Raw genomic sequence first — 115343 nt, 5'->3', positions numbered from 1 at the left:
GCAAAAAAGCGACAACGGAAACATCAAATCCCCGCTGCCGCCTGTATATAAAAAATATCTTTTTTTAGACTTTTTTACTTAGGCTGCTTGCCGATGTATGCAAGGATACCGCCATCAACATAAAGGATGTGACCGTTCACTGCATTTGAAGCCTCAGAAGCCAAGAATACAGCAGGACCTGTAAGTTCCTGTGGATCCAACCAACGGCCAGCTGGAGTCTTTGCGCAGATGAATGAGTCGAATGGGTGACGGCTGCCGTCAGCCTGCTTCTCGCGAAGAGGTGCAGTCTGTGGAGTAGCGATGTAGCCCGGGCCGATACCGTTACACTGGATGTTGTACTCGCCGTACTCTGAACAGATGTTACGAGTAAGCATCTTCAAACCACCCTTTGCTGCTGCATAAGCAGAAACTGTCTCGCGACCAAGCTCAGACATCATAGAGCAGATGTTGATGATCTTACCAGCACGCTTCTTCATCATTGAAGGAAGAACTGCCTTTGCAACGATAAATGGAGCGTTAAGGTCGATATCGATAACACGACGGAAATCAGCAGCCTCCATCTCGTGCATTGGGATGCGGCGGATGATACCAGCGTTGTTTACAAGAATATCGATAGTGCCAATCTCCTTCTCGATTGTAGCAACCATCTTCTGTACAGCTTCCTCGTTTGTTACGTCGCAAACAAAGCCGTGAGCGTTGATGCCCTTCTCCTTGTAAGAAGCAAGACCTTTGTCAACCAACTCCTGATTGATATCGTTGAAACAGATTGTTGCACCCTGCTCTGCAAATGCAGATGCAATGGCAAAACCAATACCGTAAGAAGCACCAGTAACCAAAGCTACCTTACCTTCGAGTGAAAAATTCAAAAACTTATTCATTTCTATTTATTTTATATAAACATTGTTTGTTGCAAATATATTAAAACAATTTTGAAACGCAATAAATTTTTCTCAAAAATTGGCAAGTATAGATTACATTTTTAGTTTCGTGTGGGCACAAAAAAAGTCAATTTGTAAAAACAAACTGACTTTTTCTGAGGTTGTGCTACCAAGATTCGAACTTGGACTGAGAGAACCAAAAACTCTAGTGCTGCCATTACACCATAGCACAATCACTATGAACTTCCCTTTTTTGGAAGAATCGGGTGCAAAAATAATACTATTTCTTTATATAGCAAAATATTCTTGCCTATTTTCTTTTATTTCGCAATGAGCAGGAAGTAATTCTTCTTACCCTTCTGAACAAGCAGATACTTGCCGTTTAGAAGGTCGTCCGAAGTAATTGTCTGGTCGAACGCTGTGAGTTTTTCCTTGTTCAAAGAAACACCGCCGCCCTGAACCATCTTTCTCATCTCGCCCTTTGATGGAAAGCACTGTGTGTGCTCAGCCAAAAGGTCAACAGCCTTAACGCCTGCCGAAATCAAATCCTTAGAAACCTCGAACTGCGGAACGCCGTCGAACACAGAAAGAAGAGTCTGCTCGTCGAGTTTCAGAAGACTGTCTTTTGTTGCCTTGCCAAACAAGATGTTGCTTGCCTCCAAAGCAGCCTCGTAATCTTCCTGAGAGTGAACCATAACGGTGATTTCCTTGCCAAGTCGCTTCTGAAGCTTACGCTGACCCGGATCCTCGTCGTGCTCTGCAATAAGGGCATCAATCTCTTCCTTGCCGAGGTTTGTGAATATCTTGATGTATCGCTTTGCGTCCTCGTCGCTCACGTTGAGCCAGAACTGAAGGAATGTGTAAGGCGATGTATATTCGCGGTTAAGCCAGATGTTTCCGCCCTCGGTCTTACCAAACTTTGTTCCATCAGCCTTTGTTATAAGCGGACAAGTAAGAGCGAAAGCCTCAGCCTCTGCGCCAAGTGTACGGCGGATAAGTTCTGTTCCGGTAGTGATGTTACCCCACTGGTCCGAACCGCCCATCTGAAGCTTACAGTTCTTCTCTTTGTAAAGGTGAAGGAAATCGTAGCCCTGAAGAAGCTGGTATGTGAATTCTGTAAAAGACAAGCCGTCGCGAGCCTCGCCGTTAAGACGCTTCTGCACGCTGTCCTTTGCCATCATATAGTTTACGGTGATGTGCTTGCCAATCTCGCGAGCAAAATCGAGGAACGAATAGCCCTTCATCCAGTCGTAGTTGTTTACAAGTTCGGCCTTGTTTGGAGCATCGCTGTCGAAATCCAAGAACTTTGAAAGCTGCTTCTTTATACACTCAACATTGTGGCGGAGTGTCTCCTCGGTAAGCAGGTTACGCTCTGTGCTCTTGCCCGAAGGGTCGCCAATCATACCAGTTGCACCGCCAACGAGGGCGATAGGCTTGTGACCAGCCTTCTGGAAATGACGGAGAATCATAATACTGCAAAGGTGACCAATATGAAGAGAATCGGCAGTAGGGTCAAAACCCACGTAGCCGGCTATGTTTTCTTTTTCAAGAAGTGCGTCTGTACCCGGCATCATTGTATGGAGCATACCTCTCCACTTTAATTCTTCAACAAAATTCATCGAATGAGTTATTTTATTTTTATTGTTTTTTACATTATCACGTGCAAAAATACGACTTTATTTCTTCACTTCCAAATAATTATGTGCAATAAATTGAACGAGAGTTTCTAAGGGAATATGCGTTACTTCCGAAGCCTTGCAATACACATCCAGAACGCTTCCGTCGTATTCGTCGGTCTCCAGCAGAATTTTGTCTGTTGGGCACAAGGCAAGGCTCTCGGCATTGAAATTTATTCCGAAACTGATATACATTCCCTTGGATATAAGCTGATTCATCTGCTGCGGCTTTCCTCTGAACCCGTGGATAATCCACGGAACAGACGGATTTATCTGCTTATGAACCTCGAGAAGTTCGGAGAAAGCCTTTACACAATGTATTATCATCGGCTTACCTATACGTTCGGCAATCTGCGCCATCTCTGAAAACAGAAGAATCTGCTCGTCTATGTCAAGATGCGAGCGTAGTTTATCCAGTCCGCACTCACCAATGAAAGCGGACTTCTCAATCATGCCAGTGTTTTCTTCCAGAAGTTTCTTCCAGTCGCGACCAACATACCACGGGTGAACCGATGCGCTGTAAAGCGTCGGCAACTCGGTTGGAATGCTGTTCGAAACAAATACATTGCGTACGGATATAACATTCTCATAATCGCAGTCGTTATGGGTATGTATATCGTATAAAACATTCATAGTCTTTAACTTATGGCACAGGGTCGTATCCGCTGCCTCCCCAAGGATGGCATCTAAGTATGCGCCTGATGGCAAGATACAATCCGTAGAACGGACCATGCTTGCGTATAGCCTCGACGGCATATTGCGAACACGTTGGCGTGAATCTGCACGAAGGTGGCAGAAGCGGCGATATTGCCCTTTGGTAGAAATATATAGGATAAAGAAGGCACTGCGACAGCACCTTCTTTACTATTCTAATTACCTTGTTCATCCTTATTTTTCTCGTCAAGGCTGTATTTCTTTGCAACCTTTTCTGCCAATATCTGAAGCACCACCTTCATCTTGTTCATAACCGCCTCGGTGTCGTATTTCTTATCATCCTGCCAGATGAAGGAAATTATCATGCGGTCTTCGGGATGCGTTTTGAATGCCTTCAGTAAAACAGACTTTTGCAGTCGGTACGACTCGCGCAGTTGTCTCTTAACCCTGTTGCGGTCTACGGCATTGTGAAAATGCCTTTTCGATACCGACATCATTACAGAGACCGTTGCATCAGACGAATATCTGCCTATCCGATACACAGCCCGTATCGGGTGAACTGATACAGACTTGCTGCCACTCGAGAACAGTTCTTCTATCAGTTTCTTGCTGCAGAGGCGTTCCTCTTTACAAAATCCGTTAAGTTTGTTCATCAAACTACTTCAGTTCTGACAAGAATTTGTCGAGCGCTGCAGTCATTGACGGACATTCCTTTGTTGGAGCCTCAACATCAACGCGAAGGTCAGAATCCTTTGCGTGCTTTGCCGTTGTAGGTCCGAATGTTGCAATGGCTATATCGTTCTGCTTGAAGTCTGGGAAGTTCTTCTTCAGAGAGTCGATTCCGGCAGGGCTGAAGAACAGCAGCATGTCGTAGTCGAAAGCCTCATCCTCGGTAAAGTCGTTGCTCACGGTGCGGTACATAACGGCTTCGGCATGGCTAAGACCATTGCTTTCCATCATGTTGGCAATATCGTCGGTGTGAACAGTTGACATAGGTATAAGGAATTTCTCTGTCTTGTGCTTTATCATAGATGGAAGAAGGTCGTCAATCTTTCCGGTTTTTCCGAAGAATACCTTGCGCTTGCGGTACTGTACATACTTCTGGATATACAATGCTATGGTTTCTGTAATGCAGAAATACTTCAGCGTTTCGGGTACTTCAATACGCATTTCCTGACATAGTCCGAAGAAATGGTCGATTGCATGACGTGAAGTAAAAACTATAGCAGTGTAGTCGGGTATGGAAATTTTCTGCTGGCGGAACTCCTTCGGAGTAACGGCCTCTACCTTAATGAAGGGGCGGAATACAATCTCGACCCCGTGTTTTGCAGCAATATCGAAGTAGGGTGACTTCTCCGAAGTTGGTTTAGGCTGCGAAACAAGTATCTTACTTACTTTCATTTAATTTTTTATAATCAAACTATTATTTGCTAACACCAAAGCCTGCCACAAAAAGGCAGCCGGCATCAGTTCGAGTGCGCAAAAGTACATAATTAAATACAAAATACCGCCTTTTTTGCTAAAAAAGATGCTATAAGCCTTGTAAAACAGCATCATTTTGGATAAAATCCAACTTATCGACAGGTATATAAATGCATTTTTAATCGAGAGGTCGAAATACACAATAAGAAGCAGGAGCGGGAACATTACGAGTCCAGTCAACGACACTACGAGCCAGTACGACTCAAGCCATATTCTTCGTCTCTGACGCTCGAAGAAAACCCAGTTAACGAACGAGTAAATTGAGAACTTGAAGAAGAAATACGCAATGCATACTCCCGTGTTTATTCCAAGAAGAACGTATGGCGATGTATTCTGAAACACCTCGGGAAAACTGTCCATCGTATAGTCAAAGAACAGAACAGCAAGGATGAATATCGTCTGGCAGGTAAGGAACATCTGGAATCGTAGTTCCGAACCGCTGTGTATTGAGAAGATGCTCGATCTCTCTCTGACAACATTAAATTCCTTTATCTGCTGAAGCAGAAAACGCTTTCCGTTGGCAAAAACGAGCGACAGAAGGAAGAAGCACATCAGAACAATAGTCGTTATGGCATCATCGGCCATAAGATGATAGTGCACAGGGTCGCCCGACATTCCGTCGATGTTCGAAGCCTTTGCCTCGGTATAGAACTCGCTGTTTGAAAAGTAGTTATCTTTGTAATAAGTCTTCAGTTTTCCTACCTGAACGTGCAGATTCTGAATAGAATCGTGCTTCTCGACAATGTTAATCAGCGGACCTGACGACGGCAGATTTGCCATACTGTCGCGATAAGCCCTGTCTTGCATAGCCTTTATGTATGCAAGCTCAGCCGAATCGAGGCGCTCTAAATGGTGTGCGCCAGTCAGACTGTCGGTTTCTATGTTAGGATTTAGACTGTTCATACAAAAAAATCTCGGCAAAGATAGTGCAATTTTCAATTTTATTTTATAATTTCACTCGCAAAATTTGAAAACTAAAGAATAAAACCATTTTATTGATGAACCGTAATATTAAAATCCACTGCGTTAATAACGGCAAAACTTTCGAAGTTCCGATTTGCAGCAATCTGATGGACATATACAAGGCAACTGGTCTGAATATGGAATACGGACCAATAAGTGCCATAGTTAACAACAAGGAAAAATCGCTTGTTTACGAGTGTTACAAAGATAAACTCGTAAAGTTTCTCGACCTTACCAACCCTTCGGCTCTGCGAACATATACTCGTACCGTGCTGATGATTCTGTGCAAGGTTGTTTCTGATATTTTTCCAGACGGACGTATAATTATTGAAAATCCTGTTTCGAAAGGAATTTACTGCCGACTGGTAATCGGTCGTGCCATTACCGAAGACGACATCGCCACAATCCGCACCGAGATGCAGAAGGTTATCGATGCCAACATTCCTATCGAGCGCATAGAATGTACAACCGAAGAGGCTATAAAGTTGTTCGAGGAGCGCGGACTGATGAGCAAGGTAAAACTTCTGAAATCAATAAAGAGCGTTATGTCAGCCTATCACAAGTTAGGCGACTATGTAGATTTCTACTACGGCTCGCTTCTGCCTTCAACCGGAATGGTGAATCTTTATGCAATAGATTCGTACTACGACGGATTACTTGTGCGCACTCCCGACCCAAAGAATCCGAGCAAGCTGCCAAACATCATCAGACAGGACAAGATGTTCAAACTGTTCAAGGAGCATCACGAGAGGCAGGAAATCTTTAACATCAGCACAATTGGCGATTTTAACATAGCCTGTGAACAGGGCTTTACAAGTCAGTTAATAACCGTGAGCGAGGCTATTCAGGAAAAGAAAATCTCGCTGATTGCCGACCAGATTGTTGCTCGCGGAAACGTTAAGGTTATCCTCATCGCCGGTCCGTCATCAAGCGGAAAGACAACATTCAGCAAGCGTCTTAGCGTGCAACTGGCAGTAAACGGAATAATCCCGATAGCAATATCGCTCGACGACTACTTCGTGAACCGCGAGCAGACTCCGAAGGATGAGAAAGGCGACTACGACTTTGAATCGCTCTACGCACTCGACCTTCCATTCTTCAACAAACAGTTGCAAGAACTTATTGACGGTAAGGAGATTGAGATTCCAACATACAATTTCGAAAGAGGTGAGCGTGAGTTCAAGGGCAAGAAAATAAAGATGAACGAGAACAACATCCTCGTGCTTGAAGGAATACACGGACTTAATCCCGAACTGACATCGCAGATTCCAGAAGAGAACAAGTTCCGCGTATATGTGTCTGCCCTTACATCTATCCTGCTCGACGAGCACAACTATATTCCAACTACCGACAACCGTCTGCTACGCCGCATCATCCGCGACACAAAATACCGCGGCTGTCCGGCTCAGGAGACAATACGCCGCTGGCCGAGCGTAAGAGCAGGCGAGGACAAGTGGATTTTCCCTTATCAAGAGAATGCCGACGCCATGTTCAACAGCGCACTTCTGTTCGAACTTGCCGTAATCCGCAATCAGGCTATTCCTGCGCTCATCAACGTGCCAGAGAACTCTCCTGAGTATGCCGATGCGTTCCGCCTGTTCAGATTCTTGCTTAACATCCGAAGCATCGAAGGCAAAAATCTTCCTCCTACATCACTTCTAAGAGAATTCTTAGGCGGCAGTAGTTTCAATTACTAAAAATTGCACTATCTTTGCACATTGTATGAAACAAGGAGCAGAAATAAGGCAAGGGCTGGTACAGAAACAGACCACGATTCTAAGCCCACAGCAGATTCAATTCGCCCACCTTCTTGAAATACCGTCGGCAGGTATGGAAGAGTGGGTGAAGAACGCTGTTGATGAAAACGAAGCTCTTTGTAATCAGAACGATAACGACAATGTGCCCGACAACTACGGCGACACGGTTAGCGAGGATATAAAGGAGAAGGACGACATCGTTGACGAATACATGAAGGACGATGACGGCGAACCGCTGTCGAAGGGTACGACGGGCGACTCGGAAAAGAGTTCATATCGCTCTGAGCCAGACAACGAGAACTCGAAAATAGACCTCCTAGTTGAGCAGATGGGCGAATACAATCTGACAGAAAAAGAAAGCACTATTCTGCGATACATCATCGGCTCGCTCGAGAATAACGGACTTCTGCTTACGCCGCTCAACAAACTATCGTACGAACTGAATGTTGAGCAGAACATAAACGCTTCGGAAGACGATATTCTCGACATGATTGAGACTCTTCAGGAGTTCGACCCAGCCGGAGTTGGCGCGCGGAGTTATCAGGAAAGTCTGCTTATTCAGGCGCAACGAATGCATGCCGACACCGCCGAGAAAGAATCTCTGCGAAAATACATCATCGCAATATTCGAAAAGATGTACGACGATTTTCTGCACCAGCGATGGGACATCATTCAGCAACGCCTCAAGATTGACGACGAAACGCGTAACAAAATCAGACAGCACATCACGCGCTTCATTCCAGCTCCGCTAAGTTCTGAAGAAGGACTTGCCGACCACGGAAGCGCACTTGCCGAGCCCGATTTCATCATAAAAGAAAACTCGGAAGGTGAAGTTTACGTCGTGCTTAACGACAGTCACATTCCGCAGGTTCAACTTAATCCCGAGGTTCAGAGAGAAATTAAGTACATCGAGGAAAAGAAGGACAAGAGCAAGCAGGACAAGCAGTGGCTCAACAACAAAAAGCAAAAGATTGAGAACGCGCGAAACCTCATAGAGATGCTCAGACAGAGAGAACTAACTCTCTACAAGACGATGAAGGCAATCTTCGACCTTCAGAAAGATTTCTTCGTTGAATGTGACGAAACAAAACTGAAGCCGATGATTCTGGAAGATGTGGCAAAACTTGCAAATCTCGACATATCAACCGTTTCGCGAGTAAGCAACATTCGTTTCGTTGAGACGCTCGACGGTCAGATTCTTCCGCTAAAATACTTTTATTCACGCACTTATACATCAAACGACAACGAGAGCAAGACTATTCAAGATGTATTCAGCGCGATAAAAGAAATTATTGATAACGAGAACACCGAAAATCCTTACAAGGACGAAGAGATTGTTGAAAAATTAAAGGAAAAGGGCATTGTACTTGCTCGGCGCACTGTGGCAAAACACCGTACACAACTGGGTTATCCTATTGCCAGCGTACGAAAAAACATAAAAAGATGATGAGCGATAAACACTTAATCACAACAGCAAAGTTCGTATCAACGATGTTCACACCACTGTGTGTGCCGTTGCTGGCTTTTGCAATTTTATTCACATTCAGTTATCTGAGCCTGCTTACGCTTGGCTTCCGCCTTGTTGTACTCGGCATGGTTGCAAGCTTTACAATAATTCTGCCAAAATTCGCCATTCTTCTGTACCGAAAGATGAACGGCTGGACTCTCCGTCAGGCAAGCAAGCGCGAAAACCGCGTTGTACCTTATCTGCTTACCATAACATGCTATATTGCATGTCTTTACCTGATGTACAGTTTGGCAATGCCACGCTTTCTGAGCGCAATAATAATGGCAGGACTGATTGTTCTTGTAATCTGCATAACCATCAACCTTTGGTGGAAAATCAGCACACACATGGCTGGCATCGGCGGACTGATAGGCGGACTTATTCCACTCAGCATGTCGTTCGAATACAACATGACGTGGTGGATGTGCTGTGCAATAATATTTGCAGGTATGTTGGGCACAAGCCGAATGATTCTGCGCCAGCACTCGCTTGGACAGATAATCGTAGGCTTCTTCGTGGGATTTTTTAGTGCGTTTTGTATAATCTATAAATATACGTTAATTTAATAAATATGAATGCAATTGTAAGTATTATAATGGGCAGCACTTCCGACCTTCCGGTTATGGAGAAGGCTGCAAAATTCTTGGAAGAGATGCAGATTCCTTTCGAGATGAACGCTCTTTCGGCTCACCGCACTCCAAACGAGGTTGAAGAGTTTGCACGAAATGCAAAGAGCCGCGGCGTAAAGATTATCATTGCCGGCGCAGGAATGGCTGCTGCTCTTCCTGGAGTTATCGCAGCAAGCACTACCCTTCCGGTTATCGGCGTTCCTATCAAAGGTATGCTCGACGGACTCGACGCTATGCTCAGCATCATTCAGATGCCTCCGGGCATTCCGGTGGCTACCGTTGGTGTGAACGGAGCACAGAACGCTGCAATTCTGGCTGCCGAGATGCTTGCACTTTCCGACGAAAATCTAGCAAAGAATCTTGCCGAATACAAAGAAGGACTGAAGCAGAAGATTGTAAATGCCAACAAGGAGTTGAGCGAAATAAAATATAAGTTCAAGTGTAACTAAATGGAAACAGATTTTTTTAACTACTCGCGAAGAGAATCTGTAGAGGTTCATGTAGGAAACACGTGTCTTGGTGCCGGAAATCCCGTAAGGATTCAGAGCATGACAAACACGTCTACTATGGATACCGATGCTTGCGTTGAGCAGAGCAAGCGCATTATCGATGCCGGCGGCGAACTTGTCCGTCTTACAACTCAAGGCGTAAGAGAGGCTGAAAACCTAAAGAACATCAACGCAAAACTGCGTGCACAAGGTTATAATCAGCCTTTGGTTGCCGATGTTCACTTCAACCCTCACGTTGCCGACGTGGCTGCTCTCTATGCCGAGAAAGTGAGAATAAATCCGGGCAACTACGTAGATGCCGCCCGCACATTCAAGCATCTTGAATATACCGAAGAGGAATATGCTCAGGAACTAAAGAAGATTGAAGAAAAGTTCGTACCTTTTCTTAATATATGTAAGGAGAATCACACAGCCATCAGAATTGGTGTAAACCATGGCTCGCTTTCCGACAGAATAATGAGCCACTACGGCGATACTCCCGAAGGCATTGTTGAAAGTTGCATGGAATTCCTTCGCATCTGCGTAAAAGAAAACTTCAACGATGTGGTAATCTCGATAAAGGCGAGCAACACCGTAGTTATGGTGCAGAGTATGCGTCTTTTGGTCGAAGTTATGCAGAAGGAAAATATGAAATTTCCACTCCATCTTGGAGTTACCGAGGCTGGCGACGGCGAAGACGGACGTATTAAGAGTGCAGTTGGAATAGGCGCGTTGCTATCCGATGGCATAGGCGACACCATTAGAGTTTCGCTGAGTGAGGCTCCCGAGGCTGAAATTCCTGTGGCAAAGCATCTTGTTGAATACATAGGCAAGAGAGCCGGACATCAGTACATTCCGGGAATTGCCGACAAGAACTTCAACTTTACAAAGCCATCGCGCCGCGCTACTAAGGCTGTCCGCAACATTGGCGGAGACAACCAGCCGGTGGTTATTGCTGCCGACATTGAAGGCAAGCGTACTTCTGTTGCCAATGCCGATTTCACTCCCGACTATGTTTACTGCGGACAGAATCTGCCTGCACCAGAAAAGCGCATAGCCAAGGATTATATCGTAGATGCCGACAGATGGGACGGCGAGGCTAACACATGGCCAGTGTTCCGTTACGATCAGTTGCTTTACATAAGCGCATGTCAGGCACCGCTTAAATTCTTATTTTTGCCTTACATGGCTTGCACCGACGAGGCTATCGCTTGTCTTAAATATCACCCGGAAGTAGTGGTAATCTCGCAGAGCAATCACCAAAATCGTATTGGCGAGCATCGAGCCCTCGCCCACCAACTTATGAGCGAAGGTTTGCAAAACCCAATAGTTTTCTTCCAGCATTACAACAAAAGCCAGGAAGAGAAGGGCGATTTCCAACTTGAGAGTGCCGCAGACATGAGCGCGCTTCTGTTCGATGGTTTTACCGATGGAATAATGCTTCTTAATCTTGGCAATCTCTCGGCAGATGATGTTGATGCCACGGCATTCGGCATTCTCCAGGCAGCACGCCTCAGAACCAGCAAGACCGAATATATTTCGTGTCCGGGCTGCGGAAGAACGCTCTACAATCTCGAAGAAACAATAGCCAAGATAAAGGCGGCAACATCGCACCTAAAAGGCCTGAAGATTGGAATTATGGGCTGCATCGTTAACGGTCCGGGCGAGATGGCTGATGCCGACTACGGATATGTTGGCGCAGGCAGAGGAAAAATTTCGCTCTACAAAAAGAAAGAATGTATTGAGAAAAACATTCCGGAAGAAGAAGCCGTTGAGCGTCTGCTCAAATTCATTGCAGAGAACGAAAACAAATAATAAAAAAACGGGGAATGAGTTTATTTTCATTCCTCGTTTTTTTTACTTAAAATATAAGTTGTGCAAAATTATAAAGTCCGTATTTCCAAACCACAAAATCGTGCTTTCCTCCGGGATATTCGATAAGCGTACATGGAACTTCGTTCTTGTCGCAGAAATTCTTAAGGCGCGAACTGTTGAACATCAAGCCGTCTTCATTTCCGCATACCATCCACAAAAGTTTGTTCTCCTTCTTTGTCTTTGCAACATCAGGAATAAGTTGTTCGGGCATCTTTGTGTTTGGTGCTGAAGAAAAACCTCCTACATAGGCAAATGTATCCATGTGGCCGAGTCCGAAGTTAAGCGACTGTCCGCCGCCCATCGACAATCCGGCAACGGCTCTGTGCTCTCTGTCGGTATAAACATTAAATTTACTTTCTATATAAGGTATAAGGTCGGTCAAAAGGTCTCTCTCAAAAATTTCGAAGCCTTTAACCTTGTCCGGACTGAAAATATCGCCCTCAGCCTTGTCGTTAGGAATGGCACGTCCGTTAGGCATCACAATTATCATCTCCTTAGCCTTTTTGTTGGCATATAGATTATCCATTATTATATTAGGTACGCCGAGCATCCACTCCTTGTGGTCGCCACCAATTCCGTGCAGTAGATACAGAACAGGATACTTCTTTTTCTTTGAATAATTTGGTGGAAGATAGATTGTAGCCTTTCGCGTTGTTCCAACGGTGAAAGACTTGTATTCAATCTCCTTGATTGTACCTCGAGCAATGTTCGCCATCTCCTTGTCGAAGTAGTATGGCGCAGCCAGATACTTGTCAAAATGACATTCAATTTTAGGAGTATCAGGCATTACACCAATCTCAGGCTCCTGTGCTTTTGCATACAACGATACAAACAACAGTGCTAACAGAAATAATTTTTTCATTTTAATGCTGTTTAGTTTTTATGATAATAAATTAAAGACGAAGCAAAGATAGTAATTATAGTTTAAAAGAGGTTAAAAAGTAATTTAAAACTTATTAAAAGAAAAAAACAACTATTCTTGCCGATTTCGAAAAATATTATATACAGCCATTGGCACAACATATCCAAATAAGTTAGAAGAAAAATATAAATGAAATTTAAACCCAAAAATATTGGATTTTTATTAGCCTCTTTCTGCAAAAGATTTTAACTTTGCAACGTATTAACACTATGTTAAAAATAGGGAAAACATCAGCCTTATGCCCCATCACACGGCACTTTAGGCATGTTGAGAATTATTTTATAACTCTCGCTCCCGAAACAATAACCTAAAAAGCAACTTTAACGCTGCTTTTTTTTAAACCATATAAACAGACAATCATTATCATCATAAAATTTTCTTCAAAATAAAATAAATAAAATTATATAATAATATGATTAAGGAAGAATGGTTGAAAAGTGGTTTTGTAAACGAACCCGTCAACGAGGGAACAGATATAAAGGCTGAAATAAGAAAGATGTGTAAGGAGAAGAATGCCGTCATCTTGGCACACTTCTACACCGAAGGCGAGATTCAGGACATTGCCGATTTCGTGGGCGATTCTCTGGCATTGGCTCAGTGGGCTGCCAAGACCGATGCCGACATCATCGTGATGTGCGGTGTTCATTTCATGGGCGAGACAAACAAGATTCTCTGTCCAAACAAGAAGGTGCTTGTGCTCGACCTTAACGCTGGCTGCTCTCTTGCCGACAGTTGCAAGGCTGAGGATTTGAAAAAGTATAAAGAAGAGCATCCGGGATACAAGATTGTTTCTTATGTAAACACAACGGCGGCCGTAAAGGCTCTCACCGATGTTGTGGTTACATCTTCGAACGCAAAGCAGATTGTTGACAGTTTTCCTGCCGACGAGAAACTCATCTTCGGCCCCGATTACAACCTCGGAAACTACATCAACTCCGTTACTGGCAGAAAAATGCTTTTGTGGAACGGCGGATGCCATGTTCACGAGAAATTCAGCGTAGAGAAAATTCTTAAACTTAAGGCTGATAATCCAGATGCCGTTATTCTTGCCCATCCTGAATGTAAGGGCGCGGTTCAGAAGTGTGCCGATGTTATTGGCTCAACTGCCGCACTTCTTAAATATGCTGTTAAGAGCGACAAGAAGACTTTCATCGTAGCTACAGAAAGCGGAATTCTTCACGAGATGCAGAAGCAATGCCCCGAGAAGACATTCATTCCTGCACCTCCCGATGATGCTGGCTGTGCTTGCAACGAGTGCAACTACATGCGCCTTAACACTCTCGAGAAACTCTACAACACCCTCAGGTATGAGTGGCCTGTAATAGAGGTATCTGAAAGCGTGGCAAAAGAGGCAGTAAAGCCAATCCAGAAGATGCTTGACATTTCTGCAAAGTTAGGAATCTAAAAAATATATATTATTATGGAGAAGAAGAAGAAACTAATGAGGTCTAACGACAGAGTAATCGCAGGCGTTTGCGGCGGTTTGGGCGAATATCTTGACGTAGATGTTTCTATTGTGCGTATAGGTTATGTTATTATAACTTTTGCATCGTGTTTTACGGCATTGCTGCTGTATATTGCAATGGCTATTATAATTCCTGATAAAAATATGTAAAAAAAGAGCGCAGAAAATAAAAATCTGCGCTCTTCTTTTATTCTGTTAGAATCTGGCACACACTATCCTGAAATCTGTGCCCTATGAAAGTCTTCATTATTCCTTGGTTTATTATGCAGAAGGCAAGCAGATGACCGTTTTTTGCGGTGCAGAAACCAGCCAGACTGCTGATGCCTGTTACCGTTCCGGTCTTTGCTCTTACGTTCTTGAAAGCCGTGCCTGATTGCATTCTTTTTGCAAGAGTACCGTCAACTCCGGCAATCGGGAGCGATGGGTAAAGATGTTGATAAATATCGGTGTGCTGATATGCGTATCGCAGAATTCCAACCTCAAGTTCGGGAGATACATAATTGTATAACGATACGCCGCTTCCGTCTGCAATTCGGTAATTCTTAGGATTATAGCCTGCCAGAGTTATTGTGTGCTCTATGGCTTTCTGCGAGTCTTTGTAAGAAATCTGCTTTTTGCCGCTTGTCTTGCCCAGATGGTAGAACATAGCTTCGGCATAGAGGTTGTCGCTTTTTTTCATCATTTGCGTAAGGATGTCATCGATAGAGTGGCTGCATCTCTTAACAAGAATCATGCTACTGTCTTTTGGACAAGTTCCGTATTTAAAAGAGCCTGAGAATTCTATTCGTTTCTCCCTCATCTTGCTTTTGAACGAAGGCAGGAAATTGTCCTTTCGGTTGTAAAGAAGCGGAACAAGGCGAGGCATATTGTCGTCCCAGCACCAGCCTTCGCCCCAGTACAGAGTATCTTTCATCGTGATGTCGCCTATTATTCTGCCCTTCACCTTTGTTCCGAGTGTTTTCTGAACGGCAAGAACCATCGAGTTTAACTCCACGTCGCCAAAGGCAGGGTCGAATCCGCCTACAATATAAATGTCGCCGTTGAATGAGTTTCCCGAATGAATACCTTTTCCGTAGAGTGTGGTGTCGAAATGATAAGAGCTTCCGAGTTGCGATAGAGCAGCCACGGCTGTTATAACCTTCTCGGTAGATGCCGGGCGGAAAAGTTGTCGGCTGTTAACGCTGAAAAGCAGCGAGTCAGAATCGAGGTCGTACACGCATATTCCTATCTGCGATGTTTGCAGATAGTCGCTCTTTATAAGTTTTGCAAGTTTGTATTGCAAGTTCTGAGGCCACTTCAGGTTGCCGTCGCTGTCAATGCGGTCGATAAGCGTCTCGATGGTATCGGCTGTGGTCTCGTAATCGTTATATGGATTATTATGTTTAAGTTGTGCAAATGTATTACCTGCAAATGCTAAAAAGGCAATAAAAATGCTAAAGAATCTCTTTATCATTATCTTTGTTGAATTTCTCTATCATTCTTATAAATTCGTCTTCCTTCAGCGGCGTAAGTCCTATATGCTTGCAATAGTCGTAGTGCAGAACCACTACGCTGATGCCATATTTTCGTATCCGCTCTATTTTTGTTACAGACTGCAAAGGTAATATAATTTTGCTTCTAAACGTGCCTTGATATACTATTAAATTGCCGTCGGTGGTTATAGTGTATGTGCCTTTTATGGTTTTGTCGATAATAATAATAAGCATAACGGCTAGGGGTAATGCTATTAAAGGTTTCTTGTGCCATAACATTGCGAAAACTAATATTGCAAGTACTATAATGTATATGTAGACGTAAAAATTAGTTTTAATATGAAATATTCTGTTCATATAAGTTCTTTATAAGTGAATTTTGGCGGGCAATTTACAAATTTTCCAACTATTTTTAATAGTTTTGCACCAACTTTATATTATCATCATGATAAAAAAATACGATTTTCTAATTATCGGTTCAGGTGTAGCCGGTATGAGCTACGCTTTAAAAGTAGCACGTTCTAATAAAGGAAAAGTAGCCATCGTATGTAAGACTACACTTGAGGAGGCAAACACCGCTAAGGCACAGGGAGGCATTGCCTCGGTAACAAATCTTCTGGTAGATGATTTTGAAAAGCATATTGAAGACACAATGGTGGCTGGCGACTACATAAGCGACAGGGCTGCCGTCGAGAAGGTTGTGAAGAATGCACCTTCGCAGATTGCTGAGTTGGTTAAGTGGGGAGTACATTTCGACAAGAAGGAAAACGGAGAGTTCGACCTTCATCGCGAGGGAGGACACTCAGAATTTCGTATTCTTCATCATGCCGATGATACCGGTGCCGAAATTCAGCGCGGACTGATGAACGCCGTTCGTGCCAACGAAAATATAGAGATTCTCGAAAATCACTTTGCCGTTGAAATAATAACCCAGCATCATCTGGGCGTTGAGGTAACTCGCCGCACTCCTGATATTGAGTGCTTTGGTGCTTATATCCTCAATCCTGATACTGGCAAGATTGATACATATCTCAGCAAGGTAACTCTTATCGCTACTGGCGGAACAGGAAGCGTTTACTCAACCACAACAAATCCTAACATTGCAACAGGCGATGGTATTGCTATGGTTTATCGTGCCAAGGGAACTGTTCAGGATATGGAATTTGTTCAGTTCCACCCTACTTCGCTGTTCAATCCGGCTGAGACTCATCCTGCATATCTTATAACCGAGGCTATGCGCGGATACGGCGGCATTCTCCGTCTGCCTAATGGTGAGGAATTCATGCACAAGTACGATGAGCGTCTGAGTCTTGCTCCGCGCGACATTGTTGCCCGTGCCATCGATAACGAGATGAAGATTCACGCACTCGACCACGTTTGTTTGGATGTAACCCATAAGAATCCCGAAGAAACAAAGAAGCACTTCCCTAACATATATGCAAAGTGTCTGAGCATCGGCATTGATATTACAAAGGAATATATTCCGGTTGCTCCGGCTGCTCATTATATGTGTGGTGGTATAAAGGTAGATTTGAACGCTTGTTCAAGCATCAAGCGCTTGTATGCCGTTGGCGAATGTTCGTGCACAGGCTTGCACGGCGGAAACCGTCTGGCTTCAAACTCACTTATCGAGGCTGTTGTTTATGCCGATGCAGCAGCAAAGCACAGCATCGAGCACATAGATGAATATGAATATAACAACCAAGTTCCTGAATGGAACGATGAAGGTACTCTTACCAACGAGGAGAAAGTGCTTATTGCTCAAGATGTTAAAGAGGTTGGCCAGATAATGAGCGCATACGTTGGCATTGTCCGCAGCGACCTTCGTCTTAAGCGAGCATGGACTCGTCTCGACATTCTTTATGAAGAGACTGAGAATCTTTTCAAGCGTGTAAAAGCAACAAAGGATATTTGCGAGTTGCGTAACATGATAAATGTTGGATATCTCATTACTCGTCAGGCTATTGAGAGAAAGGAAAGCCGAGGTTTGCACTACACTCTCGACTATCCAAAGCATGCTTATGATGCAAAGAAATAAGTAAGATAACGGCAAGCATATTTACTTAATATTAATTTGTAATTTACTTATATTAATTTGTAATTTACTTATATTAATTTGTAATTTACTTAATATTAATTTGTAAATGTGCTTGCTTTGATTTTAACTTTAAGTTTATATATGAAGCGTATTGAATACATTGATGCCTTGCGTGGTTTTGCAATATTCTTGATGGTTGTAGGTCACGTAATTCCTAATTTGTATCTGAATAAGCAGATTGTCCTACCTAATTTACAAACTTGGATATATGCTTTTCATATGCCATTGTTCTTTACAATCTCTGGATACTTTATTTATAGAGACAGTAAAATAACAGCCAAAGAAGCTATGAATCAGATATATAAGAAATTTTTGCAATTGCTTCTTCCTGCATTTGTAATGTCATTGTTGTATTCATTTATATGGAAAACTGATTTTTCGAATAATTATTGGTTTTTGTATGCTTTATTCAAATTCTATTTGTTTTGCGTAATTATTCAATATATAAACAGCAGACTTTCTATAAAGAATGACTATATCCTCTTTGCCGAATTTGTATTATTGTATGTTTTATTAAACATGTTAACTTACGTTAAACTGTTATATGTATTTGGCGATTACTGGATATTAACTGATAATATTGGTTATTTACCTTTCTTGGTGTTAGGAGTTTTCTTAAGGAAGTTCAATAAAGTAAATAATTGGTTTAAAGAAAATTATGTATTCTATACTCTACTTTTGTTGGTAGTATTATTTTCGTTGAATATTATTTTTGATGTGTCATGTATAATAAAAGATGAGTATTTTGATTATCTTGTAAAATTTAGGACTTTTGTTCTTATTTTATTCTTCTGGAGTTTGTTTATGAAGTATTTGCATAAAATTCCAAAGAAGATAAATTCTTATTTAATAAATATAGGCTCGCAAACAAAGGAAATATACATTTTGCATGCTTTTCTTCTTTATAATGTGCCGTTTGTAGGATATAAAATTGTAGGGATTGAGTCAATTATACCATATTCATCCATTTTTATGCAGTTGTTGATAGCATTACCATTAAGCGTTCTTGTTGTATACGTTTCGCTTTGTATAAAGAAAATTTTAAATTTAAATAAAATAGTGGCTCTGCTAACTTTAGGTGAATACAAAATAAAATGAGTTTCAGAATTCTGATACTCATTTTATTTTTTTATAACTGTCCGTTTTCAACCAGAAGAACAACTCGTTCTGTGAGTCTGTCATCTGTTTCGGATTTGTATTCTTTCTTCAGACTTGCGCCGAAAACCGAGGCAAATGCCTGATAGCATCCCGATTTGAATGATCCCATAAACGCCTTTATAAGTTCGTATGCTGGCTGGTTACACTCTCGGTCAACCAGTTTTATAAGCAGTTTGCCTTGCGCGTATGTAAGTTTTTTCATTTGCGGAGTGTACTGCTCTTTAATTCCTTTCTCAACGCGTTTTATATGAGCGTCCTTTGCTTTTTTGTTTGGCAGAGTCTCCAAAATTTCGTATGTCTCTTTTACAGTCTGATTTACTTGCTTTGCAATCGGAAGAGTTTTCTTTACATTTCGTACAAGCTTGTAATATCGAGCCATCTCTCTATCATTTTTAAACACAAGTTTAGGATAGATGTAAATGTTTTGTAACTCTACGTATGCAATAGTATCGCCCCTATACAAGCACTTGCCAATCTTTATTCTTGGTGCGGCAATAGGTTCGCCGGGGTCGTATTTATCCTTATCGCTCTGTGCCGTAGCCGGCAGGCAGAGTGATAAAAATACTATAAGCACTATATTTTTAATAAACTCACGCATTTCGTTGCAAATGTATAATTTTTTAGCGAGAATAAAACAATAAATAGTTATTTTTCTAAAACTTATACATTACTTGTACCTGAAGGTCTTGCTTGTGATTGGAATTTATTTCTTCCTGACTGCTGCCTATTTTATCTTTGTTGGTATACCTAGTCATTCCAGCCTTAAGAAGAATGCTGATATTTTTGTGCGGAGTGTATTTGCTTGTAAGTGCATAGCGCATGCCGTGCGAGTAGAACGAAGGATAAGAGAAGGTATAAAGCAAATTATGCTCGTATGCATAGATTCGGCTGTCATAGTCGTCGGTGTTGAAAAAAGTAGCATCGAGATTTGTCTTGAACTTGTTGTTCTTCGTTGCATAGCCTACACTCTGCTGAACAAGAAAGCCTCTGCTCGATGTGTATTTAGACCTGTAAAGGCTGTATGAGCCTGTTGTCTTGAACTTAAACTGACTAACGCTCAACGTTCCCTGAAGTCTGGCTGTGTGAAGCCAATATGTTGCCAGAACTTTTTCGTTTTTGTCAATCTTGTAGTCCTTCTGACTGCGTTTTCCTCTGTATCTTGCCGACAGACTGAAACTTCGTGTTGGCTCCCACGTTGTAAGCGAATATACATCTGTTCCGTGCGATGAAGCAGTTACCAGATATTTGGGCTTCGGAAAATAATACCAGTCGCCGTAGAGTTCTTGCTTGAAATATCTGTTTATGTCGAAAGTCGTGCCCAGATACAATCCTCTCTCGTTCTTTGCCTTGCTTCCTGCCGAGAATGAGTTAGAATAGATGGCATTGTATCTGTACGAGTAAAACCGAGGGATGCACACAATGTTCCATCCCAGAACTGGAGAGATGTTGATATAGTTTATTGCGGCTATTCCTCCGCTGTTTGAAGTTGCTATCTCTGCCGAATAATTAACAAATCTGTTAACATACTCAATATTAACACTACCGTTATAAAAAGTGCTTCCAACCGGGTCGAATTCCTTATAATATAAGGTCGGTTCTTTAAACGCCGTGTTGAAATGGTTGTAAACAAACGTTGCTCCAACCTTAAAATTGTTGAAAGTAAATGTTATGTTGCTGCCTGCAAGTGTATTATATATGTTATGCTTTTTGTCAATTTCTGATTTGGTTCTGTGAAGTCCGTCATCTTTTATCGTACTTATCAACGAGTCGTTTGTCAGCGTAGCGTCCATAGGTTGATAACTGTAATAAACAGTCTGTTCATAGTGTTTATTGTTAATAGTAACTGCCGCGCCTGTGAAAAATCCGTATTCGCTTGTCGATGAGTGTTTCTTTATTCCGCCGTTGTTGTTAAGCGAGTGTAACGCCGAACTTTTTCCGTACTGAAAGCCCGAATTCAGAACCAATCCTTGTCCGAACGAGAGTTTGTATCTGCCAACTATTGCTCGCTTAACAATTCCGATGTTCTGAAGCATCAAGTAGAACGAATAGAAGTCGAACGTCTTGTTGCTGCCTTTGAAGAAAGGCTCTCCGGCATCCTTCTCTGCCGTGAAACCAAGGTAAAGATTGTCTTTGTAATGGAAGTTGTACCTTATGCTGTGATAAAGAGCATTTCCGTTGTACTTTCTGTTCGGATATTTCTTCAGAATACTATCCGAATAATGCTTGTATCCAGCTTTCTTGTACCCTAACGGGATGTCGGTGCGAGCCACCAGTTCGCTTCTTCCGTATTTCAAAATCTGCCTGAGTGATGGGTAGGTCACCTCGGTAGTGGTGTTGTTAGAGGCAGTCAGAAATAGTTCGAGAAAGGTTCGTTTCTTGTAGTCGAGTTTGTTAACAAGTTGAAGTTCTGACAGCGATTTCACAGGACCGTACACATAAACGTACTGCAAAATGTTCTCAATGTCCTTCTCGTCGATGAATGGAAGTTGTCTCAGGTCGTTCTGGGTAGCCTTGTTTATGTCAATCTTGTTGTTGTAGATTTCATAAAGTTGTTCTACCAATGTTTCAACTCCTTGTGTTTCCGATTCATCGTCGTCAATCAGTTGTTGTACAAATTCGTCCCATGTTATTGTATTTGTCTGTGCTTTAATATTCACACCTTTTAAAGCGCCAAATAGCACATTAAATAAAATAAAATAACGAATAACTTTTACAATTCTATCCATTGTTTGTTCAATTATAGTTTATTTAAATATAAAAACTGCTACAAAAATAAGTAATAATAACATAAATAATAGGATTTTTAACGCATAAAATTGGTAAAATCTGTTCAAATATTATACATGAATCGATTTTACTAATTTAATGATTCGATAATATTGTACCAAAAATTTCAAATAGTGTAAATTTGCTCCGACAAAGAAAAAGGTTCTAAACCCAATCTTGCTTTACCTTATAATACCAATTAAATTTAAGAATTTAGAGATTTTATGAAGAGAAACATCATGTATGTTGCAGCATTTGTTGCTGCGCTTACAATCACTTCTTGTGCCAATGATGAGTACACAGAAGTAAGTTATGAAAATGAAAAACAGACGGCAGAAGCAGACGTGATGTCTGGACTTGATGACGTATTTTTCGAGGTTGCTGATTCTGCGTCTTACACTCCTGAGGAATTTGCCGAACATCTGTACGGTAATAGTAATAAGGTTACTCGCCTTACTCAGGAGGAGCAAGATGTAGAGCAACTGAAGAAAGAATTTCTTCAGAAGAGTGCCAAATTGGGCGAGGAGATATACTCTGAGCTTGATGACGCAAACGTGAAGACAACAAGGGGCGTTACTTGGAGGTACGAAACTTATACACTATATTATAATAGTGTCGATGCTAATGGAAACACAATCAAACTTTCTTCCAAGATTGCTTATCCAAAAGGTGTCTTCTACGGTTATCATGACCCAGACTATATCTGCTTGGATTGTCACTACACTATGTGCGACAATTCGGAGTGTCCATCACAGAAAGACCCTTATTCATTAGGTCTGTGCAGTGGTGACGCACTTGTGGTATGTCCTGATTATATTGGTTACGGTTACACATCTAACCTTACTCATCCTTACCTTTGTGAAGAACTTACGGCGCGTAACAACGTAGATTGCGTTAAGGCTGCCCTTGCCTTCATAAAGACTAAGAAGATGAAGATGGAAAAGGACTATTATACTTATACAATCGGTTACTCTCAGGGTGGCGCGGTAGCCCTCGCCACTCAGAAGTACATCGAGAACAATTGCGACTACTCTACAAAGCAGCTTCTTAAGTTAAAGAAAACTTATTGTGGCGGCGGTCCTTACGATCCAACAGCAACGATGAACACTTACGTTCAGCAGGATGAGATTGCTTATCCATGTGTGTTGCCGCTCATCGTAATGGGTATGAAGGCTGGCTATCCAACTTTGATGAAGAATGTTAAGGTTGAGGATTATTTTACTTCTGCTTTCCTCAATGCTGGCATACTTCAGGCTGTGGCAAGCAAAAACTATACGGTTGACGAACTTAACGAGATGATTGAGAAGAAGGTCGGCTCACGTCGCTTGTCTAAGATTATGAGCAGCAAGTTCTTCGACCATAGCAGTAACGAGTACAAACTAATCTCCGAATGTCTTGAGAAAAACAACCTTACAAAAGGTTGGAGTCCTACAACTGTGGTGAAGTTCTACCATTCAAAGGGTGACGATGTTGTTCCTTATGTTAATGCAACGAATGCTTACAACAGATTGAAGAATTCGAAGGTTGATGGCTTGACAAATGCTCTTGGAAGTCCTAAGCACACAACAACAGGTACAATGTACTACTTGGGCATACTGAAGGGCGAAGTTATATTTACTTTGATAAATTAAAAAATCTATAGAACCCATTAGAAACTACAATTATATTACTCGTGAATAGAAACGTTCAAGAGACTTTATTCTTGGACGTTTCTGTTTTTTTATGCAGCTCTTCTAATATGTATTGATTTTAAACAAAATATGTTGTTAGGATCTTCTTTGTAAATATCTGAAAATGAGTTTTTTTTGAAAATGGTATTTTCTAATGACCACCATTTATACATATCTCATTTTTCATATCTTTATCAGGTGTACTATTTTTATGGCTTCTAATGACCTATTATGTTTGGCTAAATTTTACGTTATCTTGTAAAGGAATTAATGGCTTTTTATTAGCTATGGATCGTATACCTTTGCTAAATAATAGTAAGCAGGTATGGCTTATATGTGGCTTGCTTCCTCGTACCTTGAACGTATCTTGGACGTACCTTGCCCGAACCTACCCCGTAGCTACTCCGTTCCTACCCCGTATCTTCTCCTTACTTTCCGGCTTACTATCCCCTTGTTACCTCCTTGCTATCGGCTTATTTGAAACTTACTACCACCGTAGTTTGAAGTTTTTTTAGGCTTTTTCTGCATAATGATTCTTTGTTTTACATGTTATAGATTAATTACTTATGCCGAACTTGTGTATTATAAATAAATGTGTATGGTGCAAATATTCTTCTGATTAGTATTCCTAAAGAAAAAAATTTTAGGTCTTAGGTTGTTTATAAATAAAAATCCCTCCGTTTGAGAAAACAAACAGAGGGATTATCATCTTATCTTGTAAAATAATTTATTGCAAAAGTTTGCTAAGATCGTTCTTCTGAGTGTAGTTTACACCGTAACAATCTTCGTATGCTTTTACGCTCGACATTATATATTTGTGAGTCTTTGCAAACTCGTATGATGGGAATGTAGCGTATGAGTTCAACCAATCATAGTCTTCCATCGATCTTAGGTAACTTGCTGCATTTTCTGGTGCAATGTTTGCAAGACCGTAAACTAGGAATGGAGGATAGTCGAGCTGTGTAAGACCATCGTTTGCTGCACGGCGGTGAATAAGACCGCTTGCGCGACCAATAAGAGCAGTTATCTCGCCCTCATCAGACTTCCTGGTCAATGCAATCTCGCCGCCAGTCTTTGTTGTATATTTCACGCTCAACTCAAAGCCTTCTCTGCCATAAGGTACTTTTATGAACTTGCTGTATGCAAAGTAATGATCCATATACTCCTTTGTATATGTTGAGTTGTTAGTGTTAAGATAAACTGTCTCTATCGTATTCTGAGACAATTCGTTAGTTATTGTATCTTGTCGTCCGCTGCCGATAATAAGATAGAACACATTGCTGTTTTCGCTGCGTTTGCTTATTCGCTCAGTCTTGGTAACAGTCTTTAGCGATACAGAGTCGAAATCAACGTATGTAAATTCCAAATCCATAAAGTTAAGGGCATCATCAGGACATGCAACATCATAGACAAGGATACCTTCGTCTCCCGACAATTCTCTTCCCGAAGGGAAGTTATCTTCATTCATGCTTACGCAGGCAGTGAATGTGGTTGCCACTATGCCCGTAAGCAAGTAAAGCAGTTTTTTCATATCTTCTAAAACGTTATTATATAATATATTATATCGGTTGCAAAGATAGATAAAAAAAATGGAAGATATGTATAAAGTTTGATAAAAATGATGTATATTTGCAGCCGCTTTAGAAATGTGGACAGATTTGGGCTGCTTGCAACCACGAAAAAAAATGCTAAAATCGTAGCGGGATTTATCTGCTATGTTGCATTTCTCCCCAATTTCTCTCCCCATGTAATAATTATTTAACGATTTTAAATTTTATTGTAATGGGATATTTATTTACTTCCGAGTCGGTTTCTGAAGGTCACCCAGACAAGGTGGCTGACCAGATTTCAGATGCAGTTCTTGATGAGCTATTGGCATTCGACCCAACATCAAAAGTTGCATGCGAGACACTTGTCACTACCGGTCAGGTGGTTCTTGCTGGCGAGGTAAAAAGTGATGCGTATGTCGATTTGCAGGATGTGGTTCGCCGCACCATTACCAACATCGGCTACACAAAGGGTGAGTATATGTTCGAGGCCGATTCTTGTGGCGTACTTTCTGCTATTCATGAGCAGAGTGCCGATATTAACCGTGGCGTAGAGCGCGAAGAGCCAATGGAGCAGGGCGCTGGCGACCAGGGTATGATGTTTGGATATGCCACTAACGAGACCGAGAACTATATGCCTCTGGCTCTCGACCTTGCGCATCTTATTCTTCGTGTTCTTGCTGACATCCGCAAGGAAGGCAAGATTATGACTTATCTCCGCCCGGATGCGAAGAGTCAGGTTACTATCGAGTATGATGATAACGGCGAGCCAAAGCGCATCGACACGGTTGTTGTATCAACTCAGCACGATGAGTTCGACAACGACGAGGCTATGCTTGCAAAGATTAAGGAAGATGTTATCGGCGTTCTGATGCCTCGCGTAATTCAGAAGATTAAGAACAAGAAGGTACAGTCGTTGTTCTATGGCGACATCAAGTATCATGTAAATCCAACCGGAAAGTTCGTTATCGGCGGTCCTCACGGCGATACTGGTCTTACTGGCCGTAAGATTATTGTCGATACCTACGGAGGCAAGGGTGCTCACGGTGGTGGAGCATTCTCAGGAAAAGACCCTTCGAAGGTTGACCGTAGCGCTGCTTATGCTGCACGCCATATTGCAAAGAACATGGTTGCTGCCGGAGTTGCCGACGAGATGCTTGTTCAGGTTAGTTATGCCATCGGTGTTGCAAAGCCAATTAACATTTATGTGAACACTTATGGTCGCAGCAATGTTAACATGACCGACGGCGAGATTGCAAAGAAGATTGATGAACTGTTCGATATGCGTCCAAAGGCTATCGAGGAGCGTCTGAAGTTGAGAAATCCTATCTACACAGAGACTGCTGCATACGGTCACATGGGACGTCAGCCAGAGGTTGTGAAGAAGGTGTTCACCTCAAGATATCTTCCAACAAAGGAGATTGAGGTTGAACTCTTTACTTGGGAAAAACTTGATTATGTTGACAAAATAAAACAGGCTTTTGGTCTGTAAGCTATAGCTAATAATCAGTAATACAGTCGTTCGCTCTTAGTTGGGCGAGCGACTTATTTTTTATCAGAAATTAGGGCATAAAAAAAGGGTGCACGCCTGCACCCAACCTTGTTAACCTTAAATCTAATACTATGAAAAACACGATGCAAATTTACGTATTTTTTTGAGATTTGCAATATTTTTACGAAAAAATCTTCAAAAAAGTTGGAAATTTTTTCTTTGCCAAGTTCCTTTTTTTGAAGATTTTTTTCTTTTTGTTTTTATTGATAGTTATAAGCTTTAAATCTGATATTTGGCTATCTTTAATTATCGCCGAGTTGCTTTTCTATCACATCGAAAATGTCAAACAATTCCTTTACGGTTGCGGCGCGAAGCATGGCAATGCGTGTCTGGCGAAAATCGGGAATGCCTTTGAACAACGGAGAGGCCGCAAGATGACGACGGATGTGAAGTATTCCACGAATCTCGTCGAGACGGTTTACGCTGTCGAGAACCTCTTCGCGCAGAACATTCAATTTCCAACTGAATGAAAGCGGCTCGAGATGTTCGCCTGTGTCGAGAAAATGGCGGATTTCTTTGAAAATCCAAGGATTGCCGAAGGTGGCGCGACCAATCATCACGGCATCGACGCCATATTTGTCGAAACATTCCTTTGCTCTCTCGGGAGTGGTTACATCGCCGTTTCCGATAATAGGGATATGCATTCGCGGATTATTCTTAACCTCGCCAATCAGAGTCCAGTCGGCCTCGCCGGTGTACATCTGGGCGCGCGTGCGTCCGTGTATTGTGAGTGCCTTAATTCCGCAGTCCTGAAGCTGCTCGGCAAGATTTACAATAATTTTGTGTTCGCTGTCCCAACCAAGTCGGGTTTTTACGGTCACGGGCAGATTCACGGCATCTACAACCGCCTTGGTTATCTCGATCATCTTGTCGGGGTGTTGTAGCATACCGGCTCCTGCGCCCTTTCCTGCAACTTTTTTTACTGGGCATCCAAAGTTGATGTCGATGACATCTGGCTTTGCCTGCTCAACTATTTTTGCAGCCTCTACGATGGCATCTTTCTCCCTTCCGTAAATCTGAATTGCGACTGGGCGTTCCTCGTCGCTTATGGTGAGTTTGCGCATGGTTGAGTTTACCGAGCGGATTAGTGCCTCGCTCGATACAAACTCGGTATATACCATCGATGCTCCGAACTTCTTGCATTTCAGGCGGAAAGCGATGTCGGTTACATCTTCCATCGGTGCAAGAACAACGGGCTGTTCTCCCAAATCAATATTGCCTATTTTCATTTTTTATTCTGTTATCCAATTTTTGTTGTGAGCCTTTGTCTTCTGCGGGTTGTAGTAGATTGACTCTCTTGTTGGTATCAGCACCTTGTATTTTTTTGCCGATGGATTGCTTGTTGTGTCAACCTCGGCTGTTATTGTTGAGACCGACTCGTTAGTTGATGATGAAACATTGCTCACATCGTCGAGTTTCTTGCTGTGGCGGCTCTTTCGGTTGCGGCTGCGACTTTTCTTGCTGCGCGACTGTTTGTGATGTCGGTTTTTCTTTGCTGATGACGATGACTTTTTCTCCTGCTTCAGATAAATATTTCTTATCCAAGGGTTTGCCTGACGAAGGTCGGAATAGTTGATTCCCTGTCCCAAGGCAAAATCAGCCCAGTTGTCCATCTCCGAAACATACTCCTCTGTATATTCCATTGGCGGATAAAGGTCTATATTTCTGATTTTGAAGCCGAATTCTTTTGGATTCTCGAAGAATTTCTTCATTACGAGAATGCGGAACATGTATCTCGAAGTCTCTTCGTTTATGTGAAGGTCGAGTGCCGTCTTACATTGCTGGCGTTCAAGTTGTTGCGTGATGCGAGCCATTCCGGCGTTGTAACTTGCCGCCACCGTCAGCCAGTCGTGATATTTGTCGTAGGCCTTGTGAAAATAATCGCATGCCGCCTTGGTCGATTTTTCAATGTCGTATCTTTCGTCAACCATCTCATTTACTGTAAGTCCGTGCTCCTTGGCTGTGGCTTCCATAATCTGCCACAAGCCGCATGCACCTACGGTTGAGCGTGCAAAGATGTTGCAACTGCTTTCTATGCACATCAGATACTTGAAATCGTCGGGAATGTTGTTTTCGGCAAGGATAGGCTCGATTATCGGAAACAGGCGGTTGGCGCGTTTTATGGTGAGCATCGTGTTTGTGTGTCCGTACTGGAATGCAAGCAACTCACGGTCAAGACGTTCGCGCAGGTCGTATCTGCTCATGCTTATCTTCTCGCCGCAAAACTCAAGAGTGTCTAATGGGGGTATTCTGAAATCATTCTGCCAAGGGCTTACTTTCATGGCAATGGCATTGTCAACAATGCCAATTACGGCAGCCGAGTCGAGAAACTCGTTGTTGCATTTCTGCGATGTAATGATTTCGGATTTTATAGAGTCTTTCTTTGCCTTTTTCTTGAACGGATTCCACGGAATTCCGGCGTGGCATACCATCGTGCTCAGTAAAAGCAAAGTTGCAAATGTATGTCTTGATTGTCTTATAGTCATGAACAAATAGGTTTTAGTGGCGCAAAAATACGCCTTTTATTCAAATTATGCAAGCGTAGAAAGTTGATTTGTACATTATAATATGTCGATTATCAAAGAATTTGATTAAATTTGCAACGTTATTTGTACATGTATGATTCGTAAGGACTTTGAAATTATGGCGCCGGTTGGCTCAAGGGAGTCATTAGCAGCGGCAATAAAAGCAGGAGCAGATTCTATTTATTTTGGTATAGAAAACCTGAACATGAGATCGCATTCTGCCAGCACTTTCACGATTAACGACTTGAAAGAGATGGCTCAGATTTGTGAGGATAATGGATTGAAGAGTTATTTGACTGTTAATACTATTATCTACGGTGAGGATCTTGTGCTCATGCGTCAGATTATTGATGCTGCAAAGGAGGCCAAAATTTCGGCTGTAATCGCATCGGATGTGGCAGTGATGGCTTATTGCAACAAAGTTGGTCAGGAGGTTCATCTTTCTACCCAGCTGAACATCTCGAACATCGAGGCACTTAAGTTCTATGCTCAGTTTGCCGATGTAGTTGTTCTTGCGCGCGAACTCAACCTAAAGCAGGTTCGCGAAATTTACGATCAGATTATCGAACAGAATATCTGCGGACCGAAGGGCGAGCTTATTCGCATCGAGATGTTCTGCCACGGAGCATTGTGCATGGCAATCTCGGGCAAGTGTTATCTCAGTCTGCACAACATGAACCGCAGCGCAAACCGAGGCGCGTGCATGCAGGTTTGCCGTCGAGGATATATCGTAAAAGACAGAGAGAGCGATATTGAACTCGAGGTTGACAACAAGTACATAATGAGCCCTAAAGACCTGAAGACAATCCGCTTTATGGATGAACTGATGGAGGCTGGCGTCAGAGTTTTGAAGATTGAAGGCCGCGCCAGAGGTCCGGAATATGTCCACACCGTTGTCAGTTGCTACAACGAGGCTATCAACAGCGTTATCGACGGAACTTTTACCGAAGAGAAGAAAGACGCGTGGGACGCCCGTCTCGTAACCGTCTTCAACCGCGGATTCTGGAACGGATACTATCTTGGCCAGAAACTCGGCGAATGGAGCAGACACTACGGCTCTGAGGCTACCGAGAGAAAAGTATATATTGCCAAGGGAATCAGATATTTCAGCAAGATTGGAGTGGCTGAATTTAAGGTCGAGGCAGGCGAACTAAACAAGGGCGACAAACTCCTGATAACTGGTCCAACAACCGGAGCCGTGTATCTGAATGCCGACGAGTTGCGAGTAGACCTGAAGCCTGTTGACAAGGCAACGAAGGGACAGCACGTTTCGTTCGTAGTTCCCGACAAAATTCGCCCAAGCGACAAACTATACAAGATTGTAAGTGCCGAAAGTCTTAACATAAACAAAAACTAAGATGGACGACAGTAAATATATTGAGATACTCGTAAAAAGCGTGGAACAACTGAGCGACATGAACTCGCTCAAAGACTTGTTCCATCAGCACGAGGACGGCACTCCCCTGCCGTCGGGAAAAATTCTGAACGAGATTATTGAGCTTGCAAGAGCCATCATCTTTCCCGGATATTATGGCGAGAACTCGGTTAACAGCCGCACGGTTCAGTACTCGCTCGGCGTAAAGGTTGAGCGAATGTTCGACCTTCTGGTTGAGCAGGTCGAGGCTGGACTGAGCTTCAACTGCAAGACGTGCGTTCAGTACAACCGCGTGAAGGCAAAGGAGATTGCTTCTGAACTGATTGCGCGACTTCCGGAGATAAGACGAGTGCTTGCAACCGATGTGATTGCGGCATACAACGGCGACCCCGCAGCCGAGGACTACGGCGAGATTATCAGTTGCTATCCGGTAATAAAGGCGTTGGTAAACTATCGTCTGGCGCACGAACTGTTTTTGTTGGGAGTGCCGCTCATTCCGCGAATAATCAGCGAAATGGCTCATTCTGAAACCGGAATAGACATTCATCCGGGAGCAACGATTGGCGAGTACTTCACCATCGACCACGGAACGGGCGTGGTAATCGGCGCAACCTGCATCATCGGAAACAACGTAAAACTTTATCAGGGCGTAACGCTTGGTGCAAAGAGTTTCCCGCTCGACAAGGACGGAAATCCTATAAAGGGCATTCCGCGCCACCCAATTCTCGAAGACGATGTGGTTGTGTATTCAAACGCATCAATCCTTGGACGAATAACCATAGGACGAGGCGCGGTGATTGGGGCAAACGTTTGGGTTACGCAGGATGTTGAGCCCGAAGCAAAGAGAGCAAATAAAATCAAATAACGAAAATACGTAAAAGCAAAATAGAAAATGGAAGAATTTGAAATGATTGCCAAGACATTTGAAGGTCTGGAAGAAGTATTGGCTAAGGAGTTGACTCAACTTGGTGCCAACGAAATTGAGATAGGCCGCAGAATGGTGGCTTTCAAAGGTAACAAGGAACTTATGTACCGTGCCAACTTTGCTTTGCGTACGGCAATCAGAATACTCAAGCCTATAAAGCATTTCAAGGCAAAGAGTGCCGAGGATGTTTACGATGCTGTTAAATCAATAGAGTGGAGCGACTTTCTGAACAACAAGACAACATTCGCCATCGATGCCGTTGTCTTTTCTGAGGAATTCCGCCACTCAAAGTTTGTTGCATACAAGGTTAAGGATGCCATTGCCGATTATTTCCGCGAGAAGACGGGCGACAGACCAAACGTCCGCCTGAGCAATCCGGATATTCAACTTAATATACATATTGCCGAGGACAAGTGTACTCTCTCGCTCGACTCATCGGGCGAAAGTCTGCACCGCCGCGGCTACCGTCAGGAGGCTGTAGAGGCTCCTCTTAACGAGGTTCTTGCTGCCGGAATGTTGATGATGGCAGGCTGGGACGGATCAACCGATTTTATCGACCCTATGTGTGGTAGCGGAACTCTACCTATCGAGGCTGCGCTCATCGCTCTGAATATTGCTCCGGGCGTGTTCCGCAAGGGATTTGCGTTCGAGAAGTGGCCTGATTTCGACAAGGAACTCTTCGAGAGCATTTATAACGACGATTCTCAGGAAAGAGAATTCAACCACCATGTTTATGGCTATGATATTAAGAATCAGGCTGTTGAAATTGCAACACGAAACGTTAAGGCTGCCGGCCTTAGCAAGTACGTTACAATTATGCAGCAGGATATAGCCGACTTTGAGGAACCAAGAGAAAAGGCTCTGATGGTTACTAATCCTCCTTATGGAGAGCGAATTTCTTCGCCAGACTTGCTTGGTTTGTACAAGACTATCGGTGAGCGTCTGAAACACGAGTTCAAGGGCAACGATGCTTGGATTTTGAGTTATCGCAAGGAGTGCTTTGACGAAATAGGACTGAAAGCCTCAACACGTATTCCGCTCTTTAACGGCGCGTTGGAGTGCGAGTTCAGAAAATATCAGATGTTCGACGGCAAGATGAGCGACTTCCGTGGCGAAGGCGGCGACATCAAGACTGACGAGGAGCGTCGTCGCAACCGCGAGCGCAAGTTCCGCGCAAAGCGCGATTTCAACCGTCGAGACGATGATAATCAGGAAGAGACTGAAGGAGTTCACGGACATCATCTGCGCGGCAGGGACAAGGACAACTTCCGTCCGCGCAAACTAAGATACAACAGCGAGGAAGGCGGCGACCGCAAGTTCTCGAGAAACAAAGACAGAAAGGGCGGATTCGACCGCAAGGGAAAGTCTGACTTTAAGCGCGGCGGCGGTTTCAAGAAGGATTTTAAGAAAGATTTCAAGAGAGGCGACAGAAAGTCATTCGGTCGTGGCAGAGAGGATGAGGATTAAATTTGTGTTGTGATGATGAAAAAGGTAGCGATAATTCTATTCTGTCTCATGGCTTCGATGAATGGCATGGCTCAAACAAAAAAGACGATAACTCTTAACGATGTTATTCCCGGCGGAACAAATTTCAGAAATCTCCGGCCTGAATACGTCTACACCGCTTGGTGGGGCGACGAATGTGTTGAACTGACGGTTGATGCGTGCAGCAAGGTTGACAAGAAGACCGGTGCGCACTCTACCCTCTTCGGAATAGACAAGATAAACAGCATTCTTGAGAAGAACAAGACCGGAAAAATCCGTAACTTGCTCTACGCTGCTTTCCCTTACGGAAAGAAGACTCAGGTGCTGGTTACTAACGGAAAGTTCTACGCTTTGGTCGATTGGGTAAAGGAAACAGTTGTTAAGGAGCTGATTATGCCGGCTGGCGCATCGGATTTTGAATTCTGCAAGGAATCGGGCTGTTTCTCGTACGTTAGCAGCGACAATCTTTTTGTTGTTGACAATGCCGGAAATTCTCATCAGGTGACAACCGACGGCTCTCACGACTTGGTTTACGGCCAGAGTGTTCATCGTAACGAGTTCGGCATCGAAAAAGGCACGTTCTGGAGTCCGAAGGGCAACTTGATGGCATTCTATCGCATGGACCAGAGCATGGTTCCAGATTATCCGCAGGTTGATATAAGCACACGCATCGCAACTCTCGTTCCCGACAAGTATCCGATGGCGGGCTGCAAGAGCCATGTTGTAAGCGTTGGAGTTTTCAATCCGGCAACCGACAAGACCGTTTATCTGAAGACGGGCGACGGCATAGACCGATATTTTACAAACATCAGTTGGAGTCCCGACGAGAAGAGCGTCTTTGTTATCGAACTTAACCGCGACCAGAATCACGCTCAGTTGGTTCGATACAACGCATCTACGGGCGACAAGGAGGCTGTTCTCTTCGACGAGAAGCACGAAAAGTACGTAGAGCCGTGTAATCCAATCGTGTTCCTGCCATGGAACAGCGGTCAGTTCATCTATCAGACAAGAAAGGACGGATACAATCATCTTTATTTGTATAATGCTGATGGAAAGTTTGTTAAGCAACTAACATCAGGCAAGTTCGAGGTTAAGGAAATCTGCGGATTCAATAGCGCGACAAAGGAAGTTTTTTATGTAAGCAACGAAATCAGTCCGTTAAAGCAGAATACTTTCGCCCTAAACGTAAACACTTTGAAGAAACGTCCGCTCGGCGATGCCGAAGGAATCCACACCGTGGCTTTGTCGGAAAGCGGAAAGTTCATCACAGACAAGTATAACTCGGCAAAAGTGCCTTTTAAGGCTGATATCATCAATACTACATCTGGCAAGCAACGTAACATCTTTACCGCTGCCGAGCCGATGAAGGATTACGAAATGCCTGAAATTAAGGTTGGTACGATAAAGGCAGCCGATGGCGTTACCGATTTGTACTATCGCATAGTTCTGCCTGTCGGATTCGACGAGAGCAAGAAATATCCGGCAGTCGTCTATGTCTACGGCGGCCCTCACGCTCATCTTGTAGATGATTCGCGCTTCTACGGTGCTCGCGGATGGGATTTGTACATGGCAAGCAAGGGCTACATCGTTTTTTCTGTTGATAACCGAGGCAGCGAGAATCGTGGACTCGAGTTCGAGAACTGCACGTTCCGCAATCTGGGCGTTGAGGAGATGAAAGACCAGTTGAAGGGTGTAGACTATCTGAAGTCTCTTCCGTACGTCGATGCCAACCGCCTTGGCGTTCACGGATGGAGTTTTGGCGGATTCATGACAACGAGCCTCATGACAACATATCCCGATGTTTTCAAGGTTGGTGTTGCCGGCGGTCCGGTTATCGACTGGAAATATTACGAGGTGATGTACGGCGAGCGTTACATGGATACTCCAGAGGCAAACCCTGAAGGCTATAAGAATACAAGTCTGCTTAACAAAGCCGCAAACTTAAAGGGCAGATTATTACTTATTTACGGAGGCAACGACCCAACATGCGTGCCTCAGCATACGCTTTCGTTCATCAGAGCGTGCATCGACAACGGAACACACCCCGACCTGTTCGTTTATCCTGGACAGGAACACAATATGCGAGGTCTCGACAGAGTTCACTTGCACGAACACATTACAAGATATTTTGACGACTTTTTAAAATAAAATACTATTTCAGAAAAATGAGAATATTACTGTTAGGAAGCGGTGGTCGCGAGCATGCAATCGCTTGGAAGATAGCACAGAGCAAGAAGGTAGAGAAACTGTTTATTGCCCCGGGCAATGCCGGAACAGCCAACGTGGGAGAAAACGTGGCTATAAAGGCCGATGACTTTGCGGCAATCAAGACATTCGTTCTGGAAAATGCCGTAAACATGGTTGTCGTTGGTCCTGAAGACCCATTGGTAAAGGGCATCTACGATGTGTTCAAGAACGACCCTCAACTTGCAGGAATCCCAGTTATCGGTCCTTCAAAGCAAGGTGCCGTGCTCGAGGGAAGCAAGGATTTTGCAAAGGGCTTTATGCAGCGCCACAACATTCCGACAGCAGCATACAAGACTTTCAACGGAAATACAATCGAAGAGGGTTTGAAGTTCCTCGAAACGCTGAAAGCACCGTACGTTCTGAAGGCCGACGGACTTTGTGCAGGCAAGGGCGTGCTCATCGTTCCAACTCTCGAGGAGGCAAAGAAGGAATTCAAGGAGATGCTTGGCGGAATGTTCGGAAATGCTTCTGCAACGGTAGTTATCGAGGAATTTTTGAGTGGTATCGAGTGCTCAGTCTTCGTTTTGACAGATGGCAAGAACTACAAGATTCTGCCTGAAGCAAAAGACTACAAGCGCATCGGCGAGCACGACACAGGCTTGAACACCGGCGGAATGGGAAGCGTTTCTCCTGTTCCATTCGCAACAAAAGAGTGGATGCAGAAGGTTGAAGATCGCATCATTCGCCCAACTGTCGAGGGCTTGGCAGAAGAGAACATCGACTACAAAGGCTTCATCTTCTTCGGACTGATAAACGTTGAGGGAGAGCCGATGGTTATCGAGTACAACGTTCGCATGGGCGACCCTGAGACAGAGACTGTTATGCTTAGAATAAAGAGCGACCTCGTTGATTTGCTCGAAGGCGTGGCAGAGGGCAACCTCAACGAGAAGAATCTTGAGATTGACGAGCGTTCGGCTGTATGCGTTATGCTCGTATCTGGCGGTTATCCAGAGGCTTACGAGAAAGGCTTCCCAATCACGGGAATCGAGAATATAAGCAACAGCATTGTCTTCCATGCCGGCACAACGGTTAAGGATGGTGAGGTTGTAACAAATGGCGGTCGCGTAATTGCCGTAAGTTCATACGGAAAGGACAAGGCAGAGGCTCTGGCACAGTCAATGGAAGGTGCCAAGAAGATTAAGTTTAACAAGAGTTATTATCGTACAGACATAGGACAGGATTTGTAATATATGTCGATAAAGAGAATACAGAACGAGGTGGCAGCAAGCAGGTTTACCCTGCCTGTTGTCTGCTTTGTGTCTGCGCTTGTGTGGTTCGCTCTCTCGGCAGAGACTACAACCACAGGGGCAGAATGTAGCAGATATTGGAACTGGCTGTCGAGGCGTTTTGCTTCGAACTGGATGTTGGGCAACGCCTTTATGCTGATGCTCAACTATTTGTGTGTCTATCTGATTATGGAACTCAACAATCGGTATAACATAATCAGAACGCGCACACACATGGCATCTGCTGTATTTGTATTGCTCGCATCTTGCAGCGTTTTTCTGCATTCTGTTCAGCCTTACGCAGTTGTTGCCGTATTGCTTCTGCTGTTTTATCATTGTCTGTTTCCGACATACCAGCAATACAATGCCGTGGGATGGATTTTTAACGCTTTCATGGTTTATGGAGTGGCGTTGCTGTTCTTTCCGCCGTTGTTGTATTTGTTTCCATTCCTTCTTGTTGCAATGTTTTTGTTGCAGAGCCTTACGCTTCGCACATTCTTTGCAATGCTAATCGGAATCATTGCGCCGTTCTGGTTCGTCGGGGCTTATGAGATTGTCTTTGGTGATGCGTATGCCTTGGCTGAGATGTTCACCGGGTTGTTTGTAAAGCCTGATTTCGACTATTCTGTAATCGACAGATACCAATGGATTTGTTTGGGCGTTATTGCGTTCGAACTCATCATTTCGTGGGCGCACTATCTGCACAACATCTTCTTCGACAAGATAAAGACGAGAGTCCTCTTTGCAATATTGATGACGAATGTCTTTGCGATGCTCGTCTTCATAGGGCTCTACCCTATATACTTTAACGTATGGTTTGCTGTTCTTCTGCTAAATGCCAGTCCGATGATTGCACATAACATGGCATTGAACTCCAGCAAGATATGCGTTTATTTGTTTTACATTTCGATAATAATAGTGTTGCTTATGGCAACTTATTCAATATGGAAGCCTTTACTCAATTCTTTTTAGACCACGGATATTGGGGCATGGCTGTGGCAGCCTTCATTGCCGGAAGCGTGTTTCCGTTCAGTTCGGAAGCCGTGATGCTTGGTCTGCTTGCCATCGGTCTCGACCCTCTGAAGATTGGCATCTTCGGAACTGTTGGAAATGTTCTGGGCAGCATGTTCAACTATTGGGTTGGAACATTCGGGCGAGTGGAATGGATTGAGAAATATCTGCACGTCAAGCGCAAAAGCCTCGAAAAGGCGCAGCGTTTTGTTGGAGGACACGGAGCGTGGATTGGCTTCTTCTGCTTCTTGCCTATCTTGGGCAGCGGAATTGCCATCGCCCTCGGAATGTTGCGCTCTAACGTGGTGCTTACAACAACATCGGTTTTCTTGGGCAAGGCTATAAGATATGCCATTGTTATTGGAGTTTATGTAATGTTTAAAGTTGTATTGTAAATGAAGCATTTTGCATTAAACATATTTGTCGTTCTGCTGATGGTTTCGTCGGTTGCGCTTGTTGGCTGTGGCAATGCTAAACTCGACAGGATAAATGTTACCGTAACCATCGAGCCTATGCGCTATTTTGTTGAGCAGATAGCCGACAGCCTCGTTTCGGTAGAGGTTATGGTGCCTCAGGGAAGCAGTCCCGAGACATACGAGCCAACGCCTCAGCAGATGGTTTCGCTGTCAGACAGCAAGGCTTATCTGCAAACAGGTGGGTTGGGCTTTGAACTAAGTTGGATGGATAAACTTGTGCAGAATGTTCCTTCTATAAAGGTGTACGACACGAGCAAGGGCATCGACCTTATCGCCTCTCACTCTTCGGACAAGCATCATGGCAGTACCGATCCGCACATCTGGACATCGCCCCGAAATGTAAAGGTTATTGCCGAAAACATTTGCAATGCTCTTATCGAGATTGACAGCATTCATGCCGATGAATATCGGCGGAATCTGGATAGATTCATCGTCCGGATTGAGAATGTCGACCGTCAGATTCATGCTTCGCTGAAGGACAAGACGAGCCGTTCGTTCCTCATCTATCACCCTACTCTTACTTACTATGCGCACGATTACGGGCTTATGCAGTATGTTGTAGAGATTGACGGAAAAGAGCCGTCACCGCAGCAGTTGCGTTCGCTAATCGATGTGTGCAGAAACGAAAAGATTTCGACAATCTTCTTGCAGGAAGAATTCAATACCCGAAACATCGACCTTATAAGCCGCGAGACAAAGACAAAGCCTCATCGGATAAATCCTCTTGCCTACGATTGGGAGAAGGAAATGCTGAACATTACAAACATTCTTGCCAATGAGTAGCAAACTTCCGTTGATTCAGCTTGAGGGAGTTGATGTTAGGTACGATGCGCGTTCAAGATATGTGCTGAAAAACGTAAACCTGACCATCTACGACAAGGATTTTCTGGGCATCATCGGTCCAAACGGCGGAGGAAAAACGACTCTGTCGAAGACCATCTTGGGTCTTGTAAAGCCAACTGCCGGAAGAATCCGATTCTTCAAGAATGGCAAAGAAGTTAGGAGCATAAATGCCGGATATCTGCCGCAATACACGCAGATTGACAAGCAGTTTCCAATCTCGGTCTACGATGTAATTCTGTCGGGGCTGAGTAAGCAGAAATCGCTCTTCCGCCCTTATACAAAGGAGCATCACGCGCGCGTTAGCGAGATTGTTGCCCAGATGGAGTTGCAGGGCTTGGAACAACGCTCCATCGGAACGCTTAGCGGCGGTCAGATTCAGCGGGTTTTGTTGGGCAGAGCCATCGTAAGCAAGCCCGATGTGGTTTTTCTCGACGAACCGAACACTTATATCGACAAGCATTTCGAGGGCATTCTCTACCGTCTTCTGAAAAAGATAAACGAGGATTGCGCCATCGTGCTTGTGAGCCACGACATCGGAACGGTTCTTCAGAACGTAAAGACGATTGCGTGCGTAAACGGCGAGGTGTGCTATCATCCCGACACGCAGATTTCTGCCAAGGAACTTGAGGCGTACTTCGACTGTCCTCTTGAACTCATCGGACACGGCGGATTGCCTCACAGAATGCTCGGCTATCACGGCTCCACGCATCACTGGAACTTAAAATAAGTCGACAAATTTTCATTGTATGGCATTAAACTGCTATCTTTGTGCGTTTGAATATAAAATTGAAAAAATAAGTTAATAACATTATAACCAAATGAAACAGTACAAATTGATAAACAACCTTCTTGGTTGGCTTACATTTGCCATTGCTGCTTTCGTGTTCTGTTCTACCATAGAGCCGACGGCAAGCTTTTGGGACTGTCCTGAATTTATAACCACAGGTTATAAGTTGGAAATCGGACATCCGCCTGGCGCACCTTTCTTTATGCTTACTGCAAACCTTTTCTCGCAGTTTGCAAGTGACCCAACAACCGTTGCCAAGATGGTAAACACCATGTCGGCATTGTTGAGTGCCGCATGTATCATGTTCCTATTCTGGAGCATCACTTACTTGGCAAAGAAGCTTGTATGTCCTGATGAGGAGCAGATGAACTCTTCGAAGATGTGGACAATCATGGCTTCGGGTCTTGTTGGAGCATTGTGTTACACATTCAGCGATACATTCTGGTACAGCGCAGTAGAGGGCGAGGTTTATGCCTACTCATCTCTGTTCACCGCTGTTGTCTTCTGGCTTATCCTGAAGTGGGACGCTCAGGCCGACAACTCGCACAGCGACCGCTATCTCGTTCTGCTGTCGTACCTTGTCGGATTGAGTATCGGCGTTCACTTGCTGAACCTTCTTTGTATTCCGGCAATCGTTCTTGTTTACTATTACAAGAAGAATCCTAATGCCGAACTGAAAGGTTCGCTTCTTGCGCTTGGTGCTTCTATGATTCTGATTGTGGCAGTGCTTTACGGCGTTGTTCCGGGAATCGTTAAGGTTGGCGGATGGTTCGAGTTGTTGTTTGTAAACACTCTGGGCTTCGGGTTCAACACGGGTCTTATCATCTACCTCGTTCTGCTCTGCTCTTCAGTAGTATGGGGCGTTTACGAGAGTTATGTAGGCGAGAATCGCATAAGACAGAACATTTCGTTTGTACTGTCTGTGGCTCTTCTTGGTATTCCGTTCTACGGACACGGTGCTTTGAGCGTTGTTATCGGAATCGTGGTGCTTGCAGTCTTGTACTTCGGAGTAAACTTCAAGAAGCAGGGCAAGAGCATCGTGAGCAGCCGAATCCTCAACACCTCGTTGTTGAGCATGCTTGTTATGATTATCGGCTATTCGTCATACGCTCTGATAGTTATTCGTTCGTCGGCCAATCCGCCTATGGACCAGAACTCTCCAGAGGATATCTTCACTCTTGGCGAGTATCTTGGACGCGAGCAGTACGGTTCTCGCCCATTGTTCTACGGTCAGGCTTACACTTCGCAGGTTAAACTTAAGGTTGATGAGAATGGCGGATACTGCGTTCCTGTAACAAAAGAGGGCGCGCCGGTATATCAGCGCAAGGAGAAGCATGATGCCAGCGAGCCAGACAGATATTTCGTGGTTCGTAACAAATACGAGTATGAGTATGCTCAGAACATGCTATTCCCTCGAATTTATTCGAGCGACCATGCAAAGGCTTACGAAGACTGGCTCGGCGGTGTTGAGGGAACTCAGGTTCCTTACGACCGTTGTGGCGAGATGATATCTGTAAAGATGCCTTCTCAGCTTGATAACCTGAAGTTCTTCTTCTCTTATCAGGTTAACTTTATGTACTGGCGTTATTTCTTGTGGAATTTCGCTGGCCGTCAGAACGATATTCAGAGTAATGGCGAGATTGAGCACGGTAACTGGATTACCGGAATCAAGCCGTTCGACAAGTATGTTCTTGGTATTGATATGGACAAGATGCCAAGCGAGCTGAAGGAGAACAAGGGCTACAATGTGTTTTTCGCATTGCCTCTCATCCTTGGACTTCTCGGTATCTATTGGCAGGCATTCCAGAAGAAAGAGGCTGGTATTCAGCAGTTCTGGGTTGTGTTCTTCCTGTTCTTCATGACTGGTATCGCCATTGTTCTGTATCTTAACCAGACTCCTCAGCAACCTCGCGAGCGAGACTATGCTTATGCCGGCTCGTTCTACGCGTTTGCAATATGGATTGGTTTGGGCGTTGCCGCACTTGTTGAGAATGTAAACAAGTTTGTATTGAAGAAGGAAAACAGCATCGTTACATCGGCAGTTGTCGGATGTTTGTGTCTGCTTGTTCCTATTCAGATGTGCTCACAGACTTGGGACGACCACGACCGAAGCGGACGATACACTTGTCGCGACTTCGGACAGAATTATCTCAACAGTCTTAACGGACAGAATCCTATCATCTTTACAAACGGCGATAACGATACGTTCCCATTGTGGTATAATCAGGAGACTGAGGGCGTTGGTACAAGCGCACGCGTCTGCAACCTCAGCTATCTGCAAACCGACTGGTACATTGACCAGATGCGCCGTCAGGCTTACGACTCTCCAGCCCTTCCTATCAACTGGAAACGCTATGAATATGAGAGCGGTACAAACGAGTACATCTCAATTCATCCAGAATATAAGGAGGCAATTGCCAAGATGTATGCCGAGAACAGAGCAGAGGCTGAAAAGGCATTCGGAAAGGATCCGTTCGAACTGAAGAATGTGCTGAAGTACTGGGTTCGTTCAACAAACGAGGAAACTCACCTCATTCCTACCGATACGCTCTACATCACAATCGATAAGAATGCCGTTCGCAAGAGCGGAATGATGATGCCTTCTGACTCTATTCCAGACAAGATGTGCATCTCGCTTGCCGGCAAGAGAGCGCTTTACAAGAGCGATTTGATGATGCTCGAACTTCTGGCTCAGACTAACTGGGTTCGTCCTCTGTTTGTTGCGATTACCGTAGGTGCAGACAATTACATGAATCTTGGCGACAACTTCATTCAGGAAGGTCTTGTAAATCGCATCACTCCGTTCAACACAACAAAGTGCATCAGAATGGATACTGAGAAGACTTACAATATGCTGATGAACAAGTTTAAGTTCGGCGGTCTTGAAACTCCGGGACTCTATCTCGACGAAACGGTTATGCGCATGTGCTACACTCACCGTCGTCTGTTTGGCGAACTTGCCAAGAATCTGCTTGCCGAGGGCAAGAGAGAAAAGGCTGTGAAGGTTGTAGACTATGTAGAGAAGCACATTCCTGCTTACAACGTGCCTCACGATTTCCAGAGTGGTTCGCTCGAAATCGCTAAAATCTACGCCCTTACCGGACAGAAGAATCAGGCAAACAAGATTCTTAACCAGTTGGAAAAGAAGAGTTTCGAGTACTGCGATTACTATCTCAGCCTGAATTCCGATCGCTTCAAGATGAATGCTCAGGATTATCAGTATCACATCTATATCCTCAACGAGATTGTAAGTCTGCTTCGCAATCAGCGATTCAGCAACAGCGACAATGTGGCTAAGAAACTCGACAGCTACATCAACTTGTATTACAAGAAGATGGGTTATTCTGGCGCTCCTGCAGAACACAATGTCGAAGGTGATATCAATTCTGATAGCATCATTGAGGAAGGCGAGTAGTACGAAATTCTGAACTTGATATGATAATAGAGCAACCGGCAAAATATCTGCGTTGGCTTTATCCTAAGGCTATTTGGAGAATGGATCCGTCGGAGAAGTCTGTTTATCTGACTTTCGACGACGGTCCAATCCCGGAAGCCACTCCATGGATTATCGAAACGCTCGAACGCTATGGCGTAAAGGCTACTTTCTTCATGGTGGGCGATAATGTGCGCAAGCATCCCAAAGAGTTCGAGTTGGTTAAGAGCCATGGTCACCGCATCGGAAACCATACTTACAACCACATCGGCGGAGTGTTCTTGCTTGCCGTAAATTATCTGAAAAATGTTGATAAGGCAAACAAGGTACTGAAAACCGACCTCTTCCGTCCGCCGCGCGGATGGATGAGACTCATTCACTATGAGGTGCTTAGAAGACATTACAAGGTGATAATGTGGGACTTGGTTACACGCGACTATAGCCGACGCCTTACTGCCGAGGATGTGTTGAATAACGTAAAACGATATGCCCGTAACGGTTCGATTATAACTTTTCACGACTCGCTGAAGAGTATTGACAAACTCAAGACAGCCCTTCCGCAGTCAATCGAATGGTTACAGGAGCAGGGTTACGAGTTCAAAGTTTTTGATTGATGGACTGTAAACAGAAAATATCTGCATTCATAAAAGCCGAAGCCAAGCGCCTCGGCTTTTGTGCTTGTGGACTTGCCAAGGCGCAGCCCGTGAGCATCGAGGCTCAGAGAATGTTGCGAGAAAGCCTCGACAAAGACTATTGCGCCGACATGGATTATCTTCGCAACTATTTCGAAATCAGAACCAATCCGCAGTTGCTTGTTGATGGGGCGCAAACCGTCGTCAGCGTTGCTTTGAATTATTATCCCGAGAAAAAACTCGACGACAGTCAACTTCAGTTTGCATATTATGCCTACGGAAAAGACTATCACGATGTGATGAAGGAAAAACTCCGCCATCTTCTCGAAAGCGTTGCGAAATATCTTGATGAACAGACTGACGATATCCGTGCCGAACTTCTCGGCGATGCTTCTGAATTTAGTGGAAGGGCTTTTTGTGATACCGCTCCTATTCTCGAAAAATATTGGGCGCAGCAATCAGGCATCGGTTGGATTGGAAAGCATACGCAGGTTGTAATTCCGTTCGTTGGGAGTTATGTATTTCTTGGGGAGTTGGTTATAAATCTTAAATGTTCGCCCGACGAACCGTTAAAAGAACGCTGCGGAAAGTGCCAGAAATGCTTAAACGCTTGTCCTACAAAGGCATTGAAGGAAAATAGAATGCTCGATGCGCGAAAATGTTTGTCGTATCTGACTATCGAAAACAGAGAAAATATCCCCGAAGAGGCTTCCGAGGCCATGCAGAGTTGTGTTTACGGATGCGACCGGTGCATCAAGGCATGTCCGTGGAACCGATTCGCTTCGCCAACCCGCGAGGAAGGTCTGATGCCAAACGAAGCATTCATGAATATGACTCCAGCCGATTGGGAAAACCTCGACGTCGAAACCTATCGCAAGATTTTCAAGGGTTCGGCGGTTAAGCGCGCCAAGTTCGAAGGGCTTCAGCGCAATATAAAATGTGTTCTTGATAATCTGAAACGGAAAAAACAGTAAAACGAAAAAGAAGGACAGCTTCGCAGCGATCCTTCTCTCCATTTTTAACCTAAACCTTAACTATGAAAAAATCTAATGTTTTTTTCAGTTTCAAAAATCGTAAATAATCCTTATTTTTGCAAGAAAATCAAGGAGTAATTTACGAATATTAACATTTGTTAACATTTGTTAACATATACAGCGTAAAAAATTCATACTTATTTTGGAAAAATCAGTCCGCGTAGTTTTTTCGTCTTGCAATCCTAAAATACGAAAAATCTCAGCTTTATTTGCGTTTGTCTACTATTTGAATTATCTTTGCACACTATTTTATAATCGATTATAATGAAGAAACTCTTTATAGAGACTTACGGCTGCCAGATGAATGTTGCCGACAGCGAGGTTGTGGCTTCAATCATGAAAATGGCAGATTACGACGTTTGTGAGAAGATAGAAGATGCCGATGCAGTCTTCCTTAACACTTGTTCTGTTCGCGAAAATGCGGAACAGAAAATCTACAACCGTCTTGAGGCGCTTAACGTTATGCGCAACAAGGGAAAATACTTCCACATCGGTGTGCTCGGCTGTATGGCAGAGCATGTAAAAAACGATTTGATGAACAATCATCATACCGATTTGGTTGCCGGTCCCGACTCGTATCTCGAATTGCCTAATCTTATTGCTCAGGTCGAAACAGGTCATAAGGCTATCAATGTAGAACTCTCAACAACAGAGACTTATCGCGATATTATACCTGAACGTATATGCACAAATCATGTGTCAGGATTTGTCAGCATCATGCGCGGATGCAACAATTTCTGTCACTATTGCATCGTGCCTTACACACGCGGACGTGAGCGTAGCCGAGACATCGAAAGCATCATCAACGAGTGCCTCGACTTGCAGAAAAGAAACTACAAGGAAGTAACTCTTCTTGGTCAGAATGTTAATTCCTACAAGTTCGAGAAGGATGGTGAGGTTATCGACTTCCCTACCCTTTTACGAAGGGTTGCCGAAGCCATCCCGAACATGCGCGTGCGTTTCTCTACATCTCATCCTAAGGATATGAGCGACGAGACTCTGCGCGTTATTGCCGAAGTTCCGAACGTTTGCAAGCATATTCATCTGCCTGTTCAGAGCGGAAGTTCGCGCATTCTTAAACTGATGAACCGCAAATATACTCGCGAGTGGTACCTCGACAGAGTCGATGCCATCCGCCGGATTATTCCGGATTGCGGACTGAGCACCGATATTTTCTGTGGATATTGTACCGAAACCGAGGAAGACCATCAGGAAAGTCTGTCGCTGATGAAGATTTGCGGCTACGATTCGGCTTTCATGTTCAAATATTCTGAACGTGAGGGAACATACGCCTCAAAGCATATTCCCGACGACATCCCGGAGGAAACCAAAATACGTCGCTTGAATGAACTTATCGCCTTGCAGAACGAACTTTCTGCCGAGAGTAACAAAAAGGATATCGGCAAGGAATTCGTGGTGCTTGTAGAGGGCTTTAGCAAGCGTTCTAAAGAGCAGTTCTTCGGTCGCACAGAGCAGAACAAGGTGGTCGTGTTCGACCGTGGAAACCACAAGATTGGCGACTTTGTTAAGGTGAAGGTGCTCGAATCAAGTTCGGCAACCTTGAAGGGCGTTGAGGTGACGGACTGAAAAAAAGTAACTCGAAATTAGGGATTTACATCGTTTTTTTTTAACTTTGCCAACATGTCTAAGAAGAAAGGCGCTATATACTATAATGTACAGTTTGTAACTTCGTGCATCAGTACCACTATGGTGTTATTGTTGCTCGGAGTTATTGTGTTTTCTGTAATTTCGGCGTATAGCCTGTCAAACTACGTTAAGGAGAACATCAAGTTCTCGCTTCTGCTGAGCGACGAGACATCTGTTGGCGAGGCAAAGGCTCTGCTGCGCGATTTGGGCAGGTACGACTTTATCCGCAGCAAGGATTACATCTCGCGCGAGGATGCCGCCAAGGAGCAGGCAATAGCCCTCGGAGCCGATCCTGAGGATTTTCTTGGACACAATCCCTATACGGCATCGATTGAAATCAGTTTGAAGTCGAACTACGCAAATTCCGACAGCATTAAGTGGATTGAAAAGCAACTTAAACTCAAGCCGAAGGTGCTCGACGTGGTTTATCAGGAGGAGATTCTTGATGTGGTGAATCAGAATACGAACAAAATCTGTTTGGTATTGTTGGTCATAGCGTTTTTCATGACAATGATTTCCGTTAGTCTTATAACCAACACGGTCAGACTGTCTATTTACTCGCGGCGATTTGTGATAAACACAATGAAGCTTGTTGGTGCAAGTTGGAGTTTCATCCGCCGTCCGTTCCTTATTCAGAGCCTTTGGATTGGTCTGATTGCGGCAGTTGTGGCAAACGTAATGCTTGTGTGCGCGGCCTATGCCCTGTATCAGTTCGACCCTGACTTGAAAGAGTTTATAACTCCGCTTATGCTTGTTATTGTGTGTGCAAGCGTATTTATGTTCGGAATAATAATAACATTGTGTTCTTCTTATTTCTCTGTAAACAGATACCTGAAATTGAAGGACAAGGATTTGTATTATATTTAAAATCAAAAATGGATAGATCAAATTATGCTTTCAGTAAGATGAATTTCATCTTGTTGGCAGTTGGTATGGTGTTTGTCGTTCTCGGCTTCATTCTGATGTCTGGTTCTGGCTCTGCCGAGGGAACATTCGATGCCGACATTTTTAGTGCCCGCCGAATAAAGGTTGCTCCTTTGTGCTGTCTTTTCGGCTTCCTGTTTATTATTTATGCAATAATGTTCAAGAAAAAAGATAGTAAGGAGATTAAGGACTAATGGATTGGATTCAGGCTTTAATTCTTGGTATTATTCAGGGACTTACCGAATATTTACCTGTAAGTTCGAGCGGACATCTCGAACTCGGAAAGGTTATTCTTGGTCCTCAGGCAGAGGCCGGAGGACTTACATTCGATATCGTGGTGCATGTTGCAACGGTTCTCTCTACCCTCGTTATTCTGTGGAAAGAGGTTTCTTGGATATTTAAGGGATTATTCAAGTTCCAGTGGAACGATGAGACAAAGTACGTTGTAAACATCTTGGTTTCGATGATTCCTGTGGGAATCGTAGGATTGTGTTTCAAGGATTCTATCGAGGCTTTGTATGGCCACAACCAGAGTGCGAAACTGGCAATTGTAGGCTCATGTCTGCTTGTTACAGCGTTGCTTCTGTCTCTTACTCATTTCTACAGAGTTAGTGACGAAAAGGTTAAGGCGAAACTGTCTCCGCTTCATGCGTTCATCATCGGAATTGCGCAGGCTGTGGCCGTCCTTCCGGGACTCTCTCGTTCTGGCTCTACCATTGCAACAGGCTTGCTTCTGGGCAACGACAAGAGAAAACTTGCTCAGTTCTCGTTCCTGATGGTTATTCCGCCGATACTTGGCGAGGCTTTGCTCGACTTCAAGCATTTCTTTGCTCCATCAGCCGAGTATCTTGCAGAGCACGGTTCTGAGATGGTTGCCGTTCCTGCCGTTTCGCTCTTTGTGGGCTTCGTTGCCGCCTTTGTAAGCGGATGTTTTGCCTGCAAGTGGATGATTGAGTTTGTTAAACAATGCAAGCTGATATATTTTGCATTATATTGTGCAATCATCGGAGTGGTTGCTCTTGGCTTTGCTTTTGCTTAAACATAAAACAATATTTATAGGTGAATTTTCTTAACGGAGAGATTGTCTATATCGACAAGGGCTATCGCCTGACATCGTTCAAGGCGGTAGCGAAGGTAAGATATCTTATCTCGAAAAAGATTGGCGTAAAGAAGCTAAAAGTTGGTCATGCCGGCACGTTAGACCCTCTTGCAACGGGAGTTCTGATAATCTGCACGGGCAAGGCTACAAAGATGATAGATCAGCTGCAGGCTCATACCAAGGAGTATGTCGCAGGTTTGAAACTCGGAGCCACTACCCCATCGTTCGACATGGAGCATCCTGAAGACCAGACCTATCCTGTTGAGCACATTACCAAGGAGTTGGTAGAAGAAACGCTTCAGAAGTTTGTGGGCGAGATTCAGCAGGTGCCGCCGGCTTATTCGGCTTGCATGATTGACGGACATCGTGCCTACGAACTGGCTCGCAAGGGTAAGGACGTTCCGCTAAAGGCAAAGACTCTCGTCATCGACGAGATTGAGTTGCTGGAGTGCGAACTGCCTTACATCAAGATTCGCGTTGTGTGCAGCAAGGGCACATACATCAGAGCATTGGCAAGAGATATCGGCGAGGCTCTTAACAGCGGAGCGTATCTCACATCGCTCCGACGCACAAGGGTTGGCGACGTAAAGGTTGAGGATTGTCTGCAACTCGAGGATTTTGAGGAGTGGCTCAACAATCAGGAAATAGAAATGCCAGAAGAGGCGTAATTTTTGTAAAACAGAATAAAATTTTCAATATATGAAGTTATCACAGTTCAAGTTTAAACTTCCAGAGGAAAGGATTGCTCTGCGTCCTTCTTATCATCGCGATGAGTGCAAATTGATGGTTGTACACAAAAAGACTGGTGATATTGAGCACAAGGTTTTCAAGGATGTGCTCGACTATTTTGATGAGAAAGATGTATTCGTTTTTAATGATACAAAGGTCTTTCCTGCCCGTCTTTACGGAAACAAGGAGAAGACCGGAGCACGCATCGAGGTGTTCTTGCTGCGCGAACTGAACGAAGAATTCCATTTGTGGGATGTTTTGGTAGATCCAGCCCGCAAAATTCGTATCGGAAACAAGCTTTACTTCGGCGAGGACGACTCAATGGTTGCCGAGGTTATCGACAATACAACATCAAGAGGTCGTACGCTGCGATTCCTTTACGATGGTCCTCACGATGAGTTCAAGGCTGCTCTTTATGCTCTCGGCGAGGCTCCAATTCCTGATTTTCTGAAGGAAAGAAGAGATGCCGACGACGAGGACATGGAGCGTTTCCAGTGCATCTTTGCAAAGAATGAGGGTGCGGTAACAGCTCCAACAGCAGGTTTGCACTTCTCTCGCGAACTTCTTAAACGTATGGAAATCAAGGGCATAGAAAGTGCGTTCCTTACTCTCCACGCAGGTCTTGGAAACTTCAGAGACATTGATGTTGAGGATCTTACAAAGCATAAGACCGATTCTGAGCAGATGTTCGTTGGCGATGATGTCTGCAACATCGTTAATACTGCAAAGCAGGAAGGCAGAAAGGTCTGCGCCGTAGGCACAACCGTTATGCGTGCGTTCGAGACAGCCGTCAGCACCGACGGTCGCCTCAAGCCGTTCGAGGGCTGGACAAACAAGTTCATCTTCCCTCCATACGAGTTCCAGCTTGCCGACGCAATGATTACGAACTTCCATCTTCCAATGTCAACATTGCTGATGATGGTTTGCGCATTCGGAGGCTACGACGTGGTTATGAATGCCTACGACGAGGCTCTGAAGAACGACTATTCGTTTGCCACTTACGGCGACGCCATGCTTATTGTAGATTAAAAAGTCCGTGCGAATATGAGTGTAGTATATTTCAGTCTTGGTACAAATCTTGGCGAAAAATACGCTCTTATGAAGCAGGCAATTCTGCATATCGAAAAGCGGATTGGGCACGTTGATGCCCAGTCCGCTTTTTACGAGACTGAGCCGTGGGGCTTTCAGTCCGAAAACAAGTTTCTGAATTCGGCTGTAAAAGTCACGACGTCGCTCTCTCCATTACAGATTCTCGAAAAGACGCAGCAGATTGAGCGCGAGATGGGGCGCATGCATAAGTCGGTCGGCGGACAGTATTCCGACAGACTCATCGATATCGATATTCTAATGTACGACGACTTGGTGGTGCAGACCGATGTTCTCACGCTTCCTCATCCGCTTATGCACGAGCGTCTGTTTGTTATGGAACCTTTGGCTGAGATTGCGCCTCGGGCTATACATCCCGTATTTGCAGAAACCATTGAAAACTTGCTGTTTAAATTAAAATAATAGAACGAAAAATATGGACAAATATATTTATGAACTTCAGATGAAAGTTCGCGACTACGAGTGCGACATTCAGGGAATTGTGAATAATGCCAACTATCAGCATTATCTTGAGCACACACGCCACCAGTTTTTGCTGAGCCTCGGCGTAAATTTTGTCGAGATGCACACTCGTGGCATCGATGCCGTGGTTGCGCGCATCAACATTCAGTTCAAGACTCCGCTGAAGAGCGACGACGATTTCGTGTCAAAGCTTTATCTGAAGAAGGAGGGACTTCGCTATGTCTTCTTCCAAGACATCTATCGTGCTTCTGACAACAAACTTGTGATAAAGGCTCAGGTTGATACCGTTACGCTTGTAAACGGGCGTTTGTCTGAGTGTGAGGAGTTCTCGAGAGTCTTTGCTCCTTTCGTTTCTGAATAATGGAACATCCGCTGCATAAATTCAAGTTCTGTCCGCAATGTGGAGGACATTTCGTTGACAACGACTTCAAGTCGAAGCGTTGCGAGGCCTGCGGATTTGTGCTTTATCTCAATCCGGCGGCATCAACGGCAGCCTTCATTGTCGATGACGGCAAACTGCTCGTTGTAGAGCGTGCAAAAGAGCCCGCGAAAGGTACGTTCGACCTTCCCGGAGGCTTTGTAGACTGCTACGAAACGGCTGAGCAGGGCATTGAACGCGAGGTGTTGGAGGAACTTGGCCTAACTGTAAAGTCGAAGAAGTACATCTTTTCAAACTCAAACCGGTACGTTTACAGCGGCTTCACCGTTCATACGCTCGATATGTTTTTTGAATGCACGTTAGATAATTATTCCGATATTCGTCCGATGGACGATGTTGCCAACTACAAGTGGATTCCGCTAAGCGAGGTAAATCCTGTGGATTTCGGTCTTGAGTCGATAAGACAAGGCGTTGAGCGTTTCTTGAAAGAAAAATGCATCTGAAAAAATAAAAAGGAGAATACTGATTTAGCGTATTCTCCTTTCTTTGCATCTATAGATTCTTGATATCGTCGATAAACTCCTTAATGCCTTCTGAAGCGCCTTTGGCAATAATTTTCACATCGTGCGAACCGGGCACCGAAACTGCCTTAGGGTCAATAAGATAAACCTTTGCCGAACGTGGAACGTAGTTTATCAGTCCGGCAGCCGGATAAACATTCAGCGATGTTCCGATTATCAAGAAAATATCGGCTTTCTCGGCGTAGTTTATGGCTTCTTCCATCATCGGAACCTGCTCGCCAAACCACACGATGAACGGACGCACCTGAGAGCCGTCTTCGCAAAGGTCGCCAATCTTTACTTCGAGATTGTCTTTGGTTAGTTCTTTGATAAATCGCGGATTGTTTGGCGATTTTGAAGACGTAACCTTCATCAGTTCGCCATGAAGGTGGATTATGTGTTTGCTTCCAGCCCTTTCGTGCAGATTGTCAACGTTTTGTGTTATGATTGTAACATCGTAATCTTTCTCGAGTTCTGCTAATAGTTCATGACCGCGGCACGGTTCAACATCGAAGAGTTGCTTGCGCCGCTCGTTATAAAACTGCGTTACGAGTGCCGGATTGGCAATGTAACCTTCAATAGATGCTACCTGCATAACATCATACTGCTCCCATAGTCCGCCCGAATCGCGAAATGTGCTTATGCCACTTTCTGCCGACATTCCGGCGCCTGTTAGTACAACGATTTTTTTCATGATAAATACGTTAAAATTAGCATAATAATGCAAAAATACTAAAAAAATAAGCAAACAATCTTACTACATTCAAATAAAAACGTAAATTTGCATGCTTTAAAGAATTAAATAATAATAAATAAAAACATTTTTATAATAATGGATCAACAGAGTTACTCTGCAGGCCTTAACATTGGTCAGCAATTAGTAGGAATGGGTATTGCAGACCTTCCAAGTTTGGACGATTTCCTGAAGGGAATAAAGGACGCTGTAGAGGGTGCTGCCGAGAAAGCAAAGAAGGCGGAAGCTGAAGGCAAGGCTTTTCTTGAAGCAAATGCAAAGAAAGAAGGCGTTATCGTATTGCCAAGCGGTTTGCAGTATATGGTTTTGAAAGAGGGAACAGGTAAGAATCCGGGTGCAACAAGTCAGGTTAAGTGCCACTATGCAGGCACTCTTATCGACGGAACTGAATTTGACAGTTCGTACAAGCGTAACGCTCCTGCTACATTCGGTCTGAATCAGGTTATCAAGGGTTGGACTGAGGGCGTGCAACTTATGAAGGAAGGCGCAAAGTATCGCTTTTTCATTCCTTACGAACTTGGTTATGGCGCTCAGGGTGCCGGCGGTTCAATTCCTCCATACAGCGCGCTCATCTTCGATGTAGAGCTTATCGAGGTTCTTTAAAATTATTCAGAATTCAAATAACTTTTTAATAAATCAAAAACATGAAAAAATCAATCGTAATTGGCATGGTGGCATTGGCAGGCTTTGCTGCATCATGTACTAACAGCGCCCCAAAGGCAGATATGTCATCAGATCTTGACACATTGAGCTACGCTATTGGTATGGCACAGACTCAGGGACTTAAGGATTATCTTGTACAGCGTGTAGGCGTTGATACTACTTATATGGACGAGTTTGTTAAGGGTTTGACTGAGGGCGCTACTGCAGGCGATGACAAGAAGAAGGCTGCATACTACGCAGGTGTTACAATCGGTCAGCAGATTGGCGGCCAGATGAAGCAGGGCATCAACCGCGAGCTTTTCGGCGAGGATTCAACTCAGACTATCAGCATGAAGAACTTCATGGCAGGTTTCATTGCCGGTGCTACTGGCAAGGGCGGTCAGATGTCTGTTGAGAAGGCTCAGGAACTTACTCGCGTTAAGATGGAGGCTATCAAGAAGGCTTCTATGGAGAAGCAGTATGGCGACTACAAGAAGAAGAACGAGGACTTCCTTGCAAACAACAAGAAGAATGCAAAGGTAAAGGTGCTTCCAAGCGGTTTGCAGTACGAGGTTATCACAGAGGGTAAGGGCGAGAAGCCATCTGAGAACAGCATGGTAAAGGTTAACTATCGCGGTACTCTTATCGACGGAACTGAGTTCGACAGCTCATTCAAGCGCAACGAGCCTGCAAAGTTCCGTGTAAATCAGGTTATCAAGGGTTGGACTGAGGCTCTTCAGCTTATGCCTGTAGGCTCAAAGTGGAAGCTCTACATACCACAGGAACTTGCTTACGGAGAGCGTGAGGCAGGTCAGATTAAGCCATTCTCAACTCTTGTATTTGAGGTTGAACTTGTTGGTATCGAGAAGGAGGATAACAAATAATGAAATCTGTTCGTTATAGCGTTATCGCGTTGGCTCTTCTGTGCAGCACGTTTGCATTTGCACAGAAAGCCAAGAAAAACAACAAGAAAGAAGCTAAGACCGAAGTCGCTGTAAGAGAGGTTAAACTTCCTAACACCGACTCACTTGGATATGCTCTCGGAGTTGCAAACTCACAGGGCTTGAAGCCTTTCCTTGTTCAGAAACTGAATGTTGATACAGCCTCTTGCATGAACGATTTTATCCGTGGTTTGGAGGATTATTTCAACAGCGTAAACGACAAGGAGAAGGTTGCGTACTATGCAGGCTTGAATGTTGCTCCGCAGTTGATGGACATGATTTTCAGCTTCAACAAGACGCAGCTCGATGGCGATAGTGCCTACACCGTTTCTCCCGAGAATGTGATTGCTGGTTTCAAGGCAGCCGTTCTGGGCAAGACAAACTTCTCAGCAAAAGATGCTCAGATGTATCTGAAAAACGGTGTCGACAGCATAAAGAAGAAGAATGAGATTGAGGCTAAGGCTGTTGGCAATGCGTTCCTTTCTGCAAACAAGAAGAAAAAGGGCGTTGTTACTCTGCCAAGCGGACTTCAGTACAAAATCATCACAAAGGGTAAGGGCGCGATTCCTGTCGATACAAGTTACGTAAAGGTGAACTACGAAGGTAAGTTGCTAGACGGAACAGTATTCGACAGTTCGTACAAGCGTAACGAGCCTGCTGAATTTGGTGTAACTCAGGTTATCAAGGGCTGGACCGAGGCTCTGAAACTTATGCCTGTAGGCTCAAAGTGGGAGTTGTACATCCCAGAGGATTTGGCCTACGGTGCAAGAGCAGCCGGACAGATTCCTGCTTACTCAACGCTGATTTTTACAGTCGAATTGCTCGATATTGTCGAAAAACCAGAACACGGTGGTCACCGTGCAAAAAAATAGTCGGCAAAAGATATCGAAATAACAATAAAGGAAGCGCTACATATGATTGTAGCGCTTTTTTTGTTGCATTTTTCTGCCATAACTTGATGAAGTTAAAAATATTTTTTATATTTGCTTACAAATTGATAATTTTTTTATTATGGAGAAAATAGATAGTTTGGACAGACAGATACTGAAAATCATTTCAGGAAACGCAAGAATACCATTCAAAGATGTTGCTGCTGAGTGTGGCGTTTCACGCGCCGCAATACACCAGCGTGTACAGCGTCTTTTCGATATGGGCGTAATCGTTGGCTCGGGCTACAACGTAAATCCGAAGAAACTGGGCTACTACACTTGTACTTATGTCGGAATCAAACTCGAGAAAGGCTCAATGTACAAGAATGTGGTTGAACGTCTCAATCAGATTCCTGAAATTGTGGAGTGCCATTTCACAACCGGTCCTTACACAATGCTTACTAAGCTTTATGCACGCGACAATGAGCATCTTATGGACTTGCTCAACAATCAACTTCAGGAAATTCCGGGCGTCGTATCAACCGAGACTCTTATCTCGCTTGAGCAGAGCATAAAGAAGGAAATTCCAATTCAGGCTAACAAATCAGAGGAGCAGGAAGAGGCTTGATGGCAATGAATTCGTTCGACTGGAAAGGGGCGTGCGATGAAGTCTTTCATTCTGAATGTCCAAGCCACGGAAAGCAACCGATAATCGGAATAACGGGTAATTACAGCGATGCCAGTTGCACCATTGCCGAGGGTTACTATCAGTCTGTGCTTAAGGCTGGTGGAACGCCGCTCATCATTCCTCCATTTACCGACAAGGAGGCGATGCTCGAGGTGCTCGACCGCGTTGACGGACTTCTGTTCTCTGGTGGCGGCGACCTTAATCCGCTGTTCGTGGGCGAGGAGCCTGTGCGCGAACTTCATTCAATCAACTTCATGCGCGACGAGCAGGAACTTTTTCTTGCCCGGTTGGCTTTCGACCGTCAGATTCCGATGCTTGGCATTTGCCGTGGAATTCAGATGATTGCCGTGGCTCTTGGAGGTGAAGTCTATCAGGACATCTATTCGCAGCAGGAGGGTGTGCATCTGAAGCATTCTCAGGATCTTGACCGAAGCATTGCATCGCACAGCGTTAATGTGGTGAAGGATAGTGTTCTGGCATTAGTTTTCGGTTCAGAAAAATTGTTCGTCAACTCGTTCCATCATCAGGCGGTGAAGAATGCCGGCCCTCATCTTCGGGTATCGGCAACGAGTCCCGATGGTGTTATCGAGGCTGTAGAATCGTCGGAACATAAGTCGATAGTCGGCGTTCAGTGGCATCCCGAATGTTTTGCCTTGAGGGGCGACGACAGCATGATGCCGCTCTTTGAGTGGCTTGTGGGCGAATCCTCATCGTTCATGAAGGCGAAGGCGGTTCACGACAAGGTTTTGTCGCTCGATTCGCATTGCGACACGCCGATGTTCTTCGACCAAGACATTCATTTCGACCGTCGTGACCCGAAAATCCTCGTCGATTTGCACAAGATGCACGAAGGTCGGCTCGATGCTACGATTATGGTTGCTTATCTAAAGCAGCTCGAGCGCGACGACAATTCTCTGCTTGCTGCAACGGCAAAGGCAAACAACATTCTGTCGGAGATTGAGACGATGGTTGCTGCCAACAGTTCGGCGGTGGGCATTGCATATTCTCCTGTCGATTTGTATCGCCTTAAAAGCGAGGGTAAAAAGGCTGTTATGATGGGCATTGAAAACGGATATGCCGTAGGAAAGGACATCGCTAACGTAGAGGCTTTCAGAAAGCGTGGTGTGGTGTATATGACGCTCTGTCACAACGGCGACAATGACATCTGCGACTCGGCAAAGGGCGCAAACGAGCATAACGGCGTTAGCGATTTTGGCGAGAAGGTTATCAAGGAGATGAACCGCGTTGGAATGATGGTCGACCTTTCGCACGGTGGCGAGAAGAGCTTTTACGATGCACTCGATATCAGTTCTACACCGATTGTATGCTCGCATTCAAACAGTCGCGCGTTGTGCAATCATCCTCGAAACATCACTGATGACCAGATGCGGAAACTTGCCCAGAAAGGTGGAGTGATGCAAGTAACGCTGTACAACGGCTTCCTTCGCACCGATGGCAAGGCAACGATTCTCGATGCAATAGAGCATCTTAACAGAGCCGTAGAAATAATGGGCATCGACCATGTGGGCATTGGCACGGATTTCGATGGCGACGGTGGAGTTCCGGGATGCGCATCGGCAAGCGAACTGATAAATTTCACTCGTCTTCTGTTAAAAGAGAGATATAGTGAAGAAGATATTCGAAAAATATGGGGCGGAAACTTCCTTCGTGTCATGACAGAGGTTCAGACAAAGGGCTGCATCCGCTTTTGATATAAATTCTTTGTATGAAGATAAATAAGATTGTTTTTTTACTGCCTTTAGTAACTCTGTTCTTTTCGGCTTGCCACAGTCAGACATCAAAATCTAGCAGCGCAGAGGCCGATTCAGTTGTTCTTGCTCCGTCTTTTAACGAAGATAGCGCATTTGTTTTTGTCCAGAAGCAATGCGAGTTTGGACCAAGAACGATGAATTCTAAGGCTCACGACAAGTGCGGAGATTATCTGGTTGCGACTTTCAAAAAATACGGTGCAACGGTAACTGAGCAGTTTGCCGATGTTAAGGCTTTCGACGGAACGGTTCTGAAAAACCGAAACATCATTGCATCTTACAACGTTGACAACGGTGCACGAATACTGGTTTGCTCGCACTGGGACTCTCGTCCGTGGGCTGATGCCGACCCTGACGAGAAGAATCACAAAACTCCCGTTATGGGAGCAAACGACGGAGCGAGCGGCGTTGCCGTGATGCTCGAACTGGCTCGCCAGATTCAGCAGAAGAACATAAATGTAGGCATCGATTTCATCTGCCTTGATGCCGAGGATTACGGCACAGACAACGACGAGGATTCGTGGGCTTTGGGTGCTCAGTATTGGGCTGCAAATCCGCATGTGGCAGGCTACAAGGCACGCTACGGCATTCTGCTCGACATGGTTGGCGGACAGGGGGCGCGTTTTATGCAAGAGGGTTTCTCGCTCGAGTATGCGCGCTCGGTCGTGAACAAGGTCTGGAACGCTGCCGATGAAGCTGGATATTCTTCAGTATTCCCTCGCAAGCAGGGCGGCTACATCACCGACGACCACGGTCCGATAAATAAAATAGCAAATATTCCGACAATCGATATAATTCCTTATTACGAAGGAACTTCGTGCTCTTTCGGCCCAACGTGGCACACGATAAACGATGACGTAGAGCACATCGACAAATCAACTCTAAAGGCTGTCGGACAGACAATGATGCAGGTTATATACAACGAAAAGTAAAAAGATTTTATAGGATGAAACAAACTATTAACGAGATTCAAGATGAGGTTATCGAAGAGTTCTTGGATGTAGAGGATTGGATGGACAAGTATCAGATGCTTATCGACTTGGGAAATGAGCAGGAGCCGCTCGACGAGAAGTATAAGACAGAGTCGAACCTTATCGACGGTTGCCAGAGTCGTGTGTGGCTTCAAGCTGATTTGGTCGATGGCGTTATTCATTTTCAGGCAGAAAGCGATGCGCTTATCGTAAAGGGCATCGTGGCGTTGCTTATCCGCGTGCTCTCAGACCATACTCCCGACGAAATTCTCGGTGCAGACCTTTATTTTATAGAGAAAATCGGACTGAAAGAGCATCTTTCTCCAACCCGAAGCAATGGCTTGCTTGCAATGATTAAGCAGGTCAGAATGTATGCATTGGCTTTCAAGGCTAAAATGGCTTAAATTTCGTTTATGTACAGACGAATTTTCTTTTCTTTTATAATTCTGTCTGTTTCAATCTTTGCCTCTGCGCAAGAATTGGAATGGAATGTTGATGCCAACGGCTTCTTCGACAATATGGAATTGTCGAGCAAGCATCGCAACGACGGAACTCTGACTGGCTTTTGGATTGAGCCGAAAGTCGGTATCAGAGATAGCGTCCATGCGCTTAGAGTTGGCTATGGGGCGGTGAATTGTTGGGGTGGCGAGAAGATGTTCAACAACGAGACTCTCACCCTTTATTATATGTACGACGGCGCTCCGTTCCGTGTTCTTGTCGGGGCGTTTCCGCGCGAGGAGTTGTATGGTGATTTTCCGACTTGCATCTTCAGTGATTCGTTGAGATATTTTAACAAGAATGTTCAGGGCGCGTTGTTTCAGTATGGAACGGACAAGGGCTATGTAGAAGCTTTGCTCGACTGGACTGGTCAGATTGGACACAACCGTCACGAGCAGTTCTTGGCGGGCTTGTCAGCCCGACTGAATATGGGACATGCTTACATGGGCGTTCAGGGATATTACTATCATTACGCTCTCACGCTCGATGCTCCTGCCGATATGCACATTCAGGATTATTCAATCTCGAATGGTTTCCTTGGCTACGATTTTACTGAGCAGACATCGCTCGATACTCTTTCTGTTCAGTGTGGCGTCCTCTTCGGAATGGAGAGAGACCGCCGCGGAAAGACGCTCGATTGGAATCTTCGCCCCGGAATTCTTTTCGAGGCAACTTTGGGCTTGAAATGTCTGTATCTTAAAGAGACTTTCTACTGCGGAAAAAGGCAGCAGATTCAGGGAGATTTAGGCATTAACAGATGGTATTGGAACGACCCTTATTATCGTTCAAAAATCTACAACCGAGTTGATGCTCTCTATCGCTTTGCCCATGGCAGAGGATTCGAGGGTTACATCGGTGCCGTTGCCCATTTTGATGGAGATGTGATTGACTGGCAGCAGCAAATAAAGGTTTCAGTCTCGCTTGGCAACATGAAGCAGCACAAGCGAAAACTCCTCAGAAATATAAAAAAGAATGCTTTCTCAGACAGGAAGATAAAACTTTAATCGTCAATAAGTTTCAAAGCGTTGCGGTGTAGGGCAATACAGATTGTGTTTGCCTTGAAATAGTCTTCCGACATCATCAGCAAGCCTCTGTATGGGCCTCTAACGCCGTAAGAGTCTTTTATAATAAAGTACGTCTTTCCGTATTGGTCGTAAGCCAGTCCGATGGCGTGCATGGCGTGGTCGTCTGTAGTTTCGAACGTTTCCAGTAATTTCGCCCTTTTCTTCGTTGTCATCGAACTTCTTTTCGGATAGAATGCAAGGCCGAATTCCGGCGCGTAGCCTTCGTTCGACACATCACCATCCCAGACGAATGTGTAACCTTCTCTGATTGCCTTCTTTGCCAGATTCAGCAGAACGTCGAGTTCCAGATTCAGCATGTCGTAATCCTCCCAGTTGTCGGGAGAGTCGAGGTGACATCTTTTGTTGTAAGGCTGAAACGGACTATTGGTAATCTCGATGTAGTTGTCCATGTTCAACTGAAGATGGTTGGCAAACGATTCGGGAGTAAAGTCCTTGTTGTTATATCTGAAAGTTTCGGGTTTCTTACCTAAAGCCTTGTCTACGATTGCCGTGATGCCTTCGGTAACTTTGTCGTAGCCGATGCCTTTCTTTACATAATCCTTCAGCGAGAGTTCGAGCGTGAATCTCAGTTCGCTGTAGTTCACTTTCTTTTGCTGATATGTCGAAAGAGGAACGATTCCGTAGTTCTTAACCACGTTGAAACACGAATGAGGCAGACTTCCCTTGCGAAACTCTTCGTGCCCTGCCATCCGATAGTAGTGCAGCGACTGGTCGATTAGTTTACCTCTGTAAACATAGTCGTAAGAGAGGTTTACAGAGTCCACTCCGAGGCGCAGCATCTCCGACTCGAGCATCGACAGGGTAGAGAAAGCCCAGCAGTTGCTTGAGTATCCCTGATGTTTTACGGGTGTGTATCTGTTAAGTACTTCGATAGAAAAGGAAAGGTTGGGAATCTTGGTTTCGTTTTCTTGAGCCTTGCTGCAATAACTCGAAAGTATAAATAACAGTGTAAGTATAATCGTGTGCCGAATACAATCCTTAGTCATATATAATATAAGGTATATTTTAATAATCGTTTACAAATATACAAATTTTAATGATTGTTGGAACCTTGTTTCCAAATAAAATTGTATATTTGCATTACATACTATTTTATCAAATATTATAACATGGAAAATAACAACAAAAAACAATTGGAAATCGAAGTGTCTCCAGAAGTGGCACAGGGTATATACTCAAACTTAGTTGCAATAACTCATTCTACCTCAGAATTTGTGGTTGATTTTGTCCAGATGATGCCGGGAGTTCCAAAGGCAAGCGTTAAGAGCAGAGTAATTCTTGCTCCTGAACATGCTAAGAGATTGCTTTATGCATTGCAAGACAATATTTCTAAATTTGAGTCGAACGTTGCTCCAATTCAGTTGCCAGAGCAGAAGGCGCAGAAGGGCGACACTTACGTTCCTAATTTATCAGATTTTAAGGGAGAGGCTTAATAAGCCTCTTTTTTTGTATATGATACGCGTTGCATAAGCAGGTTTGCAACAGTTTGTAAAACATCTTTCAGGGTACGGGGCTGCAAGAAGATGTGCATCTTGATGCAAGCAAGAAACTTTGTTCAAGATTCGTTGAAGGTACGGGGTAGGAACGGAGTAGCTACGGGGTAGCAACGGGGAAGGTACGTTGAAGCAAGCAGGAAGGTTCGAGATGGGTTCGAAATGCTTATATTGATGCAAGCCGGAAGGAAGCCAATCCATAGCCAATAAAATGCCGGAGGGTAGCCAGTGAATAGCCATACTGTCAAAGCAATAGAATAATTATCGTAATTAAGCTAAACTGAAATTTTCTGTATTACGCTTAAAGTGAGGGCAGGATTTCTTCAAATGTGTTGCTGTTAGGTTATTGGGCTGATAGGTGTTCTCCAGATAATTGAGGATAATCATTAAAAGAAATGCAGATGGTTCGTAGTATTGTTATCCCTGAGCGTTTCCCAGAATCGCCGGGATATTATTCCGAATAGGTGTATATAATAAGGTTGTAATTCGCATAATGCACCGCTCAATAATCGAGAAAATATGTTGTGAAACATTATTTTGAATTTTGCTGATTGTGTCTGTTTTAGACCTTAAATGAGGTAAAACCACTCCATAATTCTTAATAAATGTTAAAAGATGTTAAATTTTAATACGGCTGGATATGAAACTTATTATAAGGTACGGTTATTTGAAATTTTATTAGTAATTTTGCAGTCCAAAATGGGCACTGCCCAAAAGGTTTAAATCGGATAATTACAAATAATATAATAATTTAATAAAAACAAAATGCCTACTATTCAACAGTTAGTAAGAAAGGGAAGACAGGTATTGGAAGACAAGAGCAAGTCACCTGCTTTGGATTCATGTCCACAGCGTCGCGGTGTTTGTGTTCGCGTTTACACTACAACCCCTAAGAAGCCTAACTCAGCAATGAGAAAGGTTGCTCGTGTTCGTTTGACAAACTCTAAGGAGGTTAACTCTTACATCCCAGGTGAGGGACACAACTTGCAGGAGCACTCAATCGTGCTTGTTCGCGGTGGTCGTGTTAAGGATCTTCCGGGTGTACGTTATCACATTGTTCGTGGAACACTTGATACTGCAGGAGTTGCAAACCGTACACAGCGTCGTTCTAAGTATGGTGCTAAGCGTCCAAAGGCTGGCAAGTAATTCGTACACAAGAACAAAATCCCTTTTAAACTATTAATTATTTAATTTGTTTTGTTTGTTGGAAGCACAAGGTTGAGTAAATGGTTCGGTGGAACCGTTGAAGAGCGAAAGCAGCCCCAAACTAAACATTATTTATCAAAACAATGAGAAAAGCAAAACCAAAGAAAAGAGTGATCCTTCCAGATCCTGTTTTCAATGACACAAAGGTTTCTAAGTTTGTGAACCATCTGATGTATGATGGAAAGAAGAATACATCTTATGAGATTTTCTATGCAGCTCTTGAGACTGTAAAAGCAAAACTTTCAAATGAGGAGAAATCAGCTCTCGAAATCTGGAAGAAGGCTTTGGAAAACGTAACTCCACAGGTTGAGGTTAAATCACGCCGTATCGGTGGTGCTACATTCCAGGTTCCAACAGAGATCCGCCCAGATCGTAAGGAGTCTATTTCAATGAAGAATCTTATCCTTTTTGCTCGTAAGCGTGGTGGTAAGACTATGGCTGACAAGCTTGCATCTGAAATCATGGATGCTTACAACGAGCAGGGTGGTGCTTTCAAGCGTAAGGAAGATATGCACCGTATGGCCGAGGCTAACCGTGCATTTGCTCACTTCAGATTCTAATCATTTAAAAGAAGTTATATTATGGCAAAAACAGATTTGCACTTTACACGAAATATTGGTATCATGGCTCACATCGATGCCGGTAAGACAACAACTTCTGAGCGTATCCTTTTCTACACTGGTAAGACTCACAAGATTGGTGAGGTTCACGAAGGTGGCGCAACAATGGACTGGATGGCGCAGGAGCAGGAGCGTGGTATCACTATTACTTCAGCTGCAACAACTACATTCTGGAACTGGGATAACCACCAGTACAAGATCAACTTGATTGATACTCCGGGACACGTTGACTTTACTGCTGAGGTTGAACGTTCACTTCGTGTGCTCGACGGTGCAGTTGCTACATATTGTGCAGTAGGTGGTGTTGAGCCACAGTCAGAGACTGTATGGCGTCAGGCTGATAAGTACAATGTTCCACGTATCGGTTATGTTAACAAGATGGACCGTTCTGGTGCTAACTTCTTCGATGTTGTTCGTCAGATGAAGGATGTACTTGGTGCTACAGCTGTGCCTATCAATATTCCAATCGGTGCAGAGGAGAACTTCAAGGGTGTTGTTGACCTTATTAAGATGAAGGCTATCCTTTGGCACGATGAGACAATGGGTGCTGACTACGATGTAGAGGATATTCCTGCTGAGTTGGCAGACGAGGCTGAGGAGTGGAGAACAAAACTTCTTGAGTATGCTGCTGAGTGCGACGAGGCTTTGATGGAGAAGTTCTTCGAGGATCCTTCTTCTATCACAAATGAGGAACTTATCGCTGCTATCCGCAAGGGTACGCTTTCTATGCAGATTACTCCAATGTGCTGCGGTTCTTCATTCAAGAACAAGGGTGTTCAGACATTGCTCGACTATGTTTGTATGTTCTTGCCTTCTCCAGTAGATACTCCAGCCGTTATCGGTACAAACCCAGACACTGGTGCCGAGGAGGATCGTCGTCCTGCAGAGGATGAGAAGACTGCTGCTCTTGCATTTAAGATTGCAACTGACCCATATGTTGGTCGTTTGACATTCTTCCGTGTTTATTCTGGTAAGGTAGAGGCTGGTTCTTACGTTTACAACGTTCGTTCAGGTAAGAAGGAGCGCGTAAGCCGTCTGTTCCAGATGCACTCAAACAAGCAGAACCCAGTTGACGTAATCGGTGCTGGTGATATCGGTGCAGGTGTTGGTTTCAAGGATATCCGTACTGGTGATACACTTGCTGACGAGGATGCACCAATCGTACTTGAGTCAATGGAGTTCCCAGAGCCAGTTATCGGTATCGCAATCGAGCCTAAGACTCAGAGCGACGTTGATAAGTTGGGTATCGGTCTTGCTAAGCTTGCTGAGGAGGATCCAACATTTACTGTTAGAACTGACGAGCAGAGCGGTCAGACAGTTATCTCAGGTATGGGTGAGCTTCACTTGGATATCATTATCGACCGTTTGAAGCGTGAGTTCAAGGTTGAGTGTAATCAGGGTAAACCACAGGTTAACTACAAGGAGGCTATCACTCAGACCGTAATGGGTCACCGTGAAATCTACAAGAAGCAGTCTGGTGGTCGTGGTAAGTTCGCTGATATCATCGTTAATGTAGGTCCTGTTGATGAGGACTTCAAGGAAGGTGGTCTTCAGTTCGTTAACGAGGTTACTGGTGGTAACATTCCTAAGGAGTTCATCCCATCTGTACAGAAGGGCTTCGAGAATGCAATGAAGAATGGTGTTCTTGGCGGATTCCCAATGGATTCTTTGAAGGTTGTTCTCGAGGATGGTTCGTTCCATCCTGTGGATTCTGATCAGCTTTCATTCGAGATCTGTGCACTTCAGGCATACAAGAACGTATGTGCTAAGGCTAAGCCAGTCTTGATGGAGCCTATGATGAAGCTTGAGGTTGTAACTCCAGAGGAGAACATGGGTGATGTTATCGGTGACTTGAACAAGCGTCGTGGTCAGGTTGAGGGTATGGAGAGCAGCCGTTCAGGTGCTCGTATCGTCAAGGCTATGGTTCCACTTGCTGAGATGTTCGGTTACGTTACAGCACTTCGTACTATCACTTCAGGTCGTGCAACATCTTCAATGACTTACGATCATCACGCACCAGTATCAAGCTCAATCGCTAAGGCTGTGCTTGAGGAGTGCAAGGGTCGTACAGATCTTGTATAATTAGGATAAATCGAGTTAGAGGTGCCAGTTAGCGAATGACTCTTAACTGGCATACCTCTTACTCCTTATTGTATTAACAATTTAATAAAACAAAATGAGTCAGAAAATTAGAATTAAACTAAAATCTTACGATCACAACTTGGTTGACAAGTCTGCCGAGAAGATTGTAAAGACAGTTAAGGCAACAGGCGCTATCGTTAGCGGTCCTATTCCATTGCCAACACACAAGCGTATCTTCACTGTTAACCGTTCTACATTCGTTAACAAGAAGTCTCGCGAGCAGTTCGAGCTTTCTTCATTCAAGAGACTTATCGACATCTATAGCTCTACAGCTAAGACTGTTGATGCTTTGATGAAGCTTGAGCTTCCAAGTGGTGTAGAAGTTGAGATTAAGGTTTAGTACATTAAAAGATTTTATTAAAAATTACTGAAATGCCAGGATTATTAGGAAAGAAAATCGGAATGACATCCGTATTCAGTGCCGAGGGTAAGAATGTACCATGCACTGTTATCGAAGTAGGTCCTTGTGTTGTTACTCAGATTAAGAGTGTCGAGAAAGATGGTTACGCTGCCGTTCAGGTAGGTTTTCAGGAAGCTAAGGAGAAGAATACTTCTAAGCCAATGATGGGACACTTTAAGAAGGCTGGTGTAACACCAAAGCGCCACTTGGCCGAATTCAAAGATTTTGACACTGAGTACAACCTCGGTGACGTAATTACAGTTGAGCTGTTCAACGATGTTAACTATGTTGACGTTGTTGGTACATCTAAGGGTAAGGGTTTCCAGGGCGTTGTTAAGCGTCATGGTTTCGGCGGTGTAGGCCAGAGCACTCACGGTCAGGACGACCGTCTGCGTAAGCCAGGTTCTATCGGTGCTTGTTCATACCCAGCAAAGGTATTCAAGGGTATGCGCATGGGCGGCCAGATGGGTGGCGACCGTGTTACTACTCACAACCTACAGGTGTTAAAGGTTATTCCTGAGCACAACCTTCTTTTGATTAAAGGTTCTGTTCCGGGATGTAAAGGTTCAATCGTAATAATTGAGAAATAATGGAAGTTAATGTATTAAATATTAAGGGCGAGGAAACCGGTAAGAAGGTTACTCTTAACGATGCAATCTTTGCTATCGAGCCTAACGATCATGCTATTTATCTTGACGTAAAGCAGTACATGGCTAATCAGCGTCAGGGTACAGCAAAGTCTAAGGAAAGAAGTGAGGTTAGCGGTTCTACTCGCAAGCTTGGTCGTCAGAAAGGTGGCGGCGGCGCTCGTCGTGGTGATATCAACTCTCCAGTTTTGGTTGGTGGTGGTCGTGTATTCGGTCCAACTCCACGCGACTATGGCTTCAAGTTGAACAAGAAAGTTAAGGCTCTTGCTCGTAAGAGTGCTTTGTCTTACAAGGCTCAGGCAAACGCTATTTTGGTAGTTGAAGATTTCAATTTTGAGGCTCCAAAGACTAAGGAGTTCGTTGCTATGTCAAATAATCTCAAAGTTGCTGATAAAAAGTTGCTTGTAGTTTTGCCAGAAGCAAATAAAAATGTATATTTGTCTGCTCGTAATATCCAGCGCGCTGACGTAGCTATCGCTTCTGCAATTAATACTTACAAGGTGTTGAATGCAGACGCTTTGGTCGTTACTGAGAGTTCATTGAAGGAAATTGAAAAAATCTTAATCAAGTAAGGAGGTTAGAATATGGCATTTATTATCAAACCGCTGATTACAGAGAAAATGACTGCAATCACAACTAAGTCTTCTGAAGATAAGAAGCTTTACACCTCAGAGAAGAATGCTCAGGCTAAGAATGCAACCGCTGAAGTTGTCAAGTATGTTGTAAAGACAAAGAATGGCAAGTACAAAGGCGGCGTTCAGAAGGAGAAGACAGTTTACTCTTACACTAAGCCGGCTCAGGTAAAGTATGGTTTCCTTGTAAAGCCAGAGGCTAACAAACTTGAGATTAAGAAGGAGGTTGAGACTCTATACAACGTAACAGTTGTAGCAGTTAACACTGTTAACTACGCAGGTAGAAACAAGAGCCGCTACACAAAGGCAGGTCTTATTAAGGGCCGCACAAACGCTGTCAAGAAAGCAATTGTGACTTTGAAGGAAGGCGATACTATTGATTTTTATAGTAATATTTAAATAAAAGATGGCAGTACGTAAATTTAAGCCCACAACACCGGGTCAGAGACACAAGATTATTGGTACTTTCGAAGAAATTACTGCATCAGTACCAGAAAAATCTCTTGTATACGGTAAGCGTTCAACAGGTGGCCGTAACAATGTCGGAAAGATGACAATGCGCTACAACGGCGGCGGTCACAAGAGAAAATTCCGTTTTATCGATTTCAAGAGAGAGAAGGATGGTGTTCCAGCTGTAGTAAAGACAATTGAGTACGATCCAAACCGTTCGGCTCGTATCGCATTGTTGTTCTACGCTGATGGTGAAAAGCGTTATATTATTGCTCCTAACGGTCTGCAGGTTGGCAGTACTCTGATGTCTGGAGAGAAGGCAGCACCTGAGGTCGGTAATGCACTTCCATTGCAGAACATCCCTGTCGGTACTGTAATACACAACATCGAGCTTCGTCCGGGTCAGGGCGCTCTCCTTGTTCGTTCTGCAGGTAATTTCGCTCAGTTAACTTCACGTGACGGTGACTATTGTGTTATCAAGTTGCCTTCAGGCGAGCTTCGTAAAGTTTTGGGCACATGCAAGGCTACAATCGGTAGCGTAGGTAACTCAGACCACTCACTTGAGTCATCAGGTAAGGCAGGTCGCTCACGCTGGTTGGGCCGTCGTCCACACAACCGTGGTGTCGTTATGAACCCAGTTGATCACCCAATGGGTGGTGGTGAAGGTCGTCAGTCTGGTGGTCACCCACGTTCACGTAAGGGATTGTATGCTAAGGGTCTTAAGACAAGACGTCCAAAGAAGCAGTCTAACAAGTATATTATCGAAAGAGCTAAAAAGTAACTAAGTTAATTGAGTAAATTATGAGTCGTTCATTAAAAAAAGGTCCATACATCAACGTAAGTCTTGAGAAGAAGATACTTGCTATGAATGAGAGTGGCAAGAAGAACGTTGTTAAAACATGGGCTAGAGCTTCAATGATTTCCCCAGATTTCGTGGGACATACAGTTGCAGTTCACAACGGAAATAAATTTATTCCTGTTTATGTTACTGAGAACATGGTTGGTCACAAACTAGGTGAATTTGCTCCAACACGCAGATTCGGCGGCCACGCAGGTAAGAAATAGGAACGAGATTTGTTAAGATTAAAAAGAAGAATAATATAATCATGGGCAAAAGAAAGAAGATTGCTTCTGCTGCAAGAAAAGAGGCACAGAAAACCCAGTCTTTCGCTACAATGCGAAATGTTCCTTCTTCACCACGCAAGATGAGATATGTTGTTGACATGATTCGTGGAATGGAGGTTAATAGAGCACTTGGTACTTTGAAGTTCTCAAGCAAGGCTGCTTCTGCTGGCGTAGAAAAGTTGTTGCGCTCAGCAATCGCAAACTGGGAACAGAAGAATGATCGCAAGGCTGAAGAGGGCGAACTTTTTGTAACTACAGCATTTGTTGACGAGGGTGTAACTCTTAAGAGAATGAGACCAGCACCACAGGGTAGAGGTTACAGAATCCGCAAACGTTCAAATCACGTGACTTTGTACGTTGATACAAAAACTAATGATAAAGACTAAATAGATGGGACAGAAAGTTAATCCGATAAGTAACAGACTTGGTATTATCCGTGGTTGGGATTCTAATTGGTATGGCGGCAAGAACTTCGGCGATTCTCTGCTAGAGGACAGCAAAATCCGCAAGTACCTGAATGCTCGTCTTGCTAAGGCTAGCGTTTCAAGAATCGTTATAGAGCGTACATTGAAGCTCGTTACTATTACTGTTTGCACTGCCCGTCCGGGTATTATCATTGGTAAGGGTGGCCAGGAAGTTGACAAACTTAAGGAAGAGTTGAAGAAGATTACTGATAAGGACATCCAGATCAACATCTTCGAGATAAAGAAGCCAGAACTCGATGCAGTCATTGTTGCTAACAACATCGCTCGCCAGGTAGAGGGTAAGATCGCTTACCGCCGTGCTATCAAGATGGCTGTTGCAAACACTATGAGAATGGGTGCTGAGGGTATCAAGGTTTTGATCTCAGGTCGTCTTAACGGTGCAGAAATGGCACGTTCTGAAATGTTCAAGGAAGGCCGTACTCCATTGCACACTTTCCGTGCAGATATCGACTATTGCCACACTGAGGCTCTGACTAAGGTTGGTTTGCTTGGTATCAAGGTATGGATCTGCAAGGGTGAGGTTTACGGCAAGAGAGATCTTGCGCCTAACTTCGTTCAGGCTAAGGAGAATGGTCGTGGTAATGGTAACAACAACGGCAAGAGAAATTTCAGAAACAAAAAGAACAACAATCGCTAATTAGTTAGACATTATGTTACAACCAAAAAGAACCAAATATAGAAGACCGCAAAAGGGCCGCTGCAAAGGTAATGCCCAGAGAGGTAACCAGTTGGCCTTCGGTACATTCGGTATCAAGTCTTTGGATACAAGATGGCTTACAGGTCGTCAGATTGAAGCTGCCCGTGTTGCTGTAACACGTTATATGCAGCGTGAGGGTCAGATTTGGATTCGTGTCTTCCCTGATAAACCAATCACTAAGAAGCCAGCCGACGTCCGAATGGGTAAGGGTAAGGGTGATCCAGTAGGATACGTATTCCCATTGACTCCTGGTCGTATCATCTTCGAGGTAGAAGGTGTACCTTATGAAATCGCTAAGGAGGCTTTGCGCCTTGCTGCTCAGAAGCTCCCAGTGACTACAAAGTTTATTGTTAGACGTGATTACGATAAAAACGCTTAATTATGAAGATAGCAGAAGTAAGAGAATTGTCAGATAAGGATTTAGCTGAAAGAATAGAGACTGAGGTAGCTAACTACAATCAGATGAAGTTAAATCATTCAATCTCTCCGTTGCAGAACACTGCACAGATTAAGGCGTTGCGCCGTACGATTGCTCGTATGAAGTCAGAATTGCGTCAGAGAGAACTTAAAAAATAATGCTCCTCATGGAAAGAAATTTAAGAAAGCAGAGAACAGGTGTTGTTATTAGCGACAAGATGGATAAGACTATTGTTGTTGCCGCTAAGTTTAAGGAGAAACACCCTATCTATGGTAAGTTCGTTAGCAAGACTAAGAAGTACCATGCACATGACGAAAAGAATGACAGTCATGTTGGTGATACAGTTTTGATCATGGAGACTCGTCCATTGAGCAAGACTAAGAGATGGAGACTAGTTGAAATTATTGAAAGAGCTAAGTAATTATGATACAGGCAGAATCAAGATTGGTAGTAGCTGATAACAGCGGTGCTCGTGAAGCTAAGTGTATCCGTGTATTGGGTGGAACTAAGCGCCGTTATGCTTCTGTAGGTGACACTATCGTTGTCGCTGTACAGAATGTTATCCCATCAAGTGATGTAAAGAAGGGTGCGGTATCAAAGGCTTTGATTGTACGTACTAAGAAAGAAATTCGTCGTGCTGACGGTTCTTATATTCGTTTTGATGATAATGCTTGCGTATTGTTGAACAATGCAGGTGAGTTGAGAGGTAGTCGTATTTTCGGTCCTGTTGCACGTGAGTTGCGTGCTGCTAACATGAAGGTTGTTTCATTAGCACCTGAAGTACTTTAATTTTATAAGTATACAGTAATGAGTAAGTTACATATTAAGAAAGGCGATACAGTTTACGTCAATACTGGTAAGGATAAGGGAAAGACTGGTAAGGTGGTTAAGGTCTTCGTTGAGGAGAACCGCGCTATCGTTGAGGGTCTTAACATGGTATCTAAGAGCCAGAAGCCAAGTGCTCAGAACCCAAATGGCGGTATCGTAAAGCAGGAAGCCCCTATTCATATCTCTAACTTGAATTTGGTTGACCCTAAGTCAGGTAAGCCAACTCGTGTGGGTATTAAAATTAACGAAGATGGCACTAAGGTGCGCGTCGCTAAAAAATCTGGAGAGGAGATTAAGTAATGAGTAATACTGCAAACCTTAAAAAAGTCTATGCTGAGAGCATCGCTCCAGCATTGATGAAACAGTTCAATTATAGCTCAAAGATGCAGATTCCTGTACTGAAGAAGATTGTCATCAACCAGGGTCTTGGTATGGCTACTGCAGACAAGAAGATCATCGATGTTGCTATCAATGAGATCACAGCTATCACAGGTCAGAAGGCTGTAGCTACAGTTTCTCGCAAGGACGTTGCAAACTTCAAGTTGCGTAAGAAGATGCCTATCGGTGTCATGGTAACATTGCGTCGCGAGAAGATGTACGAGTTCCTTGAGAAGTTGGTTCGCGTGGCATTGCCACGTATCCGCGACTTCAAGGGTATCGAGAGCAAGTTCGATGGTCGTGGTAACTATACATTGGGTATTCAGGAGCAGATCATCTTCCCAGAAATCAACATCGATTCTATCGAGCGCATTTTGGGTATGAACATCACTTTCGTTACAACTGCGAAAACAGACGAGGAGGGTTACGCTCTTCTGAAGGAGTTTGGTTTACCATTTAAGGACGCTAAAAAATAATAAAGTATGGCAAAAGAATCAATGAAGGCTCGTGAAGTAAAGAGAGCTAAACTTGTTGCTAAATATGCTGAGAAGCGTGCTGCTTTGAAGAAGATTGTTAACACTGGCGATGCTGCTGAGGCATACGAAGCTGCTCAGAAGTTGCAGTCTATTCCAAAGAACGCTAATCCTATCCGTCTTCACAACCGTTGCAAGCTGACTGGTCGTCCAAAGGGCTATATCCGTCAGTTCGGTATCTCACGTATTCAGTTCCGCGAGATGGCTTCAAACGGTTTGATTCCAGGTGTAAAGAAGGCAAGCTGGTAATAACAGAACATTTTTAAATATTGTCAGGGTAGTCCTGATTAATTTAATAACATTTATATGACAGATCCAATAGCAGATTATCTCACCAGATTGAGAAATGCAATTAGTGCAAAGCACAGAGTTGTTGAAATCCCTGCATCAAACTTGAAGAAGGAGATCACTAAGATCTTGTTCGACAAGGGTTACATCCTGAACTACAAGTTCATCGAGGAGGGCCCACAGGGAACAATTAAGGTAGCATTGAAGTACGATGCTGTTAACAAGGTTAACGCTATCAAGAGCCTCAAGAGAGTTTCTACTCCAGGTTTGCGTAAGTACACAGGCTACAAGGACATGCCGAGAGTTATTAACGGATTGGGTATTGCTATAATATCTACATCTAAAGGTGTAATGACTGATAAAGAGGCTTCAGAACTTAAGATAGGTGGTGAAGTGCTTTGTTATGTATATTAATAGGAGGATTCAGATATGTCAAGAATTGGAAAGTTACCTATCGTAGTCCCTGCAGGTGTTACAGTAACACTTAAGGACAATGTGGTTTCAGTTAAGGGCCCAAAGGGTGAGCTAACACAGACTGTTGATCCTTCTATATCTGTTGATTATACTGACGGCAAGATTTCTTTTGCCCCAGTTGAAGGTGCTGATATTGATCCAAAGCAGCAGCAGGCATTCCACGGTTTGTACCGTGCATTGGTGAACAATATGGTTCACGGTGTTTCTGAAGGCTACAAGAAGACTTTGGAGTTGGTTGGTGTAGGTTATCGTGCATCTAACCAGGGTAACATCATTGAATTCGCTTTGGGTTACACTCATAGCATTTTCTTCGAGTTGCCATCTGAGATTAAGGTTGAAACTAAGTCTGAGAGAAACCAGAATCCAATTATCATATTGGAGTCTTGCGATAAGCAGTTGTTGGGCCAGGTTTGCTCTAAGATTCGTTCTTTCCGTAAGCCAGAGCCTTACAAAGGAAAGGGTATTTTGTTTGTTGGCGAACAGATTCGTAGAAAGTCTGGTAAGTCAGCTGGTGCTAAATAATTTTAAACTCCTACGATTATGACAACAAAATCAGATAGACGAATCAAAATCAAATACAGAGTACGTAATAAGATTACAGGTACAACAGAGCGTCCACGTTTGAGCGTATTCCGCAGCAACAAGCAGATCTATGTACAGGTTATTAACGATTTGACTGGTACTACTCTTGCTTCTGCATCTTCACTTGGCATGGAAGCTATGCCTAAGAAGGAGCAGGCTGCCAAGGTTGGCGAACTGATTGCCAAGAAGGCACAGGAAGCTGGTGTTACTACTGTCGTATTCGACCGTAACGGATACTTGTATCATGGTAGAATCAAGGAGGTAGCTGACGCTGCCCGCAATGGTGGACTTAAATTCTAATTAATTATGGCAGTAAAAAATGTAAAAATAGGCAGCGATGTCGAATTGAAGGACAGATTGGTTGCTATTAACCGCGTTACTAAGGTTACAAAGGGTGGTAGAACTTTCACATTCTCTGCTATTGTAGTTGTAGGTGATGGTAATGGTATCATTGGCTACGGTCTTGGTAAGGCTGGTGAGGTTACAGCAGCAATCGCTAAGGGCGTTGAGTCTGCAAAGAAGAACCTTGTAAAGGTTCCTGTTCTTAAGGGAACTGTTCCACACGAGCAGGCTGCTAAGTTCGGCGGTGCTGAGGTATTTATCAAGCCTGCATCTACTGGTACCGGAGTGGTAGCAGGTGGTGCTATGCGTGCTGTTTTAGAGAGTGTCGGTATTACTGACGTTCTTGCAAAGTCTAAGGGCTCATCAAACCCTCACAACCTTGTAAAGGCAACTTTCGAGGCTCTTGCTGAGATGCGTGACGCTAAGACTATTGCACAAAACAGAGGTGTGAGTCTTGACAAAGTATTTAGAGGATAAATAAAAAGGAGGAATATTTATGGCAACTATCAAAATTAAGCAGATCAGAAGCAGAATTGGTGCTCCTAAGGACCAGAAAAGCTGTCTTGATACACTTGGATTGAAAAAGTTGAATCACGTTGTAGAGCGTGAGGATACTCCTTCTTTGCGTGGTCAGATTGCTAAGGTTCATCACCTAGTAACTATTATTAAGTAATCAATCGTTTAACATAGATTTGATATGAATTTAAGTAATTTGAAGCCAGCTGCTGGCTCTGTTAAGACTGCAAAGAGAATTGGTCGTGGTCCAGGTTCTGGTAAGGGCGGCACTTCTACTCGTGGTCACAAGGGTGCAAAGGCAAGATCTGGTTATAAGAATAAGATTGGTTTCGAAGGTGGTCAGATGCCTCTTCAGCGCCGTCTACCTAAGTTTGGTTTCAAGAACTTCAACCGTGTTGAGTTCCAGCCAGTAAACTTGGATGCTATCCAGAAGTTGGTAGAGGCAAAGAATCTTGCAAAGGTAACTATCAACGATTTCGTTGCAGCAGGTTTTGTTTCAGCTAACGCTAAGGTTAAGGTTCTCGGCAACGGTGCTTTGACTGCTAAGGTTGACGTTGAGGCAAACGCTTTCTCTAAGAGTGCTGAAGCTGCTATTCAGGCAGCAGGTGGTAATGCAGTAAAACTGTAAATCAAAATGGGAAAGGCTAGAGAAACATTGTTGAATATGTGGAGAATTAAGGATCTTCGTATGAAGATCCTCATAACTCTCCTTTTCGCTGCAATATACCGTTTTGGTTCGTTTGTGGTTCTACCTGGTATTGACCCTGGTCAGCTGGCACGTTTGCATGAGCAGACCAATAACGGTTTGATGCAATTGTTGAACATGTTCTCGGGCGGTGCGTTCTCAAATGCTTCGATTTTTGCATTGGGAATCATGCCATACATATCTGCTTCAATTGCAATCCAGATTGCGTCGATGATCATGCCTTCTGTTCAGAAGATGCAGCGTGAGGGCGAAAGCGGTAGAAGAAAGCTTAATCAGTATACCCGTTATCTGACTTTGGTTATATTGATTGTTCAGGGCTATTTCTATATCGAAAACTTGAAGGCGCAAGCAGGTGATGCTATAAATCCTGCAATCAGTGGATTGGCATTCCAGCTGATTTCTACTGTCATTTTGGCAGGCGGAAGTATGTTCATCCTTTGGTTGGGTGAGCGTATTACAGACCGTGGAATCGGTAATGGTGTATCAATTATCATCATGCTCGGTATCATTGCTCGCCTACCAGCATCATTCACACAGGAAGTTGTAACTCGCTTGGAGAATGCGCACGCTGGTGGTTTGGTAATGTTCTTGATAGAGATGGTAATTCTGTTGGCAGTTATGATGGCAGCAATTCTTCTTGTTCAGGGTACTCGCCGAGTTCCTGTTGACTATGCAAAGAAGATTGTTGGCAACCGTCAGTACGGTGGTGCTCGCCAGTATATCCCATTGAAGCCATACGCTGCTAATGTAATGCCTATCATCTTTGCACAGGCTATCATGTTCATCCCTCTGACACTTGCAGGCTTTAGCGGTAAGAGCAACAATTCTGTTGTAATGTTGTTTATGGATCATACAAGCTGGCTTTACAATATTGTATTTGCCTTGTTGATTATAGGATTTACATATCTGTATACAGCAATTACACTGAATCCTGTTCAGATGGCAGAGGACTTGAAGCGTAGCAACGGCTACATCCCAAAGATTAAGCCGGGTAAGGATACTGCAGATTATATCGACGGTATCATGAGCCGCATTATTCTTCCGGGTTCTTTGTTCTTGGCATTCATCGCTTGTATGCCAGCATTTGCCGGTATATTCGGTGTAAAGGCAGAGTTCGCTCAGTTCTTTGGTGGAACATCTTTGTTGATTCTTGTAGGTGTAGTGCTTGATACTCTGCAGCAGATCGAAAGCCATTTGCTGATGAGTCACTATGACGGATTGTTGGAGGAAGGTCACATCCGTGGCCGTAATGCTGCTCCTGTAGCTTAAATATTATTGATTAAAGGCAATGATATTTCTTAAGACTGATGAAGAAATAGAACTACTTAGGCAAGCAAATCTGCTGGTGGGTAAAACACTGGCAGAACTTGCCAAGATTATACAGCCGGGTGTAACAACCCGCCAATTGGATAAGGTTGCCGATACTTTCATTCGCGACCATGGGGCTGAACCAACATTCCTTGGTTTCCCCAATCCTTATGGCGGTCCGTTCCCTGCGAGCATCTGTACATCTGTAAACGATCAGGTTGTACATGGAATACCAAATGATAATCCGCTTGAAGAGGGTGATATCGTTTCTGTTGATTGTGGAACTCTTCTGAACGGTTTTAATGGCGATTCGTGCTACACATTCTGTGTTGGCGAGGTAAGTCCGGAGGTTATGCAACTTCTGAAGACAACAAAGGAATCGCTTTACAAGGGTATTGAGCAGGCTGCTCCCGGAAGGCGTTTGGGTGATATCGGCTTTGCTGTCCAGACACATTGCGAAGACAAAGGATACGGAGTTGTCCGCGAATTTGTTGGACATGGAATTGGCAGGGAAATGCACGAAGATCCGCAAGTACCGAACTATGGTCGAAGAGGTAACGGACCTCAGATAAAGAATGGTCTGTGTATTGCGATTGAGCCAATGATTACGTTGGGAAGTCGTGAGATATACATGGAACAGGACAGATGGGGTATAAAGACTCGCGACCATTCAGTTGCTGCCCATTACGAGCATACGATTGCGGTACGCAAGAACGGCGCAGATATTCTTTCATCATTCGAGTTTATCGAAGAAGTTTTAGGAGATAAAGCAATTTAATTATTATATGGCAAAGCAGTCAGCTATAGAACAAGACGGAGTAATCGTAGAGGCATTGTCTAATGCAATGTTTCGTGTTGAACTGGAAAACGGTCACGAGATTACAGCACATATCTCAGGTAAGATGAGAATGCATTACATAAAGATATTGCCCGGCGACAAGGTTCGCGTGGAGATGTCTCCATACGATCTTTCAAAAGGCAGAATAGTATTCAGATATAAATAAAATTAGATATGAAAACAAGAGCATCATTAAAGAAGCGTACCCCTGAGTGCAAGATTGTTCGTCGCAAGGGACGTTTATATGTTATTAACAAAAAGAACCCTAAGTTTAAAATGCGTCAGGGTTAATTGATTATTTTTGCAGAAAAAAATAATATAGAATATGGCAATTAGAATTGTTGGTGTAGATTTGCCTCAGAATAAGAGAGGTGAAATCGCGTTGACCTACGTATACGGTATAGGTCGTAGTAGCTCAGCAAAAATCTTGGAGAAGGCTGGTGTCGACAAGGACATTAAGGTAAAGGACTGGACCGACGACCAGGCTGGTAAGATCCGTGAGATTATTGCTGCTGAATACAAGGTAGAGGGTGACCTTCGCTCTGAGATTCAGTTGAATATTAAGCGTTTGATGGATATCGGTTGCTACCGTGGTGTACGTCACCGTATTGGTCTTCCTGTTCGCGGTCAGAGTACTAAGAACAACGCTCGTACTCGCAAGGGTAAGAAGAAGACAGTTGCAAACAAGAAAAAAGCTACTAAATAATAATTAGATATGGCAAAGAAAACAGTCGCAGCTAAAAAGAGAAACGTAAAGGTTGACGCTATGGGTCAGTTGCACGTACATAGCTCATTCAACAACATCATCGTTTCTTTGGCAAACAGTGAGGGTCAGATTATTTCATGGTCTTCAGCTGGTAAGATGGGATTTAGAGGTTCTAAGAAGAACACTCCTTATGCAGCTCAGATGGCTGCCCAGGATTGCGCTAAGGTAGCGTTCGATCTTGGCCTAAGAAAGGTTAAGGCATACGTTAAGGGTCCAGGTAACGGACGTGAGTCTGCTATCAGAACTGTACACGGAGCTGGTATCGAGGTTACAGAGATTATAGACGTTACTCCATTGCCACATAATGGTTGCCGTCCTCCAAAGAGAAGAAGAGTATAATTGAAATAACCGATTTATCAAAATGAGACTGTGTTTCGGCTGCAACTGTAAGGCAGTCTCATTTTAACACAAAAAACTAAAATTAAAGAAAGTATGGCTAGATATACTGGACCAAAATCAAGAATCGCACGTAAGTTTGGCGAGCCTATTTTTGGAGCTGACAAGGTTCTTTCAAAGAAGAATTATGCTCCTGGACAGCACGGTAACAACCGTCGCAAGAAGACTTCTGAGTACGGTGCCATGTTGGCAGAGAAGCAGAAGGCAAAATACACTTATGGCGTTCTCGAGAAACAATTCCGTATCATGTTTGAGAAGGCTGCCAGTTCAGACGGCATTACCGGTGAGGTATTGTTGCAGAACTTGGAGTCACGTCTTGACAATGTAGTGTTCCGTTTGGGTATTGCTCCAACACGTGCAGCTGCTCGTCAGTTGGTTAACCACAAGCACATCACTGTTGACGGTGCTGTTGTTAACATCCCTTCATACGCAGTTAAGCCAGGTCAGGTTATTGCTGTTCGCGAGAAGTCAAAGTCATTGGAGGTTATTGCCAATGCATTGGCTGGCTTCAACCACAGCAAGTACCCTTGGTTGGAGTGGGAGGAAAGCGCAAAGGCTGGTAAGTTCCTTCACAAGCCAGAGCGTGCTGACATTCCAGAGAACATTAAAGAGCAAATGATTGTCGAGTTGTACTCTAAATAATAATTGAAGAATGGCGATATTAGCATTTCAAAAACCTGATAAAGTTTTAATGTTAGAGGCCAATGACAAATTCGGTAAATTCGAGTTTCGTCCATTGGAGCCTGGCTTTGGTATTACTATCGGTAATGCCTTGCGCCGAATACTTCTTTCATCTTTGGAAGGTTTCGCAATCAACACCATCCGTATTGCAGGTGTTGAGCACGAATTCTCTTCTGTAGAGGGCGTTAAGGAAGATGTTACTAACATTATCTTGAACTTGAAGCAAGTTCGTTTCAAGCAATTAGTAGCAGATCGCGAGTTTGAGAAGGTAAGCATTACCGTATCAAACGCAAGCGAGTTCAAAGCCGGTGATATAGGTAAGTATTTGACTGGATTTGAAGTGTTAAACCCTGAATTGGTTATTTGCCATTTAGATTCTAAAGCGACAATGCAGATTGACATCACTATTAACAAGGGTCGCGGATATGTCCCTGCCGATGCAGAGGAGAACAGAGACAATGTCAGCGATGTTAACGTGATTCCAATCGACTCTATTTACACTCCAATCCGTAACGTAAAGTACGCTGTAGAGAATTTCCGCGTTGAGCAGAAAACCGACTACGAAAAGCTGTTGCTTGAAATTACAACTGATGGTTCCATTCATCCAAAGGACGCTCTTAAGGAGGCTGCTAAAATCCTTATCTACCACTTCATGTTGTTCTCTGACGAGAAGATCTCTATCGAGAATGCTGGTCTTGATGACAACGAGGAGTTCGATGAGGAGGTATTGCACATGCGTCAGTTGCTGAAGACTAAGTTGACTGATATGGATCTTTCTGTTCGTGCCCTCAACTGCTTGAAGGCTGCAGATGTTGATACACTCGGCGACTTGGTACAGTTTAACAAGACCGACCTGCTTAAGTTCCGTAACTTTGGTAAGAAATCGCTCACTGAGCTTGATGATTTGCTAGAGAGTCTGAATCTTTCGTTTGGAACTGATATTTCTAAGTATAAATTAGATAAAGAATAAAAAAAATGAGACATAATAAGAAATTTAACCATTTGGGTCGTACCGCATCTCACAGAAAGGCAATGTTGTCAAACATGGCAGCATCTTTAATCTTGAGTCCGCGCAAAAGAATCACTACGACTGTTGCGAAGGCAAAGGCTTTGAAGAAGTTTGTTGAGCCTTTGATCACTAAGAGTAAGGAAGATACTACAAACGCTCGTCGTGTTGTGTTCAGCAACTTGCAGAATAAGTTTGCAGTAACAGAATTGTTCCAGGTGATTTCAGCAAAGGTTGCTGACCGTCCAGGTGGTTACACTCGCATCATCAAGACTGGTCTTCGTAAGGATGATGCTGCAGAAATGTGCTTCATCGAACTCGTTGACTTCGATGAGAACATGGCAAAGGCTGCTGCTAAGAAGACTCGTACTCGCCGTTCTAAGAAGAATAGCGCAGCAGTAGAGGCTGAGGCTCCTGCAACAGAGGCTGTTGAAGCTACTGAAGAGGCTCCTAAGGCTGAATAATTGTTATATTCTATATTCTATATAAAGGCTGTTCTGAGAAGGACAGCCTTTTTTATTTGCGGGGTTGTTTGTTGATTGCATTCGCTCGGGTTCAGAAATGCCCCATTTAGCCATTCTGTTTTTTGCAAGTCTCTATCTCCGTGCAAGAAATACAACGTTTATTTGCCCTTTTAAAGAAATGTAGTAAATTTACAGATAAACATCAGTCAAATAAATGAAGAGTAAAATATTTCAAATTCTATTGTTCGCAACGCAGTTTGCTTGTGCACAAAAGCAAAAACATGTTTCCGTTATTGAAAGTTGTGAATATAAAAAGACATTGAATCATACCGAGTAAGTGCGATTTCCTTACGGGAAAGTATATATTGACGGTAAGTGGTATGAAAAAGAGTATCTGCATATTGGCAGACCGCGTTTTTTTGCAAGTGAGGATTCGATAACATTATCTATTGATTCTTATGATATAAGGGGGCTTTAACAGAATACAGAATAAAAAGGGATTTGAATTTCTAAGGGGGCATTATGATTGGTATACTGAAGATTTCTCACTTCGGGAAATGGCATTAAACTTGAAGTTGTAGAATCTGACAGCATAGAAAAATACATCGTATACAGACTCTATAATGATAATAATGTAGATAATTATTTCATGACATCAGAGCATAACGGCATTTTTGCGATGTATTCGGTTGGTTCTAAGTGGAGCCGTGAGAAGATTGTCGCTTTTCTGAAGAAAGTTCGCAATTCGAATTTTGAATAGAAGGCTATCTTCTGTTCTTCTTTATGCTCGACGAGAAATTAGGCATGTATGAGCCCTCTTCTACGCCCCAGTCTAACTCTGGTACTTCTATAGGAGAATCGTCCCTGTATGGCACCACTATTTCCTTGTAGACCGATACCTCGACAAGTGCTATTCCCGAGCGGATGATGTCGAGTTCTTTTGCGGCTGCCCACGATAGATCTATCATCAGTCGTTTTGAGTGTGGACCGCGGTCTGTTACCTTTACGATAACTTCCTTGTCGTTTTTAGGGTTTCTGACCTTCAGGTATGTGCCCAGCGGATAGGTTAGGTGAGCGCACGTCATGCTGTCTTTGTTGTAGCGTGTGCCGTCGCTTACTCTGCGCCCGTGCAGTTTGTTTGAGTAGTACGATGCCTTTCCCGTTGTGGTGTCTTGTGCATGTAGCGTTAAGCATAAAAAAAGCATAAGACACAACACGTATATTTTACTTATATTCTTCATTCATTGACATTTTTTTCTTACATACGCATTTACAAAGATAGTAAAAATGTGTGACGTAAGCAAAAATCGCTTTTGAAAAGTGCTTTTGCGCTTCTGCGCCAAGAAGTGTGTCTTCTCCGTAAAAATGAAGACTGCCGGTATGAAAAACATACCAGCAGCCCTTTATTTCAAAAATCAAAAACTTATGATTATGTCTCGTTATTAAACGATACCCTGAGCCATCATAGCCTTTGCAACCTTCATGAAGCCTGCAACGTTAGCACCCTTAACGTAGTTAACGTAGCCGTTAGCCTCAGTACCATACTTAACACAGTTAGCGTGGATATCGTCCATGATTCTGTGAAGCTGGTTGTCAACCTCCTCGGCAGTCCAAGAAAGACGCTCAGAGTTCTGTGACATTTCAAGACCTGATACAGATACACCACCAGCGTTAGCTGCCTTACCCGGAGCGTAAAGAATCTTAGCATCCTGGAATACTTTAATAGCCTCTGGAGTAGAAGGCATGTTAGCACCCTCAGATACTGCGAATACGCCGTTAGCGATTAGCTTCTGTGCATCCTCGCCGTTGATTTCGTTCTGAGTAGCAGATGGAAGAGCGATGTCTGCCTTCTCGCCCCAAGGACGAGCGCCCTCTACATACTTGCAGCCATACTTCTCAGCATATTCCTTGATACGTCCGCGCTGTACGTTCTTAAGATCCATTACGAAGTCGAGCTTCTCGCGAGTGATACCGTCTGGATCGTAGATGTAACCGTTAGAATCAGACAAAGTAACAACCTTTGCGCCAAGCTGGATAAGCTTCTCTGTAGTGTACTGAGCAACGTTACCTGAACCTGAAACAAGAACTGTCTTGCCCTTGATATCGATGTTCTTAGTCTTAAGCATGTTAAGCAAGAAGTAAACGTTACCATAACCTGTAGCCTCAGGACGGATAAGAGAACCACCGAACTCACGGCCCTTACCTGTAAGCATACCAGTAAACTGGTGAGTAAGCTTCTTGTACATACCGAACATGTAGCCAACCTCGCGGCCACCAACACCTATATCACCTGCTGGAACGTCCTCGTCAGCACCTACGTGACGGTAAAGCTCAGTCATGAAAGCCTGGCAGAAACGCATAACCTCGGCGTCTGACTTGCCACGTGGAGAGAAGTCTGAACCACCCTTAGCACCACCCATTGGAAGAGTTGTAAGAGAGTTCTTGAAAGTCTGCTCGAAAGCAAGGAACTTAAGGATACCAAGGTTTACAGAACGGTGGAAACGGATACCGCCTTTGTAAGGGCCGATAACGTTGTTGTGCTGGATACGGTAACCCATGTTAGTCTGTACGTTACCCTTGTCGTCAACCCATGAAACACGGAACTCGATTACGCGATCTGGAATACAGAGACGCTCAATGAGGTTAGCACGCTCAAATTCTGGGTGCTTGTTGTACTCTTCTTCGATTGTAGGAAGTACCTGAGATACAGCCTGGATGTACTCTGGCTCATTTGGGAAGCGTCTTTTCAGATCTTCCACTACCTGATTTGCGTTCATAATGAATTTTTCTTTTATTGGTTGTTTAAAAATTTCAGTATTATCAAACAATAGAATAAAACTATTTTCTTGTTTGCGCTGCAAATATACTACTAAAATTTATTCAAACAAACTTTTTGCTAACAAATCGTTAGTTTTAATAAATATTTTTGTAAAAAAAGGCATTTATGCATGCGAAATCCATTTTTTTTCATATAAAAATACAGAAAACCACGTTTTTTATTATCAGACTGACTGTTTTATACATTTTCTATCAGGTAATGTATAACAAATGTTGCATAAATTTTAGTTATGCCGATATTCTGTCAGATGTCTCATTCGGATATAAAAACAGAATGTTCGGAACAGGAAAAACAATAGAAAACCCGAAAAGAAAAAAAAGTTTTCGAAAACTTTATCATATTGAAAAAGTTTTCTATCTTTGCAGCGTCATTTTAAGTTTTAATGAATAGAATAACATTTTAATGGAAGAAAGGGATTCAAAGAGAGAGGAACTGAAGGGAAGGATTCTGAGAGTTTCGATTGAAGCATTTGCAAAAGATGGTATCAAGCCTGTAACGATGGACAAGATAGCGTCTTCTCTTTGTATCAGTAAGCGAACTCTGTACGAGGTGTATGAGGACAAGGAGGCGTTGCTCGAGGACTGCTTCCGTCTTCTGAATAGCGAAAAACAGGCTCGCCTAAAGAGTATGTACGAGAACTGTGACAATGTTCTGACGTTCCTTTACGAACTATACAAAATGCACATGAACGAGATTCAGACTGTGAATCCGCGATTGTACGACGACATCGTAAAGTATCCAAAGTTGCAGGAGATGATAAAGTGCGAGTCGGCTGAGCGTAACAAGACCGCCGGCCAGTTTTTTGCTCGCGGAGTTGAACAGGGCTTGTTCCTTCCGGAAATAAATTACGGACTTTTACGCTTGGTGAACGAGGTAGTTCGCGAGGGATTTATGAAAGACAATTCGAAACTGAAGGAGTTTTCGATGGAGGAATCGTTCCGTACGATGTTTTTTATAAGTGTCAGAGGTATTTGTACGGAAAAAGGACGAATGTTATTCGACAGCTTGTTTCTAAATAAATAAAGGTAAAATAAGATTTTAATGAAAAGTAGAATGTTTTTTTCAGTAGGCCGAAACTGGTTGCTGGCTTTGTGTGCCGTTGGCTCGCAGGTGGCGAACGCAGAGACGGTGCAGCTCAACCTCGAAAAGGCTATTGAGTATGCGGTAAAGCAGAATCCGTCGGTAAGGATTGCGAATCAGGACATTGAACTGAAGAAACTCGCCGACAAGGAGACCACCGAGGGACTTTACCCGACTCTCGATTTTACGGGCAGTTTTACTCACAACTTCAAGGTGCAGACAATTCACATGATGGACAGAGACATCAAGATGGGTTCGCCTAACACGGTGAATGCCGGTCTGGCACTTAATATCCCAGTGTATTCACCTTCGCTTTACAAGACGATGAAGTTAACAAAGACAGACATCAGTCTGGCAGTCGAGGCTTCGCGCTCTTCTAAACTCGACCTTATAAAACAGGTATCAAAGGCTTATTATCAGCTTCTTCTGGCTCAGGACAGCTACGAGGTGCTTGCTGCAAGTTACTCGGTTGCCGAGCAGAACTACAAGGTGATAAGCGACAAGTTTGACCAAGGCAGAGTGAGCGAGTATGACAAGATAAGTGCCGAGGTTCAGGCTCGCAACATAAAGCCTCAGGTGGTATCGGCAAAGAATTCCATTGCCCTTGCAAAACTTCAGTTGAAGGTGCTGATGGGAATGGATAGCAATGTTGAGATTGAGGTAAACGACAAACTTGAGAACTACGAGGCTCAGCTGAAGGATCAGATTCAGATGTCATCGCTCTCGCTCGAGGATAATACTACACTCCGCCAACTCGACCTGAACCAGCAGATTCTTAACCACAATCTGGCTATTTCTAAGACAAGTTTCCTGCCTACCGTTTCGTTGTCGGGCGCATATCTCTACACAAGTATGTCTGACAACTGGAACCTGTTCAAGTACAAGTACAACCCATACGTTTACGCAACTCTCAACGTAACAATTCCAATCTTCCGCGCAAAGAACTGGACTTCTTTGAAGAAGGTTAAGATGCAGCAGAGAGAACTCGCGCTGAACAGAACAAACGCCGAACGACAGATAAACATGCAGGTTCAGACTTATCTCGACAACATGTCGGCAAGTCAGGAGCAGGTAGAGTCTAACAAAGAGGCAGTAGTAAAGTCAGAGAAGGCCCGCACCATTGCCGAGAAGAGATACGAGGTAGGAAAGGGAACGATTCTCGAACTCAACTCGTCGGTTGTAGACGTAACCTCGGCCAAACTTACCTACAAGCAGTCAATATACGATTATCTTTCAGCCCGTACCGACCTTAACTATGTGCTTGGACATGAAAGCAAGTATCTTGAGATGGAGCCTGAGGATGACGGCTCTGTACTGAAGGCAAAGAAACCTGCAAAGGAAAATGCAAACAATAACGATAATAAATAAGACAATGAATAAGATAAAGTTTATGGCTTTTGCTGCGATAGCAGCTTGCACGCTTGTTTCTTGCGGAAAGAAGGACAAGGAAAATGAGACTGACAAGGCAAAAGAGATACCACAGGTAAAGATTGCCGATGTGGTTGAGGATGACATTGCACAGACCGAGGTTTACACGGCTACTGTTGAGAGCGATGTTAAGAACAACATCTCGCCTAACGTGCCTTACCGTATCGAGAAGATTTATGTTGAGGTGGGCGATCAGGTTCGCAAGGGTCAGGTGCTCGTACAGCTCGACCAGTCGTCACTCCGCCAGTTGAAACTTCAGATTGACAACACTCAGATTGAGTTCAACCGTGTTGAGGCTCTCTACAAGGTTGGCGGTGCATCAAAGGCTGAGTACGACAATATGAAGATGAACCTCGACGTGCTTCAGACTCAGTATCGCCAGATGGTTCAGAACACACAACTCCTGAGCCCTATCAGCGGCGTTGTTACAGCCCGCAACTACGATAACGGCGATATGTACACAAACACTCCAATACTTACGGTTGAGCAGACAAACCCTGTAAAACTTTTGGTTAACGTTTCTGAAAACTATTACAAGTTGATAAAGAAAGGTCAGTCGGTTGACATCACTCTCGATGCTTACGAGGGCGAGAACTTCACCGGAAAGGTAACAATCGTTTACCCAACCATCGATGCCGCAACTCACACCTTCCCTGTTGAGATTACGATAAACAACAGCAAGCAGAAGGTTCGTCCGGGTATGTTTGCCCGTGCAACCGTAAGTTTCGGCTCACAGCGCCATGTGCTTGTGCCAGACGAGGCTCTTGTAAAGCAGGTTGGTGCAGGCGACCGCTATGTTTATGTATATCAGGGCGATTCTGTTGTATACCAGAAAGTTGAACTTGGCAAGCACATCGGCACAAGTTACGAACTTATGAGCGGCGTTGAGCCGGGTTCTAAGGTCGTTGTTGCCGGTCAGAGCCGCTTGACTAACGGCCGTAAGGTTGAGGTTGTTAAGTAACAGCCGCCTCTGTTTTATTCATTCTAACAAAAAAGAAATTATATGAGTTTATACGAAGGAGCGGTAAAACGCCCGATTATGACGAGCCTCTGTTTCTTTGCCGTCATAGTCTTTGGTATCTTCTCATTCTTCAAGTTGCCTATCGACTTGTATCCGGATATAGATACCAATACTATCATGGTAATGACTTACTACACAGGAGCCAGCGCCAATGATATTGAGAATAATGTGACCCGTCCGCTTGAGAATACGCTTAACTCTGTTGAGCACCTCAAGCACATCACGTCAAACTCGCGCGAGAACATCTCTGTAATCACCCTTCAGTTTGAGTATGGTTACGATATCGATGTGCTCACAAACAACGTGCGAGACAAGCTTGACATGGTTAGCAGCGCCTTGCCTGATGAGGCTCAGACGCCTATCCTGTTCAAGTTCTCTACCGATATGATTCCTATTCTGCTCATCTCTGTTCAGGCAGACGAGAGCCAGAAGGCACTCTACAAGTTGCTCGATGAGCATGTTGCCAACCCGTTGGCGCGTGTTGACGGAGTGGGTACGGTGTCAATCTCGGGTGCTCCGCAGCGTGAGATTAACATCTACATGGACCCACAGAAGATGGAGGCTTACAACCTCAGCCCGGCTCAGGTTAGTAACGCCATCGCTGCCGAGAACCGAAACGTTACAAACGGTACTGTTGATGTTGGTACGCAGACATACACGGTTCGTGTCGAGGGCGAGTTTACAGACCCTCAGCAGATGCTGAACGTTGTTGTTGGCACTCGCAACGGAACGAACGTATATCTTCGCGATGTGGCTCGCATTGAGGATAACCTTGAGGAGCGTGCGCAGCGCACATTCAACAACGGCGTTCAGGGTGCCATGATTGTGGTGCAGAAGCAGAGCGGCGCAAACTCTGTTGCCATCTCGGACAAGGTTATGAAGATGCTTCCTGACCTTGAGAAGAATCTTCCTTCGGATGTAAAATTGGGTATCATCGTTAATACTTCGGAGAACATCCACCACACAATCGACTCTCTGGTTGAGACCATTGCATACGCTATGCTGTTCGTGGCATTGGTTGTGTTCATCTTCCTTGGCCGATGGAGAGCAACCGTGATTATCGTAATCACCATCCCGATGTCGTTGATTGCCTCGTTCATCTATCTGTATGCAACGGGCAGTTCGTTCAACATGATTTCGCTTTCTTGTTTGAGTATTGCCATCGGTAACGTTGTGGACGATGCCATCGTTGTGCTCGAGAATGTTACTACGCACATTGAGCGCGGTTCTAATCCTAAGCAGGCTGCCGTTCATGCTACCAACGAGGTGGCCATCTCGGTTGTAGCCTCAACGCTTACAATGATTGCCGTGTTCTTCCCACTTACAATGGTTACGGGTATTGCCGGAATCCTGTTTAAGGAGTTGGGTTGGATGATGTGTATCATCATGACGGTTTCTACTCTTAGTGCGCTTTCGTTCACTCCTATGCTTTGTTCGCTGTTGCTTCGTTTGCAGAAGAAGCAGAGCAAGCTGTTCAAGAAGCTCTATACGCCTGTTGCCAACGCTCTCGACTCGCTCGACGACTGGTATGAGCGCCGAATCAACTGGGCGGTTCGCCATCGCTATATTGTGATTGTGGGCTGTTTTGCATTCTTTGCAATGAGTATTGGTGCTGTTGCTGTGTTCGGAATCAAGAGTGAGTTCTTCCCTGCCAACGATAGCGGTCGTGTGGGTGTAACGCTCGAACTTCCTATCGGTACACGAGTTGAGAAGGCCGAGGAAGTGGCAAAGGCTCTTACCAACAAGTGGATTGAGCGTTACGGCAAGACAATGCAGAGTTGTAACTTTACCGTTGGTCAGGCTGGCGATGACAACACATTCGCTTCGCTCCGCGATAACGGTTCGCACATCATTTCGTTCAACGTACAGATGATTCCGTCTAACGAGCGTGAGAAAGGATTGGCTCAGATTTGCGACGAGATGCGTGCCGACTGTAAGGCAATCCCAGAACTTGCCAAGTACAACGTACTTCTTGGCGGTAACTCGGGCGGCGGAATGGGCGGTCAGAGTACAGCATCGTTCGAGATTTACGGATACGACATGGACGAGACCAAGCGCGTTGCCGACGAACTTGCCGACTCTCTGCGCAGTCATAGCGATATGATTACTCAGGTTAACATCTCGCGTTCCGACTATCAGCCTGAAATTGTTGTTGAGTTCGACCGCGACAAACTGGCTCAGCAGGGCATCGGTCTTTCTGCTGCCGCAACAAGCGTTCGAAGCCTCATCTACGGTAGCCAGATGTCATACTATCGCGAGGACGGTGAGGAGTACGACATCAAGGTTCGCTACGAGCCTTCTGCCCGTATCTCGGTTGATGACATCGAGAACATGGTTATCCCTAATGCCAAGGGACAGAACGTAAGAATCCGCGACATCGCAACGATAAAGGAGTCTGCCATTCCGCCAACCATCGAGCGTAAGGACCGTCAGCGTATCGTAACGGTTAATGCCGTTCTTGCCGATGGATATGCGCTTTCTGATGGTGTTGAGCTTGGTCAGAAGATATACAAGGGTATGGATTATCCGTCAACAGTTACCGTTCAGGTGGCAGGTTCGTACGAAGACCAGATGGATAGTAACAGAGACCTCGGAACACTCGGTATACTTATTATCATCCTTGTGTTCATCGTGATGGCGGCTCAGTTTGAGAGTCTGACATATCCGTTCATCATCATCCTTTCCGTGCCGTTTGCATTCTCTGGAATCATTCTTGCGTTGCTGACAACTGGCACAAACATGAACATCATGTCAATGCTTGGTGGTATCATGCTTATCGGTATTGTGGTTAAGAACGGTATCGTGCTCATCGACTACACTCAGCTTATGCGCGAGCGAGGTCTGAGCCTTATCCACTCGGCTGTAGTGGCAGCCCGCAGCCGTCTGCGCCCAATCCTCATGACAACACTTACAACCGTACTTGGTATGGTTCCGATGGCTATTGGTACGGGTGTAGGTGCTGAGATGTGGCGTCCGCTTGGTGTTGCTGTTATCGGTGGTCTTACGGTTTCAACAATCCTTACTCTTATCTATGTTCCTGCAATGTTCTGTATCTTCGGTTCTGTGGGCATCTGGAGAAAGCGCCGCAGCCTGAGAGCAGACCGTGAACTTAACGAGTATTGGAAGGAGCACAAGGCCGAGGAGCAGTTGAGCGCAAGCCGTGCTACTTCAATGGAGCACTCATCACACAAGTATATTGAATAATACAGATTCTTGATATGAAGACTATTTTTATAACATACGATCAGGCACATCACGATGATGTAGTAGAAGTGCTTACAAAGTCTACCGCCCGTGGCTACACGCTTTTGCAGGGCGTAGGCGGAAGAGGCTCGAAGAACGGTGAACCGCACCTTGGTTCGCACGCATGGCCGTCAATGAACAATGCCATCCTTACTATTGTTGAGGATAAATTGGTAGAGACGGTTCTTGAGCGTCTGCGTCAACTCGACGAGGACAACCCGATGCTCGGTCTGAGAGCATTTGTGTGGAACGTAGAACAGAGCATCTGATGAGGCTCTGAAAGCATAAAAAACGCGGCGGCATTCCTTCTTTCTGTTGGGATGCCGCCGTTTTTTGTTGAATAGCATGGTATAAATGTGCAAAACCCGAACGCATCCCGAAGGAATCCCGAAACCTTCTGCTTAGCCGAATTGTAATATGGCAAACATAGATTTCGGGATAAGAAACGCCATCTCCAGATGATTATTCGGAATGACGCTGAAGGCGTCACCTCTCAGTAACCGCAGCATCCGTAGGATCTGCGGGCTGAAACACAACGAATATCATCGACCCTGAAAGCGGTCGCCCATTGCGACAGATGGGGCACTCCTTCAGAGTGCTTGTTGTTGATAGCTCTTATTCCGCAGGTCGTCCCGACCTACGGTTATTAAGCGGAGACGCTTCCAGCGTCTACAGATGAAAAGTACTTTTATATAATCAACAAATTATATGTTGTAAAAGTAAGAGATGTATTGAATTTAATCCCGAACTCATGTGTAGAAAACCTTTGCAGATTTGCAAGAAAAGTATATTTTTGCACAATCATTCAATTCAATATCCTATTACAAAGAAAAATAAGATGAAAAAGGTATTTTCTGGTGTGCTGACAGTTATAATGGCAGCAAGTTGTCAGACATCACCAAAGGTAGTGGCAGAACTTACAGAAGCATATCCCTCTCGCCCTGCCAACTCAGTTATGGTTTACGATGTGAGCGATTCTGTACCTGCGGCAGCAAAGACTATCGGAAAGGTAAAATGTGTAGACGGCGGACTTACGCCTACAAAAAATTGTCTCTATGGCAATATGCTGGCTTTGGCGGTAAGGAAGACTGCCGAAAGTGGTGGTAACGTGCTGCGTATAGACAAACATAAATATCCCGACGGAAAGTCAACCTGCCATCGTTTCTGGGGTACTATTATGCTTATGCCCGACAGCTTGGTAAAGTCTGATACTCAGACATCGCTCCAGAATATCGAGGAGAGGCATGATGCCGAATATGCCGAATATGCCAACGCGATGATTCAGAGACAGAAGAAACTCTACGATGTTCCTCATGACGTTGTAAAGGTTGGCGTAGGTCCCGGATGGATTCTGTCAGAATTTACGACTTATAATGGCACATATAAGCGCAAGATGGGATTTAATGTTTCTGCCGACTATCAGCACATCTGGAACTATGGATTTGGTCTTGGCGTAAACTACCAGTACTTCGGAACATCATTCGACAACGACTTGAAGTTAAAGATGCATTACATCGGTCCAAGTCTGGCGGCAAGCATGAAACTTGGCAAAAAATGGATTTGGGATGTTCAGTTAGGTTTGGGCTATACGAATTATACCGAAAGCATATCAAACAGTTATAACTCCGTCTCAGAGAGCATTAGCCGTATGGGAGTGATGGCTCAGATGGGAGTTCATTATAAGATGTCGGACAAGATTGGCATTGGCTTGCAGCTTGATTCGTTCAGGATGTCGATGGAAAGGCCTGAGGGAATAGACACCTCAAAGTACGATTTCTACGGAATAGAGCGAATGGACCTTCAATTTGGTCTGAGATTCTACATGTAAATATTTTGTCGGCAGTTTGGCAAACAAAAAAAAGAGGGCATGTCTGTTTTTTTTGACACACCCTCTTTTTTATTTGATGACGTATTTGTCTAATCTTACGTTCTGCCGAATTTCTGCGCTCGAACTTCGTTAGCTTGTTACCGAAGGGACGCAAGAATTTGGCAGCAAGAAAGATTGGAAATCTGCAAATGTTGAATCTCTTATCAATCGAATTTACGCACAACAATGCCTGACATATATTCTGTAGGAGGATATGTTATAGGATTTCTACGACTGAAATTGTCAAAATAGTATTTTGCAGGTATGTCATATCTTGCCAATATCTCATTATTATCGACGATTGTTTGCCATGAGTGACTATTGTATACAGCCTCGTCTAAAATAAATAATGTTACTGTGTCTGTTATATAAACATCATCATCAAGATATGTGGTAATCTCTTGCTTTGTATTAGGAGCGATATCGTAAAAGAAATAGTTATTACTTTCTGTCAAAACAGTATCGTATAAACAATGATTATCTCTTATTGTAACGATTTTATTCGAATTAGGAATAAAATCGCGTGTTTTTAACGCAGCCACAACAATGCCTGATTCTGACACGTTTTTTACAACTATACAGCTAGTTTCAACCGTTTCTGGACATCCTGTAAGAGTCAGAAGTAGAATAATAGCAATGGTAAACAAACTAATTTTTTTCATAAAAAAATAAAATTAATAATTAAAAAACCTTGTGCACTCACGCCATCGCTCGATACATAATTTTATCATGAACATCTGCTCTGCCCTTACTGCATATTGCTTCTTCGAGAACAAGCCGGATGCCCTTCCTGTGCATGTCGAAAAATCAAGACAACTTGAGCTGTTTGAACTCTAATCTTATCCCGAACTGGCGCATAGTTTAATTTGGCATAAAAGATTTGCGCAAATATAAAACATCTTTCATCGTGTTCCGTCAAAGTTACAGTTAAAATAGCAAACGCTTTGATGCAGAACAGAAAAAGAGGCTGATGCCGTTGCTGGTATCAGTCTCTTTTGGGTTTGATGTCTTTTAATTCGTTTACTTCTTATAAACCTTCTTGCCGTTCTCGATGTAAACGCCGTGCTGCGAAGGCTTGTTCAGTTTCATTCCGTTTACTGAGAATGATGCGTCGCTTTCAGTATTCCTATTAGCCGAGATATTCTTAATATCGGTAGTGAGAACCGTAACGCTTTCAGAAGCATCTGAAAGTGCGCCATGCTCGTTTACAGACTGAACGGAAACCACATCTCCCACATTTGCAACAAATCTGCATTCAGTTGGGAAACTTACGGCCTTTCCGTTTACCGTTACAACATAGCAGATGGCATAGTCGTCGGCATTCCATGTTATTACGTTGCCGTTAAGCGAGAGAACTGGAGTTGAAGTCTTCTCTACTATAGGCTGCGGATTCCAATAGCCTGTCTTGCCGCTGCTCTTGTCGCCGCTGAACACGTTCTCGATGGTGTATTGCTTAGCCTCATCGTCGGTAAGGAAGTTCTTAGCCTTGCCGCTCACCTTGTTGCCTGTTGCCTTGTCGGTATAGTAATAGTCGCTGATGCTCTCTGTGCTGCGAGCATATCCGTTGGCATCCCACATGTCGTACACCGCCCAGAGTTTAGGCAGACCGCCCATTGTTGGATACCAAATGCCGTCGTATGGAGTAACCTCGCTCTGTGTGTGAAGGAATACCGTCATAGGAGTTTCGTGCCATGGGCGGCCAAAGTATACCTTGGTGTCGCTCGAAGGAGATGTTACTCCGCTGACAATCTTGGTGTTGTTGAACACATATCCCCATCGGGTGTTGGCTGGATGGTTTGGCGCGACGATATATCCGCCTGCCTGACGCACGATTTTCAGCGTACAACCCTCGAAGAATACATCGCCCGAACCGTATATGAAGTCGACCGCGCCCTCGATTGTTGAGTTGTTCCAGAACTGGCGGTTGTATGTCGAAGCCGAATAATAGGTGTCTTGATAAGAGCGGACATTGCAGTTGTTTATAACTGCGCGGTCTGACGACATGTTAAGCGCGAGAGCCTGAGGACCAGCCATCTTCTCTACGGTCCAAGCCTCGTTTACAAGCGTTACGTTCTCCATGAAGAAGTCGGTTGCCGCTGCCGTAACCTCCATCGAAGCACCTGCGTTTATGTGATACCACACGCGTGTTCTGTCAGAACAGCCACCGTCAAGACGGTCACCGGCAATCGTAACTTTATCTACTGCCTGACCGATGAGGTGAATGTTTGGCTTGTTTACGCAAACCAGATTACATTTGTCGTATTCGTTTGCTCCGCCCGGAATCTGAACGGTCTCGGTGCTTGTCGAGCCAGCCGATGTGTCGGCGTATCTCATTCCGTAGCTTGCATTGAACGTCTTGTTAGGGTCTTTGTAATAACCTTCTTTTATGTAGATGAGATAAGGCTTTGCTGATGCCGAAGGTGCGTCGTCTATCGCATCCTGAATGTATCGATACTGCGCTGGCATGTCGGCTGAAGCCTCAATCTTGTCTACGCTGAGGGAATGGTCAACAATGGCGTTGAATGTGCGTTGAGCCGGCTTCTGTCTGTCCATAACCGTAAATTCTACCTTAACCTCAGGAGCGGCGTTGCCCGAAAGGTCTTCGGCAAATCCGGCAGGCATCACGAAGTTGTAGGTTGTGCCGTATTTCAGGTTGAAGTAGTTGAACGAAACGGAGCGCGAGTTCCATGTTGGTTCAAGTTCCTTTGTCTCGCCGCCGCCCGAAATCGAAACCTTGCCGTTTACGAGGTTTGCGCTGCGGATGCGTTCGTTGAACGATACTGTGATTGTTCCTGAACTGCTTGTTCCGGTTGAGCCATTAGTCGGAAGAACGCTTGTAACAACGGGGGCGTCGTTGTCTTTCACAACCTTGGCTGTTCCGAGGACGAAAACATTGCCGAAGCCTGTTTCTGAATGGTCGCAGTAGTCGAGTCCGTCGAACTTTTTGTCGAACTGGTACGATGTGCTAAGAGTAGCGTCGCCGTCTCCTACAATGCGTATTGTAACCAGATTTTTGTCCATTGCCGATTCTGGCAGACTTATTGCGATGTCATCTTTCAGAACATTTGCCGTGATTGTCCATTTTGCTCCGTCGATGTCGGCAAATGATTTTCCGTCGGTGCTTATCTGAGCCTTCCAGTTTGCGCTTGCCATGTTCTTGGCAGCCATTCCGGCATACATCGTTGCCGAGGTGAATCCGATTGTCGAGAACTGATATTGGAATGCCACGTCGGTTGTGCGGTAGCCGTTTTGGTAAAGACCGTTAAGACCGCTTAATGTTGCAGACTCTCGGTTGCGCACTACTGGAGTTCCGCCGTTCTGCGTGTAAACCAGAGAGCCGTCGCTAACTCTTACGATGCTTGCCTTTGCGTTTCTGCTTGCATCCCATACAACGTCGGCGTTGTAAGGATATTCGGCTGTTGTGTTGTAGGCATATCCCTGAACCTTCGAAGCGTCGAATACGGCAATGAAGTCCTGAACCTCGTAGTTGGCTACCAGTTCTATGTTGCCGTTTACTTTCAGATTACGTATAGCGTTGTTGCCTGCATTCTCATTATCGTCGGTCCAACTCAAGAATTTCAGAATCTTGCTTTCGTTGGCAGTGGCTACAATCTCCGTTCCCTCCTCATACTTGTTGCCGTTATTGTTTGGCGATATTGTTACGCTTCCGAGCGACATCTCCATGTCGTTGGTAGTGCGAGCCGTTACAGTGTAGACGTTAAGCGGAACGAAGACGGCAGTGATGTCTTTGTCGGCATCTATTGTAATGGTTGTGGTAGGCTCGGTAGAGATTGTCTTGCCGTTGTTGTCCTGCCATTCCTTAAATGTGAATCCGAAGTTTCTTGTAGCCGTGAGAGTTGCCTCGCTGCCTTTCTTGTATGATGTGAGAACTGGGTTTACTGTAATTTTTCCAGCGTCGGCAGGAGAGACTTTTGTTGTCAGACTGTATCTTGCCTGAGCCGATGAGTTTCCGCTTTTTGCCACTCCGTGAATCGTGACGTCGCTCAAGCATATTGTCTTTCCTGTTGCCTCGCCCGAATACCAAGGATAGATGCGCAGATAGAGCGATTCGCCCTCGTCGAGCGTAAGCACAGGCTCGGCGGTTACAAGATATGCTGTGTTGCTTGTCATCGACGCAAACTCTTTTATCTGCACCGGATTTGCAAACTGGGCATCGGTTGAATAGTAAATCTTGCATCTCATTCCGTTTCCGCCTGCTCCGGCAACATACATGCTTATCTTGTCAATGTCTATGCTTGTGTTCTCGGGAGCCGAAACGCCAAACTGAATGAATCTGTCGCTCACCTCGTCAATCTCTCCGGCAGGCCATTTGTTGCCAGCCACGCAGTTGCGCTGAACGGTATGGCTTGCATCGTAGTTGCTGCCCTCGGGCCACACGGCAGCCTTGTTTATGTTTTGGTAGCCCGAAACCGTCATGTTGCTCATCGTCTGCTCAAGAGGGGTGATGCTGCCTGTAACCACTGGCGTAGCGTTGCTGGTTAGAGGCCATACTACGCTTGTCTCTATTCCTCCTGCGCTGCTTTTTCCTGTTGCAGAGAGTTCTATGGTCTTGCTTGTCGTTCCGTCTGTTGCGGTGAGCGAGCCTCTTGTCATGCCCTCTGCTGAAACCTTGAAACGGATGTAGATTGTAGAGATGAGTGTATTCCCGTTGTAATCTATGCTTGCAGAGTTAGAGAAATTGGTTTTGTCGGTAGAAACCTCGAATCCGCCTTCGGTCTTGAATGTAAAAGTACCCGCAGCCTTGGCAAGTCCAAAGGCTGAGATGTTGAACTCTTTGGTTACGGTCATGCCGATGTAGGCGGTTCCCAAATCTCCGTCTGAAGGTGAAAGTGAGACCTCGTTGCTAACTACCACATATTTAGCCAGATTTGCAAGCACCGCGCTACTCTTTGGTGTGCTTACGGCATTCTCGCCGTTCTTAACTGCCTGAGCAAACAGACGTGCCACCAGCGTTGCGCCGAGGGCTTTTGGATGTGTTGAGTCGTCGGAACAGAAAATGTTGCTTGTACAGAAGTCGTTTCCGTAGCTGAGATACATTTTTCGGGTAAGTTCGGTAATGTCTACAACCGGAACATCATCGTACTCGCATGCTACATCTTTCAGAGCCTGCACATAGTCCATTGTATTATCCGACTCGGCAAGTTTGTTGTTTGTCGTTATTCCGCTTTCGGTTAGTTTTGCGAATCCATCGCCCAAATCGTGCTGCCCCTTTCTCGATATGTTGCTTCCGCTGAAGTATTTTCGGCAGATAGGCGTTACGATAATTGGAATTCCGCCGCGCGCCTTTGTCTCGTCAATGAATGCACGAATGTACTTTTTGAACGTGTTGAACGGTGTTGTTCCGCGATAGTCGGTAGATGCCGCCTCTGTTGTGTTGCCTATGCTCTTGTAGTATGCAATAACCTCGTCGCCATCCATTCCGTTGTTCTTCTCGTCGTTATGGGCAAACTGAATCAGAACGTAGTCGCCCTGCTCGATTGTTGTGTTGCTGCTTTTGCTTGCCACCATCGTTGGCCAGTAAGCAGCTTCGTTGTAGAAACTTTTCGATGAGGCTCCCGATTTGCCACGGTTGTTTACCGTAACAAAGTTGGCATCGAAAAACTGTTGTAGCATCTGGGCCCAACCGCGTTTGTCGGTCGAACTCTCATCGTAGGTCTGCATAGTAGAGTCACCTATGCTATGCACCTTTATCTGAGCTGTTGTGCTCGTCGCTGCCGTTAATAGCAGTGCCGCCGCAAGCATCAGAAACTTAAAGAATGTTTTAGTCATACTTTTTTGGTATTAGTTGTTAGTAAAATTGATTAGAAAAACTCGCAGCAAAGCTACGCCTTATATTTCAATGCTATAGGGTAAAAATAAACTAATGATGGGGCGTTTTTAGTTCAAAGTGCTTTTAACGCACTTTTTAATGTCTAACGAGTTCTTTCTTGGAGAGGACTGAGTAGGGTATCATCTTGTATGCGAATTCGGGATAAATTATACATTTCTTACCTGCATTGTTAATTGTCAACAGTGAAAGCTATTGAATTTGCATCAATATACGCATCGGCTTCCTTCCTCGAAGCTTCCCCCTTGCTATCCTCTTACTATCCCCTTACTACCCTCTACCTTGAAAGTAGCTTTTTTGCCTCTTTTCTGCATAATGATTCGTTTTCTGTCTGCATATTATTACAGACCGCGTTTTTTTGTCCCGAACTCGCGTATCTTGTTATAAGCCGCATTTCTCTTCCTTTTTCTTTTGAAAGGTGGGGCTTTTTTGGTCGTGTCGTTCCTTTTTTGTAATTTTGCCGCCGATTTTGTTAGAGGAATGAAGAATTATCTACTTCGCACGTTTTTACTCACACTCCTTGTAGTGCTGATGCTTGCAGCCTTAAGATACCTGCCCCCCATAACTATTTGTGGCACAACGCTTAGACAGGTTAATATCCTTTCGGATATATGCCCTTCGGAAGAAGAGCAAGCCGAGAAGGATACTGTTGTTTTGCCGGTGGTGAAGCCGCCGTTTGTGGCTCATTGCCGCGAGGGCGTTACCTGTATCGAGGATTTCGGCGACAGTCTCGGAACGGGAATGTTGAAATACTATCAGGCACTCGACAGCCTTCAGACGCTCGACCGCCCTGTGCGCATCGCCTATTTCGGCGATTCGTTCATCGAAGGCGATATCTTCACTGGCGATTTGCGCGCCCTCCTTCAGAAGAAATACGGCGGATGCGGAGCAAGTTATGTCGATATATTCTCTATTACCGATGGATTCAGACAGACGGTTCGCGTGTCGTCATCGGGCTGGATTGCTCATGTATTCAACGATACCACAAGGTTCGACAAGAGCCGTCAGGGCATCGACGAGCGATATTTCATTCCGCGCGAGGGCGCATACGTCAATGTGTCGGGACAAAACAGATATGCAACTCTGCTCGACACCTGCCAACGTTCTACAATATATTTCCAGACATCGGGAAACATCGTACTCACGGCAAACGTAAACGGCTCGGAATCAAAGGAATTCCTCTTTGCCCCTTCCGAAGGATTGCAGAAGGCTGAGGTGAAGGGCAAGATAGGACGCGTGCGCTGGACGGTAAATGGCGAGACAGCCTCATCTGTGTTCTACGGCGTGGCGATGGAGGGCAACAGAGGCATCTCGGTAGACTGTTTCAGTATGCGAGGACGAAGCGGCGCAACTCTCCGCAGCATTCCGCAGAACCGACTCCGCCAGTATGCCGAGCAGAGGCCTTACGACCTCATCATCATACACTACGGACTTAACGTGGCATCGAAGTTCGGCAAGGACTACGGATATTACAAAAAGGCGATGCTCAAGACCATCAAGTATCTTCAGGAAGCGTTCCCTAACTCGGGATTCCTGCTCGTGGGCGTGGGCGACCGCGGATACAAGAGCGAGAGCGGCGAGATAAAGACGATGCCGGGCGTAAAGAATCTGGTGGCATACCAGCAGCAGATTGCAGCCGAGGCTCACATTGCCTTCTGGAATCTGTTCGAGGCGATGGGCGGCGAAGGCTCGATGGCTGAACTCGTACACTCAAAGCCGTCGAAGGCAAACTACGATTACACGCACATAAACTTCAAGGGAGGACAGTATCTGTCGCACTTCCTTTACGATGCTCTTGTTGAGGGCAAATATAATTATGACAAGAGGAAGGAATATGAAAGAGAATAGAAAGATTCTGCTGCTCTTTGTGCTGTGCCTGCTCTTCGTGGGCATAGATATGGCAAAGGGCACGGAGGATATTGACGATAAAAAGACGGCGGTGAATGCTGCTGCCTTGGACAGCATCGCTGCCGACTCGGTAAACAGCGGCGCGCTGCATTTCCCGGGAATGAAGAGCAACGAGCTTATCCGCGGTGAGGAACTCGACAGTATCTTCTGCAAGATTCGCGGCGGAAAGGATATCGTTCGCATCGTTCACATTGGCGATTCGCACGTCCGGGGACATGTGTTCAGCGTGGCGGCACGGCACAGACTCGAGAAGGAATGGGGCGACAGCGCCGTTGAGGCTCAGAAAATCAGTTATCAGACAACTGCCATCGCCACCGAGACGGGCAAGCCGGGAATCGTTTACAGCGCGATAGGTCGCAACGGCGCGGTGTGTGCCCACTTCCTTAGCGGCGACTATATGTCGAGGGTTAAGGAGCTGAATCCCGATTTGGTTATCGTGTCGCTTGGAACAAACGAGAGTTACGGCTCGTTCAGCGGCGAGTCGTTCAGAAACAATCTCGACAGCCTCTGCGTTATGATTAACGACAGCTGTCCGTCTGCCAAGATAATGCTCACCACGCTGCCCGGCTCGTTCAAGCGCATAAGGGTGCGCGGCAGAAACCGCAAGGGACGTCGCCGATATTCTTCAACTCCGGTAGAGAACAAGAATACCGAGAAGGTGCGCCAGATTTGGCTCAACTATGCCGAGGAGCACAACATTGCAGTCTGGGACTTGTACGGAATTATGGGAGGCGATGCCAGCGCATGCAAAAACTGGCGAAGGGCAAAGTTCATGCGAAGCGACTTTGTTCATTACACTCACGAAGGCTATACTTATCAGGGCGAACTGATGGCTGAGGCTATTATAAAACAATATAACAAGTATGTGGCAAGACATTGATTTTAGCAAACTTTCTGCGTTGTTGCTGAACTATGACGAGAAGAACCAACTCATCTTCAGCAGCGGATTGTTCCTTTTCCTGTTTCTTGCCTTCTCTTGTGTCTACGCATTGCTGCGCAAGGCTCATACGGCGCGACTGCTGTTCGTAACGGCTTTCTCGTACTATTTTTACTACAAGAGCAGCGGCACTTACTTCCAGATTCTTGCCATCGTAACGTGCTTCGACTTTGTTATGGCACATGGCATCTACTCGTCGGGCAAGAAGTGGCAGAGGCTTCTCTTTGTATGGCTCAGCGTGCTTGTAGATATGTCGTTCCTCGTCTACTTCAAGTACACTAATTTCTTCGGAACGATATGGGCTGATATCACCGGCGGACACTTTGAAACGCTCGATATCGTGCTGCCTGTCGGAATATCATTCTTTACTTTCCAGTCGCTCAGTTACACCATCGATGTGTACAGAGGAAAGCTGAAGCCGCTCGACAGTCTGCTCGACTATGCCTTCTTCGTAAGCTTCTTCCCGCAGTTGGTTGCCGGACCTATCGTTAGGGCGAGCGATTTCATTCCGCAGATACACCGAAAGATGATTGTTACTCGTGAAACATTTGGCGAAGGATTGTTCCTGATTGTTGCCGGATTGTTCAAGAAAGCAGTCATCTGCGACTATATAAGCGTCAACTTTGTCCAGCGAATTTTCGACAACCCGTCGCTATATTCGGGCTTGGAGAATCTGCTCGGAATCTACGGTTTTGCCCTTCAGATTTACTGCGACTTTTCGGGCTACAGCGATATGGCTATCGGAATCGCTCTTCTGCTCGGATTTAACTTTCCGCAGAACTTCAACAGCCCTTACAAGAGTGCGTCGGTTGCCGAGTTCTGGCACAGATGGCACATCTCGCTGTCGAGTTGGCTGCGCGATTATGTATATATCTCGCTTGGCGGAAACCGCAAGGGCAAGTTCATGACTTACGTCAATCTGATTCTGACGATGCTTGTGGGCGGACTGTGGCATGGCGCTTCGTGGAACTTCGTGGCATGGGGAGCGATGCACGGCTTTGCCTTGGCTGCCCATCGCTTGTGGAACAACATCATGGGCTTCGGCAAGAATCATCGCTACGGATGGTTCCTTCATGCCGTGTGCGTTGTTGTTACGTTCCATTTCGTGTGTTTGGGCTGGGTTTTCTTCCGCAACACAAGTTTCGACAACTCGCTTACGATGCTCGGCCTGATTTTCAGCAACTTCAAGCCGCAGATATTTTGGCAACTTGTTCAGGGCTACTGGGGAGTGATGTCGCTCATGCTTCTGGGCTATCTGCTGCACTTCGTTCCCGACAGTTGGGTTGAGCGCAGTCAGGGCGCAGTTATCAAGATGCCGCTCGTTGCTCAGGCGTTGCTTGTGGTCGTTGTAATTTATATCGTCATTCAGATTAAGAGTAGCGACGTTCAGCCGTTTATCTACTTCCAGTTCTGATGCTAACGGGGCAGGGCAAATAGTTAAAGAATGTAAATAAATTAAAATATATTCTTGTAATTTGTTCTGCTTTAAAACTTTATTCATATTTTTGCTTCGTTTTTTATAAAAAATACCAAATGAAGAAACATATTATTTTGGCTCTCTGTGCCTGTGTGGCGCTGAATGTTATGGCTGGTGACGAAAAACACTGGACGCAGGAGAATACTGGCAACCTGAAGGCTTTGCACAAGGTTTACGAACTTATTGCAAAGAAGGAATATGTTAAGGCAGAGAAGGCTCGTATGGCTCTGAAGGAGAAACTCGATAAGCAGAATGCCAAGGATGCCGGCAAGAATATTGATTATGTAAAGAATCTGTATCCGCTCTGGGACTTGGCCGAGGTGCTTCAGCACAGCATCAAACTCGACCCGATAAAAGACCCCGACAAGGTGGTTAACTACTGTCCTCTGTGCGCTTACGAGACTTACGAGAAGGTTGTGAAGTCTAACATCTATGTAAACGAGGCGCGCGGATGGCTGGCATCAGAAAAAATAAACATGGGATTCGCCGTAATCGAGAGTCAGGTTAATGCCGCACTCATGGATTACGCCTGCACCGAGAACGATGAGGAGACTTACGGAAAGGTCTACGCCGCCCTTAAAGATACTCAGTATGCTTCCGAACTGCTCAAGAGGAAAGACAACGCAGGCTATCGCACGGCAATGAATGCCGAGTCAATTACCGGCTACGAATATTATCTTACAAACTATCCGCAGGGCGAGCACTTCAAGGAGATTCACCAGTTGCGCGACGATTTGGCTTACAAACGTGCCGACAAGTCGCCCGAGGGATTGTCTGAGTTCTTGAAGAAATATCCCGATGCCTACAACTATTCAACCGTCGAGAACGAGATGTACTTCAAGGCTCTAACCCTTTCGAAAGATACAAATACGGTGGCATCGTACACCAATTACATGAAGACATATCCTAACTCGCCATACTGTGGCGAGGCTCAGGACATTATCTACAAACTGGCTTACGACGATGCCCTGAAATCAGGTCAGGTTCGCGAACTGAAGGAATATCTTGCAAAGTATCCTAACAGTTACTACACTTCTGAGATAATGAAGCAGATTGGTTCAACCGAGTCTGAACAACTTATCAGCGAGTATGCAAGTTATCGCGACTATCTCATTTATGAGAAAGACCACGGCGGCAACGGCGACCCGAAGATTGAGCGCATCTACCGCAATCTCATCTATATGGAAAATCATGCACACCGCATGGGCTTCCGCGGATTGGTAAGATTCGTGAACGAGACTGTTGAGGCTGGCGGAAAGAAGCAGACCGTTCAGATGATTTTCAACAGCAACGGACTGATGCAGGAACGCAATCCTTCGAACGGAGCTTCTACAAAGTACAACAACTATTGGAGCAGCAACGGATGGGTTGAGCGCGGAATCGGCGCAAAGACATTCACATATACCTACAAGGACGGCTTGGTTAGTGCCCGTATCGCCGGCGGACAGAATCTGGTTTACCGCTACAACGGTCTTGCACTTGCAGGCATGAAGGAATATGTAAACAACAAACTCCAGAACGAGACGACATTCAACGAGGCTACCACTCAGCCACAGAAGATTGTCGGCCAGCAGAAGGAGATTATCAACGACTTTAACGACAAGGGCGATGTCTCAACCCAGGCCGAGAAGATAAAGGGCGTTACAAGCGTATATACTTTCGAGTACGAATACGACAAGCGCGGCAACTGGACTAAATGCGTAAAGAAGAAGGACGGAAAGGTGCTTGAGACACGAACAAGAACGATTACATACTTCAAGCGTACTGCCGACGATTCGACCTTTGAATTTTAATCTTTTTGGGCAAACAGTATTGCCGAAACGAAAGATTTTATTATATTTGCAACCGCTAATGTAAAAAAGGCTGCTCGAATGGTGGAATCGGTAGACACGAGGGACTTAAAATCCCTTGACCAGTAATGGTTGTGCGGGTTCAAGTCCCGCTTCGAGTACAAACTATAAGTAGAGGCTCTGTAGTCATTCATTGATTACGGAGCCTTTTTTAATACAAATAAACAAATCTGGTATGAAAAAACTTTCGGTACTATTTGTAATGCTGGCTGTGTCTTTTGTAGTCAAGGCTCAGGAGAGTTCAGATTTTGCTATGTACAACAGCAACCCTTCGGCTCTGTATTTCAGCAAGAACGAGCCTGAGGTGGTTCACACGGCTGTGTCGCTGTTCAAGGACGATGTTAAGGCGGTTTTCGGCAACGAACTGAAATCGGCTAACATCGCCAATGCCGATATTCTGATTGGCTCGCTCGCCAACAACGAGTGGCGCAAGTGGGCATCTTCCAACAAGATTTCAACTGATTCGCTTGCTGCCCATGCCGAGGCGTTTCTGCTGAAGGTTATTCATACATCAAAAAAGCCTCAACTCCTGATTCTTGGAAGCGACAAGCGCGGCGCGGCATACGGCGTGCTTTCATTCTCGCGGATGCTTGGTGTTTCGCCTTGGCATTGGTGGGCCGACTGCACGCCTGAGAAGAGAAGCGAGTATGTTCTCGACTCCGAATTCGAACTGTTCGACTATCCGAAAGTTGCTTACCGCGGAATATTCGTGAACGACGAGGACTGGGGCATGAATCCGTGGTCGAGCGAGAACTACGAGCCGCGTATGCGCTCGCTTAACGGCGGTAGCGAAGATATTGTAAAGGGCGAAATCGGTCCTTACACGCACGAGCGAATCTTCGAACTTCTTCTGCGCCTCAAGGCAAACACCTTCTGGCCTGCCATGCACGAGTGCTCAAAGCCTTTCTACAAGGTCGAGGGCAACCGCGAGATGGCGCGCAAGTACGGAATAATCATCAGTACAAGTCATTGCGAGCCTATGATGCGTAACACCAACGGCGAGTGGAGGCTCGACGGAAAAGGCGAGTACGACTTCATTCACAATGCCGACAACGTAAAGAGTTTCTGGCAGAAACGACTCGATGAGGTAAAGGACGACGACTGCATCTTCACACTCGGAATGCGAGGCGTTCACGACAGCGGAATGAAGGGCGCATCGTCTCTGAAAGAGCGCGTCGATGCCCTTCAGAAAATCATCGGAACGCAGCGCGATATGCTATCGTCAACTACTCACCGAAACATCGCCGACATTCCGCAGCAGTTCATTCCTTACAAGGAGGTGCTCGAATGTTATCAGAATGGACTTAAAGTTCCTGATGACGTTACTCTGATGTGGTGCGACGACAACTACGGATATATCCGCCATTTTCCTACAGCCGAGGAGCAGAAGCGAAAGGGCGGAAACGGAATCTACTATCATATAAGTTATTGGGGACGGCCTCACGACTATCTGTGGCTTGCCTCAACGCATCCCGAGATGATGCAGAGCGAGATGAACCGTGCCTACAACAGCGGCATCCGCAACACTTGGATTGTAAACGTGGGCGACATCAAGCCTGCCGAATATCTCACGTCGCTCTTCCTCGACATGGCGTGGGACATCGAGAAAGTTAACGACGAGGGCTTGAACAAACATCGTGCCGACTGGTATGCCGAGCAGGTTCATGTTACCGACCGCCGTCTTTCGGTTGTGTGGGACTTGTACTACGACCTCTGTTTCAGTTGCCGGCCAGAGTTTCTTGGCGGCACGCGCACCGAGGAGAAAGACCCGGCATGGAAGCAGATAAGAGACCTCAATATGAACGAGAAGGACATAAAAGACCGTCTGGCAAAGGTCGACAGAATGCTCCGTACGTTCGACATCGTGGAGAGCACAAGTTCGTACACAAAGAGTCCGGCTTGGTTCGAACTTGTTTCTTATCCTGTTCTTGCCGTTGCCACGATGAATCAGAAGATGCTTGGTGCGCAGATGGCACGACACGGTTTGGTAAGTTGGGACGTTCCCGAAGATGCTCAGGCCGGAATTGCTGCTTTGTGCCGCCGCTACAACAGTTTCTTGGATGGCAAGTGGAAGGGCATGATAGATTATGAGCCTCGCAATCTGCCTGTGTTCAAGCCTGTTACCCGAACAACTCTTTCAACTCCGATGCCCGAAGGCGAATCGGGCGAAGTCGTGTTCGAGTCGTACGAATCGTGCGTGGGATACAATGTCAAGAAGAATGCCACAATGTCGTTCGAGGTTGAGGCAGAGCAGGGCAAGCCGCTCACAATCGAGGTCAGGCTGCTGCCAATCCATCCGTCTGAATCTGACGGAAAACTCGAATTCAAGATTAAGTTCGAGGATTCTGAGCAGACAGCCAGCATCCGCACGCGCGACCGCGAGGAAGAGTGGAAGCAGAATGTTCTGCGCAACTATTCTTCAAAACAGTTCACATTCACGCCAAAGCAAAACGGAAAAACGTATGTTACGATAACTCCTCTGTTCGATGGTTTCAAGGTTCAGAAGATTATTGCCAGATGATAAATGCAGACATTTGTTGATGTTATAATGCCGCTTCCTCTTGCGGCAACGTTTACCTATTCGGTGCCCGACGACTTGGCATCGCAGGTGGCACGAGGAAGCAGGGTGATTGTTCCCTTCGGACGAAAGAAAATATACACCGCCATTGTTGAGAATGTGCATTTCTGCCGTCCCGAGGGCTACGAGGTAAAAGACATATACGAGGTTCTCGACTCCGAACCGATTCTTCTGCCCATCCAGTTCAAGTTTTGGAACTGGATTGCAGAATATTATCTCTGCACCAAGGGCGAGGTTTACAAGGCTGCCGTGCCGTCGGGGCTGAAACTCGAGAGCGAGACGCTCATCGAACTGAATCCCGAGTTTGTTGCCGATGCGCCTCTGCCCGAACGCGAGCAGAAGATTCTCGACCTTCTTTCGGACGGAAAGGAGAAGCCCGTAACGCTCATCGAGAAGGAACTGAAGGCGAAATCGTTGCTTGCAGTCGTGAAAAGACTTCTCGAGAAGGAGGCGGTTTTTATTCACGAGTCGGTAAAGCGCAACTACAAGCCTAAGACCGAACTTCACGTCCGCCTGTCGAATGCCGTTTCGGGCAACGAGAAGGTGCTTAACATGCAAATCGATGCCCTCAAACGCGCCCCAAAGCAGCAGATGATGCTGCTCGATTATCTTTCGCGTTCGGGCTGCCTTAACAAAGCCATTCCCGATGAGGTTAGCAAGAAAGACCTTCTTGCCAACGGAGCATCAACAGCGGCTTTCGCATCGCTGGTCGAGAAAGGCATCTTTGAAACTTATCAGTTCGAGATTGGCAGACTACGCGATTCGGACTTCAAACTCAACGACTTGCATCCGCTTAGCGAGGCGCAGCAGAATGCCTATAATGCCATTCTGGGCAGTTTTATGGAGAAGAACGTGTGTCTGTTCCACGGAGTTACATCGAGCGGAAAGACCGAAGTCTATATCCATCTCATTCAGAAGGTGCTCGAAGCCGGAAAGCAGGCTCTCTACCTCTTGCCCGAAATAGCCCTCACTACTCAGATTACCGAAAGGCTGAGGAGTGTTTTCGGCAATCGGCTTGGCATTTATCACTCAAAATATCCCGATGCCGAGCGCGTGGAAATCTGGAACAAAATGCTTTCAGAGAAGGCTTACGACATCGTCGTGGGCGTGCGCTCGTCGGTCTTTCTGCCTTTCCGCCGCCTCGGACTCGTAATTGTTGACGAGGAGCACGAGACAACCTACAAACAGCAAGACCCGGCTCCGCGTTATCATGCGCGCAATTCGGCAATCGTTCTGGCATCGATGTACGGCGCAAAAACGCTTCTCGGAACGGCAACTCCGTGTCTCGAAAGCTTCTACAACGCCGCCACGGGCAAGTACGCGTATGTCGAGCTGAACACGCGCTACAAGTCAATCCAAATGCCCGAGATAAAGGTCGTAGACATCAAGGATTTGCGCAAGCGAAAACTGATGACGGCTGCCAATCCCTTCTCTCCCGATTTGCTCGCCGCCATTCGCGAGGCACTCGAAAACAAGGAGCAGGTAATCTTGTTCCAGAACCGTCGCGGCTACGCTCCGGTGGTTGAGTGCAACACCTGCGGATGGGTTCCGCGATGCAAGAACTGCGATGTTAGTCTTACTTATCACAAGGGGCTTAACATGCTAACCTGCCATTACTGCGGATATACCTATCAGCTTCCGCAGAAATGCCCGGCTTGCGAAGGTGTGGAGATTCGCAGCATCGGCTTCGGCACGGAGAAGATTGAAGACGAGATTCAGAAGATATTTCCGGATGCGAGGGTTTCCCGAATGGATCTCGACACCACTCGCACCCGAACGGCATACGAACGCATAATCGACGATTTTCAGAATCATCGGACCGACATTCTAATCGGAACTCAGATGGTATCGAAAGGACTGGATTTCGACCGCGTGAGCGTTGTTGGCATCCTTAATGCCGACACGATGCTCAACTATCCCGATTTCAGAGCCTATGAGCGCGCCTTTCAGATGATGGCGCAGGTAGCTGGGCGTGCCGGACGCAAGCACAAGCAAGGCCGGGTATTCCTTCAGACTAAGAATGCCGACTTGCCGATAATCCGTCAGGTTGTGCGTAACGACTATGCGCAGATGTATCAGGAGCAGATGGAAGAGCGTCAGTTGTTCCACTATCCGCCGTTCTACCGCATTATAACCGTTTCGCTAAAGCATCGCCAGCCCGACACGGTCGAGGCTCTTGCGCGCGATATGGCTCAGCGGCTTCGTTCCGTTCTGGGCGAGAGAGTTCTCGGCCCGGACAAGCCAGCCGTGGCGCGCATTCAACTTCTGTATATCCGAAATATCGTAATAAAAATCGAGAACAACCTTTCTCTGAAGGCTGTCCGCGAACATCTTCTGCGCATCAGGCAGGAGGAACTGATGCAGGAATCGTTCCGCTCGGCTATAATCTATTATGATGTAGACCCTATGTAAGTTATCTGTTTCTGTTCTTTTTCTTCAGTTCGGGATAACTTACCCTAAGGTGATAGATGCTTTTCAGTTTCTCTTTCAGAACCGATTTTGTTGTGGCAATGTCCTTGAAGGTGATAGGACATTCCTTGAAGAATCCGTAGTTTGTCTGCTCGTCGATAATTCTCTCTACCAACTTACTTATGCTCTCGTCGGTATATTCCTTTAGCGAGCGCGAAGCCGCCTCAACCGAGTCTACCATCATCAGGATGGCCTGCTCTTTTGTCTGCGGATTCGGTCCCGGATAGGTAAAGTCCTTAATCTCTACGTCCTCGTCGGGATGGGCATTCTTGTAGGTTATGTAGAAGTATTTCGTAACGCCGTTTCCGTGGTGTGTGCGGATGAAATCCTTTATCACTTCCGGAATATTGTATTTGTCGGCAATTTTCAGTCCGTCTATAACGTGGTCGATAATGATTTCCGCGCTTGTGTGGCAGTCGTTCAGTTCGTCGTGCGGATTCACGCCGCCCAACTGATTTTCTGTAAAGAAGGCTGGCCGGTAGAGTTTTCCGATGTCGTGATAGAGTGCGCCCGTCCTCACAAGCTGGCTCTTTGCGCCTATGCTGTTGGCAACCGCTGCCGCAAGATTGGCAACCTGCATGGAGTGGTTGAAAGTTCCCGGAACGGCTTCTGAAAGCCTTCTGAGCACATCGTTGTTTACGTTAGACAACTCGATGAGCGTTACGTTTGACAGAAATCCGAACCATTTTTCAAGATATACGAGCAGCGGATAGGTGAGCAGCAGCAACACTCCGTTGATGATGTAGTTCTGGTACATGGCGATGTCGAGTTTTGACAAATCGTGTACCTGGATAAGTTGTATGGAGAAGAAACATACGCAGTATGTTACCACCACGAGCAAAGCCGAGCGCACAATCTGTGAGCGTTGCGACAGTTCGCGCAGCGAGTAGATGGCAACGAGTCCGGCAAGAGCCTGAACAATCACGAACTCGTATCTGTACTCAAGCATCTCGGAGCATGTGAAGATGACAATCAGATGTGTGATAAATGCCGTTCGCGAGTCGAGAAAGACCCTCAGAATGAGCGGAACCATCACGAACGGAAGCATGTTCACATTCAGAATACGGTACTTTATCATTACCGAACAAAGGAACACGAACGTAAAGATGCAGCAGGCCAGAAGAATCATGGTGCTGAGGCTTTCGAGATAGTCCTTGCGGTACATCATAAGGAAGATGTAGAAGCAGAACATCTGTATTCCGCAGAACAGAAGGTGTCCGATGAACATTATGCCTTTGTTCGTAGAACTGTCCTGTTCCGTAAGATATCTCTTGTACGACTCTACCTTGCTTGCAATCTCCTCGGTAACAATCTCTCCGCGGTCAACAATCTTCTCGCCCGACTGAACGTAGCCTCTCGCTTCGGATATGCTTGCTTCGAGATCCTTTCGGGCTTCGTCCGAGCGGATGTTGTCGTAGATGTAGTTGGCAATAATCAGGTCGTTGATGTCGAGCGACTGCATCATCGCCTTGCTAAAGTGAATCGTGTCGGAGTTTATTATGTATTCGTATGCCTTCTTTGGCGACAAGACATCCGCGCTGTTGCACGTTATGGCGTGGTTTCCGTCGGCAACCATAAATGTGTAGTAGTTGTTGCTTCTCAGCATCGACATGTCTTCGGTGCTTACGACTCCGCGCTCGTACACCGTGTTCAGCATTTTTTTTATGTGGTTGAATGTCGCTTCGGGAATCTGGTCCTTCTGTGCAAGCAGTTTGTTTATGGATTGCGATTGTGCCGACATGCTCTTCTTGAAGTACGGCTCGAAGCCAGCCATCACGCTGTCGCGCTCGCGCTTTATCACCTCGTCCGATTTGTAAACCGGAAAACTGAACGTAGCCATCAGTCTGCTCGAATGCCAAGGCTTCTTCAGTTCGTATTTCACGTTGAACATATTTTCGCGCGGCATTACGTATGCAATCAGAATTGCCGTCAGGAAGAATATTGCGTATCTTAGCAGCGGGTTTTGTGCGTCTTTCCAGTTAATAAACTGTTTATTAAGTGCGTTGACATTCATACTATATGGCTTTTATGTGCGAAAGTAATAAAATTCTGTGGTATATTGAAATAAAATGTATACTTTTGCACCTAAAAATCAAATTACATTACCATAGTTATGGCAGAAAGAAAAGTAAGAGTCCGTTTCGCTCCGAGTCCAACCGGAGCATTGCATATCGGCGGTGTGCGCACTGCCTTGTATAATTACCTGTTTGCAAAGCAGCATGGCGGCGACCTCATTTTCCGCATCGAGGACACCGATTCTAACCGTTTTGTACCGGGTGCCGAGGAATACATCATCGAGTCGTTCAAGTGGCTCGGAATCAAGTTCGACGAAGGCGTAAGTTTCGGTGGAAACTACGGTCCATATCGCCAGAGCGAGCGTCGCGACATCTACAAGAAATACGTTCAGCAACTTCTCGATGCAGGCAAGGCTTACATCGCCTTCGATACTCCCGAGGAACTTAACGCTAAACGCGAGGAAATAAAGAATTTCCAGTACGATGCTTCTACACGCATGATGATGCGCAACTCTCTTGCAATGCCAAAGGAGGAGGTTGACAAACTTATTGCCGACGGAACTCAGTACGTCGTTCGTTTCAAGATTGAGCCGGGCGAGGAGGTTCATGTCGATGACCTTATCCGCGGCGATGTTAAGATTATGAGCGACATCCTTGACGACAAGGTTCTCTACAAGAGTGCCGACGAACTTCCTACATATCATCTTGCCAACATCGTAGACGACCACCTGATGGAGGTTACTCACGTTATCCGTGGCGAGGAGTGGCTGCCAAGTGCTCCGCTTCACGTTCTTCTCTACCGTGCCTTCGGATGGGCTGATACAATGCCTCGTTTCGCACATCTTCCGTTGCTTCTTAAGCCAGACGGCAAGGGCAAGTTGAGCAAGCGCGACGGCGATCGTCTTGGCTTCCCTGTGTTCCCGCTCGAGTGGCACGACCCAAAGACTGGCGAGGTTTCTTCGGGCTATCGCGAGAGCGGTTATCTTCCAGAGGCTGTCATCAACTTCCTCGCGCTTCTCGGATGGAATCCGGGCAACGACCAGGAGATAATGACAATGGACGAGATGGTCGAGTTGTTCGACATAAGCAAGTGCAGCAAGGCTGGAGCCAAGTTCGACTATGTTAAGGGAACTTGGTTCAACCACGAATATATTCTTCACAAGACAAACGAGGAGATTGCCGCTCTCTGGGCTCCTGTCGTTGCCGAGCATGGCGTGAGCGAGAGCATCGAGCGCATCACCGAGGTTGTTGGAATGATGAAGGACCGCGTAAACTTCGTGAAGGAGCTTTGGGATTTGTGCTCATTCTTCTTCATCGCTCCGGAGACTTACGACGAGAAGACTATCAAGAAGCGTTGGAAGGAAGATTCTGCCGAGACGCTTACCAAGTTGATGGCAGTTCTCGAGCCTCTCGATGATTTCAGCATTTCTCATCAGGAAGAGGTTGTAATGAAGTGGATTGAGGACAATGGCTACAAAACCGGCGATGTGATGAACGCATGGCGTCTCACACTCGTGGGCGAGGGCAAGGGTCCGCACATGTTTGATATTTCGGCATTCCTTGGCAAAGAAGAAACTCTTAACCGAATGCGAAAGGCAATAGAGGTTCTGAAGTAATCGAAAGGAATGTATAGTTTTGTAATTTACATATATGTCATTGGCGTGCGCATAGCCTCGCTCTTCAGCAAGAAGGTAAGGCTGATGGTAAACGGCCATAGGCAGACCTTCAGGATTTTGCGTGAGCAAATAAAGAAGGACGAAAAGTACATCTGGTTTCATGCAGCCTCGCTCGGCGAGTTCGAGCAGGGCAGACCGATGATGGAGCGTGTTCGCAAGGAGCATCCTGAGTTCAAGATTCTGCTCACGTTCTTCTCTCCTTCGGGATACGAGGTGCGTAAGAACTACGATGGCGCGGATGTCATCTGCTATCTTCCGCTCGATACTCCGACAAACGTGCACCGTTTCTTCAAGTGCGTCAAGCCCGAGATGGCATTCTTCATAAAGTACGAGTTCTGGCAGAACTATCTGAAGAAGTTGCAGAAACTTGGAATCCCAACGTACAGCGTGTCGTCAATCTTCCGCAGGAATCAGGTGTTCTTCCGCTGGTATGGCGGACGCTATCACAAGGTTCTTACTCGTTTCACCCATCTTTTTGTGCAGAACGAGGAAAGCAAGCATCTGCTTGCAACCCTCGGAATAAACAACGTTACTGTGGTGGGCGATACCCGATGCGACCGCGTTATAGACATCTTCCGCGAGGCAAAGCAGTTGCCGATTGTCGAGGCGTTCAAGCAGGGGCAGAAGACGTTCGTTGTCGGAAGCTCGTGGGGACCAGACGAGGATATCTACATCCCTTACTTCAACAATCGCAAGGATGTAAAACTGATAATCGCGCCTCACGTCATAAGCGAAGACCATCTGAAAGAGATTGAAGGCAAACTTCAGATGAAGAGCATCCGTTATACCGAAGCAACGGAAGAGAATGTAAAAGATGCTCAATGTTTGATAATCAACTGCTTTGGACTGTTGTCGTCAATATACCGATATGGCGAGGTTGCTTATGTCGGCGGAGGCTTCGGCGTTGGAATCCATAATGTTCCCGAGGCTGCCGTTTACAGCATTCCGGTGATAATCGGTCCGAACAACAAGCGTTTCCAAGAGGCGCAGCATCTGCTTAAGATAGGCGGTTGCTTCGAGATAACTGATTCGGCATCGTTCCTCAGCATAATCGGAAAACTGCTCGACGATGAGGCTTTCTGTGCCGATGCTGGCGCAAAGGCTGGCAAGTACATTCGTGAGAGTGCCGGAGCAAGCGATGCTGTTTTCAAATCGGTGTTCAACTGATTCTATTAGAATAAAAAATAACAAGAGGCTCATTCGCAAATGCGTTTGAGCCTCTTGTGCTATATAAAACCTAAGTAATGAATCTGTCCGGTTATCTAATCTTTTTGTATCCGTAGCGTGCCACAGAACCGAGTTCTTCTTCGATGCGGATAAGTTGGTTGTACTTGGCCATACGGTCTGTACGCGACAAAGAACCAGTCTTAATCTGACCAGAGTTTGTTGCAACTGCGATGTCGGCAATTGTTGTATCCTCAGTCTCGCCAGAACGGTGCGAAGTAACTGTTGTATATCCGTGACGGTGAGCCATCTCAATAGCATCGAGGGTTTCAGAAAGAGAACCGATCTGGTTAACCTTGATAAGGATTGAGTTTGCAGCACCCATTGCGATACCCTTCTCAAGGAACTTAACGTTTGTAACGAACAGGTCATCGCCCACAAGTTGACAACGGTCGCCTATACGCTCTGTAAGTTTTACCCAGTTCTCCCAGTCGTTCTCGTCAAGACCATCCTCGATAGAGTCGATAGGATATTTTGTTATAAGTTGCTTCAGATAGTCAATCTGCTCCTCTGCACTCAGTTTCTTTCCGTTAGGGTCTTTCTGCTTGCCGTTCTTAAGTTGCTTGTAATCGTAGAAGTACTTGCCGTTCTCAACAACTGCAAACTCGCTTGATGCGCAGTCCATTGCAATTTTCACGTCTTTGCCCGGCTCGTAACCAGCGTCGCGAATTGCCTGACAAATAGAGTCGAGTGCATCTTCAACGCCGTCAAGAGCAGGAGCGAAACCGCCCTCATCGCCAACGGCTGTGGACAAGCCTCTCTTTTTCAGAAGTTTTGCAAGATTATGGAAGACCTCGGCACCCATGCGTACAGCCTCTCTGATAGAAGGTGCACCAACTGGGCGAATCATAAATTCCTGAAAGGCGATAGGAGCATCAGAGTGTGCGCCGCCGTTAATGATGTTCATCATAGGAACAGGAAGAGTGTAGGCGTTTGAACCGCCGATATATCGGTACAGAGGAATGTTGAGAGCCTTTGCTGCGGCCTGAGCAACGGCAAGCGATACGCCAAGAATTGCGTTTGCTCCAAGTTTGCTCTTTGTTGGCGTTCCGTCAAGGTCGAGCATCAACTGGTCGATAGCGCGCTGCTCAAACACATTTTTTCCAATCAATGCAGGGGCGATGATTTTGTTAATATTAGCCACAGCCTTCAATGTCCCTTTGCCAAGGTAGCGGCTTTTGTCTCCATCGCGAAGTTCGAGTGCTTCGTTCTCGCCGGTGCTTGCGCCAGATGGAACGGCTGCACGACCTAAAACATCATTTTCAAGAATCACATCCACCTCAACGGTTGGATTTCCACGAGAGTCGAGAATTTCCCGACCAACAATTTTCTTTATTTTCATTCTGTTAAGATATAAAAGTTATATAATATCTGTCAGTTTGCAAAAATACTCTGTGCCGGCAATCCATGCAATCACGAAAATTAGTGATTTTTTATGCCTCAGTAATCAAAATTGGCTATTCATTGGCATTTTTTTAGCCCGATAAAAGAATGAAACGATGTTCAAAAAGACTTCTGTAAAACATGAAAACCTAAGAAATAATAGAAAAAGGATTTTCTGTTTTTATTTATAAGGTGTAATTATTTTATTTGCATAAATTTTGCAATATTTTGAATTTTTCTTTCTGAAAAGTTTGGCAGTTCGGAAAAAGGCGGTATCTTTGCACTCGCTTTCGGGAACGAGGCGAGCCGCCAAGGCCAGCGACTAGTGAAGGAAAGCGAAAACAAGAAAGAGTTCATTGAAAGATTTACATAGACGAAGAAGTACAGGAGCTGTGAG

112 protein-coding genes, 1 tRNA gene and 1 pseudogene are annotated in these 115343 nt (G+C 45.0%); 90 read left to right on the top strand and 24 right to left on the bottom strand.

Annotated elements, in window-relative coordinates; genetic code table 11:
* Window positions 1-74: 74 nt before the first annotated feature.
* From T538_RS0104070 to T538_RS0104035, 7 genes are all read right to left on the bottom strand, one after another.
* A complete protein-coding gene (locus T538_RS0104070; protein ID WP_031532309.1) occupies window positions 75-878 on the bottom strand; it encodes a gluconate 5-dehydrogenase in 804 nt (267 codons plus the stop codon).
* Between the two features lie 320 nt (window positions 879-1198).
* Window positions 1199-2497 (bottom strand): tyrosine--tRNA ligase, encoded by a 1299-nt coding sequence (gene tyrS / locus T538_RS0104060; protein ID WP_031532308.1) that lies wholly within the window; start codon window positions 2495-2497, stop codon window positions 1199-1201.
* 57 nt (window positions 2498-2554) lie between these two features.
* Window positions 2555-3187 (bottom strand): TatD family hydrolase, encoded by a 633-nt coding sequence (locus T538_RS17005; RefSeq protein WP_051655866.1) that lies wholly within the window; start codon window positions 3185-3187, stop codon window positions 2555-2557.
* Between the two features lie 10 nt (window positions 3188-3197).
* Entirely contained in the window at window positions 3198-3440 is a 243-nt protein-coding gene (gene yidD, locus T538_RS0104050) for a membrane protein insertion efficiency factor YidD (RefSeq protein WP_031532306.1), read from the bottom strand.
* Window positions 3424-3861, bottom strand: coding sequence for a ribonuclease P protein component (locus T538_RS0104045; protein ID WP_031532305.1), 438 nt, complete (start codon window positions 3859-3861; stop codon window positions 3424-3426). The genes yidD and T538_RS0104045 overlap by 17 nt, the downstream gene beginning before the upstream one ends.
* Before the next feature lie 4 nt (window positions 3862-3865).
* A complete protein-coding gene (locus T538_RS0104040) occupies window positions 3866-4609 on the bottom strand; it encodes a uroporphyrinogen-III synthase (protein WP_031532304.1) in 744 nt (247 codons plus the stop codon).
* Window positions 4610-5593, bottom strand: a complete 984-nt coding sequence (locus tag T538_RS0104035; protein WP_051655865.1) for a DUF4271 domain-containing protein — start codon at window positions 5591-5593, stop codon at window positions 4610-4612.
* A 95-nt stretch (window positions 5594-5688) separates the two neighbouring features.
* Between T538_RS0104035 and T538_RS0104030 the strand changes: the two genes are divergently transcribed.
* The 5 genes from T538_RS0104030 to T538_RS0104010 are packed head-to-tail and all read left to right on the top strand — an operon-like array spanning window position 5689 to window position 11849.
* Complete coding sequence (locus T538_RS0104030; RefSeq protein WP_031532302.1) at window positions 5689-7350, top strand: nucleoside kinase; 1662 nt, start codon at window positions 5689-5691, stop codon at window positions 7348-7350.
* Between the two features lie 25 nt (window positions 7351-7375).
* A complete protein-coding gene (gene rpoN, locus T538_RS0104025) occupies window positions 7376-8857 on the top strand; it encodes an RNA polymerase factor sigma-54 (protein ID WP_081834852.1) in 1482 nt (493 codons plus the stop codon).
* Complete coding sequence (locus tag T538_RS0104020) at window positions 8854-9483, top strand: hypothetical protein (protein ID WP_231497060.1); 630 nt, start codon at window positions 8854-8856, stop codon at window positions 9481-9483. The genes rpoN and T538_RS0104020 overlap by 4 nt, the downstream gene beginning before the upstream one ends.
* A gap of 5 nt (window positions 9484-9488) precedes the next feature.
* Window positions 9489-9995 carry a 5-(carboxyamino)imidazole ribonucleotide mutase gene (purE, locus tag T538_RS0104015; RefSeq protein WP_031532299.1) on the top strand — a complete coding sequence of 169 codons (507 nt, stop codon included), beginning with the start codon at window positions 9489-9491 and terminating at the stop codon, window positions 9993-9995.
* Window positions 9996-11849: a 4-hydroxy-3-methylbut-2-en-1-yl diphosphate synthase gene (locus tag T538_RS0104010; protein ID WP_031532298.1), complete on the top strand. Its 1854-nt coding sequence runs from the start codon at window positions 9996-9998 to the stop codon at window positions 11847-11849. It abuts the gene before it with no gap.
* A 46-nt stretch (window positions 11850-11895) separates the two neighbouring features.
* Here T538_RS0104010 and T538_RS0104005 read toward each other — a convergent pair whose 3' ends face one another.
* Window positions 11896-12771: an alpha/beta hydrolase gene (locus tag T538_RS0104005; protein ID WP_231497059.1), complete on the bottom strand. Its 876-nt coding sequence runs from the start codon at window positions 12769-12771 to the stop codon at window positions 11896-11898.
* Between the two features lie 472 nt (window positions 12772-13243).
* On the opposite strand from T538_RS0104005, the gene nadA reads away from it, so the two are divergent.
* Both nadA and T538_RS0103995 read left to right on the top strand, forming a co-directional pair.
* The gene (nadA, locus tag T538_RS0104000) at window positions 13244-14236 is read left to right on the top strand and encodes a quinolinate synthase NadA (protein ID WP_031532296.1); all 993 of its coding nucleotides are present in this window, start codon (window positions 13244-13246) and stop codon (window positions 14234-14236) included.
* A 15-nt stretch (window positions 14237-14251) separates the two neighbouring features.
* A complete protein-coding gene (locus T538_RS0103995) occupies window positions 14252-14446 on the top strand; it encodes a PspC domain-containing protein (protein ID WP_031532295.1) in 195 nt (64 codons plus the stop codon).
* Between the two features lie 37 nt (window positions 14447-14483).
* Here the strand turns inward: T538_RS0103995 and dacB are convergent, their stop codons facing one another.
* Together dacB and T538_RS0103985 are read right to left on the bottom strand one after the other, a co-directional pair.
* Complete coding sequence (gene dacB, locus T538_RS0103990; RefSeq protein WP_031532294.1) at window positions 14484-15749, bottom strand: D-alanyl-D-alanine carboxypeptidase/D-alanyl-D-alanine endopeptidase; 1266 nt, start codon at window positions 15747-15749, stop codon at window positions 14484-14486.
* Complete coding sequence (locus T538_RS0103985) at window positions 15730-16002, bottom strand: PH domain-containing protein (RefSeq protein ID WP_139185369.1); 273 nt, start codon at window positions 16000-16002, stop codon at window positions 15730-15732. Before T538_RS0103985 ends, dacB begins: the two co-directional genes overlap by 20 nt.
* A gap of 211 nt (window positions 16003-16213) precedes the next feature.
* Here T538_RS0103985 and nadB point away from each other — a divergent pair, with 211 nt between their 5' ends.
* The gene (gene nadB, locus T538_RS0103980; protein ID WP_031532292.1) at window positions 16214-17806 is read left to right on the top strand and encodes an L-aspartate oxidase; all 1593 of its coding nucleotides are present in this window, start codon (window positions 16214-16216) and stop codon (window positions 17804-17806) included.
* Between the two features lie 141 nt (window positions 17807-17947).
* Window positions 17948-18964: an acyltransferase family protein gene (locus tag T538_RS0103975; RefSeq protein ID WP_031532291.1), complete on the top strand. Its 1017-nt coding sequence runs from the start codon at window positions 17948-17950 to the stop codon at window positions 18962-18964.
* Between the two features lie 31 nt (window positions 18965-18995).
* Here the strand turns inward: T538_RS0103975 and T538_RS0103970 are convergent, their stop codons facing one another.
* Entirely contained in the window at window positions 18996-19622 is a 627-nt protein-coding gene (locus T538_RS0103970; RefSeq protein ID WP_034538844.1) for a DUF4294 domain-containing protein, read from the bottom strand.
* Window positions 19623-19677: 55 nt separating this feature from the next.
* Window positions 19678-21681 (bottom strand): helix-hairpin-helix domain-containing protein, encoded by a 2004-nt coding sequence (locus T538_RS0103965; protein WP_031540823.1) that lies wholly within the window; start codon window positions 21679-21681, stop codon window positions 19678-19680.
* A gap of 333 nt (window positions 21682-22014) precedes the next feature.
* On the opposite strand from T538_RS0103965, the gene T538_RS0103960 reads away from it, so the two are divergent.
* A complete protein-coding gene (locus tag T538_RS0103960; protein WP_031540822.1) occupies window positions 22015-23421 on the top strand; it encodes a lipase family protein in 1407 nt (468 codons plus the stop codon).
* A gap of 766 nt (window positions 23422-24187) precedes the next feature.
* On the opposite strand, the gene T538_RS0103955 is transcribed toward T538_RS0103960, so the two are convergent.
* A complete protein-coding gene (locus T538_RS0103955; protein ID WP_031532287.1) occupies window positions 24188-24991 on the bottom strand; it encodes a hypothetical protein in 804 nt (267 codons plus the stop codon).
* 251 nt (window positions 24992-25242) lie between these two features.
* Between T538_RS0103955 and metK the strand changes: the two genes are divergently transcribed.
* On the top strand, window positions 25243-26499 hold the full coding sequence (gene metK, locus T538_RS0103950) for a methionine adenosyltransferase (protein ID WP_031532286.1): 1257 nt from the start codon (window positions 25243-25245) through the stop codon (window positions 26497-26499).
* 302 nt (window positions 26500-26801) lie between these two features.
* Here metK and dusB read toward each other — a convergent pair whose 3' ends face one another.
* Window positions 26802-27788 carry a tRNA dihydrouridine synthase DusB gene (gene dusB / locus T538_RS0103945; RefSeq protein ID WP_031532285.1) on the bottom strand — a complete coding sequence of 329 codons (987 nt, stop codon included), beginning with the start codon at window positions 27786-27788 and terminating at the stop codon, window positions 26802-26804.
* Window positions 27789-27791: 3 nt separating this feature from the next.
* Window positions 27792-29045 carry a transglycosylase SLT domain-containing protein gene (locus T538_RS17000; protein WP_081834850.1) on the bottom strand — a complete coding sequence of 418 codons (1254 nt, stop codon included), beginning with the start codon at window positions 29043-29045 and terminating at the stop codon, window positions 27792-27794.
* Window positions 29046-29178: 133 nt separating this feature from the next.
* Between T538_RS17000 and T538_RS0103935 the strand changes: the two genes are divergently transcribed.
* The 21 genes from T538_RS0103935 to T538_RS0103835 all read left to right on the top strand — a co-directional run bounded on the left by T538_RS0103935 (window position 29179) and on the right by T538_RS0103835 (window position 51408).
* Window positions 29179-30441, top strand: a complete 1263-nt coding sequence (locus tag T538_RS0103935; RefSeq protein WP_031532283.1) for a peptidase U32 family protein — start codon at window positions 29179-29181, stop codon at window positions 30439-30441.
* 1 nt (window position 30442) lies between these two features.
* Window positions 30443-31324: a serine O-acetyltransferase gene (locus tag T538_RS0103930; protein ID WP_031532282.1), complete on the top strand. Its 882-nt coding sequence runs from the start codon at window positions 30443-30445 to the stop codon at window positions 31322-31324.
* A gap of 27 nt (window positions 31325-31351) precedes the next feature.
* Complete coding sequence (locus T538_RS0103925; protein WP_031532281.1) at window positions 31352-32851, top strand: THUMP domain-containing class I SAM-dependent RNA methyltransferase; 1500 nt, start codon at window positions 31352-31354, stop codon at window positions 32849-32851.
* A gap of 12 nt (window positions 32852-32863) precedes the next feature.
* Complete coding sequence (locus T538_RS0103920; protein ID WP_031532280.1) at window positions 32864-35017, top strand: S9 family peptidase; 2154 nt, start codon at window positions 32864-32866, stop codon at window positions 35015-35017.
* 17 nt (window positions 35018-35034) lie between these two features.
* Window positions 35035-36303, top strand: a complete 1269-nt coding sequence (purD, locus tag T538_RS0103915; RefSeq protein WP_031532279.1) for a phosphoribosylamine--glycine ligase — start codon at window positions 35035-35037, stop codon at window positions 36301-36303.
* A gap of 3 nt (window positions 36304-36306) precedes the next feature.
* Complete coding sequence (locus T538_RS0103910) at window positions 36307-37314, top strand: hypothetical protein (RefSeq protein ID WP_031532278.1); 1008 nt, start codon at window positions 36307-36309, stop codon at window positions 37312-37314.
* Complete coding sequence (locus T538_RS18785) at window positions 37287-37748, top strand: YqaA family protein (RefSeq protein ID WP_031532277.1); 462 nt, start codon at window positions 37287-37289, stop codon at window positions 37746-37748. The genes T538_RS0103910 and T538_RS18785 overlap by 28 nt, the downstream gene beginning before the upstream one ends.
* The gene (locus T538_RS17985; protein ID WP_034538840.1) at window positions 37749-38612 is read left to right on the top strand and encodes a metal ABC transporter solute-binding protein, Zn/Mn family; all 864 of its coding nucleotides are present in this window, start codon (window positions 37749-37751) and stop codon (window positions 38610-38612) included. It begins immediately after the preceding gene.
* A complete protein-coding gene (locus T538_RS0103895) occupies window positions 38605-39399 on the top strand; it encodes a metal ABC transporter ATP-binding protein (RefSeq protein ID WP_034538838.1) in 795 nt (264 codons plus the stop codon). Before T538_RS17985 ends, T538_RS0103895 begins: the two co-directional genes overlap by 8 nt.
* A 91-nt stretch (window positions 39400-39490) precedes the next feature.
* Complete coding sequence (locus T538_RS0103890; RefSeq protein ID WP_051655861.1) at window positions 39491-42874, top strand: glycosyltransferase family 117 protein; 3384 nt, start codon at window positions 39491-39493, stop codon at window positions 42872-42874.
* Between the two features lie 20 nt (window positions 42875-42894).
* On the top strand, window positions 42895-43506 hold the full coding sequence (locus tag T538_RS0103885; RefSeq protein ID WP_031532273.1) for a polysaccharide deacetylase family protein: 612 nt from the start codon (window positions 42895-42897) through the stop codon (window positions 43504-43506).
* Window positions 43506-44498 carry a tRNA epoxyqueuosine(34) reductase QueG gene (gene queG, locus T538_RS0103880; protein WP_031532272.1) on the top strand — a complete coding sequence of 331 codons (993 nt, stop codon included), beginning with the start codon at window positions 43506-43508 and terminating at the stop codon, window positions 44496-44498. Before T538_RS0103885 ends, queG begins: the two co-directional genes overlap by 1 nt.
* A gap of 324 nt (window positions 44499-44822) precedes the next feature.
* On the top strand, window positions 44823-46145 hold the full coding sequence (miaB, locus tag T538_RS0103875; protein WP_031532271.1) for a tRNA (N6-isopentenyl adenosine(37)-C2)-methylthiotransferase MiaB: 1323 nt from the start codon (window positions 44823-44825) through the stop codon (window positions 46143-46145).
* A gap of 54 nt (window positions 46146-46199) precedes the next feature.
* Window positions 46200-47072 (top strand): cell division protein FtsX, encoded by an 873-nt coding sequence (locus T538_RS0103870; RefSeq protein WP_031532270.1) that lies wholly within the window; start codon window positions 46200-46202, stop codon window positions 47070-47072.
* An 8-nt stretch (window positions 47073-47080) separates the two neighbouring features.
* Window positions 47081-47323 (top strand): DUF3098 domain-containing protein, encoded by a 243-nt coding sequence (locus tag T538_RS0103865; RefSeq protein ID WP_031532269.1) that lies wholly within the window; start codon window positions 47081-47083, stop codon window positions 47321-47323.
* Entirely contained in the window at window positions 47323-48168 is an 846-nt protein-coding gene (locus T538_RS0103860; RefSeq protein ID WP_031532268.1) for an undecaprenyl-diphosphate phosphatase, read from the top strand. The genes T538_RS0103865 and T538_RS0103860 overlap by 1 nt, the downstream gene beginning before the upstream one ends.
* Window positions 48169-48188: 20 nt before the next feature.
* Window positions 48189-48896, top strand: a complete 708-nt coding sequence (truB, locus tag T538_RS0103855; RefSeq protein WP_031532267.1) for a tRNA pseudouridine(55) synthase TruB — start codon at window positions 48189-48191, stop codon at window positions 48894-48896.
* A 31-nt stretch (window positions 48897-48927) separates the two neighbouring features.
* On the top strand, window positions 48928-49986 hold the full coding sequence (gene queA / locus T538_RS0103850) for a tRNA preQ1(34) S-adenosylmethionine ribosyltransferase-isomerase QueA (protein ID WP_031532266.1): 1059 nt from the start codon (window positions 48928-48930) through the stop codon (window positions 49984-49986).
* A gap of 15 nt (window positions 49987-50001) precedes the next feature.
* Window positions 50002-50466, top strand: coding sequence for a 2-amino-4-hydroxy-6-hydroxymethyldihydropteridine diphosphokinase (folK, locus tag T538_RS0103845; RefSeq protein ID WP_031532265.1), 465 nt, complete (start codon window positions 50002-50004; stop codon window positions 50464-50466).
* Between the two features lie 13 nt (window positions 50467-50479).
* Window positions 50480-50887 carry an acyl-CoA thioesterase gene (locus tag T538_RS0103840; protein ID WP_031532264.1) on the top strand — a complete coding sequence of 136 codons (408 nt, stop codon included), beginning with the start codon at window positions 50480-50482 and terminating at the stop codon, window positions 50885-50887.
* Window positions 50887-51408, top strand: coding sequence for an NUDIX hydrolase (locus T538_RS0103835; protein ID WP_031532263.1), 522 nt, complete (start codon window positions 50887-50889; stop codon window positions 51406-51408). Before T538_RS0103840 ends, T538_RS0103835 begins: the two co-directional genes overlap by 1 nt.
* Window positions 51409-51457: 49 nt before the next feature.
* Here the strand turns inward: T538_RS0103835 and T538_RS0103830 are convergent, their stop codons facing one another.
* Window positions 51458-52159 (bottom strand): SIR2 family NAD-dependent protein deacylase, encoded by a 702-nt coding sequence (locus T538_RS0103830; protein ID WP_031532262.1) that lies wholly within the window; start codon window positions 52157-52159, stop codon window positions 51458-51460.
* Window positions 52160-52297: 138 nt separating this feature from the next.
* Between T538_RS0103830 and T538_RS0103825 the strand changes: the two genes are divergently transcribed.
* From T538_RS0103825 to T538_RS0103790, 8 genes are all read left to right on the top strand, one after another.
* Complete coding sequence (locus tag T538_RS0103825; RefSeq protein WP_031532261.1) at window positions 52298-52822, top strand: FKBP-type peptidyl-prolyl cis-trans isomerase; 525 nt, start codon at window positions 52298-52300, stop codon at window positions 52820-52822.
* Between the two features lie 41 nt (window positions 52823-52863).
* Window positions 52864-53745, top strand: a complete 882-nt coding sequence (locus T538_RS0103820; protein ID WP_031532260.1) for an FKBP-type peptidyl-prolyl cis-trans isomerase — start codon at window positions 52864-52866, stop codon at window positions 53743-53745.
* The gene (locus T538_RS0103815; protein WP_031532259.1) at window positions 53745-54674 is read left to right on the top strand and encodes an FKBP-type peptidyl-prolyl cis-trans isomerase; all 930 of its coding nucleotides are present in this window, start codon (window positions 53745-53747) and stop codon (window positions 54672-54674) included. The genes T538_RS0103820 and T538_RS0103815 overlap by 1 nt, the downstream gene beginning before the upstream one ends.
* 139 nt (window positions 54675-54813) lie before the next feature.
* The gene (locus T538_RS0103810; protein ID WP_031532258.1) at window positions 54814-55299 is read left to right on the top strand and encodes an Lrp/AsnC family transcriptional regulator; all 486 of its coding nucleotides are present in this window, start codon (window positions 54814-54816) and stop codon (window positions 55297-55299) included.
* Complete coding sequence (locus T538_RS0103805) at window positions 55299-57071, top strand: gamma-glutamyl-gamma-aminobutyrate hydrolase family protein (RefSeq protein WP_031532257.1); 1773 nt, start codon at window positions 55299-55301, stop codon at window positions 57069-57071. The genes T538_RS0103810 and T538_RS0103805 overlap by 1 nt, the downstream gene beginning before the upstream one ends.
* 14 nt (window positions 57072-57085) lie before the next feature.
* Window positions 57086-58060, top strand: a complete 975-nt coding sequence (locus tag T538_RS0103800; protein ID WP_031532256.1) for a M28 family peptidase — start codon at window positions 57086-57088, stop codon at window positions 58058-58060.
* Between the two features lie 14 nt (window positions 58061-58074).
* Window positions 58075-58503, top strand: a complete 429-nt coding sequence (locus tag T538_RS0103795) for a SufE family protein (protein ID WP_031532255.1) — start codon at window positions 58075-58077, stop codon at window positions 58501-58503.
* A gap of 9 nt (window positions 58504-58512) precedes the next feature.
* Window positions 58513-59601, top strand: coding sequence for a hypothetical protein (locus tag T538_RS0103790; protein ID WP_155992977.1), 1089 nt, complete (start codon window positions 58513-58515; stop codon window positions 59599-59601).
* Here the strand turns inward: T538_RS0103790 and T538_RS0103785 are convergent.
* Window positions 59598-60668, bottom strand: coding sequence for a C1 family peptidase (locus T538_RS0103785; RefSeq protein WP_081834849.1), 1071 nt, complete (start codon window positions 60666-60668; stop codon window positions 59598-59600). The genes T538_RS0103790 and T538_RS0103785 overlap by 4 nt on opposite strands.
* Before the next feature lie 123 nt (window positions 60669-60791).
* Here T538_RS0103785 and T538_RS0103780 point away from each other — a divergent pair, with 123 nt between their 5' ends.
* The 34 genes from T538_RS0103780 (at window position 60792) to rplQ (ending at window position 80103) form a co-directional block, all read left to right on the top strand.
* Window positions 60792-61115, top strand: coding sequence for a DUF3467 domain-containing protein (locus tag T538_RS0103780; RefSeq protein WP_031532252.1), 324 nt, complete (start codon window positions 60792-60794; stop codon window positions 61113-61115).
* 825 nt (window positions 61116-61940) lie between these two features.
* The gene (gene rpsL / locus T538_RS0103775) at window positions 61941-62321 is read left to right on the top strand and encodes a 30S ribosomal protein S12 (protein ID WP_031532251.1); all 381 of its coding nucleotides are present in this window, start codon (window positions 61941-61943) and stop codon (window positions 62319-62321) included.
* A 143-nt stretch (window positions 62322-62464) separates the two neighbouring features.
* Entirely contained in the window at window positions 62465-62941 is a 477-nt protein-coding gene (rpsG, locus tag T538_RS0103770; RefSeq protein WP_031532250.1) for a 30S ribosomal protein S7, read from the top strand.
* A gap of 21 nt (window positions 62942-62962) precedes the next feature.
* Window positions 62963-65083: an elongation factor G gene (gene fusA, locus T538_RS0103765; protein WP_031532249.1), complete on the top strand. Its 2121-nt coding sequence runs from the start codon at window positions 62963-62965 to the stop codon at window positions 65081-65083.
* Window positions 65084-65177: 94 nt separating this feature from the next.
* Window positions 65178-65483, top strand: coding sequence for a 30S ribosomal protein S10 (gene rpsJ / locus T538_RS0103760; RefSeq protein ID WP_031532247.1), 306 nt, complete (start codon window positions 65178-65180; stop codon window positions 65481-65483).
* A 32-nt stretch (window positions 65484-65515) separates the two neighbouring features.
* A complete protein-coding gene (rplC, locus tag T538_RS0103755; RefSeq protein WP_031532246.1) occupies window positions 65516-66133 on the top strand; it encodes a 50S ribosomal protein L3 in 618 nt (205 codons plus the stop codon).
* Window positions 66133-66762, top strand: a complete 630-nt coding sequence (gene rplD, locus T538_RS0103750; protein ID WP_031532245.1) for a 50S ribosomal protein L4 — start codon at window positions 66133-66135, stop codon at window positions 66760-66762. Before rplC ends, rplD begins: the two co-directional genes overlap by 1 nt.
* 12 nt (window positions 66763-66774) lie before the next feature.
* Window positions 66775-67221, top strand: a complete 447-nt coding sequence (gene rplW / locus T538_RS0103745; RefSeq protein WP_031532244.1) for a 50S ribosomal protein L23 — start codon at window positions 66775-66777, stop codon at window positions 67219-67221.
* Window positions 67222-67228: 7 nt separating this feature from the next.
* Window positions 67229-68053: a 50S ribosomal protein L2 gene (gene rplB / locus T538_RS0103740; protein ID WP_031532243.1), complete on the top strand. Its 825-nt coding sequence runs from the start codon at window positions 67229-67231 to the stop codon at window positions 68051-68053.
* Between the two features lie 20 nt (window positions 68054-68073).
* On the top strand, window positions 68074-68337 hold the full coding sequence (gene rpsS, locus T538_RS0103735; protein WP_031532242.1) for a 30S ribosomal protein S19: 264 nt from the start codon (window positions 68074-68076) through the stop codon (window positions 68335-68337).
* Between the two features lie 41 nt (window positions 68338-68378).
* Window positions 68379-68783 carry a 50S ribosomal protein L22 gene (gene rplV / locus T538_RS0103730; protein WP_031532241.1) on the top strand — a complete coding sequence of 135 codons (405 nt, stop codon included), beginning with the start codon at window positions 68379-68381 and terminating at the stop codon, window positions 68781-68783.
* Between the two features lie 4 nt (window positions 68784-68787).
* A complete protein-coding gene (gene rpsC, locus T538_RS0103725; RefSeq protein ID WP_031532239.1) occupies window positions 68788-69519 on the top strand; it encodes a 30S ribosomal protein S3 in 732 nt (243 codons plus the stop codon).
* 13 nt (window positions 69520-69532) lie between these two features.
* Window positions 69533-69958, top strand: coding sequence for a 50S ribosomal protein L16 (gene rplP, locus T538_RS0103720; RefSeq protein WP_031532238.1), 426 nt, complete (start codon window positions 69533-69535; stop codon window positions 69956-69958).
* Between the two features lie 2 nt (window positions 69959-69960).
* Window positions 69961-70155, top strand: coding sequence for a 50S ribosomal protein L29 (gene rpmC, locus T538_RS0103715; RefSeq protein ID WP_031532236.1), 195 nt, complete (start codon window positions 69961-69963; stop codon window positions 70153-70155).
* Window positions 70155-70418, top strand: a complete 264-nt coding sequence (gene rpsQ, locus T538_RS0103710; protein WP_031532235.1) for a 30S ribosomal protein S17 — start codon at window positions 70155-70157, stop codon at window positions 70416-70418. Before rpmC ends, rpsQ begins: the two co-directional genes overlap by 1 nt.
* A gap of 2 nt (window positions 70419-70420) precedes the next feature.
* Window positions 70421-70786 carry a 50S ribosomal protein L14 gene (rplN, locus tag T538_RS0103705; protein WP_031532234.1) on the top strand — a complete coding sequence of 122 codons (366 nt, stop codon included), beginning with the start codon at window positions 70421-70423 and terminating at the stop codon, window positions 70784-70786.
* An 18-nt stretch (window positions 70787-70804) separates the two neighbouring features.
* Window positions 70805-71125: a 50S ribosomal protein L24 gene (gene rplX / locus T538_RS0103700; RefSeq protein ID WP_031532232.1), complete on the top strand. Its 321-nt coding sequence runs from the start codon at window positions 70805-70807 to the stop codon at window positions 71123-71125.
* The gene (rplE, locus tag T538_RS0103695) at window positions 71125-71679 is read left to right on the top strand and encodes a 50S ribosomal protein L5 (RefSeq protein WP_031532231.1); all 555 of its coding nucleotides are present in this window, start codon (window positions 71125-71127) and stop codon (window positions 71677-71679) included. The genes rplX and rplE overlap by 1 nt, the downstream gene beginning before the upstream one ends.
* 6 nt (window positions 71680-71685) lie before the next feature.
* Window positions 71686-71985 (top strand): 30S ribosomal protein S14, encoded by a 300-nt coding sequence (gene rpsN, locus T538_RS0103690; RefSeq protein WP_031532230.1) that lies wholly within the window; start codon window positions 71686-71688, stop codon window positions 71983-71985.
* A 57-nt stretch (window positions 71986-72042) separates the two neighbouring features.
* On the top strand, window positions 72043-72438 hold the full coding sequence (gene rpsH / locus T538_RS0103685) for a 30S ribosomal protein S8 (RefSeq protein ID WP_031532228.1): 396 nt from the start codon (window positions 72043-72045) through the stop codon (window positions 72436-72438).
* Window positions 72439-72453: 15 nt separating this feature from the next.
* Window positions 72454-73020: a 50S ribosomal protein L6 gene (rplF, locus tag T538_RS0103680; RefSeq protein ID WP_031532227.1), complete on the top strand. Its 567-nt coding sequence runs from the start codon at window positions 72454-72456 to the stop codon at window positions 73018-73020.
* Window positions 73021-73038: 18 nt separating this feature from the next.
* Window positions 73039-73380 carry a 50S ribosomal protein L18 gene (rplR, locus tag T538_RS0103675; protein WP_031532225.1) on the top strand — a complete coding sequence of 114 codons (342 nt, stop codon included), beginning with the start codon at window positions 73039-73041 and terminating at the stop codon, window positions 73378-73380.
* Window positions 73381-73386: 6 nt separating this feature from the next.
* Window positions 73387-73899, top strand: a complete 513-nt coding sequence (rpsE, locus tag T538_RS0103670) for a 30S ribosomal protein S5 (RefSeq protein WP_031532223.1) — start codon at window positions 73387-73389, stop codon at window positions 73897-73899.
* A 19-nt stretch (window positions 73900-73918) separates the two neighbouring features.
* Window positions 73919-74095: a 50S ribosomal protein L30 gene (gene rpmD, locus T538_RS0103665; RefSeq protein ID WP_031532222.1), complete on the top strand. Its 177-nt coding sequence runs from the start codon at window positions 73919-73921 to the stop codon at window positions 74093-74095.
* A gap of 24 nt (window positions 74096-74119) precedes the next feature.
* Window positions 74120-74566: a 50S ribosomal protein L15 gene (gene rplO, locus T538_RS0103660; RefSeq protein ID WP_031532220.1), complete on the top strand. Its 447-nt coding sequence runs from the start codon at window positions 74120-74122 to the stop codon at window positions 74564-74566.
* 6 nt (window positions 74567-74572) lie between these two features.
* Entirely contained in the window at window positions 74573-75913 is a 1341-nt protein-coding gene (gene secY, locus T538_RS0103655; RefSeq protein WP_031532219.1) for a preprotein translocase subunit SecY, read from the top strand.
* A gap of 19 nt (window positions 75914-75932) precedes the next feature.
* Window positions 75933-76730 (top strand): type I methionyl aminopeptidase, encoded by a 798-nt coding sequence (gene map, locus T538_RS0103650; RefSeq protein ID WP_031532217.1) that lies wholly within the window; start codon window positions 75933-75935, stop codon window positions 76728-76730.
* A 7-nt stretch (window positions 76731-76737) separates the two neighbouring features.
* Complete coding sequence (gene infA / locus T538_RS0103645) at window positions 76738-76956, top strand: translation initiation factor IF-1 (RefSeq protein ID WP_002558052.1); 219 nt, start codon at window positions 76738-76740, stop codon at window positions 76954-76956.
* 8 nt (window positions 76957-76964) lie between these two features.
* Window positions 76965-77081 (top strand): type B 50S ribosomal protein L36, encoded by a 117-nt coding sequence (ykgO, locus tag T538_RS17980; protein ID WP_008623101.1) that lies wholly within the window; start codon window positions 76965-76967, stop codon window positions 77079-77081.
* Between the two features lie 34 nt (window positions 77082-77115).
* Entirely contained in the window at window positions 77116-77496 is a 381-nt protein-coding gene (gene rpsM / locus T538_RS0103640; RefSeq protein WP_031532210.1) for a 30S ribosomal protein S13, read from the top strand.
* 9 nt (window positions 77497-77505) lie between these two features.
* Window positions 77506-77895, top strand: a complete 390-nt coding sequence (rpsK, locus tag T538_RS0103635; RefSeq protein WP_031532209.1) for a 30S ribosomal protein S11 — start codon at window positions 77506-77508, stop codon at window positions 77893-77895.
* A gap of 93 nt (window positions 77896-77988) precedes the next feature.
* Window positions 77989-78594, top strand: coding sequence for a 30S ribosomal protein S4 (rpsD, locus tag T538_RS0103630; RefSeq protein ID WP_031540817.1), 606 nt, complete (start codon window positions 77989-77991; stop codon window positions 78592-78594).
* A 10-nt stretch (window positions 78595-78604) separates the two neighbouring features.
* Window positions 78605-79603, top strand: a complete 999-nt coding sequence (locus T538_RS0103625) for a DNA-directed RNA polymerase subunit alpha (RefSeq protein WP_031532207.1) — start codon at window positions 78605-78607, stop codon at window positions 79601-79603.
* Window positions 79604-79608: 5 nt separating this feature from the next.
* Window positions 79609-80103, top strand: a complete 495-nt coding sequence (rplQ, locus tag T538_RS0103620; RefSeq protein WP_031532206.1) for a 50S ribosomal protein L17 — start codon at window positions 79609-79611, stop codon at window positions 80101-80103.
* Window positions 80104-80867: 764 nt separating this feature from the next.
* Here the strand turns inward: rplQ and T538_RS0103610 are convergent.
* Complete coding sequence (locus T538_RS0103610) at window positions 80868-81344, bottom strand: septal ring lytic transglycosylase RlpA family protein (protein ID WP_034538854.1); 477 nt, start codon at window positions 81342-81344, stop codon at window positions 80868-80870.
* 201 nt (window positions 81345-81545) lie between these two features.
* Window positions 81546-82880, bottom strand: coding sequence for an NADP-specific glutamate dehydrogenase (locus T538_RS0103600; RefSeq protein WP_031532203.1), 1335 nt, complete (start codon window positions 82878-82880; stop codon window positions 81546-81548).
* A gap of 464 nt (window positions 82881-83344) precedes the next feature.
* Between T538_RS0103600 and T538_RS0103590 the strand changes: the two genes are divergently transcribed.
* The 6 genes from T538_RS0103590 (at window position 83345) to T538_RS0103565 (ending at window position 91542) form a co-directional block, all read left to right on the top strand.
* Window positions 83345-83965, top strand: a complete 621-nt coding sequence (locus tag T538_RS0103590) for a TetR/AcrR family transcriptional regulator (protein ID WP_031532200.1) — start codon at window positions 83345-83347, stop codon at window positions 83963-83965.
* A gap of 18 nt (window positions 83966-83983) precedes the next feature.
* Entirely contained in the window at window positions 83984-85390 is a 1407-nt protein-coding gene (locus T538_RS0103585) for a TolC family protein (protein WP_081834848.1), read from the top strand.
* Window positions 85391-85394: 4 nt separating this feature from the next.
* Window positions 85395-86411 carry an efflux RND transporter periplasmic adaptor subunit gene (locus T538_RS0103580; protein WP_031532198.1) on the top strand — a complete coding sequence of 339 codons (1017 nt, stop codon included), beginning with the start codon at window positions 85395-85397 and terminating at the stop codon, window positions 86409-86411.
* A gap of 42 nt (window positions 86412-86453) precedes the next feature.
* Window positions 86454-89675: an efflux RND transporter permease subunit gene (locus tag T538_RS0103575; protein WP_051655860.1), complete on the top strand. Its 3222-nt coding sequence runs from the start codon at window positions 86454-86456 to the stop codon at window positions 89673-89675.
* 14 nt (window positions 89676-89689) lie between these two features.
* Window positions 89690-89983 carry a PG0541 family transporter-associated protein gene (locus T538_RS0103570; RefSeq protein ID WP_031532196.1) on the top strand — a complete coding sequence of 98 codons (294 nt, stop codon included), beginning with the start codon at window positions 89690-89692 and terminating at the stop codon, window positions 89981-89983.
* Window positions 89984-90552: 569 nt separating this feature from the next.
* Window positions 90553-91542 (top strand): outer membrane beta-barrel protein, encoded by a 990-nt coding sequence (locus T538_RS0103565; RefSeq protein ID WP_031532194.1) that lies wholly within the window; start codon window positions 90553-90555, stop codon window positions 91540-91542.
* 203 nt (window positions 91543-91745) lie between these two features.
* Here T538_RS0103565 and T538_RS0103560 read toward each other — a convergent pair whose 3' ends face one another.
* A complete protein-coding gene (locus T538_RS0103560) occupies window positions 91746-92243 on the bottom strand; it encodes a hypothetical protein (protein WP_051655859.1) in 498 nt (165 codons plus the stop codon).
* Between the two features lie 25 nt (window positions 92244-92268).
* On the opposite strand from T538_RS0103560, the pseudogene T538_RS18780 reads away from it, so the two are divergent.
* A pseudogene (locus tag T538_RS18780) lies at window positions 92269-92418 on the top strand (IS982 family transposase); the annotation flags it as partial.
* Window positions 92419-92601: 183 nt separating this feature from the next.
* On the opposite strand, the gene T538_RS17585 reads toward T538_RS18780, so the two are convergent.
* The gene (locus T538_RS17585) at window positions 92602-97371 is read right to left on the bottom strand and encodes a pectinesterase family protein (RefSeq protein WP_051655858.1); all 4770 of its coding nucleotides are present in this window, start codon (window positions 97369-97371) and stop codon (window positions 92602-92604) included.
* Window positions 97372-97909: 538 nt separating this feature from the next.
* On the opposite strand from T538_RS17585, the gene T538_RS0103545 reads away from it, so the two are divergent.
* The 7 genes from T538_RS0103545 to priA all read left to right on the top strand — a co-directional run bounded on the left by T538_RS0103545 (window position 97910) and on the right by priA (window position 108591).
* Window positions 97910-99277, top strand: coding sequence for an SGNH/GDSL hydrolase family protein (locus tag T538_RS0103545; protein WP_031532190.1), 1368 nt, complete (start codon window positions 97910-97912; stop codon window positions 99275-99277).
* Window positions 99264-100217 (top strand): GDSL-type esterase/lipase family protein, encoded by a 954-nt coding sequence (locus T538_RS0103540; protein ID WP_197025745.1) that lies wholly within the window; start codon window positions 99264-99266, stop codon window positions 100215-100217. The genes T538_RS0103545 and T538_RS0103540 overlap by 14 nt, the downstream gene beginning before the upstream one ends.
* Window positions 100201-101688: an MBOAT family O-acyltransferase gene (locus tag T538_RS0103535; RefSeq protein ID WP_031532188.1), complete on the top strand. Its 1488-nt coding sequence runs from the start codon at window positions 100201-100203 to the stop codon at window positions 101686-101688. Before T538_RS0103540 ends, T538_RS0103535 begins: the two co-directional genes overlap by 17 nt.
* A 119-nt stretch (window positions 101689-101807) precedes the next feature.
* Window positions 101808-103544 (top strand): hypothetical protein, encoded by a 1737-nt coding sequence (locus T538_RS0103530; RefSeq protein WP_031532187.1) that lies wholly within the window; start codon window positions 101808-101810, stop codon window positions 103542-103544.
* A gap of 72 nt (window positions 103545-103616) precedes the next feature.
* Window positions 103617-103702: transfer RNA gene (locus T538_RS0103525), tRNA-Leu, on the top strand.
* Window positions 103703-103776: 74 nt separating this feature from the next.
* A complete protein-coding gene (locus T538_RS0103520; protein ID WP_031532186.1) occupies window positions 103777-106122 on the top strand; it encodes a glycosyl hydrolase 115 family protein in 2346 nt (781 codons plus the stop codon).
* Between the two features lie 3 nt (window positions 106123-106125).
* The gene (gene priA / locus T538_RS0103515) at window positions 106126-108591 is read left to right on the top strand and encodes a replication restart helicase PriA (protein ID WP_031532184.1); all 2466 of its coding nucleotides are present in this window, start codon (window positions 106126-106128) and stop codon (window positions 108589-108591) included.
* 1 nt (window position 108592) lies between these two features.
* On the opposite strand, the gene T538_RS0103510 is transcribed toward priA, so the two are convergent.
* Entirely contained in the window at window positions 108593-110662 is a 2070-nt protein-coding gene (locus T538_RS0103510; RefSeq protein ID WP_034538831.1) for an HD family phosphohydrolase, read from the bottom strand.
* 99 nt (window positions 110663-110761) lie between these two features.
* On the opposite strand from T538_RS0103510, the gene gltX reads away from it, so the two are divergent.
* The gene (gltX, locus tag T538_RS0103505; protein WP_031532182.1) at window positions 110762-112279 is read left to right on the top strand and encodes a glutamate--tRNA ligase; all 1518 of its coding nucleotides are present in this window, start codon (window positions 110762-110764) and stop codon (window positions 112277-112279) included.
* A 9-nt stretch (window positions 112280-112288) separates the two neighbouring features.
* Window positions 112289-113506 carry a 3-deoxy-D-manno-octulosonic acid transferase gene (locus T538_RS0103500; RefSeq protein WP_031532180.1) on the top strand — a complete coding sequence of 406 codons (1218 nt, stop codon included), beginning with the start codon at window positions 112289-112291 and terminating at the stop codon, window positions 113504-113506.
* A gap of 91 nt (window positions 113507-113597) precedes the next feature.
* Here the strand turns inward: T538_RS0103500 and eno are convergent, their stop codons facing one another.
* Together eno and T538_RS18775 are read right to left on the bottom strand one after the other, a co-directional pair.
* On the bottom strand, window positions 113598-114905 hold the full coding sequence (eno, locus tag T538_RS0103495; protein ID WP_031532179.1) for a phosphopyruvate hydratase: 1308 nt from the start codon (window positions 114903-114905) through the stop codon (window positions 113598-113600).
* A gap of 239 nt (window positions 114906-115144) precedes the next feature.
* Window positions 115145-115343, bottom strand: a 199-nt coding sequence (locus T538_RS18775) for a hypothetical protein (protein WP_034538829.1), incomplete at its 5' end; no start/stop codon positions are given.

It is taken from the genome of Bacteroides sp. Ga6A2 (assembly GCF_000702225.1).
In the GTDB taxonomy this organism is placed as follows: Bacteria; Bacteroidota; Bacteroidia; order Bacteroidales; family Bacteroidaceae; genus Ga6A1.
The sequence above is the reverse complement of the archived record's forward strand: the minus strand, read 5'-3'. Positions and strand labels throughout refer to the sequence as shown.

What these genes read in the sequence shown, in the direction of transcription:
- T538_RS0104070 (WP_031532309.1), bottom strand. Translation starts at nt 878, where the DNA reads ATGAATAAGTTTTTGAATTTTTCACTCGAAGGTAAGGTAGCTTTGGTT.
- tyrS (WP_031532308.1), bottom strand. Translation starts at nt 2,497, where the DNA reads ATGAATTTTGTTGAAGAATTAAAGTGGAGAGGTATGCTCCATACAATG.
- T538_RS17005 (WP_051655866.1), bottom strand. Translation starts at nt 3,187, where the DNA reads ATGAATGTTTTATACGATATACATACCCATAACGACTGCGATTATGAG.
- yidD (WP_031532306.1), bottom strand. Translation starts at nt 3,440, where the DNA reads ATGAACAAGGTAATTAGAATAGTAAAGAAGGTGCTGTCGCAGTGCCTT.
- T538_RS0104045 (WP_031532305.1), bottom strand. Translation starts at nt 3,861, where the DNA reads ATGAACAAACTTAACGGATTTTGTAAAGAGGAACGCCTCTGCAGCAAG.
- T538_RS0104040 (WP_031532304.1), bottom strand. Translation starts at nt 4,609, where the DNA reads ATGAAAGTAAGTAAGATACTTGTTTCGCAGCCTAAACCAACTTCGGAG.
- T538_RS0104035 (WP_051655865.1), bottom strand. Translation starts at nt 5,593, where the DNA reads ATGAACAGTCTAAATCCTAACATAGAAACCGACAGTCTGACTGGCGCA.
- T538_RS0104030 (WP_031532302.1), top strand. Translation starts at nt 5,689, where the DNA reads ATGAACCGTAATATTAAAATCCACTGCGTTAATAACGGCAAAACTTTC.
- rpoN (WP_081834852.1), top strand. Translation starts at nt 7,376, where the DNA reads ATGAAACAAGGAGCAGAAATAAGGCAAGGGCTGGTACAGAAACAGACC.
- T538_RS0104020 (WP_231497060.1), top strand. Translation starts at nt 8,854, where the DNA reads ATGATGAGCGATAAACACTTAATCACAACAGCAAAGTTCGTATCAACG.
- purE (WP_031532299.1), top strand. Translation starts at nt 9,489, where the DNA reads ATGAATGCAATTGTAAGTATTATAATGGGCAGCACTTCCGACCTTCCG.
- T538_RS0104010 (WP_031532298.1), top strand. Translation starts at nt 9,996, where the DNA reads ATGGAAACAGATTTTTTTAACTACTCGCGAAGAGAATCTGTAGAGGTT.
- T538_RS0104005 (WP_231497059.1), bottom strand. Translation starts at nt 12,771, where the DNA reads ATGAAAAAATTATTTCTGTTAGCACTGTTGTTTGTATCGTTGTATGCA.
- nadA (WP_031532296.1), top strand. Translation starts at nt 13,244, where the DNA reads ATGATTAAGGAAGAATGGTTGAAAAGTGGTTTTGTAAACGAACCCGTC.
- T538_RS0103995 (WP_031532295.1), top strand. Translation starts at nt 14,252, where the DNA reads ATGGAGAAGAAGAAGAAACTAATGAGGTCTAACGACAGAGTAATCGCA.
- dacB (WP_031532294.1), bottom strand. Translation starts at nt 15,749, where the DNA reads ATGATAAAGAGATTCTTTAGCATTTTTATTGCCTTTTTAGCATTTGCA.
- T538_RS0103985 (WP_139185369.1), bottom strand. Translation starts at nt 16,002, where the DNA reads ATGCTTATTATTATTATCGACAAAACCATAAAAGGCACATACACTATA.
- nadB (WP_031532292.1), top strand. Translation starts at nt 16,214, where the DNA reads ATGATAAAAAAATACGATTTTCTAATTATCGGTTCAGGTGTAGCCGGT.
- T538_RS0103975 (WP_031532291.1), top strand. Translation starts at nt 17,948, where the DNA reads ATGAAGCGTATTGAATACATTGATGCCTTGCGTGGTTTTGCAATATTC.
- T538_RS0103970 (WP_034538844.1), bottom strand. Translation starts at nt 19,622, where the DNA reads ATGCGTGAGTTTATTAAAAATATAGTGCTTATAGTATTTTTATCACTC.
- T538_RS0103960 (WP_031540822.1), top strand. Translation starts at nt 22,015, where the DNA reads ATGAAGAGAAACATCATGTATGTTGCAGCATTTGTTGCTGCGCTTACA.
- T538_RS0103955 (WP_031532287.1), bottom strand. Translation starts at nt 24,991, where the DNA reads ATGAAAAAACTGCTTTACTTGCTTACGGGCATAGTGGCAACCACATTC.
- metK (WP_031532286.1), top strand. Translation starts at nt 25,243, where the DNA reads ATGGGATATTTATTTACTTCCGAGTCGGTTTCTGAAGGTCACCCAGAC.
- dusB (WP_031532285.1), bottom strand. Translation starts at nt 27,788, where the DNA reads ATGAAAATAGGCAATATTGATTTGGGAGAACAGCCCGTTGTTCTTGCA.
- T538_RS17000 (WP_081834850.1), bottom strand. Translation starts at nt 29,045, where the DNA reads ATGACTATAAGACAATCAAGACATACATTTGCAACTTTGCTTTTACTG.
- T538_RS0103935 (WP_031532283.1), top strand. Translation starts at nt 29,179, where the DNA reads ATGATTCGTAAGGACTTTGAAATTATGGCGCCGGTTGGCTCAAGGGAG.
- T538_RS0103930 (WP_031532282.1), top strand. Translation starts at nt 30,443, where the DNA reads ATGGACGACAGTAAATATATTGAGATACTCGTAAAAAGCGTGGAACAA.
- T538_RS0103925 (WP_031532281.1), top strand. Translation starts at nt 31,352, where the DNA reads ATGGAAGAATTTGAAATGATTGCCAAGACATTTGAAGGTCTGGAAGAA.
- T538_RS0103920 (WP_031532280.1), top strand. Translation starts at nt 32,864, where the DNA reads ATGATGAAAAAGGTAGCGATAATTCTATTCTGTCTCATGGCTTCGATG.
- purD (WP_031532279.1), top strand. Translation starts at nt 35,035, where the DNA reads ATGAGAATATTACTGTTAGGAAGCGGTGGTCGCGAGCATGCAATCGCT.
- T538_RS0103910 (WP_031532278.1), top strand. Translation starts at nt 36,307, where the DNA reads ATGTCGATAAAGAGAATACAGAACGAGGTGGCAGCAAGCAGGTTTACC.
- T538_RS18785 (WP_031532277.1), top strand. Translation starts at nt 37,287, where the DNA reads ATGGAAGCCTTTACTCAATTCTTTTTAGACCACGGATATTGGGGCATG.
- T538_RS17985 (WP_034538840.1), top strand. Translation starts at nt 37,749, where the DNA reads ATGAAGCATTTTGCATTAAACATATTTGTCGTTCTGCTGATGGTTTCG.
- T538_RS0103895 (WP_034538838.1), top strand. Translation starts at nt 38,605, where the DNA reads ATGAGTAGCAAACTTCCGTTGATTCAGCTTGAGGGAGTTGATGTTAGG.
- T538_RS0103890 (WP_051655861.1), top strand. Translation starts at nt 39,491, where the DNA reads ATGAAACAGTACAAATTGATAAACAACCTTCTTGGTTGGCTTACATTT.
- T538_RS0103885 (WP_031532273.1), top strand. Translation starts at nt 42,895, where the DNA reads ATGATAATAGAGCAACCGGCAAAATATCTGCGTTGGCTTTATCCTAAG.
- queG (WP_031532272.1), top strand. Translation starts at nt 43,506, where the DNA reads ATGGACTGTAAACAGAAAATATCTGCATTCATAAAAGCCGAAGCCAAG.
- miaB (WP_031532271.1), top strand. Translation starts at nt 44,823, where the DNA reads ATGAAGAAACTCTTTATAGAGACTTACGGCTGCCAGATGAATGTTGCC.
- T538_RS0103870 (WP_031532270.1), top strand. Translation starts at nt 46,200, where the DNA reads ATGTCTAAGAAGAAAGGCGCTATATACTATAATGTACAGTTTGTAACT.
- T538_RS0103865 (WP_031532269.1), top strand. Translation starts at nt 47,081, where the DNA reads ATGGATAGATCAAATTATGCTTTCAGTAAGATGAATTTCATCTTGTTG.
- T538_RS0103860 (WP_031532268.1), top strand. Translation starts at nt 47,323, where the DNA reads ATGGATTGGATTCAGGCTTTAATTCTTGGTATTATTCAGGGACTTACC.
- queA (WP_031532266.1), top strand. Translation starts at nt 48,928, where the DNA reads ATGAAGTTATCACAGTTCAAGTTTAAACTTCCAGAGGAAAGGATTGCT.
- folK (WP_031532265.1), top strand. Translation starts at nt 50,002, where the DNA reads ATGAGTGTAGTATATTTCAGTCTTGGTACAAATCTTGGCGAAAAATAC.
- T538_RS0103840 (WP_031532264.1), top strand. Translation starts at nt 50,480, where the DNA reads ATGGACAAATATATTTATGAACTTCAGATGAAAGTTCGCGACTACGAG.
- T538_RS0103835 (WP_031532263.1), top strand. Translation starts at nt 50,887, where the DNA reads ATGGAACATCCGCTGCATAAATTCAAGTTCTGTCCGCAATGTGGAGGA.
- T538_RS0103830 (WP_031532262.1), bottom strand. Translation starts at nt 52,159, where the DNA reads ATGAAAAAAATCGTTGTACTAACAGGCGCCGGAATGTCGGCAGAAAGT.
- T538_RS0103825 (WP_031532261.1), top strand. Translation starts at nt 52,298, where the DNA reads ATGGATCAACAGAGTTACTCTGCAGGCCTTAACATTGGTCAGCAATTA.
- T538_RS0103820 (WP_031532260.1), top strand. Translation starts at nt 52,864, where the DNA reads ATGAAAAAATCAATCGTAATTGGCATGGTGGCATTGGCAGGCTTTGCT.
- T538_RS0103815 (WP_031532259.1), top strand. Translation starts at nt 53,745, where the DNA reads ATGAAATCTGTTCGTTATAGCGTTATCGCGTTGGCTCTTCTGTGCAGC.
- T538_RS0103810 (WP_031532258.1), top strand. Translation starts at nt 54,814, where the DNA reads ATGGAGAAAATAGATAGTTTGGACAGACAGATACTGAAAATCATTTCA.
- T538_RS0103805 (WP_031532257.1), top strand. Translation starts at nt 55,299, where the DNA reads ATGGCAATGAATTCGTTCGACTGGAAAGGGGCGTGCGATGAAGTCTTT.
- T538_RS0103800 (WP_031532256.1), top strand. Translation starts at nt 57,086, where the DNA reads ATGAAGATAAATAAGATTGTTTTTTTACTGCCTTTAGTAACTCTGTTC.
- T538_RS0103795 (WP_031532255.1), top strand. Translation starts at nt 58,075, where the DNA reads ATGAAACAAACTATTAACGAGATTCAAGATGAGGTTATCGAAGAGTTC.
- T538_RS0103790 (WP_155992977.1), top strand. Translation starts at nt 58,513, where the DNA reads ATGTACAGACGAATTTTCTTTTCTTTTATAATTCTGTCTGTTTCAATC.
- T538_RS0103785 (WP_081834849.1), bottom strand. Translation starts at nt 60,668, where the DNA reads ATGACTAAGGATTGTATTCGGCACACGATTATACTTACACTGTTATTT.
- T538_RS0103780 (WP_031532252.1), top strand. Translation starts at nt 60,792, where the DNA reads ATGGAAAATAACAACAAAAAACAATTGGAAATCGAAGTGTCTCCAGAA.
- rpsL (WP_031532251.1), top strand. Translation starts at nt 61,941, where the DNA reads ATGCCTACTATTCAACAGTTAGTAAGAAAGGGAAGACAGGTATTGGAA.
- rpsG (WP_031532250.1), top strand. Translation starts at nt 62,465, where the DNA reads ATGAGAAAAGCAAAACCAAAGAAAAGAGTGATCCTTCCAGATCCTGTT.
- fusA (WP_031532249.1), top strand. Translation starts at nt 62,963, where the DNA reads ATGGCAAAAACAGATTTGCACTTTACACGAAATATTGGTATCATGGCT.
- rpsJ (WP_031532247.1), top strand. Translation starts at nt 65,178, where the DNA reads ATGAGTCAGAAAATTAGAATTAAACTAAAATCTTACGATCACAACTTG.
- rplC (WP_031532246.1), top strand. Translation starts at nt 65,516, where the DNA reads ATGCCAGGATTATTAGGAAAGAAAATCGGAATGACATCCGTATTCAGT.
- rplD (WP_031532245.1), top strand. Translation starts at nt 66,133, where the DNA reads ATGGAAGTTAATGTATTAAATATTAAGGGCGAGGAAACCGGTAAGAAG.
- rplW (WP_031532244.1), top strand. Translation starts at nt 66,775, where the DNA reads ATGGCATTTATTATCAAACCGCTGATTACAGAGAAAATGACTGCAATC.
- rplB (WP_031532243.1), top strand. Translation starts at nt 67,229, where the DNA reads ATGGCAGTACGTAAATTTAAGCCCACAACACCGGGTCAGAGACACAAG.
- rpsS (WP_031532242.1), top strand. Translation starts at nt 68,074, where the DNA reads ATGAGTCGTTCATTAAAAAAAGGTCCATACATCAACGTAAGTCTTGAG.
- rplV (WP_031532241.1), top strand. Translation starts at nt 68,379, where the DNA reads ATGGGCAAAAGAAAGAAGATTGCTTCTGCTGCAAGAAAAGAGGCACAG.
- rpsC (WP_031532239.1), top strand. Translation starts at nt 68,788, where the DNA reads ATGGGACAGAAAGTTAATCCGATAAGTAACAGACTTGGTATTATCCGT.
- rplP (WP_031532238.1), top strand. Translation starts at nt 69,533, where the DNA reads ATGTTACAACCAAAAAGAACCAAATATAGAAGACCGCAAAAGGGCCGC.
- rpmC (WP_031532236.1), top strand. Translation starts at nt 69,961, where the DNA reads ATGAAGATAGCAGAAGTAAGAGAATTGTCAGATAAGGATTTAGCTGAA.
- rpsQ (WP_031532235.1), top strand. Translation starts at nt 70,155, where the DNA reads ATGCTCCTCATGGAAAGAAATTTAAGAAAGCAGAGAACAGGTGTTGTT.
- rplN (WP_031532234.1), top strand. Translation starts at nt 70,421, where the DNA reads ATGATACAGGCAGAATCAAGATTGGTAGTAGCTGATAACAGCGGTGCT.
- rplX (WP_031532232.1), top strand. Translation starts at nt 70,805, where the DNA reads ATGAGTAAGTTACATATTAAGAAAGGCGATACAGTTTACGTCAATACT.
- rplE (WP_031532231.1), top strand. Translation starts at nt 71,125, where the DNA reads ATGAGTAATACTGCAAACCTTAAAAAAGTCTATGCTGAGAGCATCGCT.
- rpsN (WP_031532230.1), top strand. Translation starts at nt 71,686, where the DNA reads ATGGCAAAAGAATCAATGAAGGCTCGTGAAGTAAAGAGAGCTAAACTT.
- rpsH (WP_031532228.1), top strand. Translation starts at nt 72,043, where the DNA reads ATGACAGATCCAATAGCAGATTATCTCACCAGATTGAGAAATGCAATT.
- rplF (WP_031532227.1), top strand. Translation starts at nt 72,454, where the DNA reads ATGTCAAGAATTGGAAAGTTACCTATCGTAGTCCCTGCAGGTGTTACA.
- rplR (WP_031532225.1), top strand. Translation starts at nt 73,039, where the DNA reads ATGACAACAAAATCAGATAGACGAATCAAAATCAAATACAGAGTACGT.
- rpsE (WP_031532223.1), top strand. Translation starts at nt 73,387, where the DNA reads ATGGCAGTAAAAAATGTAAAAATAGGCAGCGATGTCGAATTGAAGGAC.
- rpmD (WP_031532222.1), top strand. Translation starts at nt 73,919, where the DNA reads ATGGCAACTATCAAAATTAAGCAGATCAGAAGCAGAATTGGTGCTCCT.
- rplO (WP_031532220.1), top strand. Translation starts at nt 74,120, where the DNA reads ATGAATTTAAGTAATTTGAAGCCAGCTGCTGGCTCTGTTAAGACTGCA.
- secY (WP_031532219.1), top strand. Translation starts at nt 74,573, where the DNA reads ATGGGAAAGGCTAGAGAAACATTGTTGAATATGTGGAGAATTAAGGAT.
- map (WP_031532217.1), top strand. Translation starts at nt 75,933, where the DNA reads ATGATATTTCTTAAGACTGATGAAGAAATAGAACTACTTAGGCAAGCA.
- infA (WP_002558052.1), top strand. Translation starts at nt 76,738, where the DNA reads ATGGCAAAGCAGTCAGCTATAGAACAAGACGGAGTAATCGTAGAGGCA.
- ykgO (WP_008623101.1), top strand. Translation starts at nt 76,965, where the DNA reads ATGAAAACAAGAGCATCATTAAAGAAGCGTACCCCTGAGTGCAAGATT.
- rpsM (WP_031532210.1), top strand. Translation starts at nt 77,116, where the DNA reads ATGGCAATTAGAATTGTTGGTGTAGATTTGCCTCAGAATAAGAGAGGT.
- rpsK (WP_031532209.1), top strand. Translation starts at nt 77,506, where the DNA reads ATGGCAAAGAAAACAGTCGCAGCTAAAAAGAGAAACGTAAAGGTTGAC.
- rpsD (WP_031540817.1), top strand. Translation starts at nt 77,989, where the DNA reads ATGGCTAGATATACTGGACCAAAATCAAGAATCGCACGTAAGTTTGGC.
- T538_RS0103625 (WP_031532207.1), top strand. Translation starts at nt 78,605, where the DNA reads ATGGCGATATTAGCATTTCAAAAACCTGATAAAGTTTTAATGTTAGAG.
- rplQ (WP_031532206.1), top strand. Translation starts at nt 79,609, where the DNA reads ATGAGACATAATAAGAAATTTAACCATTTGGGTCGTACCGCATCTCAC.
- T538_RS0103610 (WP_034538854.1), bottom strand. Translation starts at nt 81,344, where the DNA reads ATGAAGAATATAAGTAAAATATACGTGTTGTGTCTTATGCTTTTTTTA.
- T538_RS0103600 (WP_031532203.1), bottom strand. Translation starts at nt 82,880, where the DNA reads ATGAACGCAAATCAGGTAGTGGAAGATCTGAAAAGACGCTTCCCAAAT.
- T538_RS0103590 (WP_031532200.1), top strand. Translation starts at nt 83,345, where the DNA reads ATGGAAGAAAGGGATTCAAAGAGAGAGGAACTGAAGGGAAGGATTCTG.
- T538_RS0103585 (WP_081834848.1), top strand. Translation starts at nt 83,984, where the DNA reads ATGAAAAGTAGAATGTTTTTTTCAGTAGGCCGAAACTGGTTGCTGGCT.
- T538_RS0103580 (WP_031532198.1), top strand. Translation starts at nt 85,395, where the DNA reads ATGAATAAGATAAAGTTTATGGCTTTTGCTGCGATAGCAGCTTGCACG.
- T538_RS0103575 (WP_051655860.1), top strand. Translation starts at nt 86,454, where the DNA reads ATGAGTTTATACGAAGGAGCGGTAAAACGCCCGATTATGACGAGCCTC.
- T538_RS0103570 (WP_031532196.1), top strand. Translation starts at nt 89,690, where the DNA reads ATGAAGACTATTTTTATAACATACGATCAGGCACATCACGATGATGTA.
- T538_RS0103565 (WP_031532194.1), top strand. Translation starts at nt 90,553, where the DNA reads ATGAAAAAGGTATTTTCTGGTGTGCTGACAGTTATAATGGCAGCAAGT.
- T538_RS0103560 (WP_051655859.1), bottom strand. Translation starts at nt 92,243, where the DNA reads ATGAAAAAAATTAGTTTGTTTACCATTGCTATTATTCTACTTCTGACT.
- T538_RS17585 (WP_051655858.1), bottom strand. Translation starts at nt 97,371, where the DNA reads ATGACTAAAACATTCTTTAAGTTTCTGATGCTTGCGGCGGCACTGCTA.
- T538_RS0103545 (WP_031532190.1), top strand. Translation starts at nt 97,910, where the DNA reads ATGAAGAATTATCTACTTCGCACGTTTTTACTCACACTCCTTGTAGTG.
- T538_RS0103540 (WP_197025745.1), top strand. Translation starts at nt 99,264, where the DNA reads ATGAAAGAGAATAGAAAGATTCTGCTGCTCTTTGTGCTGTGCCTGCTC.
- T538_RS0103535 (WP_031532188.1), top strand. Translation starts at nt 100,201, where the DNA reads ATGTGGCAAGACATTGATTTTAGCAAACTTTCTGCGTTGTTGCTGAAC.
- T538_RS0103530 (WP_031532187.1), top strand. Translation starts at nt 101,808, where the DNA reads ATGAAGAAACATATTATTTTGGCTCTCTGTGCCTGTGTGGCGCTGAAT.
- T538_RS0103520 (WP_031532186.1), top strand. Translation starts at nt 103,777, where the DNA reads ATGAAAAAACTTTCGGTACTATTTGTAATGCTGGCTGTGTCTTTTGTA.
- priA (WP_031532184.1), top strand. Translation starts at nt 106,126, where the DNA reads ATGCAGACATTTGTTGATGTTATAATGCCGCTTCCTCTTGCGGCAACG.
- T538_RS0103510 (WP_034538831.1), bottom strand. Translation starts at nt 110,662, where the DNA reads ATGAATGTCAACGCACTTAATAAACAGTTTATTAACTGGAAAGACGCA.
- gltX (WP_031532182.1), top strand. Translation starts at nt 110,762, where the DNA reads ATGGCAGAAAGAAAAGTAAGAGTCCGTTTCGCTCCGAGTCCAACCGGA.
- T538_RS0103500 (WP_031532180.1), top strand. Translation starts at nt 112,289, where the DNA reads ATGTATAGTTTTGTAATTTACATATATGTCATTGGCGTGCGCATAGCC.
- eno (WP_031532179.1), bottom strand. Translation starts at nt 114,905, where the DNA reads ATGAAAATAAAGAAAATTGTTGGTCGGGAAATTCTCGACTCTCGTGGA.